Consider the following 115,343-nt stretch of genomic DNA (forward strand, 5'->3'; position numbering starts at 1 on the left):
ACAAAAACTTTGGGTAATAACAAAGCCCGGGCTTGTGAAAGTCTGGGCTTTGTGCATAAAAAAAGGTTGTGCCAGCGTTTTGACACAACCTCTTTGTGCAAAAAAAGGGATATGTCAGTTGTGACACATCCCACTCTATCCATATAATTTGGAAGAAAACCTAGTTTCTCAAACCGGATTATCCATTTACCTTTTTATAATCTTCCAGGAACTTTTTCAGTCCTGAATCAGTCAACGGATGATTCAACAGCCCTTTGATGGCACTCAACGGACATGTAGCCACATCTGCCCCCACTTCCACACATTCGATAATGTGTTTCGTATTGCGGATGGAAGCTGCCAATACCTGAGTCTTGTAATCATAGGTACGATACATACGTACTATATCGCCGACAAGCCCTACCCCATCTTCACAAATATCGTCCAGACGTCCGACAAAAGGAGAAACATAGGTAGCTCCGGCTTTTGCCGCCAGCAATGCCTGTCCTATGGAAAAGACCAGTGTACAGTTCGTCCGGATTCCTTTTTCTGTAAAGTACTTGATAGCTTTGATACCATCGGCAATGCAAGGCACTTTTACAACAATATGCGGATTTAGTGCGGCAAGCTCTTCCCCTTCGCGGATCATCCCTTCATAATCCGTTGCTATTACTTCCGCACTCACGTCAGCATTGACAATCTTGCATATCTTAATGTAATGTTCACGTTGATTCTCCGTACCTTTAATGCCTTCTTTCGCCATCAGCGAAGGATTGGTAGTCACTCCGTCAAGTACTCCGAGGTCATACGCCTCCTGAATCTGCTCCAAATTGGCTGTGTCAATAAAAAACTTCATAACTCTAATTTTTAATGGTTAACTATCTGGTAGTCAAAGATAAGAATTAATTCTTATCTTTCCTAGATCAGGCAATGGTTATTGCCGGATCGAGGTAAACATCCTGGATAGCGTTTAATAATTCAACACCTTTATTCATCGGCTTCTGGAAAGCCTTACGTCCACTGATCAATCCCATGCCACCGGCACGCTTATTGACAACAGCTGTTATGACCGCATCGCGCAAATCGGAAGCACCATGAGATTCACCGCCGGAATTGATCAATCCGACACGTCCCATATAACCGTTTGCCACCTGATAGCGACAGAGGTCAATCGGATGTTCCGTAGCAAGATCTGTATACATGCGTTCGTCTGTCTTACCGAAACCGATTGCTTTAAAACCACCATTATTAGTAGGAAGTTTTTGCTTTACAATATCTGCTTTGATCGTAACGCCAAGACGATTAGCCTGTCCGGTCAGGTCGGCAGCAGCGTGATAATCCACACCACCTTTTTTGAAGTCACTATTGCGCAGGTAACACCACAAAATGGTAACCATACCCAACTCATGAGCATACTCAAAAGCCTCCGCAATCTCTACCAACTGACGACGGCTCTGTTCGGAACCGAAATAAATGGTAGCACCTACAGCCGCAGCTCCCATATTCCAAGCTTCTTTGACCGTGCCGAACATGACCTGATCGTATGAATTAGGATAGGTCAGCAATTCGTTGTGATTCAGTTTAACTACAAAAGGAATCTTATGGGCATATTTGCGTGCAACTGACCCCAAAATGCCGAATGTAGAAGCGACCGCATTACAACCGCCTTCGATAGCCAACTTCACAATATTCTCCGGATCGAAATAAATAGGATTCGGAGCAAAAGATGCTCCGGCTGTATGCTCGATATCCTGATCGACAGGAAGAATGGACACATAACCGGTATTTGCCAGACGTCCGTGTCCAAGAATAGCCTGTAAGCTATTCAACACTTTGATATTGCGGTCCGAATCAATCCAGACTTTATCGATAGTATCCGGTGAGGGTATATAAATCAACGATTTATCAATGGTCTTACAGGTGTGGTCCAGATAATAACTGGTCTTATCTCCTAATAAATCAACTATTTTACTCATAACTTTATTTTTTTAAATGTATAACAATGATATGCAGGCACACAAAGCCTGCTATTTTTTCTTTCCCTGATTGGCTACCGCTTCCATCAGCTTACGGATCTCTTCCGGATTGCCCAGGAAGTAATCGTTGGAAACATTCTGGTTCTCGTCAAACTCGAATACATAAGGAATGGCAGTAGGAAGATTCAACTTGACGATGTCTTCGTCAGAGATATGTTTCAGATGCTTGATAATCCCCCGCAAACTATTGCCATGTGCCACGACCAACAGGGTGTGGGCATCTTTCAAAGCCGGGAATATATCCGATTCCCAATAGGGCATAATACGGTCGATGGTATCTTTCAATGATTCGGTACGCGGCAATTCCGCATCGGGTACTTCGTGGTAGCGGTAATCGAAACGCGGATTTCTCAAATCGGTTTCGGAAAGTGGATTGGGAGCTATATCATAGCTGCGTCGCCAGATCAGCACTTGTTCTTCTCCGTATTTCTCTGCTGTTTCCGCCTTATTGAGCCCTTGCAGATCACCGTAATGCTTCTCATTCAGACGCCAGCTCTTCTCAACGGGAATCCAGTCCAGATTCATTTTGTCAAGTACGCAGTTCAAGGTTTTGACTGCTCTTTTTAGATAAGAAGTGTAGGCTTTATCAAAGTTGAAGCCATATTCCCTCAATGTGACACCCGCCTTTTCAGCTTCAGCAACTCCCTTTTCTGTCAGGTCTACATCCGTCCAACCCGTGAAACGGTTTTCCTTGTTCCAGGCACTCTCTCCATGACGAAGTAATACTATCTTTTTCATTCTTAATGGTCTCCTTTCTTCTGTTTATATATACAACATTTTGCTTCTCTACAAAGTTCATGAAATAATCAGAAGGTATCAATACCTAAAAGTGATGGTTTATTGAAAACTATTCAATAGAAATGACTATTTTTACGAACTAAATAAATATTCAACCGCAGATAAAACAAGTAAACCATTGAAAACGAATAAACAGAAAGAATATACATTCCTGCAAAAATTGCTGAATAAAGCGAATATAGGATGGTGGGAAGCGGACTTAAAAACAGAAAGTTATGTATGTTCCGAGTTCATCTCCCGACTACTTGGGATAGACGAAGACGGGGTGATAAGTTTTGAGGATTTCAATAAGCGTATCTTGCGGGAGGACCAGCATCATACCACCAGCTACTCTTTTGACAAATTGCAACAAACGGTTGAAGAGGTATATCTACTCGACACTCCCCAAGGAGAGGTGTGGATTCGCAGTAAAAGATGTTTTCAGGAAACGGATGAGGAAGGAAACACCAAAATATATGGAATAGCAGAAACACAGGACAGCCCTCACATGGCTTCCGCCTACCGGGCACTGCACAACAGTGAACGTATTCTGCACAATATCTACAAAAACATCCCTGTCGGCATTGAACTATATAATAAAAACGGAGATCTGATTGACTTAAATAAGAAGGAACTGGAAATGTTCCATATTACTCATAAAGAAAAAATAATTGGCATTAACATTTTTGAGAATCCGGTTCTTCCGGAAGAGATAAAGCCGAAAATCAAAGAAAACGAAGATATTGAATTCACCTTCCAATATGATTTTTCAAAGATCAACGGATATTACGAATCGGAGAAATCATCCGGTTTCCTTAATCTGACAACAAGAATAACAACACTTTATGATCATGCTCGGCAGCCCATTAATTACCTGTTGATAAACGTAGACAAGACGGAAAACACCATCGCCTACAACAAAATTCAGGAATTCAAGAATTTCTTTGAACTGGTAGGCGATTATGCCAAAGTAGGATATGCTCATTTCGACGCATTAAGCCGCGATGGGTATGCCCTGAGCAGCTGGTATAAAAATGTAGGAGAAGAGGAAGGTACACCGTTACCTGAAATTATCGGCATCCATTCTCACTTCCATCCGGAGGACCGGGCTGTCATGCTCGACTTCCTGGCTAAGGTGATAAAAGGTGAAAGTTCGAAATTATGCAGGGATGTACGCATCCGCAGAGCTGACGGAAACTACACATGGACACGGGTGAATGTGCTGGTCCGTAACTATCGACCGCAGGACAACATCATTGAAATGCTGTGTATCAACTTTGACATTACGCAGCTAAAAGAGACCGAACAAATGCTGATCAAAGCCAAGGATAAAGCCGAAGAAGCGGACCGCTTAAAATCTGCCTTCCTTGCCAACATGAGCCATGAGATACGCACTCCGCTCAATGCGATAATCGGCTTTTCGAGTATGCTGGAAGAGGCGGAGGATCAGGAAGAAAAGCATCAGTACATCACGATCATAGAAGATAATAACAAGCTGTTACTTCAGCTTATTTCCGATATTCTCGACTTGTCGAAAATTGAAGCGGGAACTTTTGACATTATTCCCGAAAAAGTGAATGCAAAACAGCTTTGCAGCGATCTGTTTCAGGCTATGCAAATGAAAGCGACTCCACAAGTAGAACTCCGCCTGAAAGATGATTTGCCCGAACTGACCTTCACCAGTGACAAGAACAGATTATATCAGGTATTGCTGAACTTCGTGACGAATGCTTTTAAATTCACTTCCGAAGGAAGCATCACCATCGATTATCAGATAAATGGAAACGAAGTGAAATTCTCTGTTCAGGATACAGGAATGGGAGTAGAACCGGAAAAACAGAAAGCTATCTTCACCCGATTTGTAAAACTCAACAGCTTTATTCCCGGTACGGGACTCGGATTGCCTATCTGCCAGAGTATCGTGACACAACTGGGAGGGAAAATCGGCGTAGAATCAGAACCGGGAAAAGGTTCCTGTTTCTGGTTCACACATCCTATTAATTAAAGAAACAGGATATTCTTTTCAGTTACTCTGCCATTCTTTACCACGTTCAGAATAGCAGAGCGGAACATTGCTTTTCAGACAACCGTCTGTTTCTATCGGTTTCTCTTCAAGAAAAGACGGTCTGTAATAGTGCCCGGCAGTTCCGACTCGTAGTGAGTCACCATAATCATCGTCTTGTCTTTGCGATGGCAGAAGGCTTCAATAATCTTCTTTACCCGACGACGATTATAAGTATCCAGACCGTGAAGCGGTTCATCCAGAATCAGCAGCTCCGGATCTTTAACAAAGGCACGTGCCAGCAACGCCAGGCGTTGTTCTCCACTGGAAAGTTGCAGGAAAGGTTTATCTTTCAATTCGGCGATGCCAAATATATCCATCCACCATTCACAAATAGCCATTTGCTCCGGCTGGGGGCGTTTGTACAATCCGATACTGTCATGAAGACCACTGGCCACGATTTCAATAGCCGGCAGATTCTTGAGATAGGCACGGTGCATCTCCGGACTTACATATCCAATATGTTTTTTAATTTCCCAAATACTCTCTCCTGTTCCTCTCTTTCGTCCGAAAAGGCTGATATCACAAGCATAGGATTGTGGATTATCTGCACAGACAAGGCTTAACAGAGTGGATTTACCGGCTCCGTTTTCACCACTCAATGCCCATTTTTCACCACGGCGCACTGTCCAGTCGAGCTCTTTCAGAATAGTGCGGTCATCATAGCGGATACTGACTTTATTCAGTTTGACTACTTCATCGGAATCATAATTATTTCCATCATAAGGCAAATCAAGTATACGCTGCTGTAACCCATCAAAAGAAACCGCTATATCTCCGGAACGAAAAGCTTCCAGATAGGCATCACGCTCCATCTTAGGGTATACCGTCATTTTATCCACAGGAATCACATGCGTTATAAAGGAAGGGATATCGTCCAGCATCGACAATACCAGAATAATCTGCACGGATGACATCTTTGTCAAACGGTCGAGCAAAGAGAACAGCAACTCACGGGTAGGTGCGTCCAGCCCGATAAACGGATTGTCCATAATCAATACGCGAGGAGCCGTCAGCAGAGTTTTGGTCAGCTGGAATTTACGCAGTTCACCACTGGAAAGAAGGATGATCTTCTTATCGAGCATCGGCTCAATACGAAAGAGTTCAAACAGTTCTTGTTTCAGCTGTTCGTCTTTGATTTCTCCCAGCGTTTCGCGAACATCGGGTGCTTCGTCCTGATCGTGGGCATTCCAGCGTTGCTGATAGTAATAATTAGCATCGGCTGCTCCGTAAGTATCACGAAAAGCGATATATTTTACATTATCATAGACAGTCTGAGTGGCAGAAGGAGAAAAGTCATATTGCAACACTCCTTCACGCAGCGGATATTTCCCAATCAGAGTATCGACAAAAAGACTTTTTCCCCCTCCGTTAGGTCCTACGATTGCAATGTGTTCACCAACCGAAATGGTTGCCGTGATTGGAGTAGCTAAACGCACTAGCGGGTTGCGTGCCACGCCCCCCGCTATGTTGAATGTATTTTGAATCATATTCTTCTATTCTGTTAGAATTTACTTATATAAAATCAAAGCCGACTGACCGGGAATAATAACTTCCGGCCCGTTTTGTATGCCTAATCCACGCGTATCTATCACTCCGTCTTTACATACAACTGTATATTTACCAAGCGGAACAGCCAGTTTGGCAGGAGTAGGACGAGAATTAAATGCAACGATGATCTCTTCCCAAGGATCTCCATTTGCATGGTCTTTCAGACGGAAAGCAATCAGATTGCTTCCTTCCACGGGAAGAAATTCCAGATGTTTCCGGACCAGAGCGGCATCTCCCATACGGAAAGCCGGATGAGATTTACGCAGGTCGATCAATCGTTTATAGTAAATAAAAACATCACCGTTAGTTGTCTTACGCCGCCAGTCGATGGCATTTACCGCATCCGGACTTTTATAACTATTATCTATGCCTTGCTTGTCACGCATGATTTCCTCTCCGGCATAAATAAACGGAATGCCTTGTGAAGTAAAGACGACGGTCTGTGCCAGTTTATCAAGGCGAATTAGTTGTTCAGGAGTGATGGAGGGCATACTTGCTTTCAGCCGGTCTACCAGGCATAAACCATCGTGACAGGAGACATAACTAATCATTTGCACAGGCTGTTTTGCCCAGGGCTTTTTAGTATAATTTACCGAGTCACAATGTACTTGCGGATGCTCAATGGCTCCTGCTATACCGAACTTTACACTCATCTCTTCTCCCGGAATTCCGGCAAGAAAAGCTCCTTTATGCTTATCACCGACGGGGCCACAAAGTCCGTCACGCAACTCGTCAGAGAAAACAGCCACCTCGGGTATCTGTGCTATATTTCCTTTCATTGCCAGAGAATCAGCCGGATACTGGGGGGCTTCGGCTGCCCATCCTTCTCCATAAATGCAGATTGTGGGATCAATCATATTCACCGCCTTCCGGATCTCATTCATCGTTTCGATATCGTGAATTCCCATCAAGTCAAACCGGAAGCCGTCCACATGGTATTCCTTTATCCAATAGAGAACGGATTCCACCATAAACTTACGCATCATAGGGCGTTCGCTGGCAGTCTCATTGCCACATCCTGAACCATTAGCCAGCGATTTATCTTCTTTCTGGCGATAGAAATAACCGGGAACGGTACGTTCGAAATTACTCTCGTCCGTATTGAATGTATGATTGTACACTACATCCATAATCACACGGATACCTGCTTTATGCAATGCCTGTACCATCTGCTTGAACTCCTTCACACGAGTGGCAGGCTGGTAGGGATCGGTGGCATAGGAACCATCCGGCACGTTATAGTTTTGTGGGTCATAGCCCCAGTTATACGAATTTTCATTCAGCTTGGTTTCATCTACCGAAGCATAGTCAAAAGAAGGAAGCAGGTGTACATGTGTCACGCCCAGTTCTATCAGATGGTCGATTCCTGTCAGCAACTTGTCGGAATTCATCGTTCCATGTTCGGTCAGTGCCAGATATTTCCCTTTATGCTTCACACCTGAAGTGGAATCTACCGAAAAATCACGGTAGTGCATCTCATAAATAATCATATCGGCAGCCGACTTCAAAGGGGGACGGATGTCACTCTCCCAACCGTCCGGGTTGGTGGATTGCCAATCAATAATGGCAGCCCGTCTACCGTTCACTCCGACAGCACGAGCATTTATTCCAGGGGTGTCTCCTTTCCACTTGTCATCAATCTTCACATTAAAAGTATAGAACTTGCCGATGAGGTCCTTATTTACTACAGCCGACCACGTACCTTCTTCTCCCGGTTGCATCTTTACCGTTTCATAGGCGTGTCCGCCCTCACCTGCCTCATAAAGCATCAGGCGCACTTCATCTGCCGTAGGCGACCAAAGAGTAAACTTTGTTGCCTCCGGTGTATACTCCATTTCAATCAGATTTCCCGTACGAACCGGATATAATTCATAAGACATATATTCCTTTTTCGCAGTAGTACAACTCATTACTGTCGTCACCGTGGTCACCCCCAATATTGCTAAATAATTAGTTCCCATCTTCATACTAAACCTTCCCTGTGGTACTCACATTACCTACAACTTACTTGTTTATTACCTTACTCACTCCACTCCTGTTTCATCGCGAGTTTATTTCACCTTATCGGGATTCTTCGCAATAAAATCTTTCCAGCTACTATACCCTTTTTCCATTGTCGGGCATCCCATTTGCAGAAAATGACAATAGGCTGCCGCTAAACCGTCCGTTGCATCCATAAAGACAGGCATATCTTCTTTAGGAAAATGAAGCATTCGCTGCAACATGTCTGCCACTTGTTCTTTTGATGCCTGTCCGTTGCCAGTAATAGCCATCTTGATTTTCAAAGGAGCATATTCTGTGATCGGAATATCACGGCTCAATGCTACTGCCATCGCCACTCCCTGAGCACGTCCCAATTTCAGCATGGATTGTACGTTCTTGCCGAAAAACGGCGCTTCAATAGCCAGTTCGTCCGGCAGATAGCTTTCGATGATGCTCAATACCCGTTCGTGAATATGACGCAACTTCAAATAATGATTGGCAAATTTACGCAAATCGATAATACCCATCGCAATCATCTCAGGCTTGGTACCTTTCACACGCAGAATACCATATCCCATAATGGTCGTACCGGGGTCAATACCCAGAATAATCTTTTCTTTTACCGGCTGAATCACTCTACTATCTCCATCAATGTCGGAAATCCGACTACTTTATCCTTGAATATTTTCTTCAGTTCGTCATTCAGTCGTACTCCCTGTTCCATGTGCCAGCGATGCAGCAATCCACTACTTTCTACTTCCCATTGCAGAGAATAAGAACTTCCTTCGTCCCGATGACTCAATATCCGGCAAATACGTGGGGCCTTCAATGTTCCGTGCTTCTGCACTTCAGGTATATAGCTCTCTTTTATCCAAATCAAAAAATTATCGTGAACAGCATCGTCCACCTGAAAAGTTGTATTATAAATCAGCATATCATCGTCCTTTCAATATATTTATTTCCGCAAACATAGCAATTATTTCAGAATATTCCATTATATTTGCGCCAACAAAAGCAAAACGTTTACAAACGTTATGTCAGTTAAGAAAAAACGGGGCGTTAGCTCATCTGGCTAGAGTGCGACACTGGCAGTGTCGAGGTGATCGGTTCGAGTCCGATACGCTCCACAACTTAAAAAGAGTAACTTGTCACAAGTTACTCTTTTTAAGTTAGCCTCCAATCAGCTCCATTATTAATATTAAATTAATCCAAAACGCTTCAACACCTTACAAAGTCCATTATCATCTACCGTATCAGTAACAAAATCGGCAACAGATTTGACTTGTTCGGATGCATTGCCCATAGCTACTCCTATTCCGGCAGCTTTCAGCATAGGAATATCATTACCACCGTCACCACACGCCATTATTTCTAAAGGTTCAATTTTATAATAATCAGCAAATAATGAAAGACCGGCAGCCTTACTTGTTCCCGCAACATTAATATCAGCAAATAAAGGATGCCAGCGAGAGGAGGAAAGAGTGGGCAGAAGCGGCATCACTTTTCTCTCTGTTTCATCATCAAAATAAAAACAAAGCTGGCAGCACTCTTTCTTACCGAACATTTCTTCAATATCTACAACCGGCGGGACCGGATGTTCTACGATTCGGGCAATCTTCTCGACGATAGGGGTAAGACGATTGACAAATATCCCTTCATCCAACTCAAGAGCAACAGCAAAATCAAACTCCCGTGCAATCTCCATTGCTTTCTTAAAATCCTTATCCGGAATCGGACTTCTTCTTATCACAGTACCATCATGCAAAATGCAATCAGCTCCATTCAATGCAATTATTCCATCATACGGTACAGATTCTATTTCACGAAGATCACATGCCGACCTACCGGTAGCTATCACTATTTTTATTCCCCTATCATGAGCTTTCCTAAGAGCGTCAATAGAAGACTGGGATACCGCATGAGTCTCAAAACTCAATAAAGTACCATCTACATCAAGCAATAATGCCTTTATCATAAAATCTACATTTTTAGTTTCTTTCTTCAATTTGGAAACAATCAAAGCTAATAAAGTTCCCCATGTATCTATTAGCAACAAAATTACTAAAAAAAATTTCATAAAATGCAAGCCTATATCCAAAAGCTAACATAACAAGACGGAAACTGTCATTTTAATATGTTTTCATAGATTAAAAGCTTGTTCATTCATTAATAGCCCTATCTTTACCCTCGATTATTTATTATTAAAATTACATTATGAGAAAAGCAATTTTAGTTTTTGTTGCATCTGCATTTGTATCATTTACATATGCTCAGGATGCAAATTTCGATGTCTACAAAAGAATCGAATCGGATAAGGTGTTGAACCTGTCAGCCGACCAAATTGCAAAAATCAAGAAATTAAACCGGGAAGTTGGAGCTAAATTCAGAGCCATCGGAAAAAGTAATCTGCCGGGGTATGAAAAGGGACAAAGAAAAAGAGCTTTAGCCATTGAACACAAAGCCGCTATCAGGAAAATTCTCATGGAGAATCAAGTCAAGACCTGGGAAAGTCATTACGAAAGCATAGACTACAACGATGGAATGAAGAAAGCCATTAGTGACAGATATGACAATCGTCTAGAACAACTGGAAAAGAAGTTTGAACGGGAAAAAGAAGCTATCGAAGACAGTGACTCACCTAAAGATGTCAAAAAAGAAAAAATCAAAGTCCTCAAGAACAGATACAAGGCAGAAAAAGAACGTTTGAAACAGAAACGCAATGCTGCCAAACACTCAAAAGGGTGATGTGATAAAAAGAAAACCAAAAAGGACCTTTATTCAAGGTCCTTTTTTATTACTTCATCCATTTCTTTGATTCGCTTTTCACGATCCTTAACAGGACCCTCTTTCTTGTCTTTCTTAAAAACATTATCTGCACGGTCAGAAACTTCGTCACTCCATTCCTCAAACTCGTTTGTTGCCGGGCGACCATTCGGTTCGATGTTCTCTTCGGCAATCGAATCATGTCTGTTAATCATATCATCCATATCTTTTCTATTTTAAATTGGTTACGCTAATAATACAATATAAAATAAGAAAAGTTCCGGACTTTAATCTTTTTTGGACAAACCACGCTCACGTACCTGCTCTTTATACAGTCGAGGGCGGAAAGGCACATACAATGTATAAGTACTGTCAGCAGGCTTACCACCCACAAGCGCAGGAGTCCACTTCGGCATTTCCTTCACAATACGAAGAGCTTCTTCCGCAAACTCCGGATGGGTAGATTTCAGAATATGAGGACGAAGAATGACTCCTTCCTTATCTATGGTAAACTCACACAAGGCATATCCTGAAATATTCTTAGCCAACAAATCCGCAGGATAAACCATCCGGGCAGCAACATATTCATTCGGGCAACTATCGGGTAAGTGAGGTAATTCCTCTATCTCCTTGCCTGAAGGGCTCCTCTGCTTCACCCCCACCGAGTAAATACCTACATACACCGGCTTTTTATAAGCATCCGGTTGTTCTTTCGCACGAGTCTCCAATTCTTTCAACAGAGCATTGGCTTCCTCTGCCAACGCTTGTTCGGAGATATTTTCTCCCTGAGACAACATGTAAGCCGACTGGCACACCAACACAAGGCGCTCCATCAAAGTTCCTTTCATCGGCGACCACTTCCGCCCCATGATCTCTTTCCCTTTTGCATCTGTCGAAGAAAAGTAATAAACAACTCCATCCAACCCGGCTGTGGAACCGTCCATATCTTGTATCTGGCTTGTCACCAAACGGGCAATAGCTCCCAAAGACTGGTATAAAGACTGACTGATCGGCACTGATTTCGTTTCTACCTTCACCGTCCCTTTCTCTGCCTGCCAATAGGTGCGCGACAATGTATTTGCAATCAGCAGACAACGCCCGTTCTTCTTCTCTACCGACATTGCATACTCCGGCGAAAAAGAAGGAATTGCCACGTAACGCGCATAAGGAGGCTGTTGAAAACCTGTATTAAGCAAAGAAAATACATTCCGATAATACTCACCCAACTCACCAGTATAGGTAGTAAAAGGCTTCACCGGCTCCAGATAATCAATCTGAGCTGACAGGCGAAACGATAATGTCAATAGTAGAAGAGAAATAACAATCTTTTTCATATGTGCTCCCCGATTTTCGGTACATGTCGGCAACAAAGATACAAATTATTTCGATGGTTCGTGATAAAATTATATCTTTGCACGGTTTTTACTAAGAAACTGAATAACAATACATCAAAAATATGATAGCTAAGATTGAACAACTTCTGAAAGAGGTAGAAGTTTTGCACGCCTCCAATGCCGAAGAACTCGAAGCTCTCCGCATCAAATACCTGAGTAAGAAGGGAGCCATTAACGATTTGATGGCGGATTTCCGTAACGTAGCTGCCGAACAGAAAAAAGAAGTCGGCATGAGACTGAATGAACTGAAAACTAAAGCGCAGGACAAAATCAATGCGCTGAAAGAACAGTTCGAAAGTCAGGATAACAGTTGTGACGGCTTGGACCTGACCCGTTCGGCTTATCCGATAGAACTCGGTACACGTCATCCGATTACGATTGTAAAGAACGAAGTCATCGATATCTTCGCACGCCTGGGATTCAGTATTGCCGAAGGTCCCGAAATTGAAGACGACTGGCATGTATTCTCGGCTCTGAACTTTGCCGAAGATCATCCGGCACGCGATATGCAGGACACATTCTTCATCGAAGCTCATCCGGATGTTGTGCTCCGTACTCATACTTCTTCCGTACAAACCCGTGTGATGGAAACTTCAAAACCTCCTATCCGCATTATCTGTCCGGGACGTGTATACCGTAACGAAGCTATCAGCTACCGTGCACACTGTTTCTTCCATCAGGTAGAAGCATTGTATGTAGACAAAAACGTATCATTCACCGACTTAAAGCAAGTATTGCTGCTTTTCGCTAAAGAAATGTTTGGTGCGGATACTAAAATCCGTCTGCGTCCGTCTTACTTCCCATTTACAGAGCCAAGTGCCGAAATGGATATCAGCTGTAACATCTGTGGCGGTAAAGGTTGTCCGTTCTGCAAACATACCGGCTGGGTGGAAATCCTCGGCTGCGGTATGGTAGATCCGAACGTGCTCGAATCAAACGGCATCGACAGCAAAGTCTACAGTGGATATGCTCTCGGAATGGGTATCGAGCGCATCACTAACCTGAAGTATCAGGTGAAAGACCTTCGTATGTTCTCTGAAAATGATACACGCTTCTTAAAGGAATTCGAAGCGGCCTATTAAGTGCAAATCTACCAGTGTGCCAATGTCCGTGATAAAACCGTCAAACGGTAATCGGGACATTGGCATTCTATCAATATAACAATTACACTAACTGAAGACATTGACTGATTATCTTCATTAGTAAATTGAATGCTTATTATTATGGCAAAGGATAGACTCATTACTCCCGGTTATTGTTTCATCTTGGCAGCCAACTTCCTGCTCTACTTCGGTTTCTGGTTGCTGATTCCTGTTTTGCCGTTTTATTTATCCGAGTTTTTTCAGGCTGGAAATTCCACTATCGGCATCGTGCTTTCCTGTTATACGGTAGCTGCACTTTGTATTCGCCCGTTTTCTGGTTATCTGTTGGATACATTCGCCCGCAAGCCACTTTATCTCTTCGCTTATTTCATCTTTATGCTGATGTTTGCGGGATATCTTATTGCCGGTTCGCTCACCTTATTTATTATATTCCGAATTATTCATGGAGTCTCTTTCGGCATGGTCACGGTAGGCGGAAATACAGTAGTTATTGATATTATGCCTTCTTCCCGCAGAGGAGAGGGACTAGGATATTATGGACTGACCAATAATATCGCCATGTCCATCGGGCCGATGTTCGGGCTGTTCTTACATGACGGAGGAGTTTCTTTCGCCACTATATTTTGTTATGCGCTCGGTTCCTGTATGCTGGGATTCCTGTCTGCAAGTCTGGTAAAAACACCTTATAAACCGCCCGTGAAGCGAGAGCCGATTTCACTCGACCGTTTTATTTTATTGAAAGGAATGCCTGCGGGACTTAGCTTGCTGCTGCTCTCCATACCTTACGGAATGACCACCAACTACGTTGCCATGTATGCCCGGGAAATAGGAATTCATACACAAACAGGTTTCTTCTTTACCTTTATGGCGATTGGTATGGCGATTTCCCGAATATTTTCAGGCAAACTGGTAGACCGGGGAAAAATAACGCAAGTGATTGCCGCCGGACTTTATCTGGTTGTAGTCAGTTTCTTCCTGCTCGCATCCTGCGTGTACCTTATTCAATGGAATGATACAGCCTGTACCATACTGTTTTTCGGAATTGCCCTGCTCATGGGTATCGGATTCGGAATTATGTTTCCGGCATTCAACACCCTGTTCGTGAATCTTGCTCCCAACAACCAGCGGGGGACAGCCACTTCTACTTACCTGACCTCATGGGACGTAGGAATCGGTATCGGTATGTTGACCGGAGGGTATATAGCCGAAATCTGTTCGTTTGACAAAGCGTATCTTTTCGGTGCCTGCCTGACAGTCGTCTCCGCTGTTTATTTCAAATTAAAAGTAACGCCTCACTACCATAAAAACAAACTAAGATGAGAAAGAAAGAACGTTATGAAAAAGTTATTGCCTGGTTTCAGGAAAATGTACCTGTAGCCGAAACAGAATTACATTATAATGATCCGTATGAATTGCTGATCGCTGTCATTCTCTCTGCACAATGTACGGATAAACGAGTGAATATGATCACTCCCCCTCTCTACAGGGACTTCCCTACCCCGGAAGCTCTCGCTGCCAGTACTCCGGAAGTTATTTTCGAATATATCCGGAGCGTGTCTTATCCGAATAACAAGGCCAAACATCTGGTAGGGATGGCCAAAATGCTGGTTAATGACTTCAATAGCAAAGTACCCGACAACATGGAGGATCTGATTAAACTCCCCGGTGTAGGAAGAAAGACCGCCAATGTGATTCAGTCCGTTGTATTCAATAAAGCGGCAATGGCGGTAGATACACACGTTTTCCGTGTCAGTCACCGTATCGGTCTGGTGCCGGACAGCTGTACGACTCCGTTCAGCGTAGAGAAAGAACTGGTAAAGAATATTCCGGAAAACTTAATTCCCATAGCCCATCACTGGCTTATTTTACACGGTCGTTATGTTTGTCAGGCACGTACCCCGAAATGTGACACCTGCGGTTTGCAAATGATGTGCAAATATTTCTGTAACACTTATAAAGTTACAAAAGAGGCACCAAAAGCCAAGAATAAATAACGATTTAATAGCAAGGAACCGAAATAAATAGTAACTTTGCGGTCGATCAAAAAAGAGAATATTAAAAACACTTTTAAATAAAAATAGAGTATTATGCAGACAATTGACAAATTCAATTTTGCCGGTAAAAAGGCATTTGTTCGCGTGGACTTCAATGTACCCCTGGACGAAAACTTCAACATTACAGATGACACTCGTATGCGTGCAGCTCTTCCTACTTTGAAGAAGATTTTGGCTGACGGCGGTAGCATCATCATCGGTTCTCACTTGGGCCGTCCGAAAGGCGTTGCCGACAAATTCTCTTTGAAACATATCATCAAACATCTGTCTGAACTGCTGGGCGTTGAAGTTCAGTTCGCTAACGACTGCATGGGCGAAGAAGCTGCAGTAAAAGCTGCTGCTCTGCAACCGGGAGAAGTTCTGTTGCTCGAAAACCTTCGCTTCTATGCTGAAGAAGAAGGCAAGCCAAGAGGTTTGGCTGAAGATGCTACAGACGAAGAAAAAGCGGCTGCAAAGAAAGCTGTAAAAGAAAGCCAGAAAGAATTTACCAAGAAATTGGCTTCTTACGCTGACTGTTACGTAAACGACGCGTTCGGTACAGCTCACCGCGCACACGCTTCTACAGCTCTGATCGCTAAATACTTCGATACCAACAATAAGATGTTTGGTTACCTGATGGAAAAAGAAGTAAAAGCTGTTGATAAAGTATTGAACGACATCAAACGCCCGTTCACAGCTATCATGGGTGGTTCTAAAGTTTCTTCCAAAATCGAAATCATCGAAAACCTGTTGAACAAGGTAGACAACCTGATCATTGCAGGTGGTATGACTTATACATTTACTAAAGCAATGGGTGGTAAAATCGGTATCTCTATCTGTGAGGACGATAAACTTGACCTGGCTTTAGATCTGATCAAGAAAGCTAAAGAAAAAGGTGTAAACCTTGTATTGGCTGTTGACGCCAAGATCGCTGACGCTTTCTCTAACGACGCTAACACTCAGTTCTGTGCTGTTGACGAAATTCCTGACGGATGGGAAGGTCTTGACATCGGTCCTAAGACTGAAGAAATCTTCGCTAACGTAATCAAAGAATCCAAGACTATTCTTTGGAACGGTCCTACAGGCGTATTCGAATTCGAAAACTTCACTCACGGCTCACGTGCAGTAGGTGAAGCTATCGTTGAAGCAACTAAGAACGGTGCCTTCTCACTTGTGGGTGGTGGCGACTCTGTAGCTTGTGTCAACAAGTTTGGTCTGGCTAGCGGCGTATCTTATGTTTCTACAGGTGGTGGCGCATTGCTCGAAGCAATCGAAGGAAAAGTTCTTCCGGGTATCGCCGCTATTAATGAATAATGATTTAGTACTATTAAGTGTTACAAGGGCAGTTCTTTGTGAAAAGAGTTGCCCTTATTTATACCTTATCCATCCATTCAGGCATGAAGAGAGCGGCACTCATATTCTGTATCCTCCTTTTCTTCCTTTATTCTTGCCAAAGAAAAAAAGGAGAAAGTGTCTTTTTGCCTTCAACGGAATTGCAACCACTCACGCTGGGAATACTTCCGACGCTGGACGGACTTCCCTTTCACATAGCCAAAGCACAAGGAATCTACGACTCTTTGGGCTTGGATATAACCATTCTTCCTTTCAATTCCGCCAATGACCGCGACGCAGCTTTTCAAACCCAATCAATAGATGGCATGATTACTGACTATCTCAGTGCGGTAACTCAACAGGCTATCCACCATACCGACTTAGGAATCATACTGAAGAATGACGGTTATTTCTGTTTTATCGTCTCCAAAGAGAACGGCATCAACCAACTTCAAGAACTCAAAGAAAGAAATATTGCTGTCTCACGCAATACCATTATCGAATATGCAACCGAGCAGCTACTGAACAAAGCAGGAATCAGCCAAGCCGAAGTGAACAAACCGGAAATAGCCCAGCTTCCTCTCCGCCTGCAAATGCTTCAATACGATCAGATTGACGCATCTTTCCTCCCCGACCCGGCAGCCTCTATTGCAATGAATGCCCGGCACCGGTCTCTGATAAGTACACAGGAATTGGGAATTGACTTCACCACTACTGCCTTCTCCCGAAAAGCGATCAACGAAAAAAGAAAAGAAATCGAACTACTAATCACCGGATATAATCTGGGAATAGACTATATAAAAATGCACCCTCAAAAAGAATGGAAACAGGTATTGATAGAGATCGGTGTCCCGGAAAACCTGACCGGCCTCATCGCACTTCCTGTTTACAGAAAAGCGGAGCGGGCCTCAGCTGACGACCTAGATAAAGCAGTATCCTGGCTGAAAGCAAACAACCGGATATCTCAGACATATTCCGACCATCATCATCTGATAGATACAACTTTTATAAAAACAAATTCAACCACTATCAAATAACAACAAGTCACATGCGAAAAACACTCTTACAACTCTCAATGATCGCGTTCATTCTGTCCGGTATACAGAATACGCTCACAGCACAGGAGAAAACACCATTGAACCAAGTTGTCAATACGCTGAAAGAACGGATCAGTCTGGCCGGTTATGCACAACTGGGGTACACATACGATGACGCTGCCAATCCGGACAACACATTCGACATCAAACGGATCATCTTCATGGCACACGGTAAAATCACCGACAGATGGACATGCGATTTTATGTATGACTTCTACAATGGCGGCATGTTGCTCGAAGTATATACGGATTACCGGATTTTCTCCGGACTTACAGCACGTATCGGAGAATTTAAAGTACCTTATACCATTGAGAACGAGTTGTCTCCCACCACAGTAGAATTGATCAACTGTTATTCGCAGTCAGTCTGCTATCTGGCAGGAGTCAGCGGTAGTGACAAATGTTATGGGATGACTTCCGGACGAGACATTGGTATGATGATTCACGGAAAACTTTTTCATGATTTCCTGCAATACAAATTTGCCGTCATGAACGGACAGGGGCTAAATACCAAAGATAAAAACAGTCAGAAAGATGTAGTCGGCAATCTGATGGTGTATCCTAACAAATGGCTATCCGTAGGAGGATCTTTCATTCGGGGGACCGGGCATGCCATAGCCGACTCGCAATATTCAGGAATCAAAACAGGAGAAAATTACGCAAAGAAACGTATGAGCCTGGGAGGTGTCGTCACGACTTCCGCTTTCAATTTCCGTACGGAATATCTCGCAGGAAAAGACAAAAACGTAAAAAGTGAAGGATTCTATGCGACAGGCAGCGTACGTTTAGTACAAAATTTCGATTTCATTGCCTCTTTCGATTATTTCAATCCGAACAAGGCGGCTGATTTCAAACAAAATAATTACATTGCCGGACTACAATACTGGTTTTACCCCAGATGTCGTGTACAGGCACAATATACTTTTTGTGATAAAAAAGGAGACGGACAGAAGGATTCTAATATGATACAGGCACAGGTGCAAGTCAGATTCTAACTTTTTGGCATCCTTTTTGTTCTATTACATATAAATAATTGAACCATTATGAACGAAAAAACGATCAATGAACAATACGCCTATATACGCTCTCTACTAGAAGAAAAAAGACTTAAGGAAGCTCTGATGCAGTTGGAGTCCCTGCTCTGGCAATGTCCGGACTGGGATTTACGTAACCGTATGGAGCAGCTGCAAACCTCCTACAAGTATATGCTGGAGTATATGCGCCAGGGAGCGAATGACCCTGAACGCTGGAATGTATACAGAAAACTTGTGGCTGATACATGGGAAATAGCCGACCGTTCGCGCCTGCTCATGCTGGATAACGCCTCATCAAGATATTATCACGAGGTACGCCGTACTCCCCGATCGGAAGATTTGTCAGCATACACTCTAAAAAAACTGCTGCATATGCTGGAGTCATTCAATGACGACTTGGCAGTCAGCGGGCTGTTATCCGACGAGAAAATGGACGATGTACTGAAACGGCATGAAGATACACTCAAATTTATGTTTCTGCAAACATGGACCAACAGTTCATGGACTCCTGAAGAGGAAGAGGATGCACAATCCATGCTTATCTCCGAACTGTTGCCGGTGAACGACCTGTGCCTGTTTATCAGTGCTGTTACATTAAGTCTGATGGAATGCTTTGACTTGCGTAAAGTTATGTGGTTGCTAGACGCTTACCGCCACCCGGACGTCAATGCCAGCCAACGTGCACTGGTAGGTGTGATTTTCATTTTCCATATCTATAGAAACCGTCTTTCCCTCTACCCCGACCTGATCAAAAGGGTTGAGTTCATGGATGAGATTTCTTCCTTCCAAGAGGATGTGGCACGCATCTATCACCAGATGTTATTATGTCAGGAAACGGAAAAGATAGACAAGAAAATGAGAGAAGAAATCATTCCCGAGATGTTGAAGAATGTTTCGTCTATGCGAAACATGAGATTCGGCTTTGAGGAGAATGAGGAAGAGAATGATGACAAGAACCCGGATTGGGCGGATGCTTTCGAACAGTCGGGTCTGGGAGACAAATTGCGCGAAATGAATGAATTGCAACTGGAAGGGGCCGATGTATATATGAGTACATTTGCGGCACTCAAAAGCTATCCGTTTTTTCGGGAAGTACAGAATTGGTTTTACCCATTCAGTAAGCAACAGTCTGATGTCATCAAACAACTAAAACAGGAAGGAAACGAAAAAAACACATTACTGGATTTAATTCTCCAATCAGGATTTTTCAGTAACAGCGATAAATATTCACTCTTCTTTACGATCCGGCAGCTGCCTAAAGCTCAACAAGACATGATGCTGAGTCAACTTGGAGAGCAACAAGTGGCGGAACTGTCTGAAAAATCGAACGCGGAAACAATGAAGAAATTCAATGAACGACCGGGAACAGTCAGCAATCAATATCTGCACGATCTGTACCGTTTCTTCAAACTTAGCGTACGCCGTCATGAGTTCAGAGATATCTTCAAAGAGAAACTCGATTTGCATCACATTCCTGCACTTAATAACGTACTGTATAATGAATATATCCTATTCCCGATTGCTGATTTCTATTTAAAGAAAGAACGTTGGAATGAAGCGATAGAAGTGTATGAGGAAATGGAAACGATCGGAGCACTGAAAGGAAGAGGTGCGGAATATTATCAGAAACTGGGATATGCTCTGCAAAAAAACAAGAAGTATGCAGAAGCCATCGATGCTTATCTGAAAGCAGATACATTGAAACCGGATAATATTTGGAACAACCGCCATCTGGCTATCTGTTACCGGCTAAACCGAAATTATCAGGCAGCACTGAGCTACTATAAAAAGGTGGAAGAAGCTACACCGGAAAGCACCAATGTTATTTTCCACATCGGCAGTTGCCTGGCTGAACTCGGTCAATACGAAGAAGCAGCCAATTATTTTTTCAAACTGGATTTCATCGAAAGCAATTGTATAAAAGCATGGCGTGGTATCGGATGGTGTTCATTCATCAGCCGGAAGTACGAACAAGCAATGAAATATTACGAAAAAATCATCGGACAGAAGCCATTGGCCATCGACTATATGAACGCCGGACATGTCGCTTGGGCAATGGGAGATATCCAGAAAGCAGCCGCTTTATATGGTAAGTCAATTACGGCCAATGGAAACCGTGAACGCTTCCTGGAAATGTTCCGGAAAGACGAGGAAGCTCTTCTCAAACAAGGTATTCAAGAAGAGGATATCCCGTTAATGTTGGATTTATTATAATTTCTTCAGCTCCCCGTACAGTTTCTGTATGGGGAGTCCCATTATATTGTAGAAGCTGCCGGAAATAGACTTTACCCCTATATATCCGATCCATTCCTGCACCCCATAAGCTCCCGCTTTATCCATAGGCTGATACTTATCCACATAATACTGAATTTCTTCTTCGGACAAGGCATCAAATTCCACATCAGATGCAGCTGTAAAACTCTTCTGCCATTCAGTGGTCGTGAGACAAACACCGGTAAAAACCTGATGCGATTTACCGGATAAAGAACGAAGCATTTCAACGGCTCCTTCCCTGCCTTCCGGCTTTCCAAGTACTTTTCCATCCAGCCAGACAATGGTATCTGCCGTAATCAGCAGTTCTCCCGGTTGCATAATGGCCCGGTAAGCGTCTGCCTTTTCACGGGAAATATATGCCGGTATCTCAGCGCCGGACAGATCGGCAGGATATGATTCGTCCACATCCGGCAATGTTCTGACCACATAGTCTACCCCCAAGCCTGACATCAATTCTTTCCGACGGGGAGAGTTGGAGGCTAATATAATCTGATACTTATCTAAATTTTCAAGCATGTTTTCAGTTACAATTTAGTTATTTACCAACCGAAGGCATCTTCTGCCATCCATTTACCATGAGCTTTCAACACTTGCTCCACCACATCACGACCGCAACCACGACCGCCATCTGCATAAGATATATACTTTGCAACCGACTTTACCTCCGGAACAGCATCTTTAGGACAACAAGGCAGCCCGCACTCACACATCACTTCCATATCTGGTACATCATCACCCATATAGAGTATTTCGTCATCAGACAAGCCGTATTTATCACGGAAGTCACGGTAATCATGGATTTTAACGGCAGAGCCCATATACAAATCCTTTACTCCTAATGCTGCAAAACGGATACGTACCGCTTCTGTCCTCCCACCGGTAATGATAGCAATATGAAGCCCTTTCTTTACCGCCAGTTGGATGGCATAGCCGTCTTTGATATTTACTGTACGCATCGGTTCTCCGGAAGGATGCAGCGGAACTGTTGTCGAACTCAGGACCCCGTCCACATCAAAAGCCAGCGCTTTGATACGGGATAGATCATAATTGATGGTGCTCATGGATACTTTTACTCATTAATTTATAAATTTCCTGCAATGCCGGAGTGTCTTCCAGCATAGAAAGATGTTTATTGATCACATTCTCGTCGTAACGTACAGCCGGTCCGGTCTGCGCATCACAAGGAGGCAGTTCATGTACTTTACGTGCCGTCTCGTCAATCAGAGGAAGCATCACATCAAAAGGCAAATGATACTTTTCCAGCAGTTCGGCAGCGAGGGCATACATGTGATTCGTAAAGTTACAAGTAAAGACCGCAGCCAGATGAAGGCTCCTGCGCTGCTCGGAATCGGCTTCGTACACCTTTTCAGAGAGCGTACCGGCAACAGCTTTCAACAATTCGACGTCCTCCGGCCTTTTGGCCTCAATAAAGAAAGGTACTTCCCGAAAGTCAACCGCCCGTTGTTTGCTAAATGTCTGCATGGGATAAAATACTCCGTAACGCTCCGCATAACCTTCCCAAATGTTCATCGGGATACTGCCTGCTGTATGTACCAACAGTGCATGTTGTTTCCCTTCAGTTATTTGAGGCAAAAGTTCTACGAAAGCGGCATCTTTCAATGAAATAATATATAATCTTGCTTCTTTCGAAACCTCCTTTAAGTCGGTAATATATTCTGCTTCTACCTCATCGGCCAGGGTACGTGCCGATTCCTCTGTCCGACTGTATACCTGCACAATACGGAATCCTTTCCTGTAAAGTGCTTTTGCCAGATTAGTCGCCAGATTTCCGGCACCGAGAAACACAATAGGTGTATCTTCTATACTTCTTTTCATTGTTTCTTCAACGTTTTGAGACCCAAAATAAAATAATTCCGATGATCAATAATGCCAGTGGCAACAGATAGCCGGACAATGAACCCAGCAATGACATCACCAGACCGATATTCATCACCAACCAAAGTCCCAACAGCACAAAACCAACCGACTTATCGCGTTTGAATATCAAAAAACAAATAGAGGCATACAACAATAAATTGTCCTTATTCATCACCCAAGACAAACCGATAGAGGCGAAAGGAAGTAGTTTATTGATCAGAAAAAGAGTTCCGATGACAATAAAGGTGACGGCAGTTGCCTTATAAGTATCTTTATTATTATTGGCTTTGACAGCTCCCATCGTTATTTTCCTCCGAACTTATTGATATGAATTTTCTCCCATTGGAGATGTTCTTCGTTGAATGGTTTACGTTCCATCCCTTTATGCCCGATAGCAATTACGGAAAGAATCTGAAGCTGTAAAGGAATATCCAGAATTCCATGAATAAATTCATCTGAAGGCATTCCTGTAGCGGTGAAACGCTCGCGAACCTGCACCCAGCAGCTGCCCAATCCTAAATCTTCCGCCTGCAACTGTATCATGATGGAAGCAATAGAAGCATCTTCAATCCAGACATCACTCGCCAACGGATCTGCCATCACGACAATAGCCAAAGCAGCGTCTGCGATGAAAGAAGAGGCCTGTTCCTTGCAATGAGACAGTTCTTTCAGCATTTCTTTATCATCGACTACTACAAACTGCCAGCTATTACTGCGCTTGGAGCTAGGTGACATCAAGGCAGCCTTCATCAAAGCTACGACCTCATCCTGAGTCAACTCCTCATCAGTAAATTTGCGCATACTACGGCGATTCTTTATCAGTTCACTGAAATTTTCCATATTATTTCCGTTTTCATTTGATTTATGTATGCAAAGATAACGCAAACCAACCGTAATCAGAAATGAAATTGTATCTTTGCACTGAGAAATATATTCATTATGAAAAAACGAATTACACAAGACGATTACATTAAAGCGAATCGTAAAGCCAACCGTGAAGCAGAAATTAAAGAACACGGGCACCCCGTTTGTTACAAACGAGTGCATGAGTCAAAGAGAGTATATAACCGCAGAAAGATAAAGGCAGCCGATAAAAAGCTGCCTTATTTTTTTGTACTCAGGATAGTGACGCTATGAGGCAGACATAGTGACGCTATCCGACGCTTATAGTGACGGTATCACAACAGGATAGCGTCACCATAATCACAGGCCACTTTCAACGGAACCAGAACAATAACTTTCCTATACAATACGAGTTAATTCTCCGGTAGTAGAATCTATAATAAATCCATAAACCTTCACGTCTGACGGAATCAAAGGATGGCGTACGATAAAATCGACAGTACCCCTTACAGACTTTTCGGTATCTTCAAACCCATCCAGCCAACTGTGAAAATCGACTCCACAGAAACGCATCATATCAATATAATCAGCTTTAATGCCACGCGCCTTCATCTTTTCGAGCATTTCTTCGCTATGCATATGGCATGCACCACAGTCCGAATGAGCAATCACCATTATTTCTTCCACACCCAGCTCAAAGATGCCAACCAGTAAACTACGAATGACGCTGCCGAAAGGATGGGAAATAACACCTCCCGCATTTTTGATCATTTTCACGTCTCCGTTTTTAATGCCCAGTGCAGCAGGAAGCAATGCTGTCAAACGGGTATCCATACAAGATAAGATCGCTATTTTTTTATCAGGATATTTATTGGTAATATACTTTTCATATCCTTTGTTCTCAACGAACTGTTTGTTATAAGCAAGTATTTCATCTAACATAATCGTAACGCTTTTAGAAATGTTTTGTTGATACGCAAAAATAAGAAAAAGTATGCATAAATAATAAAGCCGGACAAGAATAATTCCTGTCCGGCTTTATTATTTATAATCGATTATTAAGTAATAGACTAATAACCAGGATTCTGACCAAACTCTGCCGGATTATTAATAGCCTCCAGATACTTGGTAGGAATAGGACGCAGATAGAAATCTTTCTTAAAGCTTTCAGCAGCACGTTTGTTGTAGCTAGCCAAGCGAGTTTCAAAAGCTCCGTTACGTTTCAGCAAATACCAACGGGAACACTCACCGCAAAGCTCACGGGCATACTCATCGAAAACATAATTCAGGTCAACCTGTGACTCACTTACAGTACCGGCACCGGCACGCGTACGGAGTACATTGATATATCCTGCAGCATCCCCCTTATTCAGACGAACAGACGCTTCGGCTGCAATCAGGTAAACCTCTGCCATACGCATTATCATCACATCAATCGTTTTTTTCTGAACATTTGCACCTACAAATTTATTACCCGGCATATTGAACTTTGAAAGAGCCGGATAGATAGACAACCACAATGAACTACCCGTACTAGGTTTATCATAAGTAGCACGTGCCGTACCATTCTCATCATATAAGTCATATACATTAAGAACCAAGCCCGGATATTGAGTTTTTTCCTCTTCTGTCAAAGTCTTCAAAGAACAATAAATGGCATATTGATGAGCCTCAGCCGGATCTAAAGGCAGGGCAGGATGAAGGATGTTACCTTCTGTTTTCTCCTGAGTAGTTTTAGCTGTTCCATCTGTATTCCAGATAGCCAACTGACAGTAATTAGCGTCATTTGTACTATTGGATTCTAAATTAAAATGAGGATACACTTTCTTGCCTATATTAGATGCCGGAATACCAAACTTAGTAGCAAGCGTGCTTGTGATTTCTTTAGCACACGCAGAACCTCCATACTCATAAGTGGCCCCCCATGCCGGTATGGAATAAGACGAGTAAGCAGAGATAAATGAATAACGAAAACGAGTGTCATTCATATCAGCCGCAAAACAGTCCATCAGGTATTTGGAAGGCAAGAAGATATTACTATTAGGACGACCATAAACAAAGTTTGAAGTTTTGTCTACCAATCCCAAATCCGTATACGTTCCTAAAGAAGGTAAGAAATGACGGAACATTTCACTCTGTGAGTAGTTACCATTAGTGTAAGCATCTGAATTTCTTTCAGCACCCGCAGCAATAAACAAGGCTTCTTTATTGTCACGATTATTATTCTCATTGAATACATCGGCAAAGGTGGGATGCATATACCACTCATAAGTCGCTTTGTTATTAATCATGGTTGTTGCTGTATCATAAGCTTTTTCCAGAAAGCTGACTCCATCGGTATCTTTCAAATCATAGCCGGCACCATTAATGTATGCACGGGCCAATAATCCCATAGCCGATTTCTTCGTAACACGACTATAGTAGTCACTGAAACTTACGGGTAAATTCTCTACGGCAAATTTCAAGTCTTCGATAATAGCAGCATAAATTTCGGGGACGGTGGAACGATGAGCCGCAAAAGAAATATTCTCACTGTCAGCAGCTTTCAACTGCAAATCGATATTGCCAAACTGTTCCACAAGATTCATATAATAGTAAGCACGCAGACATCTGGCCTGTGCCACACATTCTTTGATATCATTCTCATCTCCTGTTACATTCTCTGCTCCATCAATTACAATATTACAGCTATTAATGCACAGATAAGAATATTGCCACACTTTATAATAATAGCTATCATCGGTTTTCATGCCGTTATAACTATGGTAACGTTGATAACTGGAACCCGATTTCGGTTCTTCCCAAATATCAGTACCCGCTTCGGTACAAACCAGGTAATCACTACTTTGATAGATATTATTGATCAAGGCTGTATAACACGAGTTAGTAAATGCCTTATAAGTTTCCAATGTATAAGAACCATCGGAGAACTGCCCCGAGTTGTTGGGGTTCACTTCATCAAGACTGCAAGAGCCCCAAGAAAAAACTCCGGCAACAAGTAGAACTAAACTATATATCTTTTTCATATTGCTATTTTTTAGAAAGTTAAATTAAGACCAAATATGCAATCACGAGACAATGGGAAGTTAATGCTGCCGTTCATTTCCGGGTCGTAATTCTTCACATATTTGCTTGGCGAATAAGTAAACAGATTGGTCATTGTCGCATAAATTCTCAAGTTACTGATACCAAAACGTTTTGTAAGTTTACCAGGCAGCGTATAGCCTAATGTTACGTTTTTCAGTTTAAAGAATGAACCATCCACATAATACATAGAATCATATCCCTCATACGCACTTCTATCCTTAGTCTGGTCAATAGCATAGAACAAAACATTCTGATCTGCCTCGATTGTCTTATCATAGTAAGTAAAATAAGTAGGAATGTTATAATCCGGATTAGGTGAATATTTACCTATTACACTACCATAGTTCATCATCTGCCCCCAACGTGCGTAAAGGAAGATAGACAAATCAAAGTCTTTGTACCTGAAGTTGTTTTTGAAACCCAGCGTCCAGTCCGGAGTATTACGCCCTATTACCTGACGGTCATAATCCGCACGCACACTGTAGGGGTTTTCTGCAGTAATATCAACGCGCTCTCCTTCAGGATTCATATAGTAGTAACCATTTCCGTCTTTTTTCACACTAGGTAAATCCAGCTTAATATCACCCGGTTCGCACCCGAACAAAGCGGCAGTTTCTTTTTCGCTATACTGCCAAATACCAAGTACCTTATATTTATAGAAAGAACCGACTCCCTCACCTACTTTAAACACCATGTCCCCCTTCTTTGCATTGAACATCATATCCTGCCCATCAATCAAAGATTTTATTTTTTCTTTGTTAGCAGTAAATGTCACTGTTGAACTCCAAGTGAAGTCCTTCTTCACAATATTGCGGGTATTAAGAGCCATTTCAATACCACGATTTTCTGTTTCAGCAGCATTCTTATTCATTTTATAAGGAGTACTGCCGTTATAATTACCCATAATAGAAGTTGGCAATGCTTGCGAAAGAATAACATCCGTTGTCTTTGTCTTATATAAATCCAATGTCAGATCAATACGATTATTTAGAAAGCTGGCATCAATACCAATATTCAAGTCATGGGTCTTTTCCCAAGTTAGATTGCGGTTAGTAATATATTCCGTAAATTTAGCTGACGGAACAGTCATACCACCCAAAGAAGTAGTTACATTTTCCAAAGATGCCATTGAGCTATACTCAGCGATACCGGCAGTAGTTCCGGCAACACCATAACCGACACGCAATTTCAAGTTATCCAGCCAGTTCTTTGTTCCAGCCATGAATGCTTCATCTGAAATTCTCCAGCCTACGGAAACAGCAGGGAACAGATTCCATCTGTTGTCCTTTGACAAACGAGAATCTGCTTCATAACGACCGGAAGCAGAGAACAAGTATTTACCTTTATATGAGTAATTGACACGTCCGATAAAGCCCATTCCTTTGGACATCAGATATTTGCTGCTCAGTTTCTTATTATCAGCATTCTGTAATGCATACCACAACATATCATTCGTTGCCGGATTCTCACCATAGACATAATACTCCTCACTCTGATTATAATTCCAGGAGGTAACACCTGTCACAGTCAGATCATGATCTTTATTAAAAGTATTGTGGTAAGCAACGATATTTTCCCATTTATAATTATAACCTGTCTTATTGGTAGCTTCACCATACGCAACCGTACTACCTTTCAACACATTATAAGAACCTTCTCCCATAAATTTACCTGAACGGGATTGAGAATAACTGCCACCAAGTTGAGACTTAACAGATAAACCTTTTACCGGTTTCCATTCAAGATAAGCGTCAACATACGCCTTTCCTGCTTTTGTATTGTTCTTATAAACCCCATCCTGTTCATCTGCCAATGGATTCGGGTCTGATGATGAACCGGGAATCGGGAATTCTGTGATAGAACCATCTTCATTGTAAGGAACGCCCAAAGGTGTAGAGAACAACGCTCTTTCTAAAACCGCATTCCGCGAATTCTTGTTGGAGAAAGATGCCTGAACATTAATACCGGCATTAATCCACTTATTGATTTCCTGATCTATACGGACACGGGTAGAGTATACTTTGTAGTTATCATTTTCGTACATACTCTTCTCATCAGTGTAGTTTAGTGAGAAATAAGCTTTCGTCTTCTCAGTCCCCCCTGCTACAGAAATACTATAGTTCTGCTTCAAACCTGAATGTAAAACTTCATCTCCCCAATTTACCCATTGGTTATTTTTGATAGCATCATATCTTTCACCAAAAATTTCTTCCTCATTCGTAGTACCGACAGGCTTATATGAATCTTTTATATAATTAAGATATGAGTCACCTGTACGCATTTTAGGAACTCGGGCACCCAAAGTAGTTCCGGCATAAGCATTGAAATTGATGACCGGCTTTCCACTCTTAGCTCCTTTTGTTGTCACAATAATAACACCATTTGCACCACTTGAACCGTAGATAGCGGTAGAAGAAGCATCTTTCAATACTTCAATAGATTCAATATCATTGGGATTCAATGTAGCAATATCACCCGGCATGCCATCAATAATATAAGTCGGTTTGAATGCACTGGAAGAAATATTACCATCATCATCCAACTGTAAAGAACGGGTACCACGCAACTGAACTGTTGGTGACGAACCCGCCTGACCGGAAGAATTAGTGATGTCCAGACCTGCAATTTTACCTTGCAACGCATCCATCGGATTCACTCCCGGATTCATGGTAATATCTTCCGATTTTACAGAAGCCACAGCACCTGTCAAATCACGTTTCTTCACTGCACCATAACCAATAACTACGACCTCATCCAAAGCTTGTGTATCTGGCACCATCTTTAGATTCAGCGGTGCATTTCCGGTCACTGCAACAGTTTGCTCTTTATATCCTATATAAGAAACAACCAATTCTTTACTTCCAGCCGGAAGATTAATCGAAAATTTACCATCAAAATCAGTAATTGTACCTGTGCTCGTACCTTTCACCACAATAGAAACACCAATCAACGGTTCTCCATTTTCATCCAAGACAGTTCCTTTCACAGTCTTTGTTTGCATGACGGCTTGCACGGTAGTATCATTCACTCCATTTTCTGCATAAGCAGATATGGCAGAGGGGGCACACAATAAAGTCAACCCCAAAATCATGGAAACGCGTCTATGCTGTGTCTTCCAAGCTTCAACAAATGCATTCTCTCTCATTCGTCTTAATTTAAAGTTAATATTAATTTTCTTTGTTTAGTAAAATACAATTAGAGTAAATCTTTTACATAGACGTTTCCATTTTACTTCTGTACTCACAAAAAGATGGCAATAATACGAAAATTCGCTTTTCCAACTCCTTTTTTCCTCAAATATATGAAGAGAACAAAAAGACAAACTTTAGGGTAAACCAACAAAATCTCTTTTTTTTTGTTGAATGAAGAATAAAAAGTGTAAATTTGTAATTGGATGCCACTTAAACTAACGACATATTACCGCGGAAAAGATATTCCCGACTTACCGGGGAATAACACATTCCATTCCAAGGAGTTGTTTCAGATCTATGAATCGACTCCAGGGTACACTCCACTGCTGATAGTGGCGACAGAAAAAGGCAGACCGGTGGCACGTCTGCTTGCTGCCATACGCAAGACCAAAAAGTGGCTCCCCTCCTCCCTTGTCAAACAATGTGTAGTATATGGTGCAGGCGAATTTCTGAACAACTCTCTCCCGGCAAGTAAAGAGAAAGAAGAAGAAATTTTCGGTGAAATGCTGGAACATCTTACTCAGGAAGCGTCGCGCACCTGTATTCTTATTGAATTTCGCAATCTGGATAATTCAATGTTCGGCTATCGTTTTTTTCGGAAGAACGACTTTTTCCCGGTCAACTGGCTGCGTGTCCGCAATTCTCTGCACAGTACACAGAAAGCAGAAGATCGTTTCAGCCCGTCTCGTATCCGGCAAATCAAAAAGGGACTCAAAAACGGAGCGAAAGTAGAAGAAGCTCATACGGTGGAAGAAATTAAGGAATTCTCTCGAATGTTGCACAAGGTTTATTCTTCACGGATACGGAGATACTTCCCTGCCAATGACTTTTTCCGCCATATGAACAGCATGCTTATCAAAGGCAAGCAGGCAAAAATATTCATAGTAAAATACAAAGAAAAAATTATCGGTGGTTCCGTCTGCATATACTCCGGAGACAATGCCTTTATCTGGTTTTCGGGAGGAATGCGAAAGACATACGCACTGCAATCGCCCGGCATACTGGCCGTGTGGAAAGCACTTGAAGATGCCCATGAACGGGGATTCCGCCACATGGAGTTTATGGATGTAGGACTTCCTTTCCGCAAGCACGGTTATCGCGATTTTGTGCTCCGATTCGGAGGCAAACAAAGTAGTACCCGCCGTTGGTTCCGCATCAGCTGGACATGGCTGAATAATCTTTTGGTCAAATTTTATGTCTAAATGTAATCTCAAGATTACAAAACCCATCTTTAGCATCCATCCGGAGCATTTTTTATGCTTTATTCCCCAATAATTAAATGCTGAAATATTTCTTTATTAGACAAGAAATGTCTTTCTTTGTGCTGTTTTATGCCATATAAGCACATAATTAAACCATATAAAAAATATAGTTATGAAGATTTCACACATTGAGCATCTGGGCATTGCTGTTAAAAGCATCGAAGAAGCCCTTCCTTACTACGAGAACGTATTAGGTCTGAAATGTTACAACATCGAGACAGTAGAAGATCAAAAAGTAAGAACCGCTTTTTTAAAGGTAGGTGAAACAAAAATCGAATTGTTGGAACCGACTTGCCCCGAAAGTACCATTGCCAAATTTATTGAAAACAAAGGTGTAGGTGTTCATCACGTAGCATTTGCCGTAGAAGATGGCGTAGCTAATGCTTTGGCAGAAGCAGAAAGCAAAGAAATCCGCCTGATTGACAAGGCTCCCCGTAAAGGTGCCGAAGGTCTGAATATCGCTTTCCTTCACCCGAAATCAACACTGGGTGTGCTGACAGAACTCTGCGAACACTAATCATAAACTCTAAAAAAACAACAAGAACTCATGAGTAATCAACTTGAAAAAATTAAAGAGCTTATTGAACGCCGTGCCGTTGCACGCATCGGAGGCGGCGAAAAAGCAATTGCGAAGCAACATGAAAAAGGGAAATACACAGCGCGTGAGCGTATAGCCATGCTGTTGGATGAGGGTAGCTTCGAAGAAATGGACATGTTCGTTGAGCACAGATGCACGAACTTCGGCATGGAGAAAAAACACTATCCGGGTGATGGTGTAGTTACCGGTTGCGGTACTATCGAAGGTCGTCTCGTATATCTTTTTGCACAGGACTTTACCGTTACTGCAGGTTCACTGTCGGAAACTATGTCACTGAAGATCTGTAAGATTATGGATCAGGCAATGAAGATGGGTGCTCCTTGTATCGGTATCAACGACTCGGGTGGTGCACGTATCCAGGAAGGTATTAACGCTTTGGCAGGTTACGCAGAAATCTTCCAGCGCAATATCCTTGCTTCGGGTGTCATTCCACAGATTTCCGGTATCTTTGGTCCTTGTGCCGGTGGTGCCGTTTATTCTCCGGCACTGACTGACTTCACACTGATGATGGAAGGTACTTCCTACATGTTCCTTACAGGTCCGAAAGTAGTGAAAACTGTTACCGGTGAGGACGTAAGCCAGGAAAACCTCGGCGGAGCAAGCGTTCACTCTACCAAATCGGGCGTTACTCATTTCACTGCAAAAACAGAAGAAGAAGGTCTGGCATTGATCCGCACATTGCTAAGCTATATTCCTCAAAATAATCTTGAAGAAGCTCCATACGTGGATTGCACAGATCCAATCGATCGTCTGGAAGATTCTCTGAACGATATTATTCCTGATAGTCCTAACAAACCGTATGACATGTACGAAGTAATCAGCGCTATCGTGGACAATGGTGAATTCCTGGAAATCCAGAAAGATTACGCCAAAAATATTATTATCGGTTTTGCCCGTTTCAACGGCCAGTCGGTAGGTATCGTGGCTAATCAGCCTAAGTATCTTGCCGGTGTACTTGACAGTAACGCATCCCGTAAAGGCGCACGCTTCGTTCGTTTTTGCGATGCTTTCAATATTCCTATTGTATCGCTGGTAGACGTACCGGGATTCCTTCCGGGAACAGGCCAGGAATACAATGGCGTTATTCTTCATGGTGCTAAGTTGCTGTATGCTTATGGCGAAGCTACTGTACCTAAAGTAACTATCACATTGCGTAAATCCTATGGTGGTTCTCACATCGTAATGAGTTGTAAACAACTTCGTGGTGATATGAACTATGCATGGCCGACAGCAGAAATCGCTGTAATGGGTGGTGCCGGCGCAGTAGAAGTATTGTACGCACGTGAAGCAAAAGAACAGGAAAATCCGGCTCAGTTCCTTGCCGAAAAAGAAGCAGAATATACAAAACTGTTTGCTAACCCTTATAATGCTGCCAAATATGGTTACATTGATGATGTAATCGAACCACGTAACACTCGTTTCCGTGTTATCCGTGCTTTGCAGCAGTTACAGACAAAGAAACTGTCTAACCCAGCAAAGAAACATGGTAATATTCCGTTGTAATCTAACTTTTCACATTAAAACAAGAACGATTATGAACAAAACCAAAATCGGAATATTCTTTTCTTTACTGTTGCTGATTGGATTGACTTCCTGCGGTGAGCAAAAGTCAAACAATAAGCTAATGCTGAACGAAGTCCTGATAGACAATCAAAATAACTTTCAGGATGACTACGGTTTGCACAGTGCATGGATTGAAATATTCAACAGATCATACGGTAGTGCAGACTTGGCAGGTTGCTTGCTGAAGGTGAGCAGTCAGCCGGGTGATACAATTACCTATTTTATCCCGAAAGGTGATGTACTAACTTTGGTGAAACCACGCCAACACGCTCTGTTTTGGGCAGATGGCGAGCCCAATCGTGGTACTTTCCACACCAGCTTCAAACTGAATCCTGAAACAGCCAACTGGATCGGTCTTTTTGATTCCGGCAGAAATATAATTGACCAGATCGTAGTTCCGGCAAATGCACTGGGACCTGACCAATCTTACGCACGCGTAAGCGACGGAGTAGCTGACTGGGAAGTGAAAGGTGGAAGCAGTGATAAATATGTAACCCCGAGCACCAACAATAAGACTCTTAACAGCAATGCTAAGATGGAAAAATTCGAAGAACATGACTCTGCCGGCATTGGTATGTCTATTTCGGCCATGAGTGTAGTATTTTGCGGATTGATTCTTCTCTTCATTGCTTTCAAAGTTGTAGGTAAGGTTGCGGTCAATTTGAGCAAACGCAATGCGATGAAGGCTAAAGGCATCGACAAAGTCGAGGCGAAAGAGCTTTCACAAGCTCCGGGTGAAGTTTATGCTGCAATTTCTATGGCGCTACACGAGATGCAGGATGAGGTGCACGATGTAGAAGAAACGGTACTGACCATCACTCGCGTGAAACGCAGTTATTCACCGTGGAGCTCGAAGATTTACACCTTGCGTGAAAATCCTAACAGAAAGTAAATCATTCCCTAAAAAGATAAAACGATGAAAGAATATAAATATAAAATCAACGGTAACTCATATAAAGTAACCATCGGAGATATTGAAGATAATATCGCTCATGTAGAAGTGAACGGTACGCATTACAAAGTAGAAATGGAGAAACAACCGAAAACGACTCCCAAACCGGCAGTAGTGCGTCCTTTACCTAACTCACCGGCTGCACCGACTACCCAAGTAGTGAAACCAGCAGCTCCTTCTACCGGCAAATCGGGTGTCAAGTCCCCACTGCCAGGCGTTATCCTTGACATCAAAGTAAATGTAGGTGATACAGTGAAGAAAGGCCAAACTATCATTATATTGGAAGCCATGAAAATGGAAAACAATATCAATGCAGACAAAGACGGCAAAGTGACTGCCATCAATGTCAACAAGGGAGATTCTGTTCTTGAAGGTAATGACCTCGTAATTATTGAATAATATGGGAGATTTTATTAACTTTTTAGGAAATAACCTTGCCGACTTCTGGACTTATACGGGATTTGCCAATGCGACAATTGGCCATGTCGTGATGCTCCTCGTTGGTTTGTTCTTCATCTATTTGGCTATAGCCAAAGAGTTCGAACCGATGTTGTTAATTCCTATCGGATTCGGTATCCTGATCGGTAACATACCTTTCAATATGGATGCCGGACTAAAAGTCGGTATATATGAAGAAGGTTCTGTATTGAACATATTGTATCAGGGAGTAACATCCGGCTGGTATCCGCCGCTCATCTTCTTGGGCATCGGTGCTATGACTGACTTCTCGGCACTGATCTCCAATCCGAAGTTGATGCTGATCGGTGCAGCTGCTCAGTTTGGTATCTTCGGTGCATATATGATCGCATTGGAAATGGGCTTTGACCCGATGCAAGCCGGTGCTATTGGTATCATCGGTGGTGCAGACGGTCCGACGGCCATCTTCCTTTCGTCCAAACTTGCACCTAACTTAATGGGAGCCATTGCGGTATCCGCCTACTCTTATATGGCGTTAGTTCCGGTGATACAGCCACCTATCATGCGTCTGCTCACCACCAAACACGAACGTGTGATCCGCATGAGACCGCCACGTGCCGTTTCTCACACAGAGAAAGTGATTTTCCCGATTATCGGTCTGTTGCTGACTTGCTTCCTGGTTCCTTCCGGTCTGCCTCTGTTGGGTATGCTGTTCTTCGGTAACCTGTTGAAAGAAAGTGGTGTAACCCGTCGTCTGGCCAATACAGCCAGCGGTCCGTTGATTGATACGATCACTATCTTATTAGGTTTGACAGTAGGTGCTTCTACTCAGGCATCTGAGTTCCTGACACTCGATTCTATCAAGATCTTTGCTCTGGGTGCATTGTCATTTATCATTGCTACCGCTTCAGGCGTGTTGTTCGTTAAGATATTCAACATCTTCCTCAAGAAAGATAATAAGATCAATCCGTTGATCGGTAACGCAGGTGTATCTGCTGTTCCCGACTCTGCACGTATCTCACAAGTTATCGGTCTGGAATACGATCCTACCAACTACTTGTTGATGCATGCTATGGGTCCGAACGTAGCAGGTGTAATCGGTTCAGCTGTTGCCGCCGGTATCCTGTTAGGATTCTTAATGTAAGGAAGCAAGATAGTCCTGCCGGGTTTCCATTCGGAGACCGGGACAAAATACTGGATGCGGATATTGCATATAAAACGGCAATATCCGCATTTTTTATACGGTATACAATCCTTTATTCTGAGTTTCACTGTGTTATCTTCTCTTATCATTCCGTTAATCTATTCCAAAAACGCTACGAATAATTCGTAATTACAATATTTTTTAGCATCTTGCGTCTTTGTTACGACACACTAAAATAAAGATTTATGAAACGGATTATTCTTCTCACCCTCCTTTGTACCACCACCATATTGATGGCGCAACGTATAAATCATATTCAGGAAGCAATAGCAGACTACGATTATGAGACAGCACTCATTCTCATCGCCAAAGAAAAAACCACCATTCCCCTACTCTTGCAAAAAGGTAAAGCACAACGGGGACTTGGACTGAACGCGGAAGCACTTTCCACTTATCAGGAAATCATAGCCAACGATACAGCCAATACCCGTGCATACATTGAGGCAGCCGAATGCTGCCGGTCATTAGCCAAGAATCAACAAGCACTAAAATATTATGAGCAAGCACTCGATCTGAATCCGGAAAATAAATATGTACGTATTCAATACATCGGGTTATTATTATCTTTGCAGAAATTTCAAGAAGCTTTAGGAGAAAGTAGCCTGATGACAGAAAAAGACAGTTCCGCCATTGCCTTGCATCTGCAAGCGCAAAGTTTCGAAGGTATGGAAGAATTTTTGCCTGCTACAGGTTGCTACTATAATATACAAGAAAAATATCCCGACGACTATCTTGCTGCTGCCAAACTCGGCGCATTGAATATAGCCGGCTCTTATTTCGATGAAGCAATCGAAGCTACAGAAAAATATCGCCGGATTGACACGACCAATGTCGCCGTTAATCGCCAGAATGCACTGGCATATTGCCTGAATAAGGATTATCCCACTGCCATTCAACGTTATGAATATCTGGTGAGTCAAGGCGACAGTTCCTTCCATACCTGCTATTATCTGGGCATCAGTTATTATGCGGAAGAGAAATACTACGAAGCACATGACTTTCTGGAAGCCGCCCGAAAATATGATCCTGAAAACGTAAATCTACTCTATTATCTCGGGCGTGCCTGCGCCAAGACTTCATGGAAAAAGTCAGGTGTAGAGTATCTTGAGAAGGCAATTGACCTGAGCATTCCTAAAGACAGTAACATGACGCGGCTCTATATAGGCATGACCGACTGCTACAAAATGGCAGAGATGCCCAAAGAGCAGATTGAATCTATCAGAGAACGTTATCGGAAATACGACAAGCAAAATCATAAGTTATTGTATGATATGGCATTCATCTATTTCTATTCGCTGAAAGATAAGAAAAACACCGAACGCTGCCTGGAAACATTCTTAAAAACACGTCCGAAGGAAGAGAAGGAAGAAGAAGCGAAACTAAACGAAAAAGGTGAACTCGTCTTAGACACTAAGAATTACTACAATGCTGCTGCCAACTGGCTGAAAGACATTCAAAGTAAACAAAAGATAGAAGATTTCTTTTTGGGAGGAAATGTACCCGCTAAAAAAATGGAATAAACAAGTGAAAGCATAAAAAAGGCTGCAACCGTCAAACGATTGCAGCCTTTCTATTATATAAGGATAATCTCTGATTATTCAGCCAACTTATTGTCAGAACCCAGCACGTTAAGGATTTTGTGCTTGTACAGTTTTTCCATGTTGTCACGAGCCGGACCCAGATACTTACGTGGGTCGAATTCAGCCGGTTTTTCAGCGAAAGTCTTACGGATAGCAGCAGTCATAGCCAGACGAGAGTCTGAGTCGATGTTGATTTTGCAAACAGCAGACTTAGCAGCTTTACGCAATTCTTCTTCAGGAATACCAATAGCAGCTTTCAAAGCACCACCATATTTGTTGATCGTTTCCACTTCTTCTTCAGGAACTGAAGATGATCCGTGAAGTACGATAGGGAATCCCGGAAGTTTTTCCATTACAGCATCCAATACTTCGAAAGCCAATGGAGGAGGAACCATACGACCGGTAGCCGGGTCAATGTGACATTGTTCCGGAGTAAATTTGTAAGCACCGTGAGAAGTACCGATAGAGATAGCCAATGAATCGCAACCTGTACGAGTAGCGAAATCAATCACTTCTTCAGGGTCAGTATATGTGTGGTGGTCAGAAGAAACTTCATCTTCTACACCTGCCAATACACCAAGTTCACCTTCCACTGTTACGTCGAACTGATGAGCGTATTCAACAACCTTCTTAGTCAAAGCAACGTTTTCTTCATAAGGAAGATGAGAACCGTCGATCATAACTGAAGAGAAACCTGAATCGATGCAAGATTTGCAAGTTTCAAAAGTATCTCCGTGGTCAAGGTGAAGAACGATTTCAGGATGTGCGCAACCTAATTCTTTTGCGTATTCTACAGCACCCTGAGCCATGTAACGCAACAAAGTAGCGTTAGCATACTGACGAGCACCTTTAGAAACCTGAAGAATCACCGGAGATTTTGTTTCTACTGCAGCCTTGATGATAGCCTGCATCTGTTCCATATTGTTGAAGTTGAATGCTGGGATAGCGTATCCACCCTTAATAGCCTTAGCAAACATGTCTCTAGTGTTTACCAATCCTAAGTCTTTGTAATTAACCATTTTGTTTAAAGTTTATTGTTAGTGAATAAAAATTCTACGCAAAAGTAAGCATTATCCACCGAATAACGAACATCGGAAAGAAAAATATAATAGAAAAAGGTTTAAATCAATCAGCAAATATTCATCGACAAGCAGGTCTGACATTAGATTGTAATGTCCACCTAGCAAATAAACGACTAAAAGACAGTTATCTTCATCCTCTGATTATACATACCTTTATATATTATACAATCATTATAAAAACATGTATTATCAATAAAAAGCAGTAGTAATCTTGTTCCCGGAAATCACATAATTCATAAAAACAGTATAATTCACGGAAGTTTTTTCAGCAAAGCTTTTTCTATTTCAGAGAAATGTACTATCTTTGCGCTCTGAAAATGACCATTACACTATTTCTTACCAAAATAGTAACAGAATATAAATTAAAAAAACAGATACTGAAATGAAAAAAGGCCTTCATCCAGAATCATACCGTCCGGTAGTATTCAAAGATATGTCCAATGGTGACATGTTTTTGTCTAAATCAACTGTAGCAACTAAAGAAACCATCGAATTCGAAGGTGAAACTTATCCGTTGCTGAAGATTGAAATCTCAAACACTTCTCACCCGTTCTATACAGGTAAATCTACATTGGTAGATACTGCAGGTCGTGTTGATAAGTTCATGAGCCGTTACGGTGACCGTAAGAAGAAATAATTCAATCTTTCGTTAAGATGAAAAAAGAGGAGATTTCCAGCAGGAAATTTCCTCTTTTTCGTTTCATAGATAAACTAAAGGACCGTACCATTCTTCACAGAGTAGTGCGGTCCGTATATTAACTGGCTAAGGGGAACTATTACCAGGTAATATAAAAATGGTATAGTTAAGGGAATATACCATACCATTATATCATCTAATTTCCTGAAAATTATCGATTGTTAAATAGTACTATTCAGGAAAAATACTTCCTATTATCATATATAATATTCGGCAGGAAAAAAAGACGGTCCTGCTGACCCGTTGCACTACATATTACAGTCCACGAGGGATGAGATACAGTGGGCGCATTAACGCTCCACACGGGGGACAGAACCGTATATCTAAGGAAGCCACGAGCATATTCCCACATGCTCGTAGCTCAAATTCGAGAATTAAATTCTCATATCGCATTCCGCGACTGTAATACTAGTGCGGTGCAAAAGTGGGAATAATCTCTGATAAAATCAACAGAAAATGCATTTTTTATCTATAAACAATCATTTTCCTTTAATGTTGATACTAATTTCACATTTCTAATAAACCATTCTTTGCTGAACATAGTCAAGTGTCAAATTGTTTACTCCCCAAACAATGAACGACTTATGAAAAATATCTATGTGATTGCACTTGCAGCCATCCTATTGGAAGGCTGTGGACAAAAGAAAGAGATGACGGTACCCGCCACCCGACCTGTAAAAACAACCATTGTCGAGTCAAGGTCAGTGATCAGAAAAGATTTCTCCGGCATTGTAGAAGCAGTGGAGTACGTCAAGCTGGCATTCCGTGTCAGTGGACAGATCATCAACTTGCCTGTTATCGAAGGAGAGAAAGTAAAGAAGGGGCAGCTGATTGCAGCTATCGATCCCAGAGATATCGCGTTGCAGTATGCTGCCACCAAATCCGCTTACGAAACGGCTTCTGCACAAGTAGAGCGTAACAAGCGCCTGCTCTCCCGGCAAGCGATCTCTGTGCAGGAATATGAAATTAGTCTTTCCAATTACCAGAAAGCGAAATCGGAGTACGAACTGTCCACCAACAACATGCGTGATACCAAACTGACAGCTCCTTTCGACGGCTCTATCGAAAAACGTCTGGTAGAGAATTATCAGCGTGTCAATTCAGGAGAAGGGATCGTACAACTGGTCAACACCCAGAACCTGCGTATTAAATTTACCATACCGGATGTATATCTTTATCTCCTCCGTGCCAAAGATCCCCGTTTCCTTGTAGAGTTTGATACCTTCAAGGGGCATGTGTTCAAGGCTAAACTGGAGGAGTATCTGGATATATCAACCGAAGGAACTGGTATTCCGGTTAGCATTACTATTGACGATTCCTCTTTCGACCGGGATTTGTATGCCGTAAAACCCGGCTTCACTTGCAGCATCCGTTTCACAGCCGATGTAGGCCCATTGGTGCAGGATAGCTGGACAATCATACCGCTCAGTGCTGTTTTCGGCGAAAGTGACGGAAACAACATGTATGTCTGGGTAGTAGAGGACAACAAAGTGCACAAACGCAAAATCGTCGTCAATGCCCCCACAGGAGAGGCGCAAGTACTCGTGTCCGAAGGACTGAAACCCGGAGAACAAATCGTCATAGCAGGAGTATACCAGTTGGTAGAAGGAGAAAGTATTAAATCAATAGACAAATGAATTTAGCAAAATATTCACTGGATAACACGAAGATCATCTATTTCTTCCTTGCCGTGCTGCTGATTGGAGGCATTACTTCTTTTGGAAAGCTGGGCAAGAAGGAAGATGCTCCCTTCGTTATCAAATCAGCGGTCATCATGACGCGCTATCCGGGAGCCGAACCGGCAGAAGTAGAACGGCTGATCACAGAACCTATCTCCCGTGAGATACAAAGTATGGGCGGCGTGTACAAGATTAAATCAGAGTCTATGTACGGACTTTCCAAAATCACGTTTGAGCTGCAACCCTCGCTTTCCGCCAGTTCCATACCCCAGAAATGGGATGAGCTGCGACGCAAAGTACTCAATATTCAACCGCAGTTGCCTAGCGGTGCTTCCACTCCGACTGTCTCTGACGACTTCGGCGACGTATTCGGTATCTATTACGGACTGACGGCAGATGATGGCTTCACTTATGAAGAAATGCGCAACTGGGCTGAACGAATCAAGACACAAGTAGTCACTGCAGACGGTGTGATGAAAGTTGCACTGTTCGGAGTGCAGACAGAAGTAGTCAATATCTTCGTTTCTACCAACAAACTAGTGGGAATGGGCATTGATCCCAAGCAGCTGGCCAACCTGCTACAATCGCAGAATCAGATTATCAACACCGGAGAAATCCGTGCAGGCGTGCAGCAACTGCGGGTGACAGCCAACGGTATGTACACCACCATAGACGATATCCGCAATCAAGTCATCACTACCAAAGCCGGACAGGTGAAACTAGGCGATATAGCCGTTATCGAGAAAGGGTATCTCGACCCTCCTTCCAACATCATGCACGTGAACGGAAAACGGGCTATCGGTATCGGTGTATCCACCGACCCGCAAAGAGATGTAGTGCAGACGGGTGAGAACGTAAAAGTAAAACTGAACGAACTCCTCCCCCTCATGCCTGTAGGACTGCAACTGCAAAGCCTCTATCTGGAAAACGAAATCGCCAACGAGGCCAACAACGGATTTATCATCAATCTGATCGAATCCATCCTGATTGTGATCGTTATCATCATGCTAGTGATGGGACTCCGTGCCGGGTTGCTGATCGGTTCTTCATTGATTTTCTCTATTGGAGGCACACTGCTCATCATGTCTTTCTTTGGTGTCGGGCTCAACCGGACCTCACTGGCAGGATTTATCATCGCCATGGGTATGCTGGTGGACAACGCCATCGTAGTGACGGACAACGCCCAAATAGCCATTGCCCGAGGTGTAAACCGACGGAAAGCCCTGATAGACGGAGCAACCGGACCACAATGGGGCTTGCTCGGAGCAACTTTCATTGCCATCTGCTCCTTCCTGCCGCTTTACCTTGCTCCCTCTGCTGTAGCAGAAATCGTAAAACCGCTGTTTGTGGTACTTGCCATTTCACTAGGACTGAGCTGGGTACTTGCCCTGACGCAGACTACCGTATTCGGAAATTTCATTCTGAAAGCCAAAACAGGCGACAGCACGAAAGATCCATACGACAAGCCGTTCTATCATAAGTTCGCTTCCGTTCTCGGAGTATTGATCCGCAAGAAAGCAGTGACACTGGTATCCATGGTGATCCTCTTCATCATCTCGCTCATTATTATGGGAACGATGCCGCAGAACTTCTTCCCGTCGCTCGATAAGCCTTATTTCCGGGCGGATGTATTCTATCCAGACGGATACAGCATCAATGACGTAGTGAAAGAGATGAAATCGGTAGAAGAGCACCTGGCGAAGCAGCCGGAAGTAAAAAAGGTATCCATCACATTCGGCAGCACCCCGCTAAGGTATTACCTTGCCTCCACTTCCGTAGGTCCGAAACCGAATTTTGCCAATGTACTCGTCGAACTGACAGACAGTAAATATACGAAAGAATACGAAGAAGATTTTGACGGATATATGAAAGCCAATTATCCGAGTGCAATCACACGGACCAGCTTGTTCAAACTGTCCCCCGCAGTGGATGCGGCTATCGAAATCGGCTTTATCGGTCCGAATGTGGATACGCTTGTATCACTTACCAATCAGGCAATAGCCATTATGCAACAGAATCCGGATTTAATTAATATCCGCAATTCGTGGGGAAACAAAATACCCGTCTGGAAACCGGTTTACAGCCCGGAACGGGCACAACCGCTGGGTGTATCCCGACAGGGAATGGCACAGAGCATTCAGATCGGTACCACGGGAATGACTTTGGGAGAATACCGGCAGGGAGATCAGGTACTTCCTATCCTATTGAAAAATAACCAGCTGGATTCATTCCGGATCAATGATCTGCGCACATTGCCCGTATTCGGGACAGGCAACGAGACGACCAGTTTGGAACAGGTAGTATCTGAATTTGACTTCCAGTACCGGTTCTCGAACGTGAAAGACTATAACCGGCAGATGGTGATGATGGCACAATGCGACCCGCGTCGCGGGACCAATGCGATTTCCGCTTTCAACCAGGTATGGTCGCAGGTACAGCAGGAGATAAAAATACCGGAAGGATATACCATGAAGTATTTCGGTGAACAGGAAAGTCAGGTGGAATCGAATGAAGCGCTGGCCAAAAACTTACCGCTGACATTCTTCCTGATGTTTGTGACGCTGCTCTTCTTGTTCAAGACGTATCGCAAGCCGACCGTCATCCTGTTAATGCTGCCGCTGATCTTCATCGGTATCGTGCTGGGACTGCTCGTACTCGGCAAGTCGTTCGACTTCTTCTCCATATTGGGTCTGCTAGGTCTGATTGGTATGAACATCAAGAACGCTATCGTACTGGTAGACCAAATTGATTTGGAAACAGCAGCAGGCAAAAAACCGCTGGACGCAGTCATCAGTGCCACGACCAGTCGCATCATTCCGGTAGCGATGGCCTCCGGAACAACGATTCTGGGTATGTTACCGCTACTGTTTGACGCCATGTTCGGCGGAATGGCCGCCACCATCATGGGCGGACTGTTAGTAGCCTCGGCATTGACACTATTCGTCCTTCCTGTAGCCTATTGCGCCATCCACCGGATCAAAGGAGAACAATAATTATCCATTATCAACTATCCATTATCCATTAAAAGATTATCCATGAAAGAAATGAAAACTCAACTCATACTATTTTCACTGTTGCTCCTTGGCTCCACAGCCTGGGCGCAACAGCCCTGCCTGAGTCAGGAAGCCTACCGCGAAAAAGTGGAGGCTTACAGCCAGATATTGAAACAACAAAAACTAAAGACATTGGCCAGTTCGGAGGCGCGAAAGATAGCCCATACAGGTTTCCTGCCGAAAATCGACGTAAATGCAGACGGTACCCTGAACATGAGCGACCTTAGCGCATGGAACGAACCGGTGGGCGAATACCGCAACCATACCTACCAGGGAGTATTTGTCGTATCACAGCCACTCTACACAGGCGGTGCGCTCAATGCCCAACATCAGATAGCGAAGGCAGACGAAAAGCTGAACCAGCTGAACGAGGAACTCACGTTAGACCAGATTCACTATCAAAGCGATGCTGTCTACTGGAATGCCTCCGCTTCAAAAGCCATGCTACAAGCGGCCGACAAATACCAGAGCATTGTCAAACAGCAATATGACATTATTCAAGACCGTTTCGATGACGGAATGATCAGCCGTACAGATCTTCTGATGATTTCCACCCGGCTGAAAGAAGCGGAACTGCAGTATATCAAAGCGCGCCAGAATTATACATTAGCGCTGCAACAGCTGAATATTCTGATGGGAGAAGCGCCGAATACTCCTGTAGACAGCCTGTACAACATCGGAATGATCTCCGCTCCTGTCCGGATACTGCCTCTGGAAGATGTTTTGCAACGACGTGCCGATTATGCCAGTACGGAAGTAAACATCATGAAGAGCCAGGCACAACGTAAAGCGGCTCTCAGCCAGTTCAATCCCCAATTAAACATGTATTTCAGCGGTGGCTGGGCAACGGCCACACCCAACTTGGGATACGACGTATCTTTCAATCCCATCGTAGGAGTCAATCTGAATATTCCCATTTTCCGCTGGGGAGCCCGTTTCAAGACGAACCGGCAGCAGAAGGCATATATCGGAATACAAAAGTTGCAACAGAGTTATATGACGGACAATATCAACGAAGAACTGTCGGCAGCTCTCACCAAACTGACGGAAACAGAATCTCAGGTGAAAACAGCGAAAGAAAACATGAGTCTGGCAAATGAGAATCTGGATCTGGCCACTTTCTCCTACAATGAAGGAAAAGCGAGCATGGTAGATGTACTTTCCGCCCAGTTGTCATGGACGCAAGCACACACCAATCTGATCAATGCTTATCTGGCAGAGAAGATGGCTGTGGCTGAATACAAGAAGGTGACCAGCGAATAGATAAAAACAAAATTAGGCACGGATGACACGGATTTCACGGTTTTAAGAGTTGAGTAACTAAAAACCGTGTTTATCCGCGCAATCCGTGCCTAATTTTTATTGGTTGTTCTTTTTATTATGCAAGGAAGGAGATCAGTACACCCGCAGCTACTGCCGAGCCGATTACCCCTGAGATGTTACTTGCCATACAATACTGCAATACATGATTCTTCGGATCGTATTTCAACGCAATCTCATTCGCCACACGGCTTGCCATCGGAACGGCACTCAGTCCGGTAGCTCCGATCAGCGGATTAATCTTCTTCTTGGAGAATAGATTCACTAACTTCACAAAGAAGATACCACCGGTAATAGAAAGAGCAAATGCAAGGAAACCACCGATGACAATACCGATTGTCGTCCAGTTCAAGAAGGCTTCAGCCGTCATGGTTGCACCTACCGAAAGTCCGAGGAAGATAGTAGCGGCATTCATGATACTGTTGGAAGCAGCATCGAACAGACGGAAAGTATTGCTTCCGATTTCTTTCACCAGATTACCGAACATCAGCATACCGATCAAAGGTACTGCACTCGGCACGAAGAGAGCTACAATCGTAGTCACTACAATCGGGAAAATAATCTTCAGTACACGCAGATTCTTGATTTCCGTCTTCGAAGGATATTTCTTTTCCTGTTCCTTCATGTTGATGCTCAGTTCTTTCTTAGTACAGAACAGCTTCACTACCAACGGAATGATCACAGGCACCAGTGCCATATAAGAATAAGCGGCAATAGCGATCGGACCCAGCAAATGCGGAGCCAGCTTGATCGTTGTAAAGATGGCTGTCGGTCCGTCCGCACCACCGATAATACCCAGTGAAGCAGCTTCTTGCGGAGTGAATCCCATCAGGATGGCTACCAGCAGAACAGTAAAGATACCTAACTGTGCAGCAGCTCCAAAGATGGAAAGATGCAGATTACGCAACATCGGTCCGAAGTCCGTCAACGCACCGACCCCCATAAAGATGATCGGAGGCAGGAAACCGGTCTTGATCAGCATATAATAGATGAAGTTCATAATTCCCAGTTCATGCGCAATGTCATGCAAAGGCATTTCCCAGATATTCTTCATCACACCGTTTATCATCACCATACCATTCTCATCTGCCTGTATCACTCCCATATCTCCTCCGGGGAAGTTGGCAAGCAACACACCGAAAGCAATCGGAACAAGCAGCAGCGGTTCGTACTGTTTCTTGATACCCAGATAAAGCAGGACGAACGCGATGGCATACATTATCAGGAACTGCGGTTCGGCAATGATATTGCTGAACGCAGTCATGTCATATAAGTTCTCAAATATCTCGTTCATTATCCTATCTTCATTAATACATCATCTTCTGAAACAGTGTCTCCCGGATTGGCGCAGATGGCAGTTACCGTACCGCTAAATTCAGCACGGATGGCGTTGTAAGTCTTCATAGCTTCCACATAGCAAAGCACATCACCCTCTTTTACCGCATCACCTACTTTCAAGGCAGCTTCCTGCGCATTCTTCACCAAGAAGAATTTACCTTCCAATGGAGAAAGGACATCCTGACCTTCCCCTGCCGGAGCCGCAGCCACAGGTGCAGCAGGCAGTTCGGCATCACCATAAGCTACTGTCACACGATAAGCCTGTCCGTCCACCTGTACAGTCAGTGTTTTTGGTTTTGCATCTTCTTCCGGCGATTTATCTTTCTCGGCACGACGTTTTACCACGTCTGCCAGGAAGTCTTCCTTCGCTTTTCCACTCTTGTAAGCCTCATACTGAGCCGGATGCATGGCATATTCGAAGAGTTCTTCGTCGTCCTCTCCCACTTCCCATTTGTTTTCCTTCATCAGCTTGCGATACTTGTCGAGTGAGTCGGGGTAATTGTCCTGCGGATTACCTTCGAAGAATTTACGTCCTTCACGTTCGGCTTTCTCGATGATTTCGGGAGCCAGTGTACCCGGCAGGCGTCCTGCTTTACCCAGCAGCATATCCCAGATATCGTCGGCAATCATTCCCCAGCGTTCCTTGCCTTTTTCCATTGCCATCACATTCATCATGGCAAGGTTCTTCACGTACTGGCTGAACGGAGTTACCAATGGAGGATAACCGACGCGGGGCCATACATACGCCACTTCGTTGAATAGCTTGATCAGCAACTGATCCTGTGTCATAAACGGCAGGTTATGTTTGGCTTTATACTTGTTGATAGATTCCAGATTCGATTCGAGGTCAGCCATCAGACTACCCATCATACCGCCAGGAAGTCCCGGACCGATCAGCAGCGAGTTCATCAGACGGTTCTTTGGGCTGATATACAAGCCAAGGAAGTCATCCATAAATTCCTGAATCAGCGCACGCACTTTCATGTAGGCTTCCATATTGATTTCCGGTACCTGATATCCGGCATCTTTCAGCATAGCCTGTACGCTGAGAAGATCGGCGTGTCCCGTACCCCATGAAAGCGGTTCCATACCTACGTCAATGTAGTCGCAACCGGCTTCGCATACTTCGAGGATGCTTGCCATGTTGAAACCGGGACCGGCATGACTATGATACTGAATAGGAATTTCAGGATGTGCCGCTTTGATATTGGCCACGATCTTGCCCAATGAAACGGGGCGGCCGATACCTGCCATGTCTTTGATGCAAATCTCGTCCGCCCCCAGCTTGATAAGTTCTAACGCCATATTGGTGTAGTACTCTACCGTGTGGATCGGCGAATGGGTGATGCAGAGTGAACACTGTGAGATCATGCCTGCCTCTTTGGCATACGTGATGGAAGGAGCGATATTGCGTACGTCGTTCAATCCGCAGAATGTACGGGTGATATCTGTGCCTTGTGCTTTCTTTACTTTGTAGAACAACTTGCGGACGTCTGCCGGAACGGGGCTCATACGGAGTCCGTTCAATGCACGGTCGAGCATGTGTGTCTGTATGCCGGCTTCGTGGAACGGCTTCGTCCATTCGCGCACGGCTCTATTCGGGTTTTCACCAAACAATAAATTCACTTGTTCAAAACCTCCGCCATTTGTTTCTACACGGGCGAAACAGCCCATTTCAATGATGGCAGGAGCTACCTTTACGAGTTGGTCTACACGAGGTACATATTTTCCGGCAGATTGCCACATATCTCGGAAAACCAGACTAAACTTAACTTCTCTTTTCATGTTTTTCTATGATATACTTTTGATAGGTTTATAACTTTTCTACTTTTGTAATCTTTCCTTTTCCTAATGTCACCACATTCACAGCTGCTGTGATAGCCGCCATTATATTACCCGGAATAGGCGCAGGACCTTGTAGCGCTTCCTTCTTCGCAGGAACCACTTCTTCGGGAGCATACTTGTTGACAAGAGTAATCAGTAACTTACCTAAATAAATCACAATCAGCAGAATAACAAATACGGTAGCCATGCCGACCACCATCAGCAGGATCGCTGTTTCGATATTTTCCATATAATAAACTATTAGTAATTCAAGTCGTTTGTCCAAAAAGCGTCCGAAAATACCAAATATTTGTGATAAAACAAATTAAGAGAGGAATAAAAAAGTATAAATCGTAAGATATCAAATATCATCCTGCCCCTTCTTGCACCGAATATAAAGTTTTGCCCACTCATTCACTTTCTCCAAAAACTCTTCTTCGGTGCGAGTCCTATAATAATATTCAAGAATACGCTCATAATGAATCAGATCTTTTTCTTCCCCTTTTTTACCTTTTGGTAAGTAGCAGGTCCCATATGTATCTCATGACACATTTTTGAAAGATTCACATGCGCTACTTTAAGCACCTCTTCAATAAACTCACCGAGTTTAGGATGCACAATTTTATTTTCCATTTTTCTTATTATTAGTTAAAAACACGTCTTATATATTAAACATTTTCACACTACTTCAGACATATCTGAACTCGACTTATTTTATTTGTCTTACTTTCGCACCATGCTTTGAAAGTCAAAGTCATTTATTAAACGCCCTAATAGAAGTATTCTATGCAAAACTTTTTCAGAATGTCTTATTTCATGCCCCCGATTGCTCCCATCAGGAACGAACAAGGACAAACCGTTACCCCCGCCACACTCACTCCCTTCTGCGAAGTCTCAGTAGAGCAAGTATATCAGATGATCACCTGCAATGAAAATCTCAAAGTACTGACCACACAGGTACGCAGTACCGGAGACCTGCGAATGGCAAAAGTCTCTTTACTCCCCTACGTAACCCCATGCGGCATATTCAGCCGCCGAAGTAGTAAATTCTTCACATCACCGTCCGGCCTCGTTGTGGTAGATATAGATAACCTCGACTCCTATCAGAAAGCCGTAGAAATGCGTCGTACACTGTTCGACGATCCTTTCCTCCGCCCTGTACTCGCATTTATCAGTCCCAGCAGCCGGGGTGTGAAAACATTCGTACCTTACAGCAAGCTGTACACAGACGATCAGAGCCGGAACGTAAGAGAGAGCATGAACTGGGCAATGCAATACGTAGAAATGACCTACGGATCAGAAATGAATAGCTCCATCGAAACAGTTCAAAAAGCCGTAGACACCTCCGGCAAAGACATCGTAAGAGCCTGCTTCCTCAGCCATGACCCACAAGCACTATTCAGAGAATATTAAACGATCCATCTTGAATAATCAACGATGAACTATCAATTATCCATTATCAATAAAAAAAATGACCGATATTGAATCCTTACGCCTCCTCACCGAAGCAGTTGAAACAGCAGGTGCCGACATTGCACCCACTTACGCCGAGTATGTACAATTAGCATTCGCCATCGCAACGGACTGTGGTGAAGCAGGACGGGAGTTTTTTCATCGCCTGTGCCGGATTTCCGCCAAGTATCAATCCGCCCATGCCGAACGAATGTTTTCCAATGCACTCACGAAACAGCAGGGAGCAATACATCTCGGAACGGCCTTTCACCTCGCTGAATCGACAGGAGTAAAAATCTGCAAGGAAGCCCGGAAGGAAGTTATGAACAACCGGACGGGTACAGTAGGTACAGAAAGTTCACCGCACAATTTTTCCACACACGCGCACGTGTATAATAAGGTGGAAGAAGAAAAGAGTGAATCAGAAGAACTGCTGGAAGGCAGCGACCCGCATCACCCATTACCCACTTTCACCTTAGAAGACTGGCCGAAGCTACTGCTGCGCATCATAAGTTATGGCACTACCGTCACTCAAAAAGACGTACTCTTGCTCGGAGCATTGACTGCTCTGGGCGCCACCATGGAACGATACGTGAGATGTCATTATGCCGGCAAATACCAATCGCCCTGTATGCAATCCTTCATTGTAGCTCCGGCAGCCTCGGGCAAGGGAGTACTATCACTCATCCGCCTGCTCGTTATGCCTATCCACGATGATATCCGCCAACAAGTGGAAAAAGAGATGAATGCCTACAAAAAGGCAAAAGTCGCCTACGAAATGATGGGCAAAGAGCGTGCCAAAGCGGAAATCCCCGAAATGCCTTTAAACAGAATGTTCCTCATTTCCGGCAACAATACCGGTACCGGTATCCTTCAAAATATTATGGATAACAACGGAACAGGCCTCATCTGCGAAACCGAGGCGGATACGATCTCTACCGCCATCGGTTCGGAATACGGTCACTGGAGTGAGACGCTTCGCAGAGCATTCGACCATGACTGGTTAGCATACAACCGACGTACCAATCAGGAGTACCGGGAAAACAAGAAAAGTTACCTCTCTCTCCTGCTTTCGGGGACACCCGCACAGGTGAAACCACTCATTCCTTCAGTAGAGAACGGACTTTTTTCACGCCAGCTGTTCTATTATATGCACGGTATCTATCAATGGATCAATCAGTTTGACGAAAACGAAATAGACTTGGAAGCCATCTTCACCGCCATTGGTCTGGAATGGAACAAGCTATTGAACTTACTCAAGGAACATGGTCTCCACACACTCCGGCTCACGGATGAACAGAAACAGGAGTTCAATGATCTCTTTTCCGAACTGTTCACCCGGTCAACGATTGCCAATGGCAGAGAAATGAACAGTTCCATCGCCCGAATGGCTGTCAACATCTGCCGTATCATGTCAGTAGTGGCCATGCTTCGTGCTCTTGAAAATCCTCAGCCGTATCAATACCAGGCATCTTCTCACCCCCTGCTTACACCGGACAAGGAAATCGCTGCTGATAATATCAAAGACGGTATCATTACCCGTTGGGATATGACAATCACTCCCGAAGATTTTAAGGCTGTGCTGAACCTTGTGAAACCACTCTATCAGCATGCCACGCATATCTTGTCTTTCCTTCCTCCTTCAGAAGTCAGCCATAGGGCCAATGCCGACCGTGACGCATTCTTTGAGGCACTGGGTATCCAATTTACCCGTGCACAGTTAGTGGAGCAGGCTACGACTATGGGAATCAAGCCCAACACTGCCCTCACCTGGCTGAAACGACTGGTAAAACAGGGACTGATTGTCAATCTTGACGGTAAAGGTACTTACGCGCACGCACGCGTGTGCGTGTGTTAGGGAAGGGCCGGAAAAGTGTACCTACTGTACCTGTTGATAACATCGTCTTTTATCGTTATTTTATGAAAATCAGAGTATAGCGTTTTGTATTAGCTAAAGCTAAGCTTTAGAACCCATAAAGCTTAGCTTTAGAAGTCGTAAAGCATAGCTTTAGCTAGGGTTCTCCCAACGCATCCACTATCACCCTTACCTCCAGCGGAGTGTAAGAACGGTGCTGCGGCTGATAGCCCAGATCGAGCAAACGTTCCTGAAGACCGGGGCAGCGAACAATCCATTTATTCATTTTGCGGTAAGCGGCAATGCCGGTAAGTTCGGGAGAATAAAGCTGTGCCAGTTCCATACGACCATAAGCACGTATTTTGAATTCTATCATGACAAATAAGTTTCTGTTTTACAGTCACAAAAGTAACAAAATATATTCACATTACCTACGTTTTATCAGGGAATAACAGACTATAACTGACAACAATTGCACATTACCGACTGTCACTGTACACAACCGATTTTTCCGAGTTACAGCATACTATCTTTGTGTCATCGAAAGGGAGAAATCCTCACGAAAGTATGTTTAACTCTTTAAAATTATTATTTTATGATTCGTTACAAAATTTATCAGAACCAACAGAAGAAAGGCTTGAATGCGGGCAAATGGTTCGCCCGGGCGGTAAGCGACGAGACATTCGACCTTGCCAAACTTGCGGAACACATGTCGAAACACAATTCACCGTATTCCAGTGGGGTGATCAAAGGCGTGCTCACTGATATGGTGGACTGCATCAAGGAACTGCTGCTCGACGGCAAAAGTGTGAAAATTGATGATCTAGCCATCTTCGGTGTAGGAATCCGCAGCAAGGCTGCCGAAACGCTGGAAGAGTTCTCGCTGGAGAAGAACATCACAGGTATGCGGCTCAAAGCACGTGCCACAGGAAACTTATCAACAACCAATCTGAAGCTCGACAGCCAGCTGAAACAGCAGGCGGAGTATCAGAAACCGACAACGCCCGGAGGAGGTTCCGGGTCAGGCAACACTCCCGATCCGAAACCTAATCCGGACGAAGGAGACGAAGAAGCACCGGACCCGACTGTTTAAGTCATAACCTGAACACTGGCAAAGTCTTTAGCTTATCACGGCTAAAGACTCATTAAAAATCAATATTTTTTTTCATTTAAAATCAAAACCTATGAGTAATTCATCATCACGATCCGTATGGAGTTTCATTATCAAAGTAATCATCACTGTCGCTACTGCCGTAGGTGGTTTGATAGGAGTACAAAGCTGTATGTAAACTTATGCGGACCATCACACTGATTATCATTCATTGCAGTGCCACGCCGGAGGGAAAATCCCTCTCGGCGGAGGCTTGCCGACAGGATCACATCCGACATCGGGGATTCCGTGATATTGGTTATCATTTCTACATCACACGTGATGGAGAAATACATCCGGGACGACCGTTAGAAAAGGTAGGAGCACATTGCCGGAATCATAACGCACATTCTATAGGAATCTGTTATGAAGGAGGACTGGATGCTGACGGACGGACTAAGGATACACGTACGCTAGAGCAACGGGGATCGTTGTTAGCTCTGCTCCGTGAGCTAAAGAAATATTTTCCAAAAGCGCTGATAGTGGGGCATCGTGATTTGAATCCTCTTAAGGAGTGCCCCTGCTACTCTTGTGTAGAGGAATATAAGGAGTTGTAATAAGAGTTATTTAAGACTTTGTAAGTCATTATCCGTGTTATTACTTGGTGCAGCTGTAAAATATCCTCATCGCAAATACGATAAATTTCATCATACCACTGTCACTCAACAAGAAAGAGTCCCGTATCAGCTCCAAGGTATGATAAGCAATCAGAGTGTCATACATAAATGCCCTCCTTTAGTATTTTTTCACGTAGAAATGAATCCATCTTGTCTCGCAAGCGAACAATATCGACTTTGCAACCTAACAGTTCTTCCAAATCCTGCTTTATACCAGCCAAAGCAAAGAATCCATGAAGTTGCCCTTCCACATAAACGTCAACATCACTAACATCTGTATGCTCGTTACGAGCTACAGAACCAAATATCCCCATACGCAAGATGCCATACTTAGATGCATTTTGTTGCATATAGCTTTGTAATAATGTGATATATTCCGGTAATGTTTTCATTTCTCTTCAGTTAGTATCATAAAGTAAAGCCTTTATCAGCAAATTTCCAGAAAATAATGCTTAATTACTCAAAACGAACTTACTTTTCTTGGCCATAACCATATCCGTATCCATAACGTTTACCATAGCCATAATGCTTGCCATACTTGCCATAGCCATAGTAGTAACCATATTTTCTCTTCTTCAGGTCTACGCCATTAATAATGGTACAAAGATTAGGCAACTTCTGTTCATGGAACAACTCATTAATCAGTGTGTATTCCGCTTTATGCGTATAATCGGCACGGCATACATACGCTGATAAATCCGCCACACGACCAATCAATAAAGTATCCGTTACCATACCGATAGGAGCAGTATCAAGGATGACATAATCAAAATTCTTCTTCAAAATCTCAATAGCCTTGTCCAGTCCATCCCGTGCCAATAGCTCCGTAGGATTGGGAGGAACGGTTCCACCCGGAAGAATATACAGATTCCTATTCACATCAGATAACTGTACCAAACTCATCAAGTCCATTTCCGGATTTGCCAGATATTGAGTAATCCCCTTCTCCTTGCTCGAAAGATTAAAAACTTTATTCAGTCCCGGTTTGCGAATATCAAGACCTACAATCACCACCTTCTTTCCCAATAAAGAAAGACTGATAGCCAAGTTGGCCGAAGTGAACGATTTACCTTCACCACTCACTGTTGAAGTCACGAGGATTACTTTCTTATTATTCTGAAGCATAAACTGGATATTCGTTCGAATGTTACGGAAAGTTTCGCTCATCAGGTTATTCTGATTCTCGAATACAGCAATAGAACCCTCCTTTGTATTCTTTTCATCCGTCAAAGGGATATCCCCCGCAATCGGAACACTAGTCAGTTTTTCCACATCAGCACGACCTTCGATCTTGAACTTCGTCAGATCAATCATATAAATAACAACAACAGGTATCGCAATACCTAAACACAATGCAGCCAAATAAATAATGCTTCGTTTAGGAGATACAGGAATAACATCGGCGATAGCATCATCTATAATCTTCGCATTGTTCGCAGTAGCAGCCAGCATAATGGCATTTTCCTCACGCTTTTGCAACAACATCAAGTACAATCCCGCCTTTATTTCCTGCTGACGGGCTATACTCACATACTGACGCTCTTGCCCCGGAGCATCACTGATACGACGCATATAACGTTTGGCTTCCCGATCAAGATCAGCTTTAGTGATAAACAATCCTTGTAATGTACCTTCCAAAGTAGCCTGAACATTCGCTTTCGTGGCACGAATACTGGTATCCAGATTGATGATGGCCGGATTATTCTCGGTGGAAGTACGAAGCAGGCGTTTACGTTCAATAAGCATTTCATTGTATCGGTCAATCTGTGCGGCAAGAGTAATATCTTTCAGACCAACATTGCTGGGCAATATCTCATATTCATTATGACCTAAATATTTCTTCAAATCTTCCACTAAGCTAATTTGCGTACGATTTTCAACCTGTTTCTTTTCATATTCAGCATTACCGGTCAGAGCGATCTGTGCATCACTACTCAAATCTGTGATTCCCGCATCACGTTTAAAAGTCTCCAGATCCGCTTCCGTACTTCCCAGCTCTTTTGAAATAATGCCAATTCGCTCATCGATAAACTCAGCCGTTTTCTGCGCTATTTCATTCTTGTCATTGTTGGTATTACGATTGTACATCTCGAGCAGCTGGTTGATAAAATCCTGCCCGCGCTGCAAACTGGAGTTTTTTAAAGAGACCGTTACTACAGAGGTAGTCTTCGAGGTAGGTTCAATAGATAGATTCTCGCAATATCTTCTGGCTACATTCATAGGCTGGCTAATGGTAGCTGTGATATGTCGCATATCTTGAACAGGAGAACCCACTTCTTCATTTTTCTTCGAAGATATAGAATCCGTAGTCTGAAAGAAAGAAAGTGTTCCCTGATTAGTAGGAAGGATGGCAGGCAGTTTTTCAAAATGCTTTTGAATTTCTTTATCCTCCATTTTCACATTTACATCCAAACTTCCTTGTGGGTGCAGTACCATTTCAATAACGACCTTTGTTTTCAATTTTTCCGCTTCTTGTGGAGTCATATTAACCTGTACAGGAGATGTCTTATACAACTCTTTCGAAGGAATTTGATCGTCATCCTGGTAAGTAACATATAAATTTAAGTAGTTGACTACTTCTTTCACCAGAGTTTTAGAACGCAACACTTCTATTTCATTGTCTATACTTTGCGAAGAAGTGATCAATCCACTAAGCCCCAATTCATCCAATCCGGCTACATTGTTTGAACTTCCTCCTTTCTTATCATCTTTGATCAGGACTGTAGCAGAAATGTTATATACAGGAGTAGCAACATATAAGTAAATATAAGCAGAAATCAAACATACTATCACTGCCCCTACAAACCAAGGCCAGTGAATCAGATATTTAAAAAGCAATTCCTGAATATCTATTTCTTTATCATCTGCTTCGCGCAGTTTTTCGTTTGTTAGTTCCTCTTTCATTGTTACGAATGTTATCTTAAGATATTATATAATAGACTGGCAATGGATATCAAAATAGAGGTGGCAGAGAACCACAAACTAGTACTACTTCCGATATCAGAGTTACGTGCTTTAGCTTTGTTAGGTGTTACATAGACTATATCATTCTGTTGCAGCCAATAATAGGGAGAAAGGATTGTCTCAGCCTTATTTAAGTCCAACGGAATAATCTCCTGTTTACCGTTAGCATCCTCTCTTATTAATTTTATGTCATTACGCAATCCATATACAGTCATATCACCTGCCATGGCCAATGCTTCCAGCAAGTTCACTTTTTCGTTCGAGATAGTAAAGGTACCGGGGCGGGCGACTTCTCCAATAACTGAAATTTTATAATTCACCATTCGTACGGTTACAATAGGAGTTTCCTTTATATAAGGCTTCAGTTTCTCTACAATCATTTGTTCAGTGCCCTTCTTGGTTAATCCTCCCACATGCAATTCACCCAAAACCGGGAAATTTATCTTACCTTCATTATCCACCAAATATTGTTGTAAAGCAGGTTGAGTGGTGGTATAATTCAAAGCAATATTATTTTGCGTGGCAACTGTCAGATTAAAAGGGGCCGCCAACTCCGGACTTGTACATGACACCACAATCGTCAACAAGTCTTTAGGCATGATCTTTGCATCATACAACTGTTCGTTCTGAACTCCATACAACACCACTTCCGCATCTTGTAAATAAGGTACTTTTTTGTAAGATTGACATGCTGCAAGTAGACAAAGCAGCAATAACAACCCCATCCATCTATTCACTTTTTTCATAATCATCATTTAAAAATATCTGTTTAATTCATTATATAGTTTTCATATGCTATTCTCTATTTTCGACACTTCGTATCTCTCACTCTACTCCACCATAAATTAAGGCCCATCCATACTACAACATCTCCTAATAGAATCAATGTATTATTCATGTATGAAACCAGGAGAATATTAATTCCACTAAATATACATGATATCAATAAAATTAGAATCATTGTCTGACGGGCATTAAATCCCATCGCCAGAAACTTATGATGAATATGATTTTTGTCTGGCTCAAAAGGATTTCTTTTATTACAAATGCGAACCATAACGACCCGAATTACATCAAATGAGGGGATAATCAAAGTACTAAAAGCAATCACTATGTCACCTTGTGTCGTAGGAATCAAATCCGTATTCTGACTATATTTTATTGCTAAAAAACTTAATATATATCCTAAAGTCAAACTCCCTGTATCCCCCATAAATATCTTTCGGGCATGTTCAGCACTACCAAAAACATTATAATAGAAGAAAGGAATCAATACTCCCAAGGTACTAAATGCAAGCATACTATAAATCCATAACCCTTTCTCGATAAATAAAAAGCCCAAAACCATGAGAGCAACACTGCTTAAGCCTGAAGCAAGCCCATCAATTCCATCAATAAGATTAATCGCATTAGTGATAAAAACAACAGTTAGTACAGTAAAAGGAAATCCAAACCAAACAGAAAGAGTACCACAGCCAAACAAACCATAGAAATCATTAATCCAGAGTCCGGCAAGAGGAAATAAACTGGCACAAATAATTTGAACCACAAACTTCTGGCGATAACGAACTCCCACAAGATCATCCGCAATACCTGTCAAATACAAAAGTACCATTCCACAAACTAAAGCTAAAAACTCAGGCAAAATATAGGTAGCTTGTAAAGCAGAAACGCTATATCCAGTCAAAGTACGAAGTACCAAAACCGCACAGCAGGAAAGTAATATTGTTGGAAAGAAAGAAACTCCACCTAAACGCGGAATTGCGCTTTTATGTAACTTACGCGCATCCGGAATATCAAAAAGTTTTTTTCGAAAGGAAATCAACAATATACGTGGAATAATAAGCCTGGCAATATAAGCAGAAATTACAAAAGCTAATATGATAAATGTAATATTCATATATTGGTAACAGTAAATAATGTTAGTATGCAGTTATTCTTCATCTTTCAGAACTATTACCTCAATACTTTCTTATAAAAGAAACATCGTAAGCTACTTGGCATCATATGAATAGAAAAACGAACGAAAATATTTCTAGAAAATGCATACACTCCAATTAGTCCCATTTTCCATATCTGCCATTGAAGTTTTATTTCACTTTTAACATACTTCCATCCCCCGCGTCTTGCAGCCATAGCAGCTCCGCCACGTACATTAACCAAGATATTTTGTATATTATAAAATTTACAGCCTTCATTAATCATTCTTGTCCATAGCCAATAGTCTTCCAATAAGTAAAAATGCTGATATCCACCAACTTTAAGAATATCTTCTTTACGAAACATAACAGTCATATGATTTACAGGACATTTTGATAAAAAAAAATGTTTTATCTCACAATCAAATTCAGGAACTTTCCGATAGGAGATTATTTGTTTCGGATTATTTTCAAATTCAGAAATCCATCCTCCAACAACAGATACTTCCAGATCCTTTTCGAATGCTTTCAATTGAGTTTCAAACCGATTAGGCAATGATAAATCATCACTATCCATACGTGCCACCAATCTATAGGTACATGCAGATAGACCCACATTAAGCGCATTGCCCAATCCCATATTCTTTGCCAAAGCAACAATTTTTAAACTCTTATAACGCTCTGCAAAACTAGCAATGACGGTTTCCAATTCTGTAGTCAAGGGACCATCTTTTACCAACACCACCTCAGAAGGCGGCACAGTTTGTTCAAACACGCTACGAAGTGCTTCTTCTAAATAAGTACTCTGCTCACGTGCGTAAACAGACATTAAAACACTAAATTTTTCCATTATATAAATCAGACTTTATTCGAGAAGGAGCTTAGTATATATAGCTAGATACCGACTGACAAAATTGTCGGGAGAATAAACATTTCCATATTTTAGCTTAGCATTACGGGATAGTTTCTCTTTTTCCAAGAAAGCACGTTCTATTGCATTTGGTACACTTTTCTCATCGTTCAAATCGAATATTGAGATTTCATCACCAGTAAATATTTCCTTAAACACACTAAGATTAGATGCAACAATCGATTTCCCATAGGCTGCCGCTTCAAGCATTGCCAAAGGAAAACCTTCACTATGACTAGGGATAGCATAGACATCAAAATAAGGTAAATATTTATACGCATCTTTCTTATAACCTAGAAAAAGCACACGGTCACTAACTTTTAGTTTTACAGATAGTTGTATTAAATCATTTTTTATTTTACCATCCCCAATAATACAAAATTTTGTTTGTGGAAGTTCCTGAAGGGCTTGGATTATCAAATCCAAGCCCTTCAGGGGCGAAAGCGCACAGCTGGTCCCGACCAGCCGTGCGCTTTCGCCCCGGAAGGCTAACAATTCACGTTCTTCCTCTGTGGACAATTTTTTCGAAAAATCACAAACTCGTGTATTATAAGCATAGGTCAATTTACAAGAAGGCAAAAATCTTGAGTAATAATGCTGTGCGTCCTTACTTAAAGCGACTATTTTATCAGCTCGTAAATTCACTAAGAGATATAATGTACCATAAATTAGCCCTCTGATTTTTCCATAAGTATAGCCAAAGTCACTAAACAAATAATTATGCATTGTAGTTACAAACCTTGTACTACTCTTATTCCATGATTTATGCAAGAAAACATAAAGCTGAGGACGATAACCATGTGTATGTACAATATCATAATCGCTAAAGTTTATCTTTTGTCTCATCGAAATCTGTACGACATCACAATTAAAACTAAGTTCTTCTACTTTATCAAAATAGCAAACACAACATTTGTGCCCACGCTTTATCAATAAATGAACTAAATCATAGACAACAATAACAGGACCTGCATTTTTCAATGAAGGAACAATAAATAAGACTCTCACTTTTTTCGAATATCCATATAATAGAATAACAAGCCCAAAGGATAGCAACAATAACTCCAACCAATAGGCGCCAGCTCTCCTGCTCTCTCTCCTTTATACTTTATAGTATAACGCCAATAATTGACAGCAGCGATCAAGCGTTTTTTCAGACCATTTCTTTTTTGCCGAATCATTTCATTATAAAAAAGCATTGTGCCCTTAGGACTATTACGATGATATTTTCTGATAGATCTCGTTAACCCATCTTCTAAATAATCACATATATATATTGGCTCATTAAAATATCTAAGTTTGTACTTATGTGCAATTCGACTCCAAACAATCCCTTCGGAAATAAACTTCTCATTTTCAAATTCAGGAAATGGGTAATTCTTAAGAATATCTGTTTCAAAGACCTCAGCCATATCACCTTTTACACGATATTTCTCACGAAAACTAATAGAATCTGTATCCAAAATTTTATAATTGGCTTCACCTCCTACCTTTCTCCCATTCGGATATATTTTCAATCCACAAACTCCTGCAAAGGTTTTATCATCTTCAATCTGTTTAGTATAAAAATATATTCGTTCAAGTGCATTATTATGTAAATAATCGTCACTATCTACAATGAAAAAATATTTCCCTTGAGCTAATATGACACCTTTATTAATAGCACGATGCTTTCCTCCGTTTTCAATCTTTAAATAATGAATATTTAATTTTTGTTCCGCAATAAAGGATTTAAAAAGTTCCTCCGTATCATCCGTACTTCCATCATCTATTACTAACCATTCAAAATCTTTATAACTTTGTAATATCAAACTATCATAAAGTTGTTTTATAATATACCCACGGTTATAAGTAGGAGTAAAAACTGTTATCATATCAATTTAATTGTTTTTTTAAATGTTATTCAAGGCATTAGAACAATAGTTCCAAACAGAATAAATATTTGAAAAGAAAACATCTGAATAATTGAAGTACTTTGGACCTGTTACAAATAAAAAGTCCCAATTACTTAACAAAAAACAAAATGGAAATAAGAATATAAAATTATTATAATGTACATCTCGCGTACATTGATAGTAATATGCAATAGGATAAATACATAGCCATTCAGCTATTAACCTGAAACGTACAGTAAAATCCCAAGAAGCTGATACCAAATTCAAAACAATTAGTCCCCATAAAGCCAAACATAATAAATTATAGTTTATGGAACTCAGTTTCTTCCTTCTACGATACTGAATATATAACAACCATAGCAAAGAAAGATACATTGGTAAATATAAATATTTTCCTAAATTATAAGAACTATTCATTGATTCATTTCTAGCTTCACTTAAATACGAACTAGAGCTAAATACATTTACCCCACAATACTTTAAAACATCGATATAATCAAAGAAAGAGAAGAAATATGTTATAATAAAAAGTATTAATAACAGCTTTATTTTAGGCCTAAAGAAATGATATATATAATAAGCAATAACAGGAACATAATACATATAATGAATCAATGGACAAATCAACAGTAAACACATATAACAATTTACCTTCCTACTGCATGCTATTTTCTTCACAAAAAAAATAAACCAAAAGGATGCAGTGAAAAAGCGCAGTACACTAAAATGAAATGCTGATATAAAAAAAACAGAACTTAATAAGAATAGAATTGAAATTATATTATTATTTATATACTTTATTAATTCACGAAGACATAAATACATAGCCGTATAATAAATAATAGACCAAAATATGTATACATAAATAGCAGATAAATTAAAATAAGAAAACAGCATAGCACTTCCCCAATAATATAGATCGATTTTTCCTAACCAATCTGTTCCACTTAAAAGTCTATTATATCCCTCAACATATCTATATATATCATCTTGTGGACGAAATATTACACACATGTTTAGATATATGCCAAATAAAATAAAAATGCAGTATCCATAAAATTTCGAAAAATATTTCATCGACAAAAGAAATGCCCCAAAAGGCATTATAGGATATAATAATAATGATATTATTTTCAAGATCATACTGATTTCTATATCGTATAAACACTAATAAATTTCTAATTACTATTTCAAAAGTTCAGTCCATTTATTAAATATCGCCCTCTTAGAAAAACGACATTCAAAATCTTTCCTAGCAGCTTCTCCATATTTTCTACGCAATTCCAGATCATCCATTAATAGTAATATCTTTTCTTTCATTTCATTACAATCATTCAAAGCTATTAAATTTCCGTCCATTCCATCACGAACAATATTTTTCGGTCCATGCGGACAATCAAAACAAACAATGGGCAAGCCAAAAGATTTAGCTTCAGCAAGAACCAATCCCCACGGTTCAAGGCGTGCTGCAGAAACATATATAGACGCATCTATATAATAATCTTCAATATTTTTCACAGTCGGAATCATTTGCACATTTTCTTCCAAATGTAACTCCTCTATTTTCTTTCGTAAGTTTTCCTTTTCTTCTCCGGAACCTACTATTTGAAGAATCCAATCACTATGCCTTTTAGAGATATCTCCCCATATATCCAAAAGAATATCAAATCCTTTGGTATGTACTAAGCGTCCTACACTAAGTACTTTCTTACTCATAAGATTAGACTTAAATTTTGCATCCATGACAAAATTTCCAATTACTCTAATCTTTTTCCTCAGTAACCTTGGATAGCTATTTCGATCTTGTTCTGTTAAAACAATCGTTTGGTGTGAAACAAATGCACTAAATATCCGAAAGAAAACACCCCATTGAGAACCGGCAAACAAAGTAAAATGATCCCAAGTAACAACCTTACCTTTCATTCCCAAACATTTGGCTAAAAAAGACACTTGCATCATAGGAACCGCCACGTTTATTACATAATCCGGCTTTATCTCATTTATGATCTTTTTTAAGTAAAAGGCAGCTTTCAGCTTATACTTATTTTCAAAAGGAATACCTATTAGCAATATTTTTATCTTATCATTAAGAGGAAAAGCGGAAGTTTTATCCGTTCCAAATAACACAATAACCACTTGATACCCCCTATCAGCCAATTCATTCATCACACCTGTTGATATGCGCTCCGTTCCGGCAGCTGCCCGTAACTGCTCCTGAAGAAAAACAACACTTGGTTTCATCGTAATATATCCTCCCATTTTTTCATCACATGGTCTATAGAAAAACGTTTTATATTCTCTTTAGCTTTTTCTCCCATTTCAACACGCTTTTTCGGATGTTCAATTAGATACAGCATCGCATCTGACAATCCTTTTATATCTCCCACTTCATCAACCAGTATTCCATCTTCACTATGACGAATGATTTCACTAGGACCACAGTTACAATTATACGAGACACAAGGAAGACCGCACGACATTGCTTCTCCTAAAGTTAACGGGAACCCTTCATACCGGGAAGACATGACATAAAAAGCAGAATCTAAATATTTATTTCGAATGTCTTTTACCGGAGCACAAATCTTCACAGATTCTTCTACTCCATTTTTTTGAATTAACTCATTATAATATTCCTCGCGTCCATAGCCGTACCCATAAATTTCCAAACTCCAGTCAGGATATTTAGAAGATACCATAGCCCATGCCTGAAATAAATAATCAAATCCCTTTTCTATAGAAAGGCGTCCCACAGCAATGACTTTTCGAGATTCTGCAACAGGCATAGAATCCGACGACTCGATAGTTATAAAATTAGGAATCACAATCATGTTAGGTATATTACCTCGCATTAATCTATCTTTCTCCGTTAGAACTATAAATTTATCATAGCGTCTACAAATGCGTTCCTGATAATACATTCCCAAGTCGTAAACCAAATTGTAGAAAAACGAATTCAACTGATGAAATTCGATTTTTGCCTGACTTGAAAAATGTATCTCAAAATACTTCTTGCTACCATCCTTTAGTTTGGGAATAAAGCCTCTATTTACCAATGTTATGAAATAATCACAAGAATGTGACTCTAAGTATTTTTCGACTTTCCTCTTATGATCTATCCGGCTTCTTATACTATAGTACACACTTTTCAAGGCCCCCCACAAATTACGTTTCTCATCATATACACTCCCTTGAAAAACATCCAAAGCTTCCATTTTGACTTTAGATGACAGAGGGAAAAAAGATTCCACCAAACTACTCATTGAGAGCATTGTCACTTGATAACCATGTTCAGCCAACCAGTTCGCTTTCAAAACAATAATACGTTCCATCCCCCCGGGACGGCTTATATCACCAATATGATAAATTATTCTTTTAGGCATTTATTTTTTGTTTATTCTGACAAGAATCCAATAAGGACAAAAGATTCTCTAATTGAGAAATATTCTTCTCATTACATATTTTACATAAATCATAGAAAGGACGCAACAAAAAAGTAAACTTCATCTCTGGAAAAAGATAACCATTATACATAGCTGTGGAAGAAAAGAACGTCACAATTTCCTTAAATTTCATATATTGTAAATAGTACTCGACTGGTATATTCATCTGAGCAGACAATATATGAAAAGCTAAATGATATTTTTCCGCTATCCTGATTACTGCCTTTCGCTCTTCTTCTTGTTCACGAGGATGAAATTTGATAAATAAAATCGAAGTACTATCCAATGTCGAAAAATAGCCTTCAACAACCTGTAAATACAAATTCAGATTACCTAACGACTCATAAATATTCTGAGACATAAACAAAATACTACTTTCTATATCTGAAAATTTGGAAACCTCACTATCCAAAAATTGTATCAAATCATTAGAAAACAATCTTTCTATACGTATTTGCTTATCAAAATCCTCATGATAATATGGTACCACGCTATAACGAAGGTCAATCGGTAATTCTGAAAATGGTAAATCTTTCAAAAAGCAATAAGTAGCAAAACGAAAATGATAAATAGGCAAATAATAAAAACAATCGAAAAAGATTGCTAATAATTTATTCAATAAATAACCACCCTTTCTCGGATGAATATGAAAATTATAATGACTTGCCCCCTCCTCAAAAAAGACAATCCTATATCCTTTTTTCTTAAATAACTTTGCCCCAAATTTACAGGAAAAATTATTCATATCACCTAGAAATAAAGTATCAATTCGATATACCTTTAATAGAGAACATATTTCTTTATATCTTCGGAATGCACGTAGTGCCGTTTTTAATAAATGACGTTTTTCTATTGCAGCCCATCCTGCAACATCCGGCATAAGAACTCTTTCCATCCACATAGATGAAATGATAGTCAAACGATAAATATCAAGAAAATGCTTATTACCTCCTACATAGCCACACAACATTACATTATCAGTCAGCTTTTCCTGATTGATAATTTGCTGTGCTATTAATAATTCGAGAGGAGTATGAACAAAAAAAAGATTTGCCATAAGAAATTACAATGATTTTATAAAAGGCAATTTAAGCACATATTTCTTTACATAATTCCGTTCTATCAAATTCAATCCTAACCAATAAATACATAGAGCAGAAGAAATGCAAGATGTAATACATACTACGATTAAACGATAAAAGTCATCCTCCATCATTACATAACATATTAATGGTGGCAATGAAGCTATTATTAAGACACGATAACTGACAAAAACAACTTTCCATAAGTACTGACGCACAGGTAATGCTATAAATTTGCGAACAAAGTACAACCTAGGAAAAAAGCAAAGTATTGAAACAAGCATGGAAATAACAAAAGGTATCTCTGGATATTCTGCAACTTTTAATGCTAAATACGACAATGGAACAATCAAAAGCAACAAAGAGCTTACCCATATTTGAAATTGACGAACTCGTCCGGAAGCACCTAAAGCATTATCCAAAGGATTATTGAATATGTCAATAGTTAATTCTATGATAACCAAACGCGTAAACAAAATGCTATATTCAGGAACTGTTCCTAACCATAAGTGTAGTATATAAGGAGTTTCTATTAGCATGGGAATAGAAAAAAACATAATCAAAAAAAATGCCAGCTTAGAACTCATAAACACTAAATCCATCATTTCTTCATGATGCTCAGAAGAATACAATTTAGTAACTCGGGGAGATACAGCATTATAGAAATTCACCCTCAAGCCATTCACTGCGGCTTGCATTTGAAAGGCAATACCTCGAGCGGCATTTATAGCTGGATTAAAAAAAAGATTGATTAACACATTCAAACCTTGACTTCTCATAGCGCCCGCCAAAGTCCCCATCATACTCCACATTGAAAACGAGAGAATCTCTTCCATTTTTAACTTATCCCAATAAAAAGATAACCGACATTCCTTAAAGTGCTTTCTGCTATAAAAAACATAAAAACTGCTAATAGTAACTTGTGAAAAGAACATCAGTAAAGCATACATTTTCAATTTATCATAATAGATTATTCCCAATAAATATACAACAAATAATTTCAATGAAACTTCAATTATAGCGACGTAGCCATACACCGTCATTTTTTCATTAGAAAAAATAGCCGATATATAAGGAGTAGCAAGAATAGACACTATAAAAGAAAAAATAGCTGATTGATATACCCAATTAGCAGCAGATATTCTTTCGCTGGATATTGTCATTTGAGTATTCAAAAACCATAATCCGATGGTTTCACATATTATCAACGCTAAAAAAGCAACTCCTATATATGCATATACTGATAAATTAAAAATACCTTTTAATGCACCATGGTCTCCACTACCTAACTCAAAAGAAAGATATCTCTGAGAAGCAGATGCCATCGAATTGACAACAAACGATAATAGAGAAACGGTGCCGCCTACTACATTATATATTCCATAATCTTCTACACCTAATATTTTTAATACCATCCTAACAGTATATAATCCCACCCCTAAGGTTAGAACCATACGAAGATACAGGACGATCGTATTTTTAGCAATCTGTTTATTTTGAGATGTAGAAGGCATCATCAACAGTGAAATAAACCAACATTTACAAACCTTTGACTATTTACTATTCGAGACTATTATTAATCTTATCCGTAGACCTATCTTTTCCCTTTTCTCTATATTTATATTCACCTTATTATTTTAGATGAATTCCAAATTCAGACTTCATAGAATGAAGATACTGTGCTACTAACTCAAATCCCCGAAGTCTGAGCCTAATGTCCTTGAGCCAAATTTCATCATGACAAAGGAACTTTCAAGACACATAAATTAGGACAAGATTTTGGCCAAAAAAATAAGACTACTTCCAAGTATCCAAACAGTAATTAACCTACATATTATAATTTAATATCATTTCAGCAAATTCACGTACTACCCCATCTCCACCTTTATTCATCAATACGTTTACAGATGGAATATTTTTAATTTGTTCCATTGCATTTAGTGGGCAAGCAGCCATCCCTACATTAGACAACAATTCATAACAATTAATGTCATCGCCTATATAAGCCACTTCATTTAGTGTAATTCCTTCTTGTTCACAAATCTCTTTGGCAGCTAACAATTTACCTCCTTCACATTTACTTTGATACAAGTAATCTACTTTTAGTTTTCTTGCACGACTCTCCACTATTTGCGTATTTTCTGAAGTTATTATACCTGTCTTTATACCTTTTTCATGAAGTAACCGAAAAGCCATCCCATCACGAGTATTGAATTTTTTCAATTCATCTCCTTTCTCTGAATAATACATACCTCCATCTGTCAACACCCCATCAACATCTGATAAAAACAGTTTAATTTTCTTTTTACCGTTTGCAGACCTAGAAAGCATATGCCTTTGCATTAAGTGTTCCAAGATAATCCAATCATCAGGCTCATCGATTTCTGTTGCAGTGTACTCAGGCATAACATACAACCCGATTTTACCACTTAAACGGTTTCTGAGAGAAACTATATTTCGCACACTATTAATATACAAAGCTCCATTTTCCATTAATTCACCAGCAAAATTCTGCCTTCGTGGACGATTCTTATAATCATAATTTCTTGAAGTACCATCTTCATTCCAAAAAAAACGATAGCTACGGACACAAGTCAATATTGAATCATACTTACGACTAAAATATAATTCCAAAGCTTCTTGAATATGAATTGTCTCAGTCAATGGAGAGGTAGCTTGCACCAGTACAAAGATGTCATTATCATCAAGTTTAGCATATTGAATATATTCCAACATTACACTCTCAGTACTAGCCGTATCACATGCATTTTCAGACGAACGATGATAAATTTTCACCTTTGAAAAACAAAAAGAAGTAACTACTTGCTCTATTTGTCTAGAATCCGTTGCAACAATAATTTCATCTATGGCAGCTGTATGTTGTAAAGCCGATACACTCCAATAAACTAAAGGTTTACCACAAAATAATTTTATATTTTTCAAAGGAATGGATTTACTCCCTCCCCGTACAGGAACAAACGCAACTGTTTTCATATTTTATAATTTACACAAAATAATCAATCTGATATTAACTTTAATAGATAATGATGAAAGCATTAATCCCCATATCAAACATGTTTTTTCCGTTCTACTTTATTCCAATCAGCAACAATGAAGATATAAAAGAAAACAAAAACATAATGAAATAAGACAACCTTGCCAACATCAATTACAATTAAAACTTAATAAGAATGAATATAGAAATAACCTAGGGACAAAAAAATTAGAAAAACTTTTATGCCTGACCTGCATGTATAACTTCAATAAGTCCAAACCATTATCAGGTACTTTAACGTTCTATAATTACCATTTCACCTGATTTTTTTTCAATTTATCTCTTTGTACTTTTTCAATCTCCAAAATATCTTGCTGTTTATAAACCAAAGCCTTTGCAATTGCACGGCAATCACGACCTAGTTTTCTTAAACCATCCGGTTCCAGAGAAGCAGCGTGATCTGTACCTTTCCAAGTTCTATCAAGAGTAAAATGCCGTTCAATCCATTCAGCTCCTAATGCAACTGCAGCAGAATCCACTGCTATCCCTAAATGATGACCTGAAAAACCTACACTTTTCACACGTTTACCAAATACCTTATTTATGCGTGATATTTCCAATAAGCAAATATCTTCAAAAGGCACAGGATAACCAGAAGTACAAGCATAAATGACTAAATCTTTATTGCGGCCTTTATTTTCAAAAAATGAAACTATATTTTCTTCTTCTTCTCGCAAAGTCATGCCAAATGAGAGATGAATTTCGCCTTCATAATTATCACATAAATACTCCAACAACCTTTTATTCAAATTACAAGCTGAAGGGACTTTAATCAAGGATGGATGTAATGTACAAATCTCTTTTGCTGAAGTCACATCCCACACAGAAGTCGAATATTCTATACCAAATTCCGTGCACCATTCCTGTAATTGTCGATGTTGCTCTAACGTAAATTCCAAAAACTCACGATGTTCTCCATACGTTCTACCATATGAATTCTCCGGATGAGGATGCGGAGCATTATATTCCTCAGAAGTCAACAACTCTCGAACAGATCTCTTCTGAAACTTAACGATATCTGCCTTACAATAACTAGCAGCAGTCAATATCATCTCTTTTGCAATTGTCATATCACCTTTGTGATTACAACCTATTTCTGCTATAATTTTAGGTACTTTCATTTTTCTACTCCATTTTTATACGGTTGAATACTCTTTGCAAACTGTAAGCAAATCATCTTTCAAAGGTGAAGGAGGAAGACTTGTCAGAAGCTCCAAAGAACGGGCAAGAATATTGTCCCTTTTCAAATCATCTTCCCAACCGGCATACATACTTACACTATATCCCAACAGCAGGGCAAGACATAAAGAAGCATCTTGCTCCAATGTGTTGCCACGCAGAGGATATAATTCATTCATTTCATCGTGGATATCTTTATTTAATTGGGATAAGTCATCGGCATACAAATAACTGCCGGAACATTCGATGTGAAGTAAACGATGAGCCAAATTATGAAGATGAATTATTTTATCCTGTAATTCCATTATAGAAATATGATCCAGACTCGTCAGACTACGGTTTTTACAGGTTCAACATACCCGATAGGCATATCTACACATGCACACCCCAGCATATTCAAACGAACGGCAATCTTACTTTTACCATCCACATTAACCAGTTCACCAACTAATCCGGTCAGAGGACCTTTGATCACACGGACCTGTTCGCCACGAGCCAAAGGGGAACTGTTCATGCTAACTGATTCCGTGGAATAATCAAGCATGAAACGGAAACGAGCCATCTGCTCGTCAGGAATTACAGCAGGACTACTCTCACCGCGCATCACCATGTAACGGCTGACAGTAGAAAAACTCAGAACTTCCATGCGTTCCTTTGGGTCTACATGTACAAAGACCATCATCGGAAGTAAAACAGAGGTGATCATCTTACGACGGTCGCTCCATTGGTGGAGTTCTTGTTGAACAGGAATGAAATTCTCGATTCCCATCTTGTCCAGACGTTCGGAAACCTTCTTTTCATGGTGCATCCGAACCAAAGCTACATACCAGCGTTTTGAGTGTGCTACGCCTTCCCCTGTCCCATAAATAGGCCCAGCATTAAGTGATTTCTCTTTTCTTAAAATCATGTTTTTTTACCCCATGTTTTTCCGTTACTTCTTAGGTAACTCACAAACAGAGGGCAAGCAAAACAGGGAACTTTTTTCAACGAAACTATGAGAAGATGACTATTATCTTGGAAATAGAGCAGATGTGAAGGTGTTTTTCAAAAATTAGAATAAAAAAAAGACATAACACGAATATTGCAATATTCGCCAGTTATGCCTGCATTTGATTCATTTTCCGAAAATAATTTCATTTTTGTTTGCGTATTTTCATAAATATGTCCATCTTTGCGCCATAAATCATTCCGTTACCTAAGAAGTAACACACACAGACAAACACTGTATATCAACAGTTTAAATCATTTCATCCTATCTAAACAACATTTTTTAGCGTAAGATTAATTCTTCGATTTACTTCCGTCCGATCTTTCAACTCAAACCCTTTCAGGTAAATCTGCGTCGTCTTGATCGATTTATGTCCCAGTGACTCACTGATCATCTCGATAGGAACCCCGCGATACTTGGCAGTAGTGGCCCACGAATGACGAAGCGTGTAAGACGTGACGGGAGATTTCAAGTGCAGAGCCTTCGCTAACCCCTTCAGGCAATAATTGAACTTCCGGAGAGCAGACTGATATTCACGATAAGCACGCTCATCTTTCCGTTTTTTATCACCGCGAAGAATCCCGAACAGATAATCCGGGCAATTCGGACGGGACTCCTGCCTGTTCCGAAGCTGGTCCAGCATCTCCTTAGCACTATCCAATACCTCAACACTGATAGGAGTCTTCGTTTTGATACGATTATAGCGCAGCACACCACTGTCCAAAGCCGATTTTTCCAGATGCGCCAAATCAGCGAAAGACATCCCACAAAACTGGAACATCAGGGTAGCAATAGACTGCGTACGACGTAAACGCTCCGATTGAGGGTCGTCATACAGAAGCTTATGCAACTCCGACATAGGTAAAGCCCTTTTCTGCCGTACGTCCACTCCCGTATAAACATCGCGAAACAGATACGGGACATAAGGCGCACTCCCCGCCTCTACCCCATGGTTGTAAACACTACGCAGCATACGCATATACGTAGAAATCGTATTTGGCTTCAAGCCACATTCGTAAAGATGCTGCTCATAACGCCGCAAACGCTCACGCGTCACTTGCCTGAACGACACACTATACCCTCCACAAAACTTGGTAAAAGAAAGAAGGGCATTCTGATAAACATGCGCCGTAGAATAGCGCCCCTCCTTTCGCAAACGACCGATGTACAGTTCCCCACACCGGCTAAATCCATTTTTACTCATCATTTGCATCACTAGTTATTTTATATATAATACCATTTGGCAAAGAACAAAAAAACATCGCTTTTTATAAGTCCCCCCATCGTTGGTACAACGTTTATTAACATTTTGTTTTTTTAAATATATATAAATTAGTTAACATGAAGAAAAAATCATCCCCCGAAAAGGAAAAGATGCAACCATCAGAATGCGATGCTTGCAAGAGATGCAAACTCAATGTAAATCAACAGAATGAAGAGTTTATCAGCAAAGAGGAACTGCACAAAAGAAATGGCATCGCCGAAGGAAAAAATGACTACTTTACTTTGTACCTGCAGCTGTTTTTCAAAGGAATCATTATTCATGGACACTCCAGATCCATCCGGCAACACGGACATGCCATGATTGCTTTCCACAAGCAAGACGGAACTTCCTGCCTGGAACAAGGAACGCTGGTAGGATATGAAAAATTCTTCCATCGGATATACCGCATCACACAGGAACAGGAATCAATCGTTTACTGGAACATGGAACAACATGCGTGGAGAAGATTTATGATTGAGAATCTGCTGGAATGGAAAGCAACCGTATAACATCAAAAAATAAATATATACATAATATGAGCCTAGAATATACGGGGATACCTTATTTCCCCTTGACATCCAACTTCTTTGAAGAAGATGTACCCGAACTGCTGGAAGCCAAATTTGGCATCAAAGCTTCATACCTGTTAATCAGACTGCTCTCCAAAATCTACAAAGAAGGATATTACATCACCTGAGGTGAAGAACAATGCATCATTTTTCTTCGCAAAGTACCATAAGGTCAGCAACCTCAAAGAGATGCAAAGCATTCTGCGCTTGTCTGATTATGGAAAAAAGGGAACCTCCGTATGGAAATTGCTGTCAAACACCAACTGGAATAAAATAGAAGCTCCGGGAAGGTATATCATTGCCGCGCTGACAGCAGGAAGAAGAAAACCGGCAGATTAAAGCCTGCATATTTTTCAACAGCAATGCGGGAGAAACCCCTCCGGTTTTCTCCCGCATTTGGAAAACAATAAAATTAAACTCACTTAATAATCCGCCAATTCGTTCGCTATTGCTTTCTTGAAAGACTAATTGGCATCATTCTTCGTTTTTTCCATGAGACATGTCCTCTTAAGCAATTTAATTCTTAACCTAATTATTAATTCAGTCCCCTTCACATTCTGTCTGATCATTGACAGTTCATCCACCTACTAACTATTGTCTGTTTATAAATCGTTCCTTATATTTATAAGAGGAGCTTTCTTTCCTTTTTTACCAAGAAAAATAAAAGAAAAAACAGATTTAATTTAAAAACGCCCTTCAGAGTACTCTGAAGGGCGTTTTTAAATGGAAGTTTTTTTCGCTCCGTCTATTCCAAAATGACTTTCTGCCCATTCAACTGATAACTGATTCCCAAAGAACCAAATACTCTTTTCAATGTTTCATGCAGATCTTTCGTCAGGATGGTTCCGTTATAGTACAGTTCATTATATTTTTCACACCCTACCACTTCCACATCAAATATATGCTGAATATCCGCTACTACATTGACCAGCGGATCATCTTCATAACCGAGCACTTCGGGCAGTTCTTCTTTTTCCTGAACAGGGCCGATCTCATTTTCATCACAGCGTACACTTTCGCCTGCCTTCAATGTCTGCTCGCCAATCGGTGTTTCCACTTTGACACTTCCCTCTTCACAATTGACAGTGATCGTTTTTCCTTCCTGCTCAACCAAAAATTTTGTACCTAACACTGTAACATCTCCGGCTTCTGTTCGTACAGTAAACGTCTTGCCCGGAGTCACATCGAAGAAGGCCGATCCGAGCAGATTCAGTTTACGCCCCCAAAGCCAGCTCACTTTGTTATAAGACAAAGTTGAGTTTTGCATCAGTTTCACAGAACTACCATCCGGTAGCCTGTAATCGACAGCTACCGCTTCAGACGTAATCTTCTCTTCCGAAGCAAAATAACAGGTACCTGTTCCAAAAAGAAGAATAAACATAGCCGCTATTCCCCAATAGACACGATTACTCCTGCGGAGTATCCATTTCTGTCCTCCCACAGTGTTCTGTCTGCTTGTTAATGCATCCGCACGTTTTTTTTCACGAAATTCTTCTAACTTCCCACCAACTACAGACTTCCGTACAAACAACTCACCTTTCAGAGGGAGTTTACCGTCCTCCATATATTGTTCCAGAAGTTCTTTCCTATTCTCCATATCCTCACCTCAATTAAAAATCCATAAATTAGCAGCTACAGTCAATAAGAAAGACTTACTCAATCGCTCTCTCAGTCTGGATATTGCCATGTGGGTAGTATTGTAAACAGTACGGGAAGTCAGTCCCATCACTTCGGCTATTTCGTCCGAATCCAGTTTTTTATAATACTTCAGGTACAATACCTCTCTCTGCTGCTTTGTCAAGCCATTTATTTCTTTCTGCAGCACTTCCAGCTGCTCTCTTTCTAGTTCGGAACGGACAATCGCTGTTTCTATATCTATCTCCAAATCGAATCTATATTCGCTTGAATTGACTTCGTCCAATGATGTGAATACGCCATTAGCAGTTTTCTTCAACTCATTCAGCAGCATGCGCTTCAGTGCCACACACAGGTAAGCTGATACGGACTGAGGCTCGGAACAACTCTGCCTCTTCTCATACAGATAAACGAATAATGACTGAATGGATTCAGTCACCAGGTCATCGTCACCGACAATCTTCATCCCATATCCGTAAAGTAAATCCGAATATTCACTGTAGAGTTGCCGGAATGCTTCTTCATCCCCCTGCTGGATTTTCTCCCAAAATGTTGTATTCATTTCTCCTTCCCTTATTTACAAGTAACATAATTCTTCCCCTTTTACCAATTATTTCTGTTAAATTCCATCAAGCAGACTAAAATTCACTTGTGAAGTGGAATTTAATATGCTTGAAATCCATTTGTGCCATCTGAAGCACATAGCCCGAATCGGCAAGGAACACATCGCGTCCTTCCCTGTCCTTCGCCATATATTGGTATTTACGTTTTTTGAAAGCTTCCAGTTCAGCAGGATCATCGCTTTCTACCCAACAAGCCTTGTACAAACTTACCGGTTCCCAACGGCAAGAAGCATTATACTCGTTCAGCAGACGATATTGGATGACCTCAAACTGCAACTGTCCGACTGTACCGATAATCTTGCGACCGTTGAACTGATTGACAAACAACTGCGCCACACCTTCATCCATCAGCTGGTCGATACCTTTTGCCAACTGTTTCTGCTTCATCGGATCGGCATTCTCAATATACTTGAACATCTCCGGCGAGAAGCTGGGCAATCCGCGGAAATGGAGCAATTCTCCTTCTGTCAGTGTATCTCCGATCTTAAAAGTGCCATTATCCGGCAAGCCGATAATATCTCCTGCATAGGCTTCGTCAATGGTCGTCTTCCGCTGTGCCATAAACTGGGTAGGCGATGAAAAACGCATGGTCTTGCCATGGCGGACATGCTGATAGGGTGCATTACGCACAAATTTACCCGAACATATCTTACAGAAAGCTACGCACGAACGGTGATTCGGATCGATATTGGCAGTAATCTTAAAGATGAATCCGGTAAATTTCGGTTCATCCGGCTTCACTTCACGCTCTTCCGCCTGTACGGGACGAGGACTGGGAGCAATCTCCACAAAGCAATTCAACAATTCCTGCACACCAAAATTATTCAGGGCAGAACCAAAGAATACAGGTGCACAATCTCCTGCCAGATAAGATTCTACATCCAGTTCGGGATAAACGCCTTCAATCAGCTCGAGGTCACCACGCAACTTATCTGCCAACGGTTTACCGATCTGCTGATCCAGTTCTTCCGTATGAATATCAACTGCCACCTTCTCTGTCACCACCTGCTTGGAAGGCTGGTACAAGTCCAGTTTATTCTCATAAATATTATAGACTCCTTTGAAACGGGCTCCTTGTTCGATAGGCCATGACAACGGACGTACCTGAATCATCAGTTCTTCTTCCAGCTCATCCAGCAAATCAAACGGGTCTTTTCCCTCACGGTCCATTTTGTTGACGAAGATAATCACCGGAGTTTTTCTCATGCGGCACACTTCCATCAATTTACGGGTTTGTGTTTCCACACCCTTTGCACCGTCTACTACGATGATAACGCTGTCTACAGCTGTCAGCGTACGGTATGTGTCTTCGGCAAAGTCCTGGTGGCCCGGAGTATCGAGGATATTGATCTTGTAGTCCCGATAGTCAAATTCCATCACGGAAGTTGTCACCGAGATACCACGCTGCTTCTCGATTTCCATCCAGTCAGAAGTAGCCGTTTTCTTGATTTTATTACTCTTTACCGCACCGGCTACCTGAATCTGACCACCAAAAAGCAATAGTTTCTCGGTCAAAGAAGTCTTACCGGCATCCGGATGCGCAATAATGGCGAATGTTCGCCGTCTCTGTATTTCTGTATTATCTGCCATACGTTTATATTTTTTTAAATGAAGAATGAATTTAATTCATTTTCTTCATCCATTCGTCCAAGCTCTCCTCCCAATGAGGAATTTCGATGCCGAACGTTGTTTTTATTTTTGTTTTATCAAGTACGGAATAAGCAGGACGGTTCGCTTTTGCCGGATATTCGGCTGTATGCAGCGGTTTCACTTTGCACGAGGTTATTCCTGCCAGGCGATGGATCGCTACCGTGAAATCGTACCAGGAGCAAACGCCTTCGTTGCTGAAATGATAGACTCCACGAACGATTCCTTTATTGATAATAGTATAGATAGCACGTGCCAGATCATTGGCATAAGTCGGAGTGCCTATCTGATCGAAAACAACTCCCAGACTGTCACGCTCTTTACCTAACCGGATCATTGTCTTCACAAAGTTATTGCCGAATGTAGAATAAAGCCATGCAGTACGGATCACTGCCGATTTCTCACAATTATTCAATACAGCATATTCCCCTTCGAGCTTTGTGGTGCCATATACCGAATTCGGACATGGATCGCATTCTTCTGTATAAGGAGTATGGGCGGTGCCGTCAAAAACATAATCTGTAGAAACCTGAATCATTGCAGCGTCATGAAACTGTGCAGCACGTGCCAACTCTTTCGGTGCCTCACAATTCAGTTTATATGCCAGTTCCGGATCATCTTCCGCCTTATCCACAGCCGTATAAGCCGCGCAGTTTACAATCATCTCAATCCGTTTCTCACTGATGTAAGCCCACACTGCCTCTTTGTTACAAATATCGAGTTCCCGGACATCTGTAAAATAATACGTGTGTTGCGGATTCTCTTTTGCAAGTACCTGCATTTCGTTGCCAAGCTGACCATTGGCACCCGTCACTAAAATTCTCATTTATTCATCAAGTTTTAATTCACCTTTCCGGTCTTTATCATAATAGTTTGCCAGCATGGAAAGAAAGCTGCTGATCGCTTCAATCGCTTTCAGCGTACCCTCGCTGATCGTTTTCTTTTGCAGACGGAGCAGGAATACACCATACAGTGCCTCAAAGCAAGTCTCCAGTTCCGGTTCCTCTTTTTTGCCCCCTTTGTTCCGCAATTCTACTATAAAGGGCAACGCTTTGAAATAAGCGGCACTGTAGAAAGGAAATTTAGGAGAAGAAGACAGTAAATTATGAAGTTCCGTCAGATTGATTATGATATTCTTATTGATCTGCAAATGGCCTTTTTCGCGTACCCCTTCCTCGCTCATCATCGTGATCAGATTGCCGTACCATTCTCTCATGGCAGGACGCTGGTCTTCCGGATAGCGGGCAATTACATTAGCCTCCATCTCTTCCATCTCACAATGATTAGCGCGAATCAGGTCTTCTTCTTGCCACATATATATAAGGTATTCGGCAATATTCTTCTCTTTAAGCTTTTGTGCTATCTGATTCATAGTTTTTTTCTTAATAAAGTGATTCTCCCAGCAACGTATAGATCAGCCCTGCCACAGACACCAGCATCACAATGCTTCCGATGACACGGTTCAATATCCAGATACCCCGCAGATTGAACTTTGTACGTACCTTATTCACAAAATAAGTGATTCCAAGCCACCACACCAACGCTCCGGAAGCGATGGCAAGATACCCTGTAATTTCCTCGAACACCACGACTCCCGGCTGCACAAAGGCAAAACGGGCAAAAAGACCGATGAAAAGGAATATAATCAGGGGATTGGATAGCGTAACGAAAAAGGCGGTGATGAAATTGTGGAAATAAGAACCTTTGTTGGACGAAGCCGGGCGAATGGACTGCACCGGATTGCTGCGAAAGGTGTAGATTCCGAAAAGAAGCAGCATAATGCTGCCCAGCAACTGCAAATAGAAAATATTCTTGTTAATATAATCAAACACAAAGCTCATACCATAACCTGTCAACAGAGCATATGCTATGTCGCTTAAAGAGGCTCCCAAACCTGTCACAAATCCATACCAACGACCTTTATTCAGCGTTCTCTGAATGCAGAGAACTCCCACCGGGCCGAGAGGTGCGGACACAACAACGCCAATAATAAAGCCTTTAACTATTATATCGAATATTGTCTCAATCTGAATCATGCCGCAAATATCGCACTTTTTTATGAGACGAGGATAGGATATTAACGTTTTTTCCACACAAGAATCACTATATATAGCGATAACAAGTAAAACGCAGATGGAAAACAAACATATTAAATAAGATAAAGGAATTTATTCTCTATTTTTTTCCTGCGACGAACGAAATTGCTTATCTTTGCGCCACAGAAAAATCGTAAAATCAAAAAATAAACATGATTCTTTTTTTCAGAACCCCTTCCAAGAGCGTGATTGCCGTAGAGAGCAACCATCAGCTCACCCCGGACGAAAGTAATAAACTCTGCTGGCTTTTTGGAGAAGCCGTGACGGAAAGTGAAGAAAACCTGAAAGGCTGTTTCGTTGGTCCACGCCGCGAAATGATTACCCCTTGGAGTACAAACGCAGTAGAAATCACCCAGAACATGGGACTTGAAGACATTCTCCGCATCGAGGAATATTTCCCGGTAAAAGATGAAAATGCCGACTACGACCCGATGCTACAACGCATGTACAAAGGACTCGACCAAAACGTATTCACCACCAACCGCCAACCGGAACCCATCATCTATATCGAAGACCTCGAAGCCTACAATGAAAAAGAAGGTCTGGCTCTCTCGAAAGAAGAAATGGACTACCTGAAAAAGGTAGAAAGTGACCTGGGACGCAAACTGACTGACTCTGAAGTCTTCGGTTTCGCACAGATCAACTCCGAACACTGTCGCCACAAAATCTTCGGTGGAACTTTCATCATCGACGGCGTAGAACAGGAATCGTCCCTGTTCCAGATGATCAAAAAGACCACACAGGAGAACCCGAATAAAATCATCTCTGCTTACAAAGACAACGTAGCCTTCGCCGAAGGTCCGGTAGTGGAACAGTTTGCCCCGGCAGATCATTCCAAGCCTGACTTCTTCCAGGTGAAAGATATCAAGAGCGTTATCTCACTGAAAGCGGAAACTCATAACTTCCCGACCACCGTAGAACCGTTCAACGGCGCATCTACCGGTACAGGTGGAGAAATCCGCGACCGTATGGGTGGTGGTAAAGGTTCATGGCCGATCGCAGGTACTGCTGTCTACATGACCTCATATCCCCGTACAGAAGAAGGCCGCGAATGGGAGGAAATTCTTCCGGTACGCAAATGGCTGTACCAGACTCCGGAACAGATTCTGATCAAAGCATCCAACGGTGCTTCCGACTTCGGTAACAAGTTTGGCCAACCGCTGATCTGCGGCTCAGTGCTGACTTTCGAGCATACGGAAAACAAGGAAGTATACGGTTATGACAAAGTAATTATGCTTGCGGGCGGTGTAGGTTACGGCACACAACGCGACTGCCTCAAAGGTACTCCGGAAGCAGGAAATAAAGTAGTGGTAATCGGTGGTGACAACTATCGTATCGGACTGGGTGGCGGTTCCGTATCTTCTGTAGATACCGGTCGTTACAGCAGCGGTATCGAATTGAATGCCGTACAACGTGCCAACGCGGAAATGCAGAAACGTGCCAACAACGTAGTGCGTGCACTCTGCGAAGAAGATGTGAATCCGGTTGTTTCTATCCACGACCACGGTTCGGCAGGTCACGTCAACTGTCTGTCGGAACTGGTGGAGGAATGTGGTGGTCTGATCGACATGAGCAAACTTCCGATCGGCGACAAGACATTGTCCGCCAAAGAAATCATCGCCAACGAGAGCCAGGAACGTATGGGACTTCTGATCAAAGAAGAAGCCATCGAACATGTACGCAAAATTGCCGAACGTGAACGCGCTCCGATGTACGTAGTAGGTGAGACAACCGGCGACCATCGCTTTGCTTTCCAGCAGGCAGACGGCGTACGTCCGTTCGACCTTGCCGTTGAGCAGATGTTCGGTTCATCTCCCAAGACTTATATGATCGACAAAACCGTAGAACGCCATTATGAAATGCCGGAATACGAATTGTCGAAATTACATGAATACCTGACCAATGTGCTGCAACTCGAAGCAGTAGCTTGTAAGGACTGGCTGACCAATAAGGTAGACCGTTCGGTAACGGGTAAAGTGGCCCGCCAGCAATGCCAGGGCGAACTTCAACTGCCATTGAGTGACTGCGGTGTCGTAGCACTCGACTATCGTGGCGAAAAAGGTATCGCTACTTCTATCGGTCATGCTCCGCAAGCTGCATTGGCTGATCCGGCTGCCGGTTCTATCCTTTCCGTATCCGAAGCTTTGACCAACCTTGTCTGGGCTCCGATGGCAGAAGGTATGGACAGCATTTCTTTATCTGCCAACTGGATGTGGCCATGCCGCTCACAGGAAGGTGAAGACGCCCGTCTTTACACTGCCGTAAAAGCATTGAGCGACTTCTGTTGCGCACTGCAAATCAATGTTCCTACCGGAAAAGATTCTTTGTCGATGACACAGAAATATCCGAACGGCGAGAAAGTGATTTCTCCGGGAACAGTGATTGTTTCTGCCGGCGGTGAAGTATCCGACGTAAAGAAAGTCGTATCTCCGGTATTGGTGAACAACGAAAAGACCACTCTTTATCACATCGATTTCAGCTTCGACGAACTGAAACTCGGAGGTTCCGCTTTTGCACAATCTCTGGGTAAAGTAGGCGACGACGTACCTTGCGTACAGGATGCCGAATACTTCCGCGATGCTTTCCTTGCCGTACAGGAACTGGTGAACAAAGGACTGATTCTGGCAGGACATGATATCTCGGCAGGTGGATTGATCACCACATTATTGGAAATGTGTTTCGCCAACGTTGAAGGCGGTATGGAAATCAGCCTCGACAAGATGAAGGAACAGGATATCATCAAGATCCTGTTTGCTGAAAATCCGGGTATCGTTATCCAGATCAGCGACAAACATAAAGAGGAAGTGAAGAAGATTCTGGAAGACGCCGGCGTAGGCTTCGTGAAATTGGGTAAACCGACCGACGAACGTCATATTCTGGTTTCCAAGGGCGACGCCACTTATCAGTTCGGTGTTGACTATATGCGTGATGTATGGTATTCTTCTTCTTACCTGCTCGACCGCAAACAGTCTATGAACGGCTGCGCCAAGAAACGTTTCGAAAACTATAAGATGCAGCCGGTTGAATTCGCTTTCATGCCCGGCTTCAAAGGTAAACTCTCTCAATATGGCATTACTCCGGATCGCCGTACTCCAAGTGGTATCCGTGCCGCTATCATCCGTGAAAAAGGCACGAACGGCGAACGTGAAATGGCTTACTCACTCTATCTTGCCGGTTTTGACGTGAAAGACGTGACAATGACCGACCTGATCAGCGGACGCGAAACACTGGAAGATGTAAACATGATTGTTTACTGCGGTGGATTCTCCAACTCCGATGTACTCGGTTCAGCCAAAGGATGGGCAGGAGGTTTCTTGTTCAATCCTAAAGCAAAAGAGGCACTTGATAAATTCTACGCACGCGAAGATACGCTTTCACTGGGTATCTGCAACGGTTGCCAGTTGATGATGGAACTGGGACTCATCAATCCGGAACACGAAAAGAAAGGTAAGATGCTGCACAACGACTCACATAAATTCGAATCGACTTATGTAGGCCTGACAATCCCGACCAACCGCAGTGTAATGTTCGGCTCATTGAGCGGTAGCAAGCTGGGTATCTGGGTGGCTCACGGAGAAGGTAAGTTCTCTCTGCCTTACGATGAAGACCAATATAACGTAGTGGCAAAATACAGCTACGATGAATACCCCGGCAACCCGAACGGCTCCGATTATTCTATCGCAGGTCTTGCCAGCGCAGACGGTCGCCATCTGGCAATGATGCCTCACCTCGAACGTGCTATCTTCCCGTGGCAGAATGGTTGCTATCCTGCTGACCGTAAGAACAGCGATCAGATTACTCCATGGATAGAAGCATTCGTTAATGCACGCAGATGGGTAGAAGAAAAGACTAAATAAAAAATCTTTCTATAATTAAAACGGAGGCTGTTATTATTATAAAGTAACAGCCTCTTATTTTTGCCTTCTTCTCCATACCTAAAGTCCTTATCTTACAACTTAATTTCCCGAAATAAACAAGATATACAAATAGTCTCCAAAGCTCCTGTTTACTTCACTTTGAGAGAGTTGTTATCTTCTCCCAAAATTTTGTAGTGTCGAAAAATCTTCTTAATTTTGTCAAACTTTCCCCCTCACTAAAGATTCAATAACCTATAAAAGTCCTATTTGTATGAAAAAATGGCTTTTTCTATTATTATTGTTTCCTCTGACCTGTATTGCCCAGACCTATCAGTATCTTGGAGTAGAAGACGGGTTAAGCAACCGGAGAGTGTATTACATTCAGAAAGATAATGCTGGGTATATGTGGTTCCTCACACACGAAGGAATCGACCGGTACAACGGCAAAGAGTTTAAACGGTATAAATTAATGGACGGCGATAAAGAACTGAATTCGCTGTTAAATCTGAATTGGTTATATATCGATCCGGAAGGAACGTTGTGGGAAATCGGGAAGAAAGGCAAGATTTTCCGATATGACCATATTCATGACACTTTCGAACTCGTTTACAGATTGCCGATAGAGGATTTCCGGGATTTGCCGGCTCCGATCAGCTTCAGTTGGATTGACCGGAACAATCATATCTGGCTGTGTAACGAAGAAACGATCTTTCTCTACAATACCTGTACGGGACAGGTCACTCAAGTTAAAAATAGTCTCAGCGAAGCAATCAATGACATTGAGCAAATCGACGAATCCCATTTTTTCATTGGGACGGAGGTGGGAATTCACCATGCGCAACTGAAAGACAACACACTGCAACTTCTTCCTTGTGACAAACTGGACAATGTGAATATCCAAGTCAACGACTTGCACTTCGATCCCAAGATACGTAAGTTGTTCATCGGTGCCTTTCAACGGGGGATCATGGTTTACGACATGAAAACGAAAATGGTCACACAACCGGAAGTCAGCCTGAAAGACGTCAGCATATCACGAATTAAGCCCTTGAATGCCAAAGAACTACTGATCGCCACCGATGGCGGAGGTATCTATAAAATGAACGTTGAGACTTATCAGACCGAGCCATTTATTGTAGCAGACTACAACAGCTACAATGGCATGAACGGAAACAGTATCAATGATATCTATATAGACGAAGAGGGCCGAATATGGATGGCAAACTATCCGATTGGAATTACCGTGCAGAACAATCGTTATCCAAGCTACAAATGGATCAAACATTCTGTCGGCAACAAGCAATCCCTGATCAATGACCAAGTAAACTCCATCATAGAAGACAGTGAAGGGGATTTATGGTACGGCACCAACAACGGAATAAGCTTGCAGGAGTCAAAAACCGGTAAATGGCATTCATACCTCAGCACGTTTGAGAATGTACAGAATAGTAAAAACCATATATTTACGACCTTATGCGAAGTATCTCCCGGCATCATCTGGGCAGGCGGATATTTCTCGGGGATTTATCAGATAGACAAACGTACATCAAAGACAACTTATTTTACACCGGCTTTGTATGCCCGTGAGGATATACGTCCGGATAAATACATACGCGATATCCGGAAAGACTCTCATGGCTACATATGGACCGGGGGATATTATAACCTGAAGCGCATCAATGTACAAACCAAAGACATCCGGCTCTATCACGGACTGCACTCCGTGACTGCCATCATCGAAAAGGATGACAAAAGCATGTGGATAGGTACGGCAACAGGACTGCATCTTCTGGATAAAGAATCCGGAAAGTTCGAACGTATCCAGCTACCTGTAGAATCGACCTATATCTATTCCTTATATCAGACAAAGAAGGGATCACTGTATATAGGCACCAGTGGATCGGGAGTTTTGATTTATGATCCGCAGACAAAACTGTTTACCCATTACTATACAGGAAACTGCGCCATGATATCCAACAATATCTACACCATATTATCGGATGAAGACAACGAAATCCTGCTAAGTACGGAAAGCGGACTGACCAGTTACTACCCCAAGCAAAAGACCTTCTATAACTGGACTAAGGAAATGGGACTGATGACTACGCACTTCAATGCGCTGTCCGGCACTTTACGCAAAAACAACAACTTTATCTTCGGTAGTTCGGACGGGGCCATAGAGTTCAACAAAGACATGAAACTGCCCAGAACCTACTCCTCTAAGATGATTTTCAGTGACTTCAAACTGTTCTATCAGACGGTATATCCGGGAGACGAGAATTCACCGCTAGAGAAGGACATCAACGAAACCAAAGAGCTCAGATTAAAATATAACCAGAATATCTTTTCACTGCTGGTTTCTTCTATCAACTACGACTATCCTTCAAACATCCTTTATTCCTGGAAACTGGAAGGATTCTACGAGGAATGGAGCAAGCCCGGCAATGAAAGTACGATTCGCTATACCAACCTTGCTCCGGGAAAATATGTTTTGCGGGTACGGGCCATCTCGAATGAAGACCAGCGAATCATGCTCGAAGAAAGGAGCATTGATATTATCATCGCCCAACCTTTCTGGCTGACCGCCTGGGCAATGGTACTGTATGCCATTCTGATTTCTCTTATCGCTGTCATCATACTGCGCGTTCTTATTATGAAAAAGCAACGGAAAGTTTCCGATGAGAAGATTCACTTCTTCATCAATACGGCACATGACATCCGTACTCCGTTGACACTGATCAAAGCTCCTCTGGAAGACTTGCGTGAAAAAGAGGCTTTGAGCAAGGAAGGCATAGCCAACATGAATACCGCTCTACGAAATGTCAATGCCTTGTTACGCCTGACGACGAATCTGATCAATTTCGAAAGAGCGGATGTATACTCTTCGGAGTTGTATATTTCGGAACACGAACTGAATACCTTCATGACTGAGATATTCAACGCATTCCAGCCTTACGCCAATATCAAGCATATCAACTTTACATATGAAAGCAATTTCCGGTATATGAATGTGTGGTTTGATAAGGAAAAGATGGAATCTATCCTGAAAAATATAATTTCGAACGCATTAAAATACACACCGGAAAACGGTAACGTACAGATTTTCGTTTCCGAAAGCAATGATTCGTGGAGTGTAGAAGTGAAGGATACGGGAATTGGTATTCCTGCCAGCGAACAAAAGAAGTTGTTCAAACTTCATTTCCGTGGCAGCAATGCCATCAACTCCAAAGTGACGGGAAGTGGTATCGGACTGATGCTGGTATGGAAACTTGTCCGGTTGCATAAAGGCAAGATTAATCTGTCGAGTGTGGAAAATCAGGGATCGGTGATTAAGATATCGTTCCCTAAAGACAGCAAACGTTTCCATAAAGCACATCTCGCAGCACCAAGCAAGCGCCGGCAAGAGATAACAAGTACCACCAACGTGCCTGCCAGCATCTACGAGAATGTTCATAAAGAACAGAATCCCAATCATCAGCGAATTCTGATCGTAGAAGATAACGATGAGCTGCGCAACTATCTGTCGCAAACACTGGCGGAAGAATATACGGTGCAGAACTGCTGCAACGGAAAGGAAGCTATGACCATCATACCGGAATACAAACCGGAACTGGTTATCTCGGACATCATGATGCCGGAAATGAGAGGAGACGAATTGTGCAAGGCCCTCAAAAACAATATTGAGACATCGCATATTCCTGTTATCTTGCTGACAGCCCTGAATAATGACAAGGATATTCTGTCCGGCCTTGAAATTGGTGCCGACGAATACATTGTGAAGCCATTCAATATTGGTATCCTGAAGGCTAACATCTCCAATCTGTTGACGAACCGTGCCCTTCTGCGAAGCAAATACGGCAGTCTGGATATGGATGATGAGGATGATCACGAAGACGAATGCATCAACTGCTCACAGGATATCGACTGGAAGTTTATCGCCAATGTCCGGAAAAATATAGAAGATAATATAGATAATCCGGCTCTCACTGTAGACGTGCTTTGCAACCTGATGGGAATGAGTCGTACCAGTTTCTACAATAAACTCAGAGCATTGACCGATCAGGCTCCGGGCGATTACATTCGCCTGATCCGTCTGAAACGTTCGGTGAAATTACTGAAAGAAGGTACACACAGTATAACAGAAATTGCAGAAATGACAGGATTTAGTGATGCAAAGTACTTCCGTGAAGTATTCAAGAAGCACTTCAATGTAAGTCCCAGCCAATACGGAAAAGAAGGGAAGCCCCACAAGGAAGGCAGCAAGGCTGGAAAAGAAAACAAGTCCGATAAGGAAGGAGGAGAAAAAGAAGAATGAACATTTATCTCGAATCATTTGGAATCTTTTTTAAAATAGGTGCTTTCACCATTGGTGGAGGTTATGCAATGGTGCCACTTATTGAGAATGAAATCGTAACCAAACGGAAGTGGATAGCACAGGAGGATTTTATCGACCTGCTTGCTATCTCTCAGTCCGCTCCGGGTATCCTGGCGGTGAATATTTCAATCTTTATAGGATATAAGTTGCGCGGTATCCGTGGAAGTATTGTCACGGCACTGGGGACTATACTGCCCTCGTTTATTATCATTTTAGCCATCGCCCTCTTTTTCCATACTTTCAAAGACAACCCGATCGTAGAACGTATATTCAAAGGAATACGTCCCGCAGTAGTCGCACTGATTGCCGCACCGACTTTCACTATGGGCCGATCGGCTAAAATCAACCGATACAATTTATGGATTCCTGTTGTATCGGCCTCATTAATCTGGTTGTTGGGATTCTCCCCGATCTGGATTATCATTGCCGCCGGCGTAGGAGGCTTCTTATGGGGAAAACTTAAAAATTCACCTCTCAAAACTAAAAAGCAATGATTTATCTTCAGTTATTTTATACATTCTTTAAAATCGGACTTTTCGGCTTTGGCGGAGGATACGCCATGCTTTCGATGATACAGGGCGAAGTAGTAACCCGGTATGGGTGGGTAACTTCGCAAGAGTTTACAGACATTGTCGCCATCAGCCAGATGACCCCGGGACCTATCGGCATCAATGCGGCCACTTATGTAGGTTTCACATCTACAGGCAGTGTATGGGGATCGATTGTAGCTACATTTGCAGTTGTTTTTCCTTCTTTCATACTGATGCTGACAATCAGCAAATTCTTTCTGAAATATCAGAAACATCCCGTAGTAGAATCTATTTTTGCAGGACTGCGTCCGGCAGTTGTCGGATTATTGGCTTCCGCCGCACTGGTATTGATGAATACGGAAAATTTCTGTTCACCCAAAGAAGACACCTACTCTTTTATCATCAGCATCATCATCTTCCTGGTAACCTTTATCGGCACCAGAAAATACAAGACCAATCCGATATTAATGATAATTGCCTGCGGAATTGCAGGTCTATTATTTTATTAAATGATGAATGAAGAATGAAGAATGAAGAATTTTGCTGCGCTGTTTCGCTGCATAGTAATTCTTCATTCTTCATTCATCATTTAGTTTTTATAGTTTAACCTTCTTACTTACCGATTTTGACTCATTATGAATACGGTCGAGAGCTGTTACCACATAACGGTATTTTGTTTTACCGGTTTCATACGGAAGTTTGTAGAAAGGATTTCGGGTGATAGCCACGATACGTGACGGATCATCAAGATTCACTTTTTCTTTGGAACCGAAACGGTATACTACATACTGGACGGCTTTGTCCATTTCAGTATCCGCTTTTGGAGCAGTCCAGAAAAGTATATAGCCATCTTCTGTCCATACTTTTTTCATCTTGCGCACTTTGTCCGGAGCCTTATCGTCCATAAAATCGAATACCGGAATCAAAGCCGGATATTTATGGTATTCCTGTACTAAGGCATCACGATATTTTCCCGCGTTCTCAACTACGGCTGCCGCATACCATTGGCAACTTCCACCGATTGTCTGATAAGAACGTTGCAAAGCCATTTTACGTGGAAGCTGGTTGATAGAAGGATTCTTCGGATCGGCATGCTGAACAGTATTCATGACTGCCTGGCCGATAAATAACGGACGGTTTTCCGAATGCTTTGCCCACCAGTCAACCAATGTGGCATAATCGGCAGCCTTATGGCCTATTTCCCAATAAATCTGAGGAATATTATAGTCAATCCATCCTTCACGTGCCCAAAGCAGTACGTCGGCATAGAGATCATCATAGTTCTGCAATCCATTTGTATTGCTGCCCAACGGATCTGTTTTCTGATTACGGTAAATACCGAAAGGACTGATACCGAACTTCACCCACGGCTTTATGCCCCGAATGGTTTCATGAAGTTTCTTTATCAGAATGTTTACATTGCCACGACGCCAGTCTGCCTTGTTGTTGAAACCGCCTCCGTAACGGGCAAAGCTCGCATTATCCGGAAAATCGACTCCCTTGATAGGATAAGGATAAAAATAGTCGTCCATGTGGATAGCATCTACATCGTAGCGGGATACAATATCGGAAACAATCTTGCAGATATGCTCACGGCTTTCGGGAAGCGCCGGATCGAAATAAATCTGATCGCCATAAGTGACAAACCATTCCGGATGTTCATGATAAATATGTGTCGGAGCGAGTTGATTTTTCAATGAAGTCTTTACACGGTAAGGATTAATCCATGCATGGAATTCCATATTCCGTTTATGGCATTCTTCGATCATGAATTGCATCGGGTCCCACATCGGAGAAGGTATCTGTCCTTGTGTTCCTGTCAGGAAACGACTCCACGGTTCATATTGTGAAGCATACAAAGCATCCGCTTCGGGACGCACCTGAAAGATAATCGCATTGATGCCCGCTCCCTGAAGAGAGTTCAGCTGACCGACCAATGTCTGTTTCAGCTTCTCTGTCGGTACACCGCGGAACTGTCCGTTGACAGCTTGTATCCATGCAGCACGAAACTCACGTTTGGGATATGCATTGCCCGATGGCACTTGCGCTCTTGCTCCTGCCGCCAGAAGCAAAACCAATAAGAAAAGATAGTTTTTCAGATTCATAATGTTCTTGAGTCATAAAATAATGTGGTGCAAAGATAATAGAAGCAGACACTATCTCCAACTATTATTGAGGCCATTCGACTACAAATCTTGCACCACCCGCGTAGCTGGTGTCCAGACGGACATTTCCATCCACTAATTCCATGATCTGACGGATGATAGACAATCCCAGTCCGGTGCCCTGAGTGAAAGCGTCAATCTTCGCAAAGCGTTCGAAGATAGCATCCCGATAGTTCTCATCAATTCCGGGACCGGAATCTTCAATGATAAAGCGTACCAGATGATTCGGTTTGTCTTCCGCATAGCTGAGACGTATAAATCCGGATTCTGTAAATTTATTGGCGTTGTTCAGCAAGCCGAGAAGTACCCGTTTTATCCAAACCTCTACCGTACACAATGTTACCAAAGCGGAAGAAGGCGCATATTGCAGCTCTATTCCATCTTTCAGATTCTGACGAACCGCCTCCATACATTCCCGGCAACATGCATCCACATTGACCTGTTTCTTCGGCATATCATCCGTCTGGGAGTCCATATCGGCTATATCAATCACATTGTTCACCAAATCCAGCAAATACGCGTTGCTGCTTTCCATCTGACGGGCGTATTCTTCTATTTCTTCCTGTGTCAACCCGCCGGCAGCCATCAATGATGAAAAACCGATAATCGAATTGAGCGGAGTCCGGATTTCATGTGTAATATGCTGGATAAAGGAGCTTTTCATGTGGCTGGCTTTGACGACTGCCTTATTGGCCGCGTCCAGCTTCCGGTTCAGCGATAAAGAACGCATATAGTAGAAAGTGATAACGAGCAGTAAGGCCAGTATCAATCCCCCCACAATCAGGGAAGTTATGAAAAGATTGCGATTTACTTCCGCCCGCAATTCGAGTTTATCATGTTCCAGTTTGTCTACTTCAAACTGCACGGTATACTTGCTCAGCTGTTCATCCAGCTCTGCCGAACGAATGGAATCATTAATATGGGCATAGGATTTATATACTTCGCAGGCATCTTCAAAGCGCCCCATCTGTTCCATGAACTGAGCCTTCAGCAAATGATTGGCAGGATAACAACTACCCACCGAATGATGATAGTCCATCAATGAATCGAGATAAGTCAGTGCCATTTTGTGGTCATTCAATGTCCGGGCACAAAGTATCTTATATCCCAACCATCCCTCGCGGGGAAAAGTATTCATATTTTCGTGATAAAACTTATCCGCTTGGGCAATAAACGGTTCCGCTGCTTTTTTCCCTTTCAATGCCAGCGTGGCAATCACCTGAAACTGATAATAACGCATGGTAAGTTCCGGTCGGACAGGCATATTCTTACGCTTCATTTTTTCAATCAGCCCCGGCATACGGCCCAGATATTCTATCGCATTGGCATACTCTCCTCTTGCCAGATGAGTCTGAATGATATTCAACGATACCACGTAAGCGTCTTCATAAAAGCCGGCCTCAACAAAATGCTTTAATGCGGAAGAATAATATTCGAGACAAAGCTTGACATTATTGCTGAACATCCGATGGTTATATCCGATACACATTTCACCGCAAGCCATTCCGAAAGCACTTTTAGCCGCATCCGCATCCTTCTGGAGAAGTTCCGTTTCACGCATAGCCTCATCTTGCAACCCCTTTTCAGTCAGCAACTGAATATATTGGCGCCACTGCGTATAACGATTGTTGACATGACCGCATTTCAAACACCAGTCCATATATTCATAAGCGACTACTTTCAGGCTATCTGTATTCCTCAACCGATAATAATGGGAAGCAATCTGAGAATAGGCATTATCAATATTGACCGTATCGTTCTGCTGCCTTGCCAGACTCATATATTCCTGATAGAAAGGCATAAAATCCTTCTGACCTATTTTATTCGAGATACTGTCGGAAAGGGCTTCCAACCGTTTTTCTTTGTTTGTGCTACTAAAGGCGAAAGTAGATGCAAAACACAGAATGAATAAGCTAATAACCATCCGGATGTTTCTCACGATTCAAGTCAATTTGTTATTATTTTGAAATGTTTGTTGTAAAATCCGGACTAAGATACGCCATTTATCCGGAAGCAATTTCTTTTTATTACTAATTATAACATATCTTAACCCGGTCAAAAACCTTTCTTCTACCAATAAAATCGCTAACTTTGCCGACTATCATAAAAAAGGAGTATTTTATGTCAGAAAACAAACATATTTCAATCAAAGGAGCGCGGGTTAACAACCTGAAAAACATCGATGTAGATATTCCACGCAACAAGCTTGTTGTTATCACCGGATTATCCGGATCGGGGAAATCGTCGCTCGCTTTTGATACTCTCTATGCAGAAGGACAACGTCGTTATGTAGAAAGCCTCAGCAGCTATGCACGCCAGTTTTTGGGACGAATGAGCAAACCTGAATGTGATTTTATCAAAGGAATCCCTCCGGCAATTGCCATCGAACAGAAAGTGAACAGCCGCAATCCGAGATCTACCGTAGGAACTTCAACTGAGATTTACGAATATCTGCGCTTGCTTTATGCGCGGGTAGGACGTACATACAGCCCTGTCAGCGGAGAAGAAGTCAAGAAACATTCGACAGAGGATATCGTCAACTGTATGCTTTCGTATCCAGAAGGGACAAGATATACGGTATTGACCTCTATCCGCCTGCGTGAAGACCGTACACTGCAACAGCAACTGGAAATAGACCTAAAACAAGGTTTCAACCGGGTGGAAGTGAACGGTGAAATGAAACGTATCGATGAATACAAGCCGGTTCCGGGTGACGAGGTTTATCTGTTGGTAGACCGCATGGCAGTGGCAAACAGCAAAGATGCCATCAGCCGACTGACGGACTCTGCCGAAACCGCTATGTATGAAGGGGACGGCATGTGTATGCTACGCTTTTATCTGCCGGACGGAACAACCAAACTATATAGTTTCAGCACGAAATTCGAAGCGGACGGCATCACTTTCGAAGAACCGAATGATCAGATGTTCTCGTTCAACTCTCCGATCGGTGCCTGCCCCGTATGCGAAGGGTTCGGCAAAGTGATCGGTATTGACGAGCACCTGGTAGTGCCCAACCGTTCGTTATCCGTATACGAAGGGGCCATCGTCTGCTGGCGTGGTGAAAAGATGGGAGAATGGAAGGAAGAGTTGATTCACAATGCGGATAAATTCGATTTTCCGATTTTCACTCCTTACTACGAACTGACAGACGAGCAGCGCCGCACACTGTGGGAAGGAAACCAATACTTCCACGGCATCAACGATTTCTTCAAGATGCTGGAAGAGAACCAATATAAGATACAGTATAGGGTGATGTTAGCACGTTACCGGGGTAAAACGATCTGCCCGAAATGTCACGGCACACGCCTAAAACCGGAAGCAGGATATGTACGGGTGAACGGAAAAAGTATTTCTGAACTGGTGGATTTACCCATCACGGAATTGAAACAGTTTTTCGATCATTTGGACTTAAACGAGCATGACACACAGGTAGCCCGAAGGATCCTGACTGAAATCAACAGCCGTATCCGCTTCCTGATTGATGTAGGATTGGGGTATCTGACTCTAAACCGCCTCAGTAACTCACTGTCGGGTGGAGAAAGCCAGCGTATCAACCTCGCGACTTCACTCGGAAGCAGTCTTGTCGGCAGTCTCTACATTCTGGATGAACCGAGTATCGGTTTGCACAGTCGTGATACCGACCGTTTAATCCGTGTACTGCGCCAATTGCAGGAGCTCGGAAATACAGTAGTAGTGGTAGAGCACGATGAAGAAATAATCCGTGCTGCCGATTATATCATAGATATCGGCCCCAATGCCGGTCGTCTGGGAGGAGAAGTCGTTTATCAAGGTGACATGAAAGATCTCCGGAAAGGCAGCAATAGCTATACGGTACGTTATCTGTTGGGAGAAGAGGAAATTCCCGTTCCCGAACATCACCGTCCGTGGAATAATTATATCGAACTGACAGGTGCCCGCGAAAACAATCTGAAAGGGGTGAATGTACGCTTCCCTCTCAATGTGATGACAGTGGTCACAGGTGTTTCCGGTTCGGGCAAGAGTACGCTGGTGCGGGATATTTTCTATCGGGCGCTAAAGCGTGAACTGGATGAATGCAGTGACCGACCGGGAGAATTTTCTTCTATCGGGGGAAGTCTTCGTGACTTGAGAAATATTGAGTTTGTCGATCAGAACCCGATCGGCAAATCATCCCGCTCCAATCCGGTGACTTACATCAAGGCTTATGACGAAATCCGTAAGTTATGGTCGGAGCAACCACTGGCGAAACAGATGGGATACACAGCCGGACATTTCAGTTTCAACAGTGAAGGCGGACGTTGCGAAGAATGTAAAGGTGAAGGAACCATCACGGTAGAAATGCAGTTTATGGCAGACTTGGTACTAGAATGCGAATCCTGTCACGGTAAACGTTTTAAAGCGGATACACTGGAAGTGAAATTTCATGATAAGAACATCTATGATGTACTGGAAATGACAGTAAACCAAGCTGTTGAATTCTTCACCGAACATGGTCAGAAGAAGATTGTAAAAAGACTGCTTCCACTGCAGGATGTCGGGTTGGGGTATATCAAACTAGGCCAGTCCTCCTCTACCCTGTCCGGTGGTGAAAATCAGCGTGTGAAACTCGCGTTTTATCTGAGTCAGGAGAAAGCCGATCCAACCTTATTCATCTTTGACGAACCGACTACGGGGTTACATTTCCATGACATCCGCAAACTGCTGGATGCTTTCGACGCACTCATCCGACGAGGACACAGCATCGTCATCATCGAGCATAACATGGATGTTATCAAATGTGCCGATTACGTTATAGACCTCGGACCGGAAGGCGGAGACAAAGGCGGAAATATCGTTGCAGTAGGTACACCAGAAGAAGTAGCCGCTTGCGAAGCAAGCTATACCGGGCAGTTCTTGAAAGAAAAACTTTCATAAAATGAAAAACTAAAATAATGAAGAATGAAAAATGAAGAATTCTGCTGCGCTATCAAGCTGCATAGGAATTCTTCATTCTTCATTCTTAGTTCTTCATTTAAAAGTAGAATCCGAATCCGATCTTAATGCCGAAGCGTGACATGTCGCTATCGTTAAAGCGCCATTTGTAATATACGGCAGGTTCGATGGTTACGGTGCGAGAGAGGAAATAGGCGTATCCGGCTTCGATACCCAGTCCCCAATCGGTACGATGAGATCCACCGTCGTAACGGAAGCGGTTCCAGTCGAGACCACCACCCAGATAAACACCTGTGGAGTTAAAGTAAAAACGCATGCCTGTACCTAATGTGTATTCGTCTACAGGTTTGGACCAGTCGGCACCGAGATTTACCATCAAGGCAATACCATCGGCAAGAAATGTACCGGCTTGCGCACCAATACCAAACGTTGCTTTATCATTCTTATTATACGAGAAATCTAATCCTGTTACAGAAGGATTAAGAATCATTTTTCCTTTCTCAAACTGAGCTTGGGCAGCTATCGATACCACCAGCAGACAAATAGCTAAAGCTAATTTCTTCATAAATTTACTTTTTTAAGTGAATAGATTGTTCGTCTTTTTTACGACTTTCGTTCATTTGCTCCTCTTTACGGCGTTCACGCATTTGTTCCTTCTTCCGAAGCACCAGCCAAAGCAAGAGAACGATAGCATAAGAGCCTACCACTGTAAGAATCTTCTCTGTCTGACTGACTTCCGTGTTACGAGGTAACAAATAGGCCGCCGTTACTGATACATAAATAAGGAATGCAATAGCAACTCCTGTCGATTTCTTTATTTTCTTCATTCTGATAGTTTTCTAATTTTTTGTTTTCCCAACCAGATAAAGAACCAAGCAATAGCTACCACTACGCATCCTATACCGATACAGTAGGAAACTATATGCGAAAGTCCCAGACCTTCGGGAGCAATACATATATAAGTAGAACAAACACTTGTCATAAATAAGGCGGGTATCAGAGTGATCCAGTAAGGCTTTTTAGCTACCACAAGGTAGACTGTTATAGCCCACAGGGTGAACACCGCCAATGTCTGATTGGCCCAGGCAAAATAACGCCAGATCATATTAAATCCGTCTGCATCACGCAAGCTATAAAGAAGCAAGCCGATAGCTACCGCAAACATCGGGATACAGATGTATAAACGGCGACGCATGCTCTTTTGTTCCAGTCCCAGAAAGTCCGCAACAATCAAGCGGGCAGAACGGAAAGCGGTATCTCCCGAAGTAATCGGAGCTGCAATTACTCCTAAGATGGCAAGCACTCCACCCACAGCACCCAGCCAGTCTTTTGTGATGGCATCTACTATTACAGAAGCATTGTTCTCTTCCATTCCATTTTCATGGAAGAAATAAGTGGCTGCTGCTGCCCAGATCAAGGCTACGATGCCCTCGGTGATCATTGCTCCATAAAAAACAGGACGTCCATGACGTTCCGAAGTCATACATCGGGCCATTAAAGGACTTTGCGTAGCATGGAAACCGGATATGGCACCACAAGCGATACTCACAAACATAATCGGGAAAATAGGCAGTTCACTCGCATCCGGATTGGTATTCTGCAATCCGTCCCAAAGTTCGGGCAGAGCAGGATGATTAACATATAACATCACCAGAATACCGACTGCCATAAACAGCAAGGCAACTGCAAATAACGGATATATTTTGCCGATTATCTTATCAACCGGAAGTAGTGTAGCCAGAATATAATAAAGGAAGACAACAACAATCCAAAAGGTAGCATCCAGACTTTCCGGAGTCAGCTTTGCCAGCAGCCCGGCAGGTCCGGCTACGAAAACAGAGCCGACCAGAATCATCAGAAGGACGGTAAATCCACGCATGATCTGCTTGGTAGTCAGTCCCAGATAACGACCTATGATTTCGGGAAGACTCTCCCCTCCATGACGCAAAGAAAGCATTCCGGCAAAATAATCGTGAACAGCGCCTGCAAAAATACTTCCCAATACAATCCACAGATAAGAGGAACTGCCAAACTTTGCTCCCATAATAGCACCGAATATCGGACCCAGTCCGGCAATATTAAGGAATTGAATCATGAATATTTTCCAGGTAGGCAGCGGGATATAGTCTACTCCATCGGCTTTGGTAAGAGCCGGGGTTTTACGGTCGTCCGGACCAAAGACGCGCTCCATCAAGCGCCCATACGTGAAATAGCCTGCTATCAACGCCAGCAGGCACAGGGTAAATGTAATCATGGCGTGTTGTTTTTTTAACTGACGCAAATGTAGCATAATCCCACGAAACAACACAACAATACCGACACTTTTGCTAACTTTACAGGTATTTAAAACAAAAAATAGCAGGATTTTCATCTGCTGATAAAGCAAATGATCCTGCTATTAGACGTTATTACAAATAAGGAAAGACTGAATTACGGTTCCTTCATCTCATCAACAGTTACGATTTTCCATTTATCCAAGTCTTTAATCTGGCCGCCTTTATTGCCTACCACCTCCGTGCTGTTGGCAGAAGACAAACCTATTCTTGCTTCAGGGGACAGTTCCAATGAATAATAACCTTCATCATCCGTAGGGGTCAGGAACAATGCATATTTAGGATCATGCACTCTCCAGTCGTCTCCGGGCTTGCCCACAATCACTTTATCTCCATTATTCATTACATGAAGGTTGGTCGCTATATTTCTGACACGGAGGATATGATACGTCAAATTTTCGATGCAAAACAATTGTGACTTCTTCTCCGAATCATATTTTGCGGCAGAAATCACTTTCGAATCCGGATTACAATCCAGTACCATACCGGTCGCTTTATTGACCAAATAGACCTGAGATACATTATCGGTTACATAAGGCATGTATTTTTCCTTGATAGTTACCGATTTCAGTTTGGCATCCTGTCCTCTCCATTGTACAGTCACTTTATGTTTGCCTTTTATCCGACGGTCGAAAAGAGCGGACTGCGTAGTGAAGTTCTTAGAGTCGGCACCCGAAACATCAATTGAAGCAAAAGGAATCGTTTCGGTATCCAGATAGAAATCCAAGTATCCCGACTTAGTTTTATTCAATTGCACTTCAGCCTCTACTTTCTCATACGTAGGCAGCGAGCCGAAATGTACATCGAATGACAATCTCGTACCATTCTTCGCTTTTTCAATAGCACCATTCTTTATCTTCGCCTTCGAACCCGAAAGAGAAATATCCGAAGCAGCCACCGTTATCCCACCGGGGTTCATAACGAATTCACCCGTTATCGCTTTATACACTTCCTTCGCTATAATATAATGTCCTCTATGATCGGGATGCACCCAATCGTTGCCGCCCGGCATAAATTCCGGATGTCCCTTCAAAGGATTATACAGGTCTACACAGACCAGATTAAGTTCCTCCGCAATCTCTCTTACGGCAGGCTGAATATAATTCTTTGCTACATTGTCATCAAATGAACCAAGAAATCCCCCATCACCGTAATACATCGGAGGAGGCGTACAAATATAAATATCCGGTTTGGTAGACAAGGCTTGGAATTTAGCTATCAGTTTTTTATAGTCTGCCTTAAATGTTTCCTTACCATATTTTTCGAAGTTCTTCTTGTTGGCATCGTTTGCACCAAACTTAATAATGACAATATTAGGCTTATACTCCAGTGCTGCCGCGCATTGCTCAGAATTAATGTAAGCGAATTGATATTCATTAGGATTTTCAGGGGTAGTCGCGTCTTCTCTTAGTTTTATAAATACCCCGGAAGAGCCTTTACCAAATTTGGTGACTTCGTAATCATCACCGAGCATTTCAGCCAGAGGCATCGCGTAATAACCATAATCATTCGTTCCTCCGGTGATACTGTTTCCAACAGTGGCAACTCTAATCTTTCCTGTCTGGGCAGCCATACTTGCTGCAAACAAAAGACAGAGCGACACAGATAGTAGCTTTTTCATTCTTTTATTATCTTGTTATATTCATATTATTTTCATTTTCGCACCTTATTTAAAGACGTCCAAGAATGCAGATACCACTAACAGAGAACCGGTAAATTTCTTCTAAAGAGTATTAAATAAAAGAGGAATAATCAATTTACAGACATTTTTGCTAGCTTTGCAAGGTTTAAAACAAAAAACAAAGAATATGTGCCGAACGATTCTCATTCTTTCACTTTTGCTTCTTATCCTTCCGGTAAAAGCGCAGCCCAAGTACGAGGTTCGTGCAGCATGGATCACAGCTGTATATGGGCTGGACTGGCCTCGCACACGTGCTACTACCCCTCAGACCATTCGTAAGCAGAAGGAAGAACTGGTGGATATCCTCGACAAACTGAAAGCTGCCAATTTCAATACCGTTCTGTTTCAGACACGCACGCGGGGGGATGTGTTGTATCCTTCTTCTATCGAACCGTTCAATTCGATTCTGACCGGAAAGGTCGGAGGTAATCCGGGATACGATCCGTTGGCTTTTGCAATTGAGGAATGCCACAAGCGGGGAATGGAGTGTCATGCATGGATGGTGACGATTCCGTTAGGCAATAAAAAACATGTCGCTTCTCTCGGTAGTCAATCTGTCACCAAGCGGGTGAAAGATATCTGTGTGCCTTATAAAAACGAATATTTTCTTAATCCGGGACATCCGGCTACGAAAGAATATCTCATGAGACTCGTTCGGGAAGTGGTAGACCGTTATGATATAGACGGAGTACATTTCGACTACCTGCGCTATCCGGAGAATGCGCCTTTATTCCCCGACAAATACGATTTTCGCCGTTACGGCAAAGGACGTACTTTGGATCAATGGCGCCGGGACAATATTTCCGAAATCGTCCGGTACATATATAAAGGTGTAAAAGCCATGAAGCCATGGGTAAAGGTAAGTACTTGTCCCGTAGGCAAATACAGGGATACTTCCCGCTATTCTTCCCGTGGTTGGAACGCGTTTTATACGGTTTATCAAGATCCGCAAGGGTGGCTCGGCGAAGGCATTCAGGATCAGATATATCCTATGATGTATTTTCAGGGAAACAGTTTCTATCCTTTTGCGCTCGACTGGCAGGAACAGAGCAACGGACGACAGGTTATCCCGGGACTCGGCATCTATTTCCTCCATCCCGATGAAGGAAAATGGACACGCGATGAAGTGGATCGTCAGATTAACTTCATACGCAATCAGAAAATGGCAGGGGAAGGGCATTACCGTGTCAAGTATCTGATGGACAACACACAGGGAATTTATGACGAATTGATCGAGAATTTCTATGCCTACCCGGCATTACAGCCTCCGATGACATGGCTGGACAACGTTCCGCCATCTGCCCCCTCAACACTCAAAGTTACGTCCATCGACAACGGATATACCGAACTGAACTGGCAGGCAGCGACGGATAATGATCAACGGAATAAACCGATGTACGTGATTTATGCTTCCAATGAATATCCGGTAGATACAAAGAAAGCGGAAAATATTGTCGCACAAAGTATTCGTGAAACAAGTTATATTTATGCACCCATCCAGCCTTGGAATGCTAAAAAGTATTTTGCAGTAACAGCAATCGACCGTTGCGGAAATGAAAGTGCACCCGTATATGGAGATTAGTAGGAATTTCAGACAGCAATTACCACAATGCGACTTTTCCGATATTCACCAATTCCAATTTAGCAGTATCTTCAAAGAGTTCCCATTGCTTGAAACTAGAGTTCCATCAGCGTGAAACTGCAGTTCCATCAGTGAGAAACTAGAGTTTCATACGCTTGAAACTTTAGTTCCAAACGCTCGAAACTATCTGAAACTACTGTTGATTTGATTGACTTAACCGTATGTTCCAATCACATTGAACGCATCAGCTACTTCAACAATTCTGCTCTCTCAGAAAACATTAAATCATATATCAGTCAATAATACATAAATTCTCAGTCCTTAATACTTGATTTCTCAATTATTAATGTCTGAGAAATCAAACGTTAACAGTTGAGAAATCAGACATTAACATCCTATAAATCAATACTTAACAACATAAAAGTCTTGTTTATCGGGAAGATGCAGAGTGAGAGCAAGGACTTGCTCTCACTCTGCTACCATTGGATCTCTAACTGCTAAAACATCGATGAATAAAGGGATACAGACGAACAGTTAGAGCATGAGAGCAAAACTCATATTAAATTCACTGAGAGAGAAAACGGATGGCTAGAGAAGTTATGGCTATTAATCAGTAAGCTAAAACAATAAACAAAAACGAGCAAAATAGAACAGAATCATGTCAAAAGAAGTATAATTGTAAATCTCTCTGCCTAAAAGAGTAAGGAACTGTGACAAACTTTAAAATTGGCAGTAAAAGATACCTCTAAATCATTTATATTACTTACATTTGAGGTATGCTACTGAAACAAAAGAAACTTAATACACAAAATAATAACATTAACAATTGTAGCTCCGCTCAGCATCCGAAAGTTTTTACATACAAGAAGATGCTACAAAATTTACATCTATAAAAATTATCAACATTGATGTAACTGTATACAATTAAGAATATATATGAGCCACATCCACTTTATTCTCTTTCTCCTAGGCTACCTGACCATGCATCCGTTCGCTACAAAAGCAGCAGGGATCGACAGCCTATTTGCGCATTACTTCAACCATGCGCAAACCTTTGCCGACGCCTACCCTCGCGAGAAAGTACACCTGCATTTTGACAACACAAGCTATTATGCAGGCGACACCATTTGGTTTAAAGCGTATGTAGTGACGGCAGAGAACAACCAGCCAAGTACCATCAGCACCCCACTTTACGTAGAATTAATAGACCAGATGGGATACACTACAAATAAGCAAATCATAAAACTGGAGAATGGAGAAGGATACGGACAAATTCCACTAACAGAATACGTGCTGTCAGGATACTACGAAGTGCGGGCATATACCAAGTGGATGCTTGCCTTTAACGAAACACAATATTTCTCACGAACTTTCCCCATCTATCGCTGGCTCAGCGATAATCACCAAAAAGACCGAAGCATAGCCATGTACAACTGGGACCCTTCTTTCCGGCTACGTCCCAGAGAGAAAAAGAATAAACTTTCTCTCCATTTTTTTCCTGAAGGGGGACAATTAGTACAGGGGATCACGTCTGTAGTGGCTTTCAAAGCAGAAAGCAAAGATACAATCAATGTCTGCCTGTCTGGAGAAATTCAGCAAAACACGAATGTCACCTCTTTCGAAACACTTCACGAAGGCATGGGCTATTTTATGTATACGCCTGCAGCCGAGCCTTCCACCGCACACGTCATTTGGAATGATAAAAAATATAGTTTCAAACTACCGAAAGCACTGCCGGCAGGATATGTTCTCCGTGTAGAAAAGCGGGGCAATCAATACGAAATATGCGTCATGCGCAACGAACAAACAAGCAGGGAAGATACAGTTGCCGTGTTCTTCAGCCACCAAGGTCGCCCAATTACTTATCACATAGTAAAATGGGAAAATAAGAATACCAACCGTTTTCTGCTACCGACAGAAACACTTCCAACGGGAATTATGCAAGTTTCGCTCATCAACAGTCGGTGCGAAACATTATGCGAACGATTCTGCTATGTAATGCCTCAAAAGAATCCATTACAACTGAAAGTTCGCAGTAATACTATTTTGTACACTCCCTACGCTCCCATCGCTTGCCATCTCTCACTGAAAGACTCAACGGGAAATCCCGTAAAAGGAAAAATATCAGTCGCTATCCGTGACTGGGAAGCTTCCGATTATATGGAATATGACAACACCCTCTTCACAGATCTACTGCTCACATCAGATTTGAAAGGGTATATCCACCAGCCCGGCTATTACTTTGCAGACACTTCACCCCAACGGCTCAGAAAACTTGACTTATTGCTACTCATACACGGCTGGCGAAAATATGACATGCCCACAGCAATGGGCATTAAAGAATTTACGCCACGCTATCAACCGGAGAAGGAATTAACTCTGCATGGCCAAGTACTCTCTATCATATTGAAAAAAGCTCAGCCAGATATGGAAGTCAGCATTCTGACACGTACAGATAGTTTGTTTGCAGCGGGAATCACTTATACCGATTCAACAGGTTATTTTAACCTCCCCGTAATGCCTTTCGAAGAAACGATGGAAGCTATTTTCCAGACACATAAACCGGGAAAGCCTCGAAACCGTATGTGCCTTGTCAAGCTTTTCCGCAATTTCCAGCCAAGCTTGAGGATTTTAACCTACAACGAACTGAATCCGTTATGGAACAACTCAAACAAACTGGAGTGGCTGGCAAGATTTAATGACTCTGTCTACCAAGATTCTGTATTCGGATCAGACAGTCATTGGATCAGCGAAGTGACCATTAAAGCCAAAAAACGTCAACAAGACCTTAACACAATCCGCTTTGAACAGAGTGTGTTTGCCTTCTACGATGTAGAGCAACTGCTCGAAGAAGAACGGGATAAGGGAAAAGATTACATTACCATAAGTGACTTTTTAAAAGATATCAATTCCGGTATTATCAAGAAATATGGAGGCATAGAGGAATTTGTGAACGGCAAACACGACATCACATGGAAAGATGAAAGTATCAACGCCGTAAAATACATCATCTTTTGCAAAGGAGTCGGTGTACACAACATGTTGCAAGACAAGAATTTTGAAACGGGATATAGCCACATGCTTGACAATTACAAATATAATGATCGGGATTGGACAGAGCAACCACACAGTGAATATGGTCGTTGGGGAGTTATCTGCAACATCATCACCAAAGATGGTTGGAATCCACATCTAAGGTATGACTATACACGAGGTATACGCTACACCACCATAAAAGGGTACACACATCCGCTAGAATTTTATTCCCCCCAATATTTACCCAGCCAGCCACTTCCCTCAAATGACAGACGACGCACCCTCTACTGGAATCCAAATATAGAAACAGATGAAAACGGAGAGGCTACAATTCACTGCTTTAATGCAAGCAAATCCACCTTTCTCACTATCAGTGCTGAAACGATACACGATGGGCAACCGGCTAGCTTGAATATACATTCTATAGGATTAGATGAATCAAAAACAGATCATTTACAATAAAGAAACGCACGATACCGGCTTTGAGACGTCACCGGCACTAACGGCAAATACCCGGCACACACCCGATTATTCTCTACGGACAAAGGGCACGAAGCCGACATCTGCCGATGTTCCTCCAAAGCCTGACCGGCTAAAGGATAATAATCAATCCGAAAGACTCCTTCCGCATCCGCAGCCAAATAACGATCCGTCAAGAACCGTGCCACCACCCCCATATTCATTCGCAGATTAATTTCGACACAAGGATGAATCCGGTAAACAGGCGCTTCACCCGGAAAATGACAAATCATCATATCCACTCCCAAGTATCCATGATAAAAGCCACCGAACAAAGCTGATAATTCTTCTTCCAGACGAGTCCGCAGCCTGATAAATTCTTCTTGTGGCACATAAGCCGATAGTTTCTGCAGAATCTTCTCGTCAGACAGCAAGTCATTTCCCGCATACATCCCACTCCCACCCGTGTGGAAGACCGAATATCCGGCAAAAACAACCCGTCCTCTCCCATCGGCATAAAACTCCATAGCGAAATCTTCCACCTTGTTATATATAGGTTCGCCTACCACCCCACCCTGAGAAGCAGCGACACGGGCACACCAACCGGAAATAAAAGTTGTAAATATGCCTTTACACCAATTCAATCCTTTCCCGCTTCCGGAAAGCGGAGCTTTTAACAAACACACTTCCCGACCTTCGACGAACGCACTGCACTCCGCCAAAGTATTCAAATAAAAAGATTCTCCACAGAAGTATTCATTCAACCGCAACCCCGGCAACAACTTTACCGCCTGCAGACGATGTGAGTGTTCTCTCAGAATATTCATATAATCCGCAGAAGGTAGCTCCGCCTGATCTGCTCCCAATGTCATCAAACGCTTCCGCAAAGCAGGGTCCCAACCCCACGGAGAGAACTTCCGGTCCTTCCCGTCAGCCACTTCCGGTTCTGTCAACAATGCCACATCCATGCTCAATAGTTCACTCTTTGTTTTCAGGAAGTCCGCATTATAAGCAGACGGTGCCAACACCGCACTTCCCGCATCGGCATACCACATAGGAAGCAACGCCAGATCACTCGCCATCTGCCGGGCGGAAGCCGGCGCCATATAGTTCGTCTCACCGCTTGCCAACGCCATATCATGCTCCGGATTGAATATATAAACAGGTCTTTTCGTCATGTCAAAGATGGATTCAACACATTATTCTGCAAATATATACAGGAAATAATCAGGAACTTACACAATAAAGAGAAACTTATAAATTAAAGCACATTTTTGCTATCTCTACTTTGCAAATCCTAAAAAAAGCACTATATTTGCCAGCCGAAAAACAAAGAAAAGAAATGGAATCATTCTATCGCACACACGCCTACCTCGTTGAGCACACCAATGCCCCCGTTCGCCGTGATCTTATGGATGAGATCGACTGGAGCGACCGCCTGATTGGTATCAAAGGGACACGTGGCGTAGGAAAAACCACTTTCCTCCTACAGTACGCCAAAGAGAAATTCGGAACGGACCGTTCCTGCCTGTTCATTAACATGAACAACTTCTATTTCTCCGGACACAGCCTCGTTGACTTCGCCAACGAGTTTCAGAAACGTGGCGGAAAAGTGCTGCTGATCGACCAAGTGTTCAAACACCCGGAATGGAGCAGAGAGTTACGAATGTGCTATGACCGTTTCCCCAGCCTGAAGATTGTCTTCACCGGTTCTTCCGTTATGAGGCTGAAAGAAGAAAATCTTGAATTGCGCGACATCGCAAAAAGTTATAACCTGCGTGGTTTTTCATTCCGCGAGTTTCTGAACTTACAGACAGGAATGAAATTCCGGGCGTATAGCCTCGAAGAAATCCTCAGCACACACGAACAGATAGCCAAAGGAGTACTTTCCAAAGTGCGTCCGCTGGACTATTTTCAGGATTACCTGCATCATGGCTTCTATCCTTTCTTCCTTGAAAAACGCAATTTCTCGGAGAATCTGCTGAAAACAATGAACATGATGGTAGAAGTAGACATCCTGCTGATCAAACAAATTGAGCTGAAATATCTTTCAAAGATAAAAAAATTACTATATTTGTTGGCTGTGGACGGCCCGAAAGCTCCTAACGTGAGCCAACTGGCAAGTGATATACAGACATCCCGCGCTACGATAATGAACTATATCAAGTATCTGGCAGACGCGCGTCTCATTAATCTGGTTTACCCGAAGGGAGAAGAATTCCCTAAAAAGCCGTCAAAGATTATGATGCACAACTCGAACCTGATGTACTCCATTTATCCGGTGAAAGTGGAAGAACAGGATGTACTCGACACTTTCTTCGTTAACACATTATGGAAAGACCATAAAGTACATAAAGGAGATAAAAACGTCTCTTTTATGGTAGACGAAGTGATGCCGTTCAAAATTTGCGCGGAAGGTGCAAAAATAAAGAATAACCCGGACGTGACGTATGCGTTGCAAAAGGCCGAAATAGGCCGCGGCAACCAAATACCTCTCTGGATGTTTGGATTCTTATACTAAAAAAACACGATTATGGATTACAGGAAGTTAGATGAATTGAACAAATTGCGCATATCAGGTGCACTGACAGATGAAGAGTTTGAACAAGAAAAACAGAAAATACTGAATAAAGAAACTCCCAAAGGAATATTGGGTCTTTCTGAAAACAGCTATATGGGAATAATGAATTTTGTACTTCTGATACCGACATGGGGATGGATTATTTCCATTATCGCGTGGATAGTCGGAAAAGATAAATCGGAAGCTGTCAGTACACAAGGAAAATATATATTCAACTGGTTAATCAGTTGGAGTATTTATACATTAATAATAGGACTTATATTTGCAGGACAGTTTATCGGTGGAATCATCGGGGCGATAGCCTCTCCATTATCATTGTTAAGCGGTTCTTTGTTCAACATAGGAACATTGCCTTTCGTCCTTTTATTCATCTTATACTTTGTGTTTCCAATTATCGGAGGCGTCAAAGGGCTGGACGGAAAGCTGTGGAAATACCCGCTTTCCATACCTTTTTTGAAATGATTTATTTACTTAAATATTTAATTTAGTTATGACTAAACAGAAGAAATTCATCACATGTGATGGTAACCAAGCTGCAGCACATATCTCGTATATGTTCTCTGAAGTAGCAGCTATCTACCCCATCACTCCTTCTTCGACTATGGCTGAGTACGTAGACGAATGGGCTGCCGCAGGACGTAAGAACATCTTCGGCGAAACAGTATTGGTACAGGAAATGCAATCTGAAGGTGGTGCTGCCGGTGCAGTTCACGGTTCTCTTCAGGCTGGTGCGCTGACTACTACTTACACTGCTTCTCAGGGTCTTCTTTTGATGATCCCTAACATGTACAAAATTGCCGGTGAATTCTTGCCTTGCGTATTCCATGTATCTGCCCGTACACTGGCTTCTCACGCATTGTGTATCTTCGGTGACCATCAGGACGTAATGTCAGCTCGTCAAACCGGCTTCGCCATGTTGGCAGAAGGTTCTGTACAGGAAGTTATGGATTTGGCAGGTGTTGCTCATCTGGCTACTATCAAATCACGCGTTCCGTTCATGAACTTCTTCGATGGCTTCCGTACTTCTCACGAAATCCAGAAGATCGAAATGTTGGAAAACGACGATCTCGCTCCGCTGATCGACCAGGAAGCTTTGGCTGAATTCCGTGCCCGTGCACTGAATCCGATGAAGCCGGTTGCCCGTGGTATGGCTGAAAACCCCGACCACTTCTTCCAACATCGTGAATCATGCAATAACTACTATGAAGCAGTTCCTGCTATCGTAGAAGAATACATGAACGAAATTTCCAAGATCACAGGCCGCAAATACGGTTTGTTCGACTATTACGGCGCAGAAGATGCAGAACGCGTAATTATCGCAATGGGTTCTGTAACTGAAGCTGCCCGCGAAGCTATCGACCACTTGGTAGCAAACGGCGAAAAAGTAGGTATGGTTGCCGTACACTTGTATCGTCCGTTCTCTGCTAAACACTTCCTGGCTGCTGTACCCAAGACTGCAAAGAGCATCGCAGTGCTTGACCGTACCAAAGAACCGGGTGCTAACGGTGAACCTCTTTACCTTGACGTTAAAGACTGCTTCTATGGCGCAGAAAATGCTCCTGTTATCGTTGGCGGTCGCTACGGTCTGGGTTCAAAAGATACAACTCCGGCACAGATCATCTCTGTATTCGAAAACTTGGCTATGCCAATGCCGAAGAACCATTTCACTATCGGTATCGTAGACGACGTTACGTTCACTTCCCTTCCTCAAAAAGAAGAAATCGCTCTGGGCGGCGAAGGTATGTTCGAAGCTAAATTCTACGGTCTGGGTGCTGACGGTACGGTAGGTGCCAACAAGAACTCTGTTAAGATTATCGGTGACAACACCGACAAACACTGTCAGGCTTACTTCTCTTACGACTCTAAGAAGTCAGGTGGTTTCACTTGTTCTCACCTGCGTTTCGGTGATACTCCGATCCGCTCTACTTACTTGGTAAATACGCCGAACTTCGTTGCTTGTCACGTTCAGGCTTACCTGCACATGTACGACGTAACACGCGGTTTGCGTAAAAACGGTTCTTTCTTGCTGAACACAATCTGGGAAGGTGAAGAACTGGCTAAGAACCTGCCTAACAAGGTGAAGAAGTACTTTGCACAGAACAATATCTCTGTATACTATATCAATGCAACTCAGATTGCAATGGAAATTGGTTTGGGTAACCGTACCAATACAATCCTTCAGTCTGCATTCTTCCGTATCACAGGCGTTATTCCTGTAGATCAAGCTGTTGAGCAGATGAAGAAATTCATCGTTAAGTCTTACGGCAAGAAGGGTGAAGACGTTGTTAACAAGAACTACGCTGCTGTAGACCGCGGTGGTGAATACAAGACTCTGACTGTCGATCCAGCTTGGGCTAACCTGCCGGATGATGCAAAAACAGAAAACAACGATCCTGCATTCATCAACGAAGTAGTTCGTCCGATCAATGCACAAGACGGTGACTTGCTGCCGGTATCTGCATTCAAGGGTATCGAAGACGGTACTTGGCATCAAGGTACTTCTAAATACGAAAAACGTGGTGTTGCCGCATTTGTTCCCGAATGGAATGCTGAAAACTGTATCCAGTGTAACAAGTGTGCATATGTTTGTCCTCACGCTTCTATCCGTCCGTTCGTACTCGATGCTGAAGAGCAGAAGGGTGCTAAGTTCGAACAACTGAAAGCTGTAGGTAAAGCATTCGATGGTATGACATTCCGTATTCAGGTAGACGTTCTCGACTGTCTGGGTTGCGGTAACTGTGCCGACATCTGTCCGGGTAATCCGAAGAAGGGTGGCAAGGCATTGACCATGAAACACCTCGAAAGCCAGTTGGCTGAAGCTGAAAACTGGACTTACTGCGCTGAAAATGTGAAGAGCAAACAACATCTGGTTGACATCAAGGCTAACGTGAAGAACTCTCAGTTCGCAACTCCGTTGTTTGAGTTCTCCGGCGCTTGCTCCGGTTGTGGTGAAACTCCGTACGTGAAACTGATTTCTCAGTTGTTCGGTGACCGCGAAATGGTTGCTAACGCTACAGGATGTTCTTCTATCTATTCCGGTTCAGTACCTTCTACTCCGTATACTACGAACGAAAAGGGTCATGGTCCTGCTTGGGCTAACTCACTGTTCGAAGACTTCTGCGAATTCGGTCTGGGTATGGAATTGGCTAACGAAAAGATGCGTGCCCGTCTGGTGAAAGTAATGAACGAAGCCATCGCTTCTGACTGCTGTCCTGCCGAGAACAAAGAGGTATTCGCTGAATGGATCAACAATATGCTGGATGCAGAAAAGACTAAGGAACTGGCCGAAAAGATCATTCCGATGGTTGAAGCTGCTAAGGATAAATGCAACCACTGCAAGCAAATCGCTGAACTGCAACAATATCTTGTTAAACGCAGCCAGTGGATCATCGGTGGTGACGGTGCTTCTTACGATATCGGTTATGGTGGTCTTGACCATGTAATCGCTTCAGGTAAGGACGTTAACATCCTTGTACTCGATACTGAGGTTTACTCTAACACTGGTGGTCAGTCTTCTAAAGCTACTCCGGTGGGTGCTATCGCTAAGTTTGCTGCTGCAGGTAAGCGTGTACGTAAGAAAGACCTCGGTCTGATGGCTACTACTTACGGTTATGTATATGTTGCTCAGATCGCTATGGGTGCTGACCAAGCTCAGACTCTGAAAGCTATCCGTGAAGCTGAAGCATATCCGGGACCATCATTGATCATCGCTTACGCTCCATGTATCAACCACGGTTTGAAAGCCGGTATGGGTAAGAGCCAGGAAGAGGAAGAAAAGGCTGTTAAGTGCGGTTACTGGCACTTGTGGCGTTACAATCCTGCTTTGGAAGAAGAAGGAAAGAATCCGTTCCAATTGGACAGCAAAGAACCGAATTGGGAAGACTTCCAAGGTTTCTTGAAGGGTGAAGTTCGTTATGCTTCTGTAATGAAACAATATCCTGCTGAAGCTGAAGAATTGTTCAAAGCTGCTGAAGAAAATGCTAAATGGCGTTACAACAGCTACAAACGTCTTGCCAGAGAAAACTGGGGTGCTGAATAATAAGTAGAAATACTCCAATCTATATAAAAGGCAGGAATCTTGAAAACAGATTCCTGCCTTTTTTGTTTATATCTTAGAAGTAACGACTACTTCTCACGAAGATAATCACTAAAACTCAAAAGATATGATTGGATTTATTATTTGGATTGTCGGTTTGATACTGACTTTCAGAGCCGCTATAGAAATTTGGAACATCAATGCAGCTATAGAGAAAAGACTCATAGCTATCGTGTTAATCGTCCTGACCAGTTGGGTGGGATTACTTTTCTACTACTTCTACGGAAAAGAAAGAATGGCGGGATGGTTGAAGTAAAACTTCATCCATTTAGTTCATAGCCGGATTCTTCTCAGGAATCCAACTGTCAACTAATTCTTTATGTTCCTCCATCCATTTACGGGCAGCCTGTCTTTCCGTTGTCCGGGCTTCTTCCAGAGCAGTCATTAAAGAACTGATCTCCGCGTCTGTCAGGCGGATATTTCTCAGAAGTCTGGCAGCAAAAGGGTCTTTCTCGCTAAAACCTTTCCATGCTACAGTATGAATGGACTCCGCATTGCCATATATATGTTTAGGGTCTTGGAGCACCTTCAGTTTAAAACGGTCGAACATCCAGTGAGGCGTCCATCCTGTTACAACAATCCAGTCGTTTCTATCAATCGCCTTCTTTAGTGAGGCAGTCATGGCAGGTCCGCTCGAAGTCAGCAGTTTATAGTCCAGTCCATAATCTTTGATGGCCTGATCAGTAGCTTTCATAATACCGGCTCCTGCATCGATGCCGACAATCTGACCGGAGAAACGTTCTTTTTCTGCATTCAGTTCTTCTATCGAGTTGATAGTAACGTAATCCGGAACAACAAGTCCGATACGGGCGCTATCATAAATATCACCGATCGTTTCGAGTTTGTCTCCATATTGTTTCATATAATCTTCCATGGTGACAGGCATCCAGACGTCCATGAATATGTCGGCTTTCTTACGGGAGATAGAAGTAAATATAGGTGCAAGGTCTGCATTCAATAACTTCACATCATATCCCTGATCCTCAAAAATTGCTTTAGCAAGGTTTGTTATAGCGATACCTTCCGCCCAGTTGGCATAGGCGATACTTATCTTTTTATTCTTTCCACTATCGCCGCAGGAAACTACGGTGAACAGCAGAGCGGCAATAAACATAGCCGCTATCGTTTTTATCTTATTCATTGATATATTCCTTTCTTTTATGCGTTCTTATTTCTTTTTATTCTTTCTGTTGTCTGCCATTCCCTGAGTAATCCGGTCCAGTACAATCGCTAATATTACGACTGCAATACCTCCTTCAAATCCGAGCCCGATTTTCATTTGAGTGATACCTTTCAGTACGATTTCTCCCAATCCTCCGGCAGAAATCATGGCAGCAATCACTACCATTGAGAGTGACATCATGATCGTCTGATTTATTCCTGTCAGGATGGTAGGCAACGCCAAGGGCAACTGTACTTTATAAAGCAACTGCCAAGGGGTGGCACCAAAAGAACGGGAAGCCTCTACCACATTTTTAGGCACCTGACGGATACCCAGACCGGTGAGACGAACCACAGGAGGCATCGCAAAGATGATGGTAGCGAAAGCTCCCGGCACAGTACCCAATCCGAAAAACAGGACAGCAGGAATCAGATAGACAAAAGCAGGCATTGTCTGCATAAAGTCGAGGATAGGGCGCATTATCTTGTTACAACGGTCACTGTTGGCAGTCCAGATCCCCAACGGCACCCCTAAAAGCAATGCCAGACAGGTGGAAGAAAGCACTAATGCCAGTGTCTGCATCGTTTCTTCCCAAAAGCCCATACCATAGATTAATAATAAGCCCAAAAGAGTAAAGAGGGCCGTTCCTTTGCCCGACTTGAACCAGGCAAGCGCAGCCAATACTGCGATTGTAATATAAAAAGGTATTCCGAACAGCACATGCTGGAATCCATCTATAAATCCTCCGATCCCCATACTGAGAGCATCAAAGAATGAAGCAAAATGTTCTGTCAGCCAATTTATGGCCATCTCTATATATTGTCCGATATTTATCATAATTCTATTGCGTTTTGAATGATTTCATTAATTTCTTCTTTATCTTTTCCCGTTACTTCGATGATCAGTGACGAAAGAGGCACGACGCCTTCAAATTCCCGGTTCTCATTCACCACCCAGATAGGCGAATTTGTTTTTGTCATCAATGGCAGAATATCTTCCAGAACCGTGTCACCCAATACCGAATGCACTTCATGTCTTACTACGGAATCGATGGAGCGGACTTGCTCCTTTCGCAGTTTCAGCAAGTCATTCAACCGCACTTCTCCTACCAGTATATCATTGGAATCTACAACCGGAAGAACAGTCAGGTTACGTTCACGCATCTTACGGATCAGTACCTCCGGACCTTCTTTCTTCAAACGTGCCACTATGGGTTTATCTACCATAATGGAGGAAGCCGTAATAATCTTGCTTCGATCTACGTTTTCTACAAATCGTTCCACATAAGCGTCAGCCGGTTCGGTCAGGATTTCTTCCGACGTACCGATTTGTACAATTTCCCCATCCTTCATGATGGCAATCCGGTCACCCAATTTAATCGCTTCGCTCAGGTCATGAGTGATAAAGACAATTGTTTTCTTCATCTTCGATTGTAAAGTAAGCAATTCATCCTGCATCTGCACACGAATCAAAGGATCGAGCGCGGAGAAAGCCTCATCCATCAACAGCACTTCGGGGTTATTGGCTAAAGCACGTGCCAAACCCACACGTTGCTGCATCCCTCCCGACAGTTCGCTTACCATCTGATTTTCGTAACCTTTCAGTCCCACCAACTGCATGCTTTCCATCGCCTTCTTTTCCCGCTCTCCTTTTTTCACTCCCTGCAACTCGAGCCCGAAAGCAATATTGTGCAAAACGGAGCGATGAGGAAGCAGACCGAAGTTCTGGAAGACCATCGCCAACTCTTTTCGGCGAATCTGCAACAGTTCTTTATCCGACACCTTGGCTATGTCTGTTCCATTGATAATCACTTCACCGGAGGTGGGACGAATCAAGCGGTTGATGCAGCGAAGCAAAGTGGACTTTCCACTACCGGAAAGCCCCATAATGACGAATATTTCGCCTTCATTAATGGAAAGATTCGCATCTTTCACCGCAACCGTACACCCGGTCGCTTTCAATATTTCACTTTTAGTTTTACCTTCTTTCAGCATCTTCAAAGCTTTCTGCTTCTCATTGCCAAAAACCAGATAAAGATCTTTAATTTCTATTTTACTCATACAATAAAATGGTTTAGGTTATTAAAATAATATACACAGCAAAATAAGAACAAACGATAACAGAAATCTTTCTTTATATCGTATAAAGTTCTGATTTGAATACGGGGCAAATTACAATGACTCCCGAAATAATTAATAAAATGATTATTGACAGACTGAGTAATTAAAAAAGGAATAGAATTTGATAAGATAATCCTTTCAATGAATAGCAAAAAAATAGCATTTCGTAAGTACAAAAACAGTCTGTTCTAGTATCTTGCTGGCACAAAGATACGAAAAACGGATTAAACATGCAAATTTTATTCAGGAGCAAGGTCGTATCGAAAGCTTTATTTGTAATGATACGAAAAGACATCCGAGTCCTATCTCCCTATCACTCAACGCAATAAAGCAAACAGGCAGATTAATATAAAATAAGTTTGAATATTTCACTTAAACACCGTATATTTGACACCGATAACTAAACTAGATTCTATATGTTCAACAGGTTTACTACAATTTTCCTGGGGAAGGATAATTGTCATTACACAACAAAAGAAAAACAAACAGGTTCTGCTACACTAGACGGCAAAAGCCAAGTTCAGTACTTTAGTAAAACACCCCCAAAAATGCCGTTTTTCTATCATCGGCGGAATCTCTATCTGATAGGTTTCCTGCTCGCTTTTATAGTGGCTCTGCTCGAATTTATGCGAGGAAGGCATCAAAACTTTATGGTCTTTTCCGATGCGACTCAGTTCTTCTGGCAAGGAATCAGTCCTTACACTACCGATTTTGTAGAATTTCACGGACGCTTCTTTCTTTATTCTCCTGTTTTCACGGTACTGTTCGCTCCGTTTGCGTACCTGCCTGCATGGCTGGGACCTTTCGCATGGAATCTATTCAATTATTCACTGTTCTTTCTGGCGATCTTCACTCTTCCCAGACAATTTACCCATCAGCAAAAATGCCGTATGTTCCTTTTTCTGTTGCTGATTCTGGGACAAAGCCTGCTTTCATTCCAGTATAATATAACGGTAGCCTGCATGTTCTTATTTGCCTATACATTGCTGGAGAAAGACCGGGGATTTCTGGCTGTTCTTTTAATCATGATTTCAGGATGTACCAAAGTATATGGTATTTTTGAACTGGCACTGCTGCTATGTTATCCCCACTTTTGGCGTAACTTAGGTTATGCCGTCGGAACAGGCAT

The 115,343-nt window shown here is 42.3% G+C and carries 96 protein-coding genes, 1 tRNA gene and 1 pseudogene (1 of these 98 running past the window's edge); 42 read left to right on the plus strand and 56 right to left on the minus strand.

Features of this window, described 5'->3' with window-relative positions:
• Positions 1–178: 178 nt before the first annotated feature.
• From fsa to gpmA, 3 genes are all read right to left on the minus strand, one after another.
• Positions 179–835: a fructose-6-phosphate aldolase gene (fsa, locus tag BLW31_RS04645; protein ID WP_010538888.1), complete on the minus strand. Its 657-nt coding sequence runs from the start codon at positions 833–835 to the stop codon at positions 179–181.
• 67 nt (positions 836–902) lie between these two features.
• Positions 903–1,955, minus strand: a complete 1,053-nt coding sequence (locus BLW31_RS04650) for a class I fructose-bisphosphate aldolase (RefSeq protein WP_010538889.1) — start codon at positions 1,953–1,955, stop codon at positions 903–905.
• 51 nt (positions 1,956–2,006) lie between these two features.
• On the minus strand, positions 2,007–2,753 hold the full coding sequence (gpmA, locus tag BLW31_RS04655) for a 2,3-diphosphoglycerate-dependent phosphoglycerate mutase (RefSeq protein WP_010538890.1): 747 nt from the start codon (positions 2,751–2,753) through the stop codon (positions 2,007–2,009).
• 178 nt (positions 2,754–2,931) lie between these two features.
• Between gpmA and BLW31_RS04660 the strand changes: the two genes are divergently transcribed.
• Positions 2,932–4,797, plus strand: coding sequence for a PAS domain-containing sensor histidine kinase (locus BLW31_RS04660; protein ID WP_010538891.1), 1,866 nt, complete (start codon positions 2,932–2,934; stop codon positions 4,795–4,797).
• Positions 4,798–4,889: 92 nt separating this feature from the next.
• On the opposite strand, the gene BLW31_RS04665 is transcribed toward BLW31_RS04660, so the two are convergent.
• The 4 genes from BLW31_RS04665 to BLW31_RS04680 form a co-directional block, all read right to left on the minus strand.
• Positions 4,890–6,344 carry an ATP-binding cassette domain-containing protein gene (locus BLW31_RS04665; protein WP_010538892.1) on the minus strand — a complete coding sequence of 485 codons (1,455 nt, stop codon included), beginning with the start codon at positions 6,342–6,344 and terminating at the stop codon, positions 4,890–4,892.
• A gap of 21 nt (positions 6,345–6,365) precedes the next feature.
• Positions 6,366–8,372, minus strand: a complete 2,007-nt coding sequence (gene pulA, locus BLW31_RS04670; protein ID WP_022301374.1) for a type I pullulanase — start codon at positions 8,370–8,372, stop codon at positions 6,366–6,368.
• An 84-nt stretch (positions 8,373–8,456) separates the two neighbouring features.
• Positions 8,457–9,023 (minus strand): crossover junction endodeoxyribonuclease RuvC, encoded by a 567-nt coding sequence (gene ruvC / locus BLW31_RS04675; protein ID WP_010538894.1) that lies wholly within the window; start codon positions 9,021–9,023, stop codon positions 8,457–8,459.
• A complete protein-coding gene (locus BLW31_RS04680) occupies positions 9,020–9,322 on the minus strand; it encodes a DUF4286 family protein (protein ID WP_010538895.1) in 303 nt (100 codons plus the stop codon). The genes ruvC and BLW31_RS04680 overlap by 4 nt, the downstream gene beginning before the upstream one ends.
• A 119-nt stretch (positions 9,323–9,441) precedes the next feature.
• Between BLW31_RS04680 and BLW31_RS04685 the strand changes: the two genes are divergently transcribed.
• Positions 9,442–9,515 (plus strand) — tRNA-Ala (locus BLW31_RS04685).
• A 71-nt stretch (positions 9,516–9,586) separates the two neighbouring features.
• Here BLW31_RS04685 and BLW31_RS04690 read toward each other — a convergent pair.
• On the minus strand, positions 9,587–10,363 hold the full coding sequence (locus BLW31_RS04690) for a Cof-type HAD-IIB family hydrolase (RefSeq protein ID WP_029425643.1): 777 nt from the start codon (positions 10,361–10,363) through the stop codon (positions 9,587–9,589).
• A gap of 239 nt (positions 10,364–10,602) precedes the next feature.
• Here BLW31_RS04690 and BLW31_RS04695 point away from each other — a divergent pair, with 239 nt between their 5' ends.
• Positions 10,603–11,133 carry a hypothetical protein gene (locus BLW31_RS04695; protein WP_010538897.1) on the plus strand — a complete coding sequence of 177 codons (531 nt, stop codon included), beginning with the start codon at positions 10,603–10,605 and terminating at the stop codon, positions 11,131–11,133.
• A 29-nt stretch (positions 11,134–11,162) separates the two neighbouring features.
• Here BLW31_RS04695 and BLW31_RS04700 read toward each other — a convergent pair whose 3' ends face one another.
• Positions 11,163–11,375, minus strand: coding sequence for a hypothetical protein (locus BLW31_RS04700; RefSeq protein ID WP_010538898.1), 213 nt, complete (start codon positions 11,373–11,375; stop codon positions 11,163–11,165).
• 63 nt (positions 11,376–11,438) lie between these two features.
• Positions 11,439–12,485: an energy transducer TonB gene (locus BLW31_RS04705; RefSeq protein WP_029425644.1), complete on the minus strand. Its 1,047-nt coding sequence runs from the start codon at positions 12,483–12,485 to the stop codon at positions 11,439–11,441.
• A 122-nt stretch (positions 12,486–12,607) separates the two neighbouring features.
• Between BLW31_RS04705 and pheS the strand changes: the two genes are divergently transcribed.
• The 7 genes from pheS (at position 12,608) to BLW31_RS04740 (ending at position 21,358) form a co-directional block, all read left to right on the plus strand.
• A complete protein-coding gene (gene pheS, locus BLW31_RS04710) occupies positions 12,608–13,627 on the plus strand; it encodes a phenylalanine--tRNA ligase subunit alpha (protein WP_010538900.1) in 1,020 nt (339 codons plus the stop codon).
• Between the two features lie 141 nt (positions 13,628–13,768).
• Positions 13,769–14,968 carry an MFS transporter gene (locus tag BLW31_RS04715; protein WP_029425645.1) on the plus strand — a complete coding sequence of 400 codons (1,200 nt, stop codon included), beginning with the start codon at positions 13,769–13,771 and terminating at the stop codon, positions 14,966–14,968.
• A complete protein-coding gene (gene nth / locus BLW31_RS04720; RefSeq protein WP_010538902.1) occupies positions 14,965–15,642 on the plus strand; it encodes an endonuclease III in 678 nt (225 codons plus the stop codon). The genes BLW31_RS04715 and nth overlap by 4 nt, the downstream gene beginning before the upstream one ends.
• A 93-nt stretch (positions 15,643–15,735) precedes the next feature.
• The gene (locus BLW31_RS04725; protein ID WP_010538903.1) at positions 15,736–16,995 is read left to right on the plus strand and encodes a phosphoglycerate kinase; all 1,260 of its coding nucleotides are present in this window, start codon (positions 15,736–15,738) and stop codon (positions 16,993–16,995) included.
• A gap of 83 nt (positions 16,996–17,078) precedes the next feature.
• On the plus strand, positions 17,079–18,050 hold the full coding sequence (locus BLW31_RS04730; protein ID WP_029425646.1) for an ABC transporter substrate-binding protein: 972 nt from the start codon (positions 17,079–17,081) through the stop codon (positions 18,048–18,050).
• An 11-nt stretch (positions 18,051–18,061) separates the two neighbouring features.
• The gene (locus BLW31_RS04735; RefSeq protein ID WP_022301437.1) at positions 18,062–19,105 is read left to right on the plus strand and encodes a porin; all 1,044 of its coding nucleotides are present in this window, start codon (positions 18,062–18,064) and stop codon (positions 19,103–19,105) included.
• A 48-nt stretch (positions 19,106–19,153) separates the two neighbouring features.
• On the plus strand, positions 19,154–21,358 hold the full coding sequence (locus BLW31_RS04740) for a tetratricopeptide repeat protein (RefSeq protein WP_010538906.1): 2,205 nt from the start codon (positions 19,154–19,156) through the stop codon (positions 21,356–21,358).
• Here the strand turns inward: BLW31_RS04740 and BLW31_RS04745 are convergent.
• Genes BLW31_RS04745 through BLW31_RS04765 form a run of 5 tightly spaced genes read right to left on the minus strand, consistent with a single transcriptional unit; the run spans position 21,353 to position 24,136 of the window.
• Positions 21,353–21,934, minus strand: a complete 582-nt coding sequence (locus BLW31_RS04745; RefSeq protein ID WP_010538907.1) for a Maf-like protein — start codon at positions 21,932–21,934, stop codon at positions 21,353–21,355. The genes BLW31_RS04740 and BLW31_RS04745 overlap by 6 nt on opposite strands.
• 23 nt (positions 21,935–21,957) lie before the next feature.
• Positions 21,958–22,479 carry a KdsC family phosphatase gene (locus BLW31_RS04750; RefSeq protein ID WP_010538908.1) on the minus strand — a complete coding sequence of 174 codons (522 nt, stop codon included), beginning with the start codon at positions 22,477–22,479 and terminating at the stop codon, positions 21,958–21,960.
• Positions 22,460–23,254, minus strand: coding sequence for a Rossmann-like and DUF2520 domain-containing protein (locus tag BLW31_RS04755; protein WP_010538909.1), 795 nt, complete (start codon positions 23,252–23,254; stop codon positions 22,460–22,462). Before BLW31_RS04755 ends, BLW31_RS04750 begins: the two co-directional genes overlap by 20 nt.
• Positions 23,255–23,261: 7 nt before the next feature.
• Positions 23,262–23,597 (minus strand): hypothetical protein, encoded by a 336-nt coding sequence (locus BLW31_RS04760; RefSeq protein ID WP_010538910.1) that lies wholly within the window; start codon positions 23,595–23,597, stop codon positions 23,262–23,264.
• 2 nt (positions 23,598–23,599) lie between these two features.
• Positions 23,600–24,136 carry a nitroreductase family protein gene (locus BLW31_RS04765; RefSeq protein WP_010538911.1) on the minus strand — a complete coding sequence of 179 codons (537 nt, stop codon included), beginning with the start codon at positions 24,134–24,136 and terminating at the stop codon, positions 23,600–23,602.
• Positions 24,137–24,235: 99 nt separating this feature from the next.
• Here BLW31_RS04765 and BLW31_RS04770 point away from each other — a divergent pair, with 99 nt between their 5' ends.
• Complete coding sequence (locus BLW31_RS04770) at positions 24,236–24,433, plus strand: hypothetical protein (RefSeq protein ID WP_010538912.1); 198 nt, start codon at positions 24,236–24,238, stop codon at positions 24,431–24,433.
• A 105-nt stretch (positions 24,434–24,538) separates the two neighbouring features.
• Here BLW31_RS04770 and BLW31_RS04775 read toward each other — a convergent pair whose 3' ends face one another.
• From BLW31_RS04775 to BLW31_RS04785, 3 genes are all read right to left on the minus strand, one after another.
• Positions 24,539–25,081: a beta-class carbonic anhydrase gene (locus tag BLW31_RS04775; RefSeq protein ID WP_010538913.1), complete on the minus strand. Its 543-nt coding sequence runs from the start codon at positions 25,079–25,081 to the stop codon at positions 24,539–24,541.
• Between the two features lie 128 nt (positions 25,082–25,209).
• Positions 25,210–27,165, minus strand: a complete 1,956-nt coding sequence (locus BLW31_RS04780) for a RagB/SusD family nutrient uptake outer membrane protein (RefSeq protein ID WP_010538914.1) — start codon at positions 27,163–27,165, stop codon at positions 25,210–25,212.
• 11 nt (positions 27,166–27,176) lie between these two features.
• Positions 27,177–30,371, minus strand: coding sequence for a SusC/RagA family TonB-linked outer membrane protein (locus tag BLW31_RS04785; RefSeq protein ID WP_010538915.1), 3,195 nt, complete (start codon positions 30,369–30,371; stop codon positions 27,177–27,179).
• Positions 30,372–30,620: 249 nt separating this feature from the next.
• On the opposite strand from BLW31_RS04785, the gene BLW31_RS04790 reads away from it, so the two are divergent.
• From BLW31_RS04790 to BLW31_RS04820, 7 genes are all read left to right on the plus strand, one after another.
• Entirely contained in the window at positions 30,621–31,619 is a 999-nt protein-coding gene (locus BLW31_RS04790) for a GNAT family N-acetyltransferase (protein WP_010538916.1), read from the plus strand.
• A 172-nt stretch (positions 31,620–31,791) separates the two neighbouring features.
• The gene (mce, locus tag BLW31_RS04795; protein ID WP_010538917.1) at positions 31,792–32,196 is read left to right on the plus strand and encodes a methylmalonyl-CoA epimerase; all 405 of its coding nucleotides are present in this window, start codon (positions 31,792–31,794) and stop codon (positions 32,194–32,196) included.
• A 30-nt stretch (positions 32,197–32,226) separates the two neighbouring features.
• The gene (locus BLW31_RS04800) at positions 32,227–33,780 is read left to right on the plus strand and encodes an acyl-CoA carboxylase subunit beta (RefSeq protein WP_010538918.1); all 1,554 of its coding nucleotides are present in this window, start codon (positions 32,227–32,229) and stop codon (positions 33,778–33,780) included.
• A gap of 31 nt (positions 33,781–33,811) precedes the next feature.
• Positions 33,812–34,732 (plus strand): OadG family transporter subunit, encoded by a 921-nt coding sequence (locus BLW31_RS04805; RefSeq protein ID WP_010538919.1) that lies wholly within the window; start codon positions 33,812–33,814, stop codon positions 34,730–34,732.
• Positions 34,733–34,756: 24 nt separating this feature from the next.
• On the plus strand, positions 34,757–35,191 hold the full coding sequence (locus BLW31_RS04810; RefSeq protein ID WP_010538920.1) for an acetyl-CoA carboxylase biotin carboxyl carrier protein: 435 nt from the start codon (positions 34,757–34,759) through the stop codon (positions 35,189–35,191).
• A gap of 1 nt (position 35,192) precedes the next feature.
• Positions 35,193–36,353, plus strand: coding sequence for a sodium ion-translocating decarboxylase subunit beta (locus tag BLW31_RS04815; RefSeq protein ID WP_010538921.1), 1,161 nt, complete (start codon positions 35,193–35,195; stop codon positions 36,351–36,353).
• A gap of 245 nt (positions 36,354–36,598) precedes the next feature.
• Positions 36,599–37,933: a tetratricopeptide repeat protein gene (locus BLW31_RS04820; protein WP_010538922.1), complete on the plus strand. Its 1,335-nt coding sequence runs from the start codon at positions 36,599–36,601 to the stop codon at positions 37,931–37,933.
• A gap of 74 nt (positions 37,934–38,007) precedes the next feature.
• On the opposite strand, the gene BLW31_RS04825 is transcribed toward BLW31_RS04820, so the two are convergent.
• Positions 38,008–39,012 (minus strand): class II fructose-bisphosphate aldolase, encoded by a 1,005-nt coding sequence (locus BLW31_RS04825; protein ID WP_010538923.1) that lies wholly within the window; start codon positions 39,010–39,012, stop codon positions 38,008–38,010.
• Between the two features lie 445 nt (positions 39,013–39,457).
• Between BLW31_RS04825 and BLW31_RS04830 the strand changes: the two genes are divergently transcribed.
• The 4 genes from BLW31_RS04830 to BLW31_RS04845 all read left to right on the plus strand — a co-directional run bounded on the left by BLW31_RS04830 (position 39,458) and on the right by BLW31_RS04845 (position 45,767).
• Positions 39,458–39,712 carry a type B 50S ribosomal protein L31 gene (locus BLW31_RS04830; protein ID WP_005678397.1) on the plus strand — a complete coding sequence of 85 codons (255 nt, stop codon included), beginning with the start codon at positions 39,458–39,460 and terminating at the stop codon, positions 39,710–39,712.
• A 644-nt stretch (positions 39,713–40,356) separates the two neighbouring features.
• A complete protein-coding gene (locus BLW31_RS04835; RefSeq protein ID WP_010538924.1) occupies positions 40,357–41,409 on the plus strand; it encodes an efflux RND transporter periplasmic adaptor subunit in 1,053 nt (350 codons plus the stop codon).
• Entirely contained in the window at positions 41,406–44,444 is a 3,039-nt protein-coding gene (locus BLW31_RS04840) for an efflux RND transporter permease subunit (protein ID WP_010538925.1), read from the plus strand. Before BLW31_RS04835 ends, BLW31_RS04840 begins: the two co-directional genes overlap by 4 nt.
• Positions 44,445–44,495: 51 nt before the next feature.
• On the plus strand, positions 44,496–45,767 hold the full coding sequence (locus tag BLW31_RS04845) for a TolC family protein (protein ID WP_029425648.1): 1,272 nt from the start codon (positions 44,496–44,498) through the stop codon (positions 45,765–45,767).
• Between the two features lie 115 nt (positions 45,768–45,882).
• Here the strand turns inward: BLW31_RS04845 and BLW31_RS04850 are convergent, their stop codons facing one another.
• The 4 genes from BLW31_RS04850 to BLW31_RS24355 form a co-directional block, all read right to left on the minus strand.
• Positions 45,883–47,118: a sodium ion-translocating decarboxylase subunit beta gene (locus BLW31_RS04850; protein WP_008763355.1), complete on the minus strand. Its 1,236-nt coding sequence runs from the start codon at positions 47,116–47,118 to the stop codon at positions 45,883–45,885.
• Positions 47,118–48,947, minus strand: coding sequence for a biotin/lipoyl-containing protein (locus BLW31_RS04855; protein WP_010538927.1), 1,830 nt, complete (start codon positions 48,945–48,947; stop codon positions 47,118–47,120). Before BLW31_RS04855 ends, BLW31_RS04850 begins: the two co-directional genes overlap by 1 nt.
• Before the next feature lie 28 nt (positions 48,948–48,975).
• On the minus strand, positions 48,976–49,236 hold the full coding sequence (locus BLW31_RS04860; protein WP_010538928.1) for an OadG family protein: 261 nt from the start codon (positions 49,234–49,236) through the stop codon (positions 48,976–48,978).
• Between the two features lie 233 nt (positions 49,237–49,469).
• A complete protein-coding gene (locus tag BLW31_RS24355; RefSeq protein ID WP_022300849.1) occupies positions 49,470–49,619 on the minus strand; it encodes a hypothetical protein in 150 nt (49 codons plus the stop codon).
• Between the two features lie 153 nt (positions 49,620–49,772).
• Here BLW31_RS24355 and BLW31_RS04870 point away from each other — a divergent pair, with 153 nt between their 5' ends.
• Both BLW31_RS04870 and BLW31_RS04875 read left to right on the plus strand, forming a co-directional pair.
• A complete protein-coding gene (locus tag BLW31_RS04870) occupies positions 49,773–50,399 on the plus strand; it encodes a BT4734/BF3469 family protein (RefSeq protein ID WP_022300848.1) in 627 nt (208 codons plus the stop codon).
• A gap of 58 nt (positions 50,400–50,457) precedes the next feature.
• Positions 50,458–52,296 carry a DUF3987 domain-containing protein gene (locus BLW31_RS04875; protein ID WP_010538930.1) on the plus strand — a complete coding sequence of 613 codons (1,839 nt, stop codon included), beginning with the start codon at positions 50,458–50,460 and terminating at the stop codon, positions 52,294–52,296.
• A 154-nt stretch (positions 52,297–52,450) separates the two neighbouring features.
• Here BLW31_RS04875 and BLW31_RS04880 read toward each other — a convergent pair whose 3' ends face one another.
• Positions 52,451–52,669, minus strand: a complete 219-nt coding sequence (locus BLW31_RS04880) for a DUF4248 domain-containing protein (protein ID WP_010538931.1) — start codon at positions 52,667–52,669, stop codon at positions 52,451–52,453.
• A gap of 219 nt (positions 52,670–52,888) precedes the next feature.
• On the opposite strand from BLW31_RS04880, the gene BLW31_RS04885 reads away from it, so the two are divergent.
• From BLW31_RS04885 to BLW31_RS04890, 3 genes are all read left to right on the plus strand, one after another.
• Positions 52,889–53,386 (plus strand): HU family DNA-binding protein, encoded by a 498-nt coding sequence (locus BLW31_RS04885; RefSeq protein WP_008763346.1) that lies wholly within the window; start codon positions 52,889–52,891, stop codon positions 53,384–53,386.
• Positions 53,387–53,477: 91 nt separating this feature from the next.
• Positions 53,478–53,582 carry a smalltalk protein gene (locus tag BLW31_RS24360; protein WP_008767884.1) on the plus strand — a complete coding sequence of 35 codons (105 nt, stop codon included), beginning with the start codon at positions 53,478–53,480 and terminating at the stop codon, positions 53,580–53,582.
• Between the two features lie 4 nt (positions 53,583–53,586).
• Positions 53,587–54,000, plus strand: a complete 414-nt coding sequence (locus BLW31_RS04890; RefSeq protein ID WP_010538932.1) for an N-acetylmuramoyl-L-alanine amidase — start codon at positions 53,587–53,589, stop codon at positions 53,998–54,000.
• Positions 54,001–54,158: 158 nt separating this feature from the next.
• Here the strand turns inward: BLW31_RS04890 and BLW31_RS04895 are convergent, their stop codons facing one another.
• From BLW31_RS04895 to BLW31_RS04970, 16 genes and pseudogenes are all read right to left on the minus strand, one after another.
• The gene (locus tag BLW31_RS04895; RefSeq protein ID WP_010538933.1) at positions 54,159–54,452 is read right to left on the minus strand and encodes a nucleotidyltransferase family protein; all 294 of its coding nucleotides are present in this window, start codon (positions 54,450–54,452) and stop codon (positions 54,159–54,161) included.
• 79 nt (positions 54,453–54,531) lie between these two features.
• A complete protein-coding gene (locus BLW31_RS04900) occupies positions 54,532–56,964 on the minus strand; it encodes a GumC family protein (RefSeq protein ID WP_010538934.1) in 2,433 nt (810 codons plus the stop codon).
• A gap of 11 nt (positions 56,965–56,975) precedes the next feature.
• The gene (locus BLW31_RS04905; protein ID WP_029425649.1) at positions 56,976–57,770 is read right to left on the minus strand and encodes a polysaccharide biosynthesis/export family protein; all 795 of its coding nucleotides are present in this window, start codon (positions 57,768–57,770) and stop codon (positions 56,976–56,978) included.
• 56 nt (positions 57,771–57,826) lie between these two features.
• Positions 57,827–58,924, minus strand: coding sequence for an MraY family glycosyltransferase (locus tag BLW31_RS04910; protein ID WP_010538936.1), 1,098 nt, complete (start codon positions 58,922–58,924; stop codon positions 57,827–57,829).
• A 56-nt stretch (positions 58,925–58,980) separates the two neighbouring features.
• Entirely contained in the window at positions 58,981–59,793 is an 813-nt protein-coding gene (locus tag BLW31_RS04915) for a glycosyltransferase (protein WP_010538937.1), read from the minus strand.
• 15 nt (positions 59,794–59,808) lie between these two features.
• Positions 59,809–60,861 (minus strand): glycosyltransferase family 4 protein, encoded by a 1,053-nt coding sequence (locus tag BLW31_RS04920; RefSeq protein WP_010538938.1) that lies wholly within the window; start codon positions 60,859–60,861, stop codon positions 59,809–59,811.
• Positions 60,858–61,727 carry a glycosyltransferase family A protein gene (locus tag BLW31_RS04925; RefSeq protein ID WP_010538939.1) on the minus strand — a complete coding sequence of 290 codons (870 nt, stop codon included), beginning with the start codon at positions 61,725–61,727 and terminating at the stop codon, positions 60,858–60,860. Before BLW31_RS04925 ends, BLW31_RS04920 begins: the two co-directional genes overlap by 4 nt.
• A gap of 1,206 nt (positions 61,728–62,933) precedes the next feature.
• Positions 62,934–64,007: a glycosyltransferase family 4 protein gene (locus tag BLW31_RS04930; protein WP_109116029.1), complete on the minus strand. Its 1,074-nt coding sequence runs from the start codon at positions 64,005–64,007 to the stop codon at positions 62,934–62,936.
• Complete coding sequence (locus tag BLW31_RS04935; RefSeq protein WP_010538941.1) at positions 63,986–65,128, minus strand: glycosyltransferase family 4 protein; 1,143 nt, start codon at positions 65,126–65,128, stop codon at positions 63,986–63,988. The genes BLW31_RS04930 and BLW31_RS04935 overlap by 22 nt, the downstream gene beginning before the upstream one ends.
• On the minus strand, positions 65,121–66,245 hold the full coding sequence (locus BLW31_RS04940) for a polysialyltransferase family glycosyltransferase (protein ID WP_010538942.1): 1,125 nt from the start codon (positions 66,243–66,245) through the stop codon (positions 65,121–65,123). Before BLW31_RS04940 ends, BLW31_RS04935 begins: the two co-directional genes overlap by 8 nt.
• Before the next feature lie 6 nt (positions 66,246–66,251).
• Positions 66,252–67,685 (minus strand): lipopolysaccharide biosynthesis protein, encoded by a 1,434-nt coding sequence (locus BLW31_RS04945; RefSeq protein ID WP_130061899.1) that lies wholly within the window; start codon positions 67,683–67,685, stop codon positions 66,252–66,254.
• A gap of 412 nt (positions 67,686–68,097) precedes the next feature.
• Entirely contained in the window at positions 68,098–69,264 is a 1,167-nt protein-coding gene (locus BLW31_RS04950) for an acylneuraminate cytidylyltransferase (protein ID WP_010538944.1), read from the minus strand.
• Between the two features lie 309 nt (positions 69,265–69,573).
• Positions 69,574–70,446 (minus strand): N-acetylneuraminate synthase family protein, encoded by an 873-nt coding sequence (locus tag BLW31_RS04955; protein ID WP_010538945.1) that lies wholly within the window; start codon positions 70,444–70,446, stop codon positions 69,574–69,576.
• Positions 70,447–70,461: 15 nt separating this feature from the next.
• Positions 70,462–70,809, minus strand: a complete 348-nt coding sequence (locus BLW31_RS04960; RefSeq protein ID WP_032837179.1) for a UpxZ family transcription anti-terminator antagonist — start codon at positions 70,807–70,809, stop codon at positions 70,462–70,464.
• Positions 70,810–70,832: 23 nt separating this feature from the next.
• Positions 70,833–71,411 (minus strand): UpxY family transcription antiterminator, encoded by a 579-nt coding sequence (locus BLW31_RS04965; protein ID WP_010538947.1) that lies wholly within the window; start codon positions 71,409–71,411, stop codon positions 70,833–70,835.
• Between the two features lie 335 nt (positions 71,412–71,746).
• Positions 71,747–72,696, minus strand: a pseudogene (locus tag BLW31_RS04970) (tyrosine-type DNA invertase cluster 3b).
• 137 nt (positions 72,697–72,833) lie between these two features.
• On the opposite strand from BLW31_RS04970, the gene BLW31_RS23995 reads away from it, so the two are divergent.
• The 3 genes from BLW31_RS23995 to BLW31_RS24680 all read left to right on the plus strand — a co-directional run bounded on the left by BLW31_RS23995 (position 72,834) and on the right by BLW31_RS24680 (position 73,664).
• Positions 72,834–73,265, plus strand: a complete 432-nt coding sequence (locus BLW31_RS23995) for an SH3 beta-barrel fold-containing protein (protein ID WP_010538949.1) — start codon at positions 72,834–72,836, stop codon at positions 73,263–73,265.
• Between the two features lie 26 nt (positions 73,266–73,291).
• Positions 73,292–73,453, plus strand: coding sequence for a Lin1244/Lin1753 domain-containing protein (locus BLW31_RS24675; RefSeq protein ID WP_022301146.1), 162 nt, complete (start codon positions 73,292–73,294; stop codon positions 73,451–73,453).
• A 61-nt stretch (positions 73,454–73,514) separates the two neighbouring features.
• Positions 73,515–73,664: a hypothetical protein gene (locus BLW31_RS24680; RefSeq protein WP_231945967.1), complete on the plus strand. Its 150-nt coding sequence runs from the start codon at positions 73,515–73,517 to the stop codon at positions 73,662–73,664.
• A gap of 406 nt (positions 73,665–74,070) precedes the next feature.
• Here BLW31_RS24680 and BLW31_RS04990 read toward each other — a convergent pair whose 3' ends face one another.
• The 6 genes from BLW31_RS04990 to BLW31_RS05015 form a co-directional block, all read right to left on the minus strand.
• Positions 74,071–74,922 (minus strand): FecR family protein, encoded by an 852-nt coding sequence (locus tag BLW31_RS04990; RefSeq protein ID WP_029425654.1) that lies wholly within the window; start codon positions 74,920–74,922, stop codon positions 74,071–74,073.
• A 9-nt stretch (positions 74,923–74,931) separates the two neighbouring features.
• On the minus strand, positions 74,932–75,522 hold the full coding sequence (locus BLW31_RS04995) for an RNA polymerase sigma factor (protein WP_010538951.1): 591 nt from the start codon (positions 75,520–75,522) through the stop codon (positions 74,932–74,934).
• A 76-nt stretch (positions 75,523–75,598) separates the two neighbouring features.
• The gene (locus BLW31_RS05000; protein ID WP_010538952.1) at positions 75,599–77,173 is read right to left on the minus strand and encodes a peptide chain release factor 3; all 1,575 of its coding nucleotides are present in this window, start codon (positions 77,171–77,173) and stop codon (positions 75,599–75,601) included.
• A 31-nt stretch (positions 77,174–77,204) separates the two neighbouring features.
• Entirely contained in the window at positions 77,205–78,056 is an 852-nt protein-coding gene (gene rfbD, locus BLW31_RS05005) for a dTDP-4-dehydrorhamnose reductase (RefSeq protein WP_010538953.1), read from the minus strand.
• Positions 78,057–78,602, minus strand: a complete 546-nt coding sequence (locus BLW31_RS05010; protein ID WP_010538954.1) for a DUF4924 family protein — start codon at positions 78,600–78,602, stop codon at positions 78,057–78,059.
• Positions 78,603–78,612: 10 nt separating this feature from the next.
• A complete protein-coding gene (locus BLW31_RS05015) occupies positions 78,613–79,266 on the minus strand; it encodes a LysE family translocator (protein ID WP_008767802.1) in 654 nt (217 codons plus the stop codon).
• A gap of 212 nt (positions 79,267–79,478) precedes the next feature.
• Between BLW31_RS05015 and purL the strand changes: the two genes are divergently transcribed.
• From purL to BLW31_RS05035, 4 genes are all read left to right on the plus strand, one after another.
• Positions 79,479–83,183, plus strand: a complete 3,705-nt coding sequence (gene purL / locus BLW31_RS05020; RefSeq protein WP_010538955.1) for a phosphoribosylformylglycinamidine synthase — start codon at positions 79,479–79,481, stop codon at positions 83,181–83,183.
• Positions 83,184–83,454: 271 nt separating this feature from the next.
• On the plus strand, positions 83,455–87,498 hold the full coding sequence (locus BLW31_RS05025) for a hybrid sensor histidine kinase/response regulator transcription factor (protein WP_029425655.1): 4,044 nt from the start codon (positions 83,455–83,457) through the stop codon (positions 87,496–87,498).
• A complete protein-coding gene (locus BLW31_RS05030; RefSeq protein WP_010538957.1) occupies positions 87,495–88,052 on the plus strand; it encodes a chromate transporter in 558 nt (185 codons plus the stop codon). Before BLW31_RS05025 ends, BLW31_RS05030 begins: the two co-directional genes overlap by 4 nt.
• A complete protein-coding gene (locus tag BLW31_RS05035; protein WP_010538958.1) occupies positions 88,049–88,597 on the plus strand; it encodes a chromate transporter in 549 nt (182 codons plus the stop codon). Before BLW31_RS05030 ends, BLW31_RS05035 begins: the two co-directional genes overlap by 4 nt.
• An 87-nt stretch (positions 88,598–88,684) precedes the next feature.
• Here BLW31_RS05035 and BLW31_RS05040 read toward each other — a convergent pair whose 3' ends face one another.
• A complete protein-coding gene (locus BLW31_RS05040; RefSeq protein WP_010538959.1) occupies positions 88,685–90,193 on the minus strand; it encodes a glycoside hydrolase family 10-like protein in 1,509 nt (502 codons plus the stop codon).
• Between the two features lie 64 nt (positions 90,194–90,257).
• Positions 90,258–92,177 carry a sensor histidine kinase gene (locus tag BLW31_RS05045; protein WP_010538960.1) on the minus strand — a complete coding sequence of 640 codons (1,920 nt, stop codon included), beginning with the start codon at positions 92,175–92,177 and terminating at the stop codon, positions 90,258–90,260.
• Between the two features lie 197 nt (positions 92,178–92,374).
• On the opposite strand from BLW31_RS05045, the gene uvrA reads away from it, so the two are divergent.
• Positions 92,375–95,146: an excinuclease ABC subunit UvrA gene (gene uvrA / locus BLW31_RS05050; protein ID WP_010538961.1), complete on the plus strand. Its 2,772-nt coding sequence runs from the start codon at positions 92,375–92,377 to the stop codon at positions 95,144–95,146.
• A gap of 97 nt (positions 95,147–95,243) precedes the next feature.
• Here the strand turns inward: uvrA and BLW31_RS05055 are convergent, their stop codons facing one another.
• The 4 genes from BLW31_RS05055 to BLW31_RS05070 form a co-directional block, all read right to left on the minus strand.
• A complete protein-coding gene (locus tag BLW31_RS05055) occupies positions 95,244–95,729 on the minus strand; it encodes an outer membrane beta-barrel protein (RefSeq protein ID WP_010538962.1) in 486 nt (161 codons plus the stop codon).
• A 4-nt stretch (positions 95,730–95,733) separates the two neighbouring features.
• Complete coding sequence (locus BLW31_RS05060; RefSeq protein WP_010538963.1) at positions 95,734–95,991, minus strand: hypothetical protein; 258 nt, start codon at positions 95,989–95,991, stop codon at positions 95,734–95,736.
• Positions 95,988–97,418 (minus strand): carbon starvation CstA family protein, encoded by a 1,431-nt coding sequence (locus BLW31_RS05065; protein ID WP_010538964.1) that lies wholly within the window; start codon positions 97,416–97,418, stop codon positions 95,988–95,990. The genes BLW31_RS05060 and BLW31_RS05065 overlap by 4 nt, the downstream gene beginning before the upstream one ends.
• Positions 97,419–97,594: 176 nt before the next feature.
• Positions 97,595–99,118, minus strand: coding sequence for a GDSL-type esterase/lipase family protein (locus BLW31_RS05070; protein ID WP_022301136.1), 1,524 nt, complete (start codon positions 99,116–99,118; stop codon positions 97,595–97,597).
• A gap of 187 nt (positions 99,119–99,305) precedes the next feature.
• Here BLW31_RS05070 and BLW31_RS05075 point away from each other — a divergent pair, with 187 nt between their 5' ends.
• Together BLW31_RS05075 and BLW31_RS05080 are read left to right on the plus strand one after the other, a co-directional pair.
• On the plus strand, positions 99,306–100,760 hold the full coding sequence (locus BLW31_RS05075; protein ID WP_010538966.1) for a glycoside hydrolase family 10-like protein: 1,455 nt from the start codon (positions 99,306–99,308) through the stop codon (positions 100,758–100,760).
• Between the two features lie 936 nt (positions 100,761–101,696).
• Positions 101,697–104,258: a hypothetical protein gene (locus BLW31_RS05080; protein WP_010538967.1), complete on the plus strand. Its 2,562-nt coding sequence runs from the start codon at positions 101,697–101,699 to the stop codon at positions 104,256–104,258.
• Here the strand turns inward: BLW31_RS05080 and BLW31_RS05085 are convergent.
• Positions 104,246–105,433 carry a hypothetical protein gene (locus BLW31_RS05085; protein ID WP_010538968.1) on the minus strand — a complete coding sequence of 396 codons (1,188 nt, stop codon included), beginning with the start codon at positions 105,431–105,433 and terminating at the stop codon, positions 104,246–104,248. The genes BLW31_RS05080 and BLW31_RS05085 overlap by 13 nt on opposite strands.
• Before the next feature lie 164 nt (positions 105,434–105,597).
• Here BLW31_RS05085 and BLW31_RS05090 point away from each other — a divergent pair, with 164 nt between their 5' ends.
• From BLW31_RS05090 to BLW31_RS05105, 4 genes are all read left to right on the plus strand, one after another.
• Positions 105,598–106,776, plus strand: a complete 1,179-nt coding sequence (locus BLW31_RS05090; protein ID WP_010538969.1) for an ATP-binding protein — start codon at positions 105,598–105,600, stop codon at positions 106,774–106,776.
• Between the two features lie 12 nt (positions 106,777–106,788).
• Positions 106,789–107,298 (plus strand): magnetosome magnetite crystal formation protein family, encoded by a 510-nt coding sequence (locus BLW31_RS05095; RefSeq protein ID WP_010538970.1) that lies wholly within the window; start codon positions 106,789–106,791, stop codon positions 107,296–107,298.
• Between the two features lie 28 nt (positions 107,299–107,326).
• Positions 107,327–110,875, plus strand: coding sequence for a pyruvate:ferredoxin (flavodoxin) oxidoreductase (gene nifJ / locus BLW31_RS05100; RefSeq protein ID WP_010538971.1), 3,549 nt, complete (start codon positions 107,327–107,329; stop codon positions 110,873–110,875).
• 124 nt (positions 110,876–110,999) lie between these two features.
• Positions 111,000–111,188: a hypothetical protein gene (locus tag BLW31_RS05105; protein WP_010538972.1), complete on the plus strand. Its 189-nt coding sequence runs from the start codon at positions 111,000–111,002 to the stop codon at positions 111,186–111,188.
• 12 nt (positions 111,189–111,200) lie between these two features.
• Here the strand turns inward: BLW31_RS05105 and BLW31_RS05110 are convergent, their stop codons facing one another.
• Genes BLW31_RS05110 through BLW31_RS05120 form a run of 3 tightly spaced genes read right to left on the minus strand, consistent with a single transcriptional unit; the run spans position 111,201 to position 114,154 of the window.
• The gene (locus tag BLW31_RS05110) at positions 111,201–112,046 is read right to left on the minus strand and encodes a glycine betaine ABC transporter substrate-binding protein (protein ID WP_074759489.1); all 846 of its coding nucleotides are present in this window, start codon (positions 112,044–112,046) and stop codon (positions 111,201–111,203) included.
• Positions 112,047–112,100: 54 nt separating this feature from the next.
• Positions 112,101–112,931, minus strand: a complete 831-nt coding sequence (locus BLW31_RS05115; RefSeq protein WP_010538974.1) for an ABC transporter permease — start codon at positions 112,929–112,931, stop codon at positions 112,101–112,103.
• Positions 112,928–114,154: a quaternary amine ABC transporter ATP-binding protein gene (locus BLW31_RS05120; protein ID WP_010538975.1), complete on the minus strand. Its 1,227-nt coding sequence runs from the start codon at positions 114,152–114,154 to the stop codon at positions 112,928–112,930. The genes BLW31_RS05115 and BLW31_RS05120 overlap by 4 nt, the downstream gene beginning before the upstream one ends.
• 608 nt (positions 114,155–114,762) lie before the next feature.
• On the opposite strand from BLW31_RS05120, the gene BLW31_RS05125 reads away from it, so the two are divergent.
• Positions 114,763–115,343, plus strand: the 5' portion of a protein-coding gene (locus tag BLW31_RS05125) for a glycosyltransferase family 87 protein (RefSeq protein WP_010538976.1). Its footprint extends 574 nt past the window's final position; the window shows 581 of its 1,155 coding nt (coding positions 1–581); its start codon is at positions 114,763–114,765; its stop codon lies beyond the right edge, outside the window.

The sequence above is a fragment of the Bacteroides faecis MAJ27 genome (assembly GCF_900106755.1).
In the GTDB taxonomy this organism is placed as follows: domain Bacteria; phylum Bacteroidota; class Bacteroidia; order Bacteroidales; family Bacteroidaceae; genus Bacteroides; species Bacteroides faecis.

Bases quoted from the DNA above. Each gene is read 5' to 3' on its own strand.
- fsa (WP_010538888.1), bottom strand. From the start codon at position 835: ATGAAGTTTTTTATTGACACAGCCAATTTGGAGCAGATTCAGGAGGCG.
- BLW31_RS04650 (WP_010538889.1), bottom strand. From the start codon at position 1,955: ATGAGTAAAATAGTTGATTTATTAGGAGATAAGACCAGTTATTATCTG.
- gpmA (WP_010538890.1), bottom strand. From the start codon at position 2,753: ATGAAAAAGATAGTATTACTTCGTCATGGAGAGAGTGCCTGGAACAAG.
- BLW31_RS04665 (WP_010538892.1), bottom strand. From the start codon at position 6,344: ATGATTCAAAATACATTCAACATAGCGGGGGGCGTGGCACGCAACCCG.
- pulA (WP_022301374.1), bottom strand. From the start codon at position 8,372: ATGAAGATGGGAACTAATTATTTAGCAATATTGGGGGTGACCACGGTG.
- BLW31_RS04680 (WP_010538895.1), bottom strand. From the start codon at position 9,322: ATGCTGATTTATAATACAACTTTTCAGGTGGACGATGCTGTTCACGAT.
- BLW31_RS04690 (WP_029425643.1), bottom strand. From the start codon at position 10,363: ATGATAAAGGCATTATTGCTTGATGTAGATGGTACTTTATTGAGTTTT.
- BLW31_RS04695 (WP_010538897.1), top strand. From the start codon at position 10,603: ATGAGAAAAGCAATTTTAGTTTTTGTTGCATCTGCATTTGTATCATTT.
- BLW31_RS04700 (WP_010538898.1), bottom strand. From the start codon at position 11,375: ATGGATGATATGATTAACAGACATGATTCGATTGCCGAAGAGAACATC.
- BLW31_RS04705 (WP_029425644.1), bottom strand. From the start codon at position 12,485: ATGAAAAAGATTGTTATTTCTCTTCTACTATTGACATTATCGTTTCGC.
- pheS (WP_010538900.1), top strand. From the start codon at position 12,608: ATGATAGCTAAGATTGAACAACTTCTGAAAGAGGTAGAAGTTTTGCAC.
- BLW31_RS04715 (WP_029425645.1), top strand. From the start codon at position 13,769: ATGGCAAAGGATAGACTCATTACTCCCGGTTATTGTTTCATCTTGGCA.
- nth (WP_010538902.1), top strand. From the start codon at position 14,965: ATGAGAAAGAAAGAACGTTATGAAAAAGTTATTGCCTGGTTTCAGGAA.
- BLW31_RS04725 (WP_010538903.1), top strand. From the start codon at position 15,736: ATGCAGACAATTGACAAATTCAATTTTGCCGGTAAAAAGGCATTTGTT.
- BLW31_RS04730 (WP_029425646.1), top strand. From the start codon at position 17,079: ATGAAGAGAGCGGCACTCATATTCTGTATCCTCCTTTTCTTCCTTTAT.
- BLW31_RS04735 (WP_022301437.1), top strand. From the start codon at position 18,062: ATGCGAAAAACACTCTTACAACTCTCAATGATCGCGTTCATTCTGTCC.
- BLW31_RS04740 (WP_010538906.1), top strand. From the start codon at position 19,154: ATGAACGAAAAAACGATCAATGAACAATACGCCTATATACGCTCTCTA.
- BLW31_RS04745 (WP_010538907.1), bottom strand. From the start codon at position 21,934: ATGCTTGAAAATTTAGATAAGTATCAGATTATATTAGCCTCCAACTCT.
- BLW31_RS04750 (WP_010538908.1), bottom strand. From the start codon at position 22,479: ATGAGCACCATCAATTATGATCTATCCCGTATCAAAGCGCTGGCTTTT.
- BLW31_RS04755 (WP_010538909.1), bottom strand. From the start codon at position 23,254: ATGAAAAGAAGTATAGAAGATACACCTATTGTGTTTCTCGGTGCCGGA.
- BLW31_RS04760 (WP_010538910.1), bottom strand. From the start codon at position 23,597: ATGGGAGCTGTCAAAGCCAATAATAATAAAGATACTTATAAGGCAACT.
- BLW31_RS04765 (WP_010538911.1), bottom strand. From the start codon at position 24,136: ATGGAAAATTTCAGTGAACTGATAAAGAATCGCCGTAGTATGCGCAAA.
- BLW31_RS04770 (WP_010538912.1), top strand. From the start codon at position 24,236: ATGAAAAAACGAATTACACAAGACGATTACATTAAAGCGAATCGTAAA.
- BLW31_RS04775 (WP_010538913.1), bottom strand. From the start codon at position 25,081: ATGTTAGATGAAATACTTGCTTATAACAAACAGTTCGTTGAGAACAAA.
- BLW31_RS04780 (WP_010538914.1), bottom strand. From the start codon at position 27,165: ATGAAAAAGATATATAGTTTAGTTCTACTTGTTGCCGGAGTTTTTTCT.
- BLW31_RS04785 (WP_010538915.1), bottom strand. From the start codon at position 30,371: ATGAGAGAGAATGCATTTGTTGAAGCTTGGAAGACACAGCATAGACGC.
- BLW31_RS04790 (WP_010538916.1), top strand. From the start codon at position 30,621: ATGCCACTTAAACTAACGACATATTACCGCGGAAAAGATATTCCCGAC.
- mce (WP_010538917.1), top strand. From the start codon at position 31,792: ATGAAGATTTCACACATTGAGCATCTGGGCATTGCTGTTAAAAGCATC.
- BLW31_RS04800 (WP_010538918.1), top strand. From the start codon at position 32,227: ATGAGTAATCAACTTGAAAAAATTAAAGAGCTTATTGAACGCCGTGCC.
- BLW31_RS04805 (WP_010538919.1), top strand. From the start codon at position 33,812: ATGAACAAAACCAAAATCGGAATATTCTTTTCTTTACTGTTGCTGATT.
- BLW31_RS04810 (WP_010538920.1), top strand. From the start codon at position 34,757: ATGAAAGAATATAAATATAAAATCAACGGTAACTCATATAAAGTAACC.
- BLW31_RS04815 (WP_010538921.1), top strand. From the start codon at position 35,193: ATGGGAGATTTTATTAACTTTTTAGGAAATAACCTTGCCGACTTCTGG.
- BLW31_RS04820 (WP_010538922.1), top strand. From the start codon at position 36,599: ATGAAACGGATTATTCTTCTCACCCTCCTTTGTACCACCACCATATTG.
- BLW31_RS04825 (WP_010538923.1), bottom strand. From the start codon at position 39,012: ATGGTTAATTACAAAGACTTAGGATTGGTAAACACTAGAGACATGTTT.
- BLW31_RS04830 (WP_005678397.1), top strand. From the start codon at position 39,458: ATGAAAAAAGGCCTTCATCCAGAATCATACCGTCCGGTAGTATTCAAA.
- BLW31_RS04835 (WP_010538924.1), top strand. From the start codon at position 40,357: ATGAAAAATATCTATGTGATTGCACTTGCAGCCATCCTATTGGAAGGC.
- BLW31_RS04840 (WP_010538925.1), top strand. From the start codon at position 41,406: ATGAATTTAGCAAAATATTCACTGGATAACACGAAGATCATCTATTTC.
- BLW31_RS04845 (WP_029425648.1), top strand. From the start codon at position 44,496: ATGAAAACTCAACTCATACTATTTTCACTGTTGCTCCTTGGCTCCACA.
- BLW31_RS04850 (WP_008763355.1), bottom strand. From the start codon at position 47,118: ATGAACGAGATATTTGAGAACTTATATGACATGACTGCGTTCAGCAAT.
- BLW31_RS04855 (WP_010538927.1), bottom strand. From the start codon at position 48,947: ATGAAAAGAGAAGTTAAGTTTAGTCTGGTTTTCCGAGATATGTGGCAA.
- BLW31_RS04860 (WP_010538928.1), bottom strand. From the start codon at position 49,236: ATGGAAAATATCGAAACAGCGATCCTGCTGATGGTGGTCGGCATGGCT.
- BLW31_RS24355 (WP_022300849.1), bottom strand. From the start codon at position 49,619: ATGGAAAATAAAATTGTGCATCCTAAACTCGGTGAGTTTATTGAAGAG.
- BLW31_RS04870 (WP_022300848.1), top strand. From the start codon at position 49,773: ATGCAAAACTTTTTCAGAATGTCTTATTTCATGCCCCCGATTGCTCCC.
- BLW31_RS04875 (WP_010538930.1), top strand. From the start codon at position 50,458: ATGACCGATATTGAATCCTTACGCCTCCTCACCGAAGCAGTTGAAACA.
- BLW31_RS04880 (WP_010538931.1), bottom strand. From the start codon at position 52,669: ATGATAGAATTCAAAATACGTGCTTATGGTCGTATGGAACTGGCACAG.
- BLW31_RS04885 (WP_008763346.1), top strand. From the start codon at position 52,889: ATGATTCGTTACAAAATTTATCAGAACCAACAGAAGAAAGGCTTGAAT.
- BLW31_RS24360 (WP_008767884.1), top strand. From the start codon at position 53,478: ATGAGTAATTCATCATCACGATCCGTATGGAGTTTCATTATCAAAGTA.
- BLW31_RS04890 (WP_010538932.1), top strand. From the start codon at position 53,587: ATGCGGACCATCACACTGATTATCATTCATTGCAGTGCCACGCCGGAG.
- BLW31_RS04895 (WP_010538933.1), bottom strand. From the start codon at position 54,452: ATGAAAACATTACCGGAATATATCACATTATTACAAAGCTATATGCAA.
- BLW31_RS04900 (WP_010538934.1), bottom strand. From the start codon at position 56,964: ATGAAAGAGGAACTAACAAACGAAAAACTGCGCGAAGCAGATGATAAA.
- BLW31_RS04905 (WP_029425649.1), bottom strand. From the start codon at position 57,770: ATGAAAAAAGTGAATAGATGGATGGGGTTGTTATTGCTGCTTTGTCTA.
- BLW31_RS04910 (WP_010538936.1), bottom strand. From the start codon at position 58,924: ATGAATATTACATTTATCATATTAGCTTTTGTAATTTCTGCTTATATT.
- BLW31_RS04915 (WP_010538937.1), bottom strand. From the start codon at position 59,793: ATGGAAAAATTTAGTGTTTTAATGTCTGTTTACGCACGTGAGCAGAGT.
- BLW31_RS04925 (WP_010538939.1), bottom strand. From the start codon at position 61,727: ATGATAACAGTTTTTACTCCTACTTATAACCGTGGGTATATTATAAAA.
- BLW31_RS04930 (WP_109116029.1), bottom strand. From the start codon at position 64,007: ATGGGAGGATATATTACGATGAAACCAAGTGTTGTTTTTCTTCAGGAG.
- BLW31_RS04935 (WP_010538941.1), bottom strand. From the start codon at position 65,128: ATGCCTAAAAGAATAATTTATCATATTGGTGATATAAGCCGTCCCGGG.
- BLW31_RS04940 (WP_010538942.1), bottom strand. From the start codon at position 66,245: ATGGCAAATCTTTTTTTTGTTCATACTCCTCTCGAATTATTAATAGCA.
- BLW31_RS04945 (WP_130061899.1), bottom strand. From the start codon at position 67,685: ATGGTATTAAAAATATTAGGTGTAGAAGATTATGGAATATATAATGTA.
- BLW31_RS04950 (WP_010538944.1), bottom strand. From the start codon at position 69,264: ATGAAAACAGTTGCGTTTGTTCCTGTACGGGGAGGGAGTAAATCCATT.
- BLW31_RS04955 (WP_010538945.1), bottom strand. From the start codon at position 70,446: ATGAAAGTACCTAAAATTATAGCAGAAATAGGTTGTAATCACAAAGGT.
- BLW31_RS04960 (WP_032837179.1), bottom strand. From the start codon at position 70,809: ATGGAATTACAGGATAAAATAATTCATCTTCATAATTTGGCTCATCGT.
- BLW31_RS04965 (WP_010538947.1), bottom strand. From the start codon at position 71,411: ATGATTTTAAGAAAAGAGAAATCACTTAATGCTGGGCCTATTTATGGG.
- BLW31_RS23995 (WP_010538949.1), top strand. From the start codon at position 72,834: ATGAAGAAAAAATCATCCCCCGAAAAGGAAAAGATGCAACCATCAGAA.
- BLW31_RS24675 (WP_022301146.1), top strand. From the start codon at position 73,292: ATGAGCCTAGAATATACGGGGATACCTTATTTCCCCTTGACATCCAAC.
- BLW31_RS24680 (WP_231945967.1), top strand. From the start codon at position 73,515: ATGCAAAGCATTCTGCGCTTGTCTGATTATGGAAAAAAGGGAACCTCC.
- BLW31_RS04990 (WP_029425654.1), bottom strand. From the start codon at position 74,922: ATGGAGAATAGGAAAGAACTTCTGGAACAATATATGGAGGACGGTAAA.
- BLW31_RS04995 (WP_010538951.1), bottom strand. From the start codon at position 75,522: ATGAATACAACATTTTGGGAGAAAATCCAGCAGGGGGATGAAGAAGCA.
- BLW31_RS05000 (WP_010538952.1), bottom strand. From the start codon at position 77,173: ATGGCAGATAATACAGAAATACAGAGACGGCGAACATTCGCCATTATT.
- rfbD (WP_010538953.1), bottom strand. From the start codon at position 78,056: ATGAGAATTTTAGTGACGGGTGCCAATGGTCAGCTTGGCAACGAAATG.
- BLW31_RS05010 (WP_010538954.1), bottom strand. From the start codon at position 78,602: ATGAATCAGATAGCACAAAAGCTTAAAGAGAAGAATATTGCCGAATAC.
- BLW31_RS05015 (WP_008767802.1), bottom strand. From the start codon at position 79,266: ATGATTCAGATTGAGACAATATTCGATATAATAGTTAAAGGCTTTATT.
- purL (WP_010538955.1), top strand. From the start codon at position 79,479: ATGATTCTTTTTTTCAGAACCCCTTCCAAGAGCGTGATTGCCGTAGAG.
- BLW31_RS05025 (WP_029425655.1), top strand. From the start codon at position 83,455: ATGAAAAAATGGCTTTTTCTATTATTATTGTTTCCTCTGACCTGTATT.
- BLW31_RS05030 (WP_010538957.1), top strand. From the start codon at position 87,495: ATGAACATTTATCTCGAATCATTTGGAATCTTTTTTAAAATAGGTGCT.
- BLW31_RS05035 (WP_010538958.1), top strand. From the start codon at position 88,049: ATGATTTATCTTCAGTTATTTTATACATTCTTTAAAATCGGACTTTTC.
- BLW31_RS05040 (WP_010538959.1), bottom strand. From the start codon at position 90,193: ATGAATCTGAAAAACTATCTTTTCTTATTGGTTTTGCTTCTGGCGGCA.
- BLW31_RS05045 (WP_010538960.1), bottom strand. From the start codon at position 92,177: ATGGTTATTAGCTTATTCATTCTGTGTTTTGCATCTACTTTCGCCTTT.
- uvrA (WP_010538961.1), top strand. From the start codon at position 92,375: ATGTCAGAAAACAAACATATTTCAATCAAAGGAGCGCGGGTTAACAAC.
- BLW31_RS05055 (WP_010538962.1), bottom strand. From the start codon at position 95,729: ATGAAGAAATTAGCTTTAGCTATTTGTCTGCTGGTGGTATCGATAGCT.
- BLW31_RS05060 (WP_010538963.1), bottom strand. From the start codon at position 95,991: ATGAAGAAAATAAAGAAATCGACAGGAGTTGCTATTGCATTCCTTATT.
- BLW31_RS05065 (WP_010538964.1), bottom strand. From the start codon at position 97,418: ATGATTACATTTACCCTGTGCCTGCTGGCGTTGATAGCAGGCTATTTC.
- BLW31_RS05070 (WP_022301136.1), bottom strand. From the start codon at position 99,118: ATGAAAAAGCTACTATCTGTGTCGCTCTGTCTTTTGTTTGCAGCAAGT.
- BLW31_RS05075 (WP_010538966.1), top strand. From the start codon at position 99,306: ATGTGCCGAACGATTCTCATTCTTTCACTTTTGCTTCTTATCCTTCCG.
- BLW31_RS05080 (WP_010538967.1), top strand. From the start codon at position 101,697: ATGAGCCACATCCACTTTATTCTCTTTCTCCTAGGCTACCTGACCATG.
- BLW31_RS05085 (WP_010538968.1), bottom strand. From the start codon at position 105,433: ATGACGAAAAGACCTGTTTATATATTCAATCCGGAGCATGATATGGCG.
- BLW31_RS05090 (WP_010538969.1), top strand. From the start codon at position 105,598: ATGGAATCATTCTATCGCACACACGCCTACCTCGTTGAGCACACCAAT.
- BLW31_RS05095 (WP_010538970.1), top strand. From the start codon at position 106,789: ATGGATTACAGGAAGTTAGATGAATTGAACAAATTGCGCATATCAGGT.
- nifJ (WP_010538971.1), top strand. From the start codon at position 107,327: ATGACTAAACAGAAGAAATTCATCACATGTGATGGTAACCAAGCTGCA.
- BLW31_RS05105 (WP_010538972.1), top strand. From the start codon at position 111,000: ATGATTGGATTTATTATTTGGATTGTCGGTTTGATACTGACTTTCAGA.
- BLW31_RS05110 (WP_074759489.1), bottom strand. From the start codon at position 112,046: ATGTTTATTGCCGCTCTGCTGTTCACCGTAGTTTCCTGCGGCGATAGT.
- BLW31_RS05115 (WP_010538974.1), bottom strand. From the start codon at position 112,931: ATGATAAATATCGGACAATATATAGAGATGGCCATAAATTGGCTGACA.
- BLW31_RS05120 (WP_010538975.1), bottom strand. From the start codon at position 114,154: ATGAGTAAAATAGAAATTAAAGATCTTTATCTGGTTTTTGGCAATGAG.